Source organism: Zhengella mangrovi (genome assembly GCF_002727065.1).
GTDB classification, from domain to species: Bacteria; Pseudomonadota; Alphaproteobacteria; order Rhizobiales; family Rhizobiaceae; genus Zhengella; species Zhengella mangrovi.
Window position 1 is genome coordinate 228,710 of record NZ_PDVP01000003.1, and the last position, 115,343, is coordinate 344,052.

The following is a 115,343-nucleotide window of genomic DNA, read 5'->3' on the forward strand; positions in this document are numbered from 1 at the left end:
AAGCCAGCCTCAAGGCCTTGTATTCACTCAGGGAACAACCCCGATCACAAGCAGGCCGATAAAGGCGAACGCAGCAAAAAACACGAGCGCATTGAGAGAACGTGTCAGTCCCATTGCGATGTCCTCCTGTTTGTTTGACCAGTCTGAATCTAGCTGCTTGACAACTCCGGACAAGAAAATTCGTTGCTGCATCGCGGCAACAATGGGGAAAAACATCACTGACCGCACGGTCAAGTTGCTGTAAATACGCGGGGATCGCGAAACGCGCCTGGACCGAAAATAAATCGATTGACAACCGCCGAATGGCCGCACTCAAAAAAGGCTCTCGGCCCGTTTTCCGGCCGACAGCAACTGCTTGTCACGGCCGAACCGCGCGACCATCTGCACCCCCAGGGGCAGGCCCTCGGCCGTGGTGAATCCCGGGATGTTCAGACAGGGATTGCCGGTCAGCGTCCACAGTTTGTTGAACTTCGGATCGCCGGTCGCCTCGAGGCCGCGTGGCGCCGCTCCCGGCGCCGAAGGGGTCAGGAGCACATCGACATGCTCGAACAGTTCGGTCGCGGCCTTGCGCGCCCGCCTTGCCGTGGACCGCGCGCGATCATAGTCGGCCGCGGGGGTGGCCGCTCCCCTGTCCAGGCAGGCCAGAAGCTTCGGCGAAAGCCGGTCGCGGACATGGGCATGTTCCCAAGCCATGGCCCGGGCAGCCTCGTGATCCTGTATGACCGAATGAGCCTGACGTGCCTCGGCAAGGATGTCCGGCTCCGCCATTTCGATCACCGCCGCGCCGGCATGTTCCAGCCGGACGGCCGCCTCTTCCACCGCTTCGCGCATCAGCGGATCTGCCTCGTTCCAGATCGAGGTCCGGTAGAGACCGATTCGCAACTGGTCCGGCTGCACCGGTGCCGCGGACAGGTCGCGCTCCAGGATGGCACCGGCCAGAAAGGCGACGTCGTCTGCCGATGCCGCGAAGAAACCGGTCGTGTCCAGCGTCCATGAAAAGGTTTTCATGCCCGTCGCGGGAGCCAGCCGGAAGCTTGGCTTGTAGCCTGCGACACCGCAGAAGGCTGCCGGCCGGATGACGGACCCCCCGGTCTGCGTGCCGAGCGCCGCCGGGACCATGCCCGCGGCGACCGCTGCCGCGGACCCGGAGGACGATCCGCCGGGCGTGTGAGCCGGGTCATGCGGGTTTACCGTCGGGCCGGGCTGGAAAAAGGCAAATTCGGTGGTGACGGTCTTGCCGACGACCGTTGCACCCGCCTTGCGCGCCATGGCGACAATGGCCGCATCGGAACGGGGCTGCCAGCCGGCATAGATCGGCGAACCGTATTCCGTCGGCAGGTCGGCCGTGTCGAAGATATCTTTCACGCCGAGTGCGATGCCGGCGAGCGGCCCTTTCGATCCGGCGGATTCTGCCAGGAGGGTGTCGCGGTCGGCAAGGCAGGCAAAGGCGTGGATCGCACCGTCCCGCGCCGCGATGGCATCGAGGCTTTCGCCGATCGCCCCCTGCGCCGTTTTCCTGCCCGATGTCACCGCATTGACGATCTCGCGAACCGATAGCATGGCTTATACCCTCCCCCTTCCGGAAACCGGTAACCTATCGCCGTGAAACGAGCCTCCCGTCAATGGTCACGAGACCTGCTGCAATGAGCCCGAGGCCTGCCAGTTCCAGGATATCCGGTTGCTCCCCCAGGAAGGCGATGCCGAGAACAAGCGCGGAAGCCGGAACGATGAGCGTGACGAGCGATGCATTCGTGGCGCCCGCCGCCGCGATGATCCGGAAATAGAGGATATAGGCAAAGGCGGTCGATACAAACGCGAGCGCCGCCACCGCGGCCCAGGCGCGCATGCTGATCGCGGTCAGGTGGATAGCCGCGGCGGGGCGTCCGCCCGTCCAGTCGAAGAAGCTCGTCCAGTGAATCGCACTGGAGGAGGTCAGCAGCACGATGACCAGCATGATCGCCGCCGATGACGTCAGTTGTCCCGCGGCCAAATGAGCCGGCGCCATGCCCCGCAGGCGCCGTGCGAACAGCGCGGCCAGCGCATAGGAGACGGTCGCCCCCAGGATGGCGAACTTCGGCCAAGCCGGTCCGTCCAGGTGTCCGGCCACGGAAGGCCCGACGATAACCGCTGCCCCGCCAATGCCCAGACCGATCCCGACGAGTTTGTTGACGGTCAGCTTTTCGTCCGCGGTCAGCAGTTGCGCGGCGATCGCCGTCCAGAAGGGCGTCGTGGCGTTGATGATCGAGGCCAGCCCCGCGCCAAGCACCGTCTGGCCGGTGAAGATCAGCGAAAAGGGAATCACGTTGTTGAGAACCGAGAGGATCACCAGGTTGATGGCCATGCGGCGGTTCAGGCGCAGTGGATTGCCGGTCGCGGCAAGGAAGACATGCAGGGCCAGCGCAGCCAGCAGGACACGGAAGAAAACCAGGTCAAGCGGATGGAATTCCGCCACGGCGATCCGGCCGAAGAAGAATGCGCCGCCCCAGATCGCGCCGAGCAGGATGAGTTCGCCCCAGGTGCGCCCGTTCATCCGCGGGGAATGCAATGGTATTGCGGCTGACGTCATGTCCGGCTCCGTTCTCTTCTCACCCGCGTTGATGGCAGTCTTGTGCCTCGCCTGCCACCCGGAACTTGCTGCTTGGCTCTTGTACCGGCCCCGAGGATTGGTAGGCTCCCCACCACGCGCAGAAAGGAACATGGCCCATGCAGACGTTCAGCACAGCCCGTGAAGCAGCCTTGGAATTGCGGCCGGATGTCCCGGTCTATTGCTTCCGGCCCGACGTGTTGAAGGCCGACGCCGCGAATTTCATGCGCCTTTTTCCGGGCCGAACCGCCTATGCGGTCAAGACGAATGGCGAGGACATGGTCCTGAAGACCTTGGTCGAGGCCGGCATCGATTGCTTCGATGTCGCGTCACCGGCAGAGATCAGGGCCGTGCGCGCGGTCTCGCACGACGCGGAAATGCTTTACATGCACCCCGTCAAGGCACAGTCGGACATTCGCCTGGCGCTCGAGGATTTCCGGATTCGGGTCCTGTCTGTCGACCATGAAGACGAGATCGCCAAGGTGACGCGGATCGTTCGCGCCCTCGACATCGCCCCCGGCGATATCACGATCTTCGTTCGCCTCCAGACAAAGGGCCACGCCGCCTACGAGCTGTCGAAAAAGTTCGGCGCGGCGCCCGCCCATGCCGTGGAACTGCTCCAGCGCCTGAACCGCATGGGCTACAAGGTTGGCCTCTGCTTTCACGTCGGCAGCCAGATCGAGGATCCAGACACCTACGAGCGTGCGTTGCGCTCCGCCGACTGGGTGCGCAATCGCGCTGGCGTTCCCCTCGCCGGCCTGGACGTTGGCGGCGGCTTTCCCGCCGAATATGGCCACGACCCGCGCCGCAAGGCCCCAGACATGCCCTCGCTGCAGGAACTGATGGCACGGCTCAACGACGACATCCGCGAATGGGAGTTCAATGAACTTCCGCTGGTGGCAGAGCCGGGCCGCGTCATCGTCGCGCGTGCCTTTTCGCTGATCGTGCGCGTGCTCATGCGAAAGGGCCGCCGCCTCTACATCAACGACGGCATCTGGGCATCCCTGTCCGACAGCTGGACGGGCAAGATCACGCTGCCGGCGCGCTTCATCCCGGATCCGGCCATCCGTCACCGCAACGGCGATGCGGCCAGCATCGTGCCTTTCAAGGTCTGCGGCGCGACCTGCGACAGCGTTGACATCCTGTCCCGCCCCTTCTGGCTGCCGGAAACGGTGGATACTGGCGACTGGATCGAGATCGGCCATATCGGCGCCTATTCCCTGTCCTTGCGCACCCGTTTCAACGGCTTCTATCCGGATACCTTCGTCGAGGTTCAGGAACCCTTTGATTCCGGTGTCGCGCCGGAAGGGTTCGCCAGTCTCGAGACCATGGCGGATTGATCCGGTCCCCGCAGCGTCAATCGGACGCCTTGCCGAACGACCGGCAGGCGGTATCTTCATGACAAGGCTGTCCGTCGTGACGACGGCAGGCCGAAGAGCGAAGGAGGCGCAGAATGCCCAAGCTCGTGCGGTTTGTCATTCTCAATTCCGCCATCGGCATCCTGATCGGATGGGCCGTGGCTTTCGCCGTCGTCTGGTTCAACATCGGCGGCTTCGGAGATCGCTTCTATCAATCCCATGACAAGGTCATCATCGTCCTGATCATGGCCTTGTCCTTCGGTATCACGTTCGGATTCGGATTTCTCACCACCGCTGTTCTTCTGCTACCGACCGACAAGGACGATTTCGACCGCATCTGACCAGCGGACGCTCATATTCACGCACTGCGCGAATTCCCGCCCCGCTTCCGCCCGTATTGCGCTATGAATCCGGAGGCGCCAGAATCGGAAGACGGAGAAGCAATTGGAGCACGGGCACACCGCATTCCCGCTGATCGACATCGCGCTGGTGGTTACCGCCGCGGTACTGCTGGGGCTTGGCCTGATGCGGATTCGCCAGCCACCACTGGTCGGCTTCATCCTGGCCGGCGTCATCATGGGGCCCACCGGGTTCGGTTTCATTGCCACGTCGGACAACGTCACCGCGCTGGCGGAAATGGGCGTTCTTGTCCTGCTTTTCTTCATTGGCACGGAGATTTCGCTGCGTGCCTTCGTGCTTTCCCTGAAGCCGGCCGTCATCGTCGCCGGCGGTCAGCTCCTTGTCTCGCTCGTCATCGGCTATGGAATCTCTCTCCTGACCCATGCCTCGATTGCCGAGGGCGTCGTGCTGGGCTTCATCATGGCGCTGTCATCGACGGTGGTCGCCATGAAGATGCTCGATGACATGGGCGAACTGCGTGGCAATGCAGGCAAGATCACGGTCGGCGTGCTGATTGCCCAGGACATCGCCGTCGTCCCCATGCTGATCCTCACCAATGCGCTCGGCGGCGAAACCGCCAACGTCGTGGAAATCACGGCCAAGATCGCTTTCGCGGTCGTCTTTCTCGGCGCCCTGCTCTGGTGGCTCGGCCGGCGCGGCAAGCTCATCCTGCCCTTCGCCGCCCAGTTGGAAGACAAGGTCGAACTTCTGGCGCTGGGCGCGCTGGCCGCCTGTTTCGGCGCGGCCGCGCTTTCCGGCCTCGTCGGCCTCTCGCCCGCCTATGGTGCCTTCGTTGCCGGGCTCGTCATCGGCAATTCGAACCTGCGCTCCCGCGTCATTCCCGTCATCGAGCCGATCCAGAGCGTCCTGCTCGTGGTCTTCTTCCTGTCGATCGGACTGCTCATCGATCTGCACTTCATCGCTGCGAACTGGGTCGACGTCATCAGCGTCGCCCTCATCGTCATCTTCGCCAAGACCGTCCTCAACATCTTCCTCCTTCGCCTGACCGCCCATGACCGGGACACGGCCCTGATCGGCGGCCTCTCCATGGCGCAGATCGGTGAATTCTCCTTCGTCCTGGCCTCGGCCGGCGTGGCCAGCGGCGTGCTGGGTTACGGCAACTACCGTCTCGCCATCGCGGTCATCGCCATCACCCTGCTGCTGTCGCCGGCATGGATGTCGGTCATGCACCGGATCGAGGATCTCGCGTCAGAAGGGTATTCCTCATACCGCGAAGCCCTCGCCGAGGCCTATCACAACGAGATCGAAACCGCCGAGGAAGGCCTCTGGTGGCTCCGGGTCCGCCGCCGCGCCCTGCGCATGGCCAGGGCCAAGCGCCGGACGAAGCGCGACCAGCGCCGCCAGGAGAAGGCACAGGCCATGGCCGGCTCAGCCGGCGAACACGAGCCAGAGCAGCACCAGGAGACTGGTCAGGGCCCCGTTGAGCCCCATGGCAATGCCGGCGAAGGCGCCGGCGGTGTCGGACACCTGGAACGCCCGGGCCGTGCCGATCCCGTGTGAGGCGACACCGGCCGCGAAGCCCCGAGCCGCATAGTTGCGGATGCCCAGGAGGTTCATCAGCGGCGTGACGACGATCGCGCCTGTGATGCCTGTAAGGATGACGAGGCCGGCGGCGAGCGCCGGCAGGCCGCCGAGCGACTTGGCCAGTTCCATGGCGATCGGCGCAGTGACGGACTTCGGGGCCAGCGATGCCAGCACGTCTGCCGGCGCACCGAAGGCCCAGGCGATGGCGACGGCAGAAATCGCCGCGGTCAGCGATCCGGCGACCAGCGCGGCGGCCATGGCGAGCAGGTTACGCCGGACGGCCGCGAGGTTCCGCCAGAGCGGGACGGCCAGCGCGACCGTGGCCGGACCGAGCAGGAAGTGCACGAACTGCGCCCCGGCGAAGTAGGTGCCGTAATCCGTCCCCGTCGCCAGGAGAAGTGCCATGATCAGCATCGCGGAGACCAGGACGGTGTTTGCGACGGGAGGCCGGCCAAGCCGGGCGGCCAGCCGGTCGGCGGCTCCGTACGCCAGCAGCGTGACCGTAAGCCACGTCAGCGGCGATGCGGAAAGATAGACCCAGAGGGTGGAAACGGGCTCGTTCACGATCCGCTCTCCCCGTCACCGCGTGAAAACAGGAGAAACACGCCCACGGTGACCAGCAGGGTCAGAAGGGTGGAGACCACCAGCGCAAGCAAGAGCGGGAAACCGTAGCGCGACAGGATATCGCCGTATTGCATCACGCCGACGGCCGCCGGCACGAACAGCAGCGAGAGATTGCGCAGGATCGCATCCGTCGTGGCGTCCATGCTTGCCCCCGGTCCGCCCCGCCAGGCAAGCCAGGCAAACAGCAGGGCCATTCCGGCGACCGGCCCCGGGAAACCCAGCCCGGGGAAATACAGGCGCAGCGTGCCCACCACGACCTCGCCGGCCAGTTGACAGGCCAGCAGGCCGGTCAGCGCCGCCGGAATGTTGATGGTCGGCGTGGCTTGATCTTTTCCCATGGCCCCTCTCCTGCTTGCTGCACTTTGCTGAGAGCTGGGCGCACAGTCCAGAGGTCATTTGCGACAGGCACATGGTCGCGAATGTTGAAAATGATGAATGAAAACCGCGGCCCGGATGGCGGTATGTCAGTTCCGCCAGATCCACTGCTCCGGGATCATCAGCGTCGCGGCTTCACCCGTCTCGATCACGCCCGGCTTTTCAACCCAGGCAGTCAGGCCACGCAACCGCTTGGCCGCCTTGGGGAAAAGAAGAGAGGCAGCGGTGATGTCGTCTGCGCCGGCCCGTTCCGCAACCCGCTTGCCGGCGATCCGGCAGGGGCCGTTCTGGTCGTCGACCTTGAGCGTCGCCCCCCCGGCAAAGAAGATCAGCGTGCCACGCGGCAGCATCGACAGGTGGCTGACCCCGTCGAGAACCAGCGTCGCTCCGATCCAGCCCGGTTCGATCGCCGCAAGACCCATCCGCTCGGCCGCCAGGGCGAGTTCCGCGGACGAGACGATGGTGATCTGCCGCTCGTTGCGCATCTCGGTGCCACGCGGATACCAAGGTTCGCGCCCGCCCGACCTGCGGGTCATGCCGTGGTGATGATCGCCCTCGACGCCGCCCCAGTCGAGGGTGAGTAGGTCGGCGGGATGCGATTCGAAATCATCGCCGCGTGCCACGAGAACCTGCGTCGCAACGGCCTTGATCCGCCGGCCGGGCTGGATATCCATGCCGTGGACCGCGGGAAAGTCGGGCTCGCTCATTGCCGGCTCACATCTTTTCCAGCAGCGCGGCGCCGATCGAATAGCCCGCCCCGAAGGCGCAGAAAAGCCCGCGCTCGCCGGCTTTCAATCCCTGCTTGGAAGCGTCGAAGGAAACCACGGCGCCGGCCCCGGCGGTATTGCCGAGCCAGGACAGGACCATCGGCGCACGATCTTCGTCCGCCTCGTGCCCGAGAACGAGCTTCAGGATCATCGCGTTCATGCGGCCGTTGGCCTGGTGCAGCCAATAGCGGCGAATGTCCTCTGGCGTGTTGCCGTTGTCGGCAAGGAATTCCCGGATGAAGTGATGGGCGGCAACCGTGACTTCCTTGAACACCTTGTTGCCGACCTGCGTGATCAGCCGGCCTTCCATGTCCACGACGTCGAGCCGCTCTTGCGATGCCCGGTTGAGGAAACCGAAATTGGAGCGGATGTTGGAGGACATCTGCGTCCACACCCGCGTGTCGAGGATCTCGAAGGCGCCGGGCCGGATCTCGCCCTCCTCCAGCCCCTCGATCACGAGGGCGACCGACGCATCTCCAAAGATGAAATGCGTTTGCCGGTCGCGGAAATTCAGGTGGCCGGAGATGATCTCCGGCGTGATGACCAAGACCCGCTTCTGGGCACCGGAGCGAACCAGGCTTGCAGCCAGGTGAATGGCCGCACCGGCAGAGGAACAGGCAAGGTTCATGTCGAAACCCGCGCCCTTGCAGCCGAGTTCCTGCTGGATTTCGATGGCAACGGCGGGATAGGGCCGCTGCTGGTGCGAAGCCGAGCAGATGACGAAATCGATGTCCTCGCCCGACAGCCCTGCTTCATCCAGTGCCTTGCGGGCAGACTTGCAACCGAATTCCGCCATCAGCGACAGTTCGTCGTTCGCCCGTTCGGGGAAGCGCGGCGCCATGCGGTCCGGATCGAGCACGCCTTCCGGATCAAGCATGCGTCGCGCCTTCACGCCGGACGCATATTCGATGAACTCGGAAGAAGAATAGTCCAGCGGGGGCTTGCCCGCGGCGATCCGTTTCGGATTTTCGCGATCCACCCAGGCGTTGAAGCTGGCCACGAGTTCCTCGTTGGAAACACTTCCTTCCGGAATCTCCGCACCGGTTCCGGTTATTGCGACACGAGGCATTGGTGGACGTCCTTCCTGGTGTATTCGTCATGACTGGCTTGCAGGATAGCCTTAAACTGTTGACCACTTGCAAACACCAGTGTTTCGCCCTGATAGGCAATATATTGGGGCTCTAACATGGCGGCAGGCTCAAGGCCATGCCCTCCTCTTCATGGAGCGGGTGGCGGGGTTGTGCTGCGCCCGTCGGCGATCCGAAGGACGATGGCTGCGAGCACGGCGGCAGCGATCATGTACATCGGCGCGGCAACGAAAATCAGTGCGTCCTGCGCATCCGGCTGTGATGGAAAAATGTAGGTCTCCAGGAAAATCCAGGCCCAGAAGGCAAAGATCAGCACCATGGCGCCGATCGCCAGCCACCTTGGAACAGGACTGCGGAACCGTCGGGCGACAAACCACAACAGGCCATAGGGAAGACAAAGAAAAAGCGAGGCCACGCCGATCCCGGCCAGGCGGCTCGCCAGCGAAATGTCCGACGAACTGGCCCAGACGGCGCTGCCGATGGAAAGCAGCATCACCACTGCCGTCAGGCGATCGATCACCGTTGTGAAGCCGTCACCCATGCCCGATTCCCCCGCCCTGTATCGCGCGCACGGTATAAATCGATGCGAACACATTCATCCGCCTGCCTGCCACCACTTTCATCTTGTCGCGACCCGAAAGCCAAGCTTTATTACTATTTAATAGATTAGTGAGGTTGGGGCGCGATGTGCAAGCGCGTCGGTTGGGCCTTCCTTCGGGCCATCATCTTCGTTGCTTTGCTTGCCGGATGCGCCGCAACATCCGGTCGAGAAAGACGGGCGACCTTGCCACAGCCTTTCGAGGCAGCCGGGCTCGCCACGGTCGGCCTCGGATCGCTGCTGCACCTTCACCCGACCGAGGGCGCCCCGCGCACCATCCCCATCGACCATGAGGCCGCCAACCCCTCGGTTACCTGGCTCGGGCAGTCGTCTTTCCTCATCCGGCTTGCCGGGAAGGTCATCCTGACCGATCCCATGTTCTCCGAGACGCTGGAGTTGCACTTGCCGCTGAAGCCGCAGCGGCTGGCTGACCCGCCGCCGAATGCGAACCGTCTGCGCCGGGTGGATGTGATCCTGATCAGTCACCTCGACCATGATCATTTCGACATGCCCACCTTGCAGCAACTGGCCGCACGCTTTCCCGATGCGCTCCTCCTCATGCCGCAGGGCACGGAAACCTTCGCGCGCAAGACCGGATTCCGGAAGGTCAAAACTGTTCCGGTGTGGGACACCAGGCGGCTTGGCGGACTGAAATTGACGGCGCTGCCCGCCGCCCATTTCGGTCGTCGAGACGTTGTCGGGCTCGCCCGCACCAAGGCGATCGGATGGGCGATCAGGGGCGGCACGCACAACATCTATTTCTCCGGCGACACCGGATATTCCAGCATCTTCAGGCAGATCCGGCAGCGGCAGGGCCGGTTCGATATCGCGCTCGTGACCATCGGCTCCTGGAAGCCCGAACGCGTCTTTGCCGGCATCCATATGAACCCGGACGATGCCCTTCAGGCGGCCTCTACCCTTGGCGCACGCCTGGCCATCGGCCACCACTGGGGAACGTTCAATTTCGGCCGCGAGAGTCCGGCAGAGACCCGCCGGCGCTTCCTCGGCGCCAGTGCGCCGGGCGTCAGGCCGGTGCTTCTGGATATCGGCGAGACCTTGCGCCTCGGCTGACCCCTCGCCACCGGGCGGCGAAGGGTCGTTTTTCATCCGGACGGATCAGCGCGTCAGGCGCTTGTAGGTTACCCGTTTCGGATTGATCGAATCGGGACCGAGACGGCGCACCTTGTCCGCCTCGTATTCCTCGAAATTGCCCTCGAACCACTCCACGTGGCTGTCGCCCTCGAATGCCAGGATATGCGTGGCGAGCCGGTCGAGGAACATTCGGTCGTGGCTGATGATGACGGCGCAGCCGGCGAAGTTCTCGAGCGCGTCCTCGAGCGCGGCCAGCGTCTCTGTGTCGAGGTCGTTGGTCGGTTCGTCGAGCAGGATGACGTTGCCGCCTTCCTTGAGCAGCTTGGCCATGTGAACGCGGTTGCGCTGGCCGCCGGACAGCGTCCCGACCTTCTGCTGCTGGTCGCCACCCTTGAAATTGAACGACGAGCAATAGGCGCGGGAATTCACCTCGTGCTTGCCCAGCTTGATGACGTCGTTGCCGCCGGAGATTTCCTCCCAGACGGTCTTCTTGCCGTCCAGCGCATCGCGGCTCTGGTCGACGTAGCCGAGCTTGACGGTCTCGCCGACGCGGATCGTGCCGCTGTCGGGCTGTTCCTGCCCGGTGATCATGCGAAACAGGGTCGTCTTGCCGGCGCCGTTCGGGCCGATGACGCCGACGATGCCGCCGGGCGGCAGCTTGAAGGTGAGGTCCTCGATCAGGACACGGTCGCCGTAGCCCTTGGTGATCCCCTCGGCTTCGATGACCACCTGCCCCAGCCGTTCGCCGGCCGGGATGATGATCTGCGCGTCGCCGGGACGGCGGTCGCTCGCCGCCCGGACCAGTTCGTCATAGGCCTTGATACGCGCCTTGGACTTCGCCTGGCGGGCCTTCGGGCTGGAAGCCATCCACTCGCTCTCGCGCGACAGCGCCTTTTGGCGGGCCGCCTCCTCGCGGCCTTCCTGCTCCATGCGCTTGCGCTTGGCTTCAAGGTAGGCGGTGTAGTTGCCCTCGTAGGGAATGCCCCGTCCGCGGTCGAGTTCGAGGATCCAGCCGGTCACGTTGTCGAGGAAGTAGCGGTCGTGGGTGATCATCAGAACGGCGCCGGGATATTCCCGCAGGTGCTTTTCCAGCCACGCGATGGTCTCCGCGTCGAGGTGGTTGGTCGGCTCGTCCAGCAGCAGGAGGTCGGGCTGGGACAGCAGCAGCTTGCACAGCGCGACGCGGCGCTTCTCACCGCCCGACAGGTTGTCGATCGTCGCTTCGGCCGGCGGACAGCGCAGGGCTTCCATCGCCATCTCCACCTGCGAATCGAGATCCCAAAGGTTCTGGGCGTCGATAATGTCCTGCAGCTTGGCGCCCTCTTCCGCCGTTTCGTCGGAATAGTTCATCATCAGTTCGTTGTAGCGGTCGAGGATGGCCTTCTTGTCGGCGACGCCTTCCATCACGTTGCCCATGACGTTGAGCGCCGGGTCCAGTTCCGGCTCCTGCGGCAGGTACCCGCAGGTCGCGCCATCGGCAAGCCACGCCTCGCCGGTGAACTCCTTGTCCAGCCCGGCCATGATGCGCAGCACCGTGGATTTGCCCGCGCCGTTCGGACCCAGGATGCCGATCTTGGCATCCGGATAGAACGACAGGTGAATGTTCTCGAGCACTTTCTTGTTGCCGTAGGCCTTGTTCAGGCCGGCCATGTGGTAAATGAACTGGCGCGCCATGGCGTCATTGCTCCGTCACGGATGGAAATTGAAAACGTGTGGCCCATGTAGGCGATTTGGAGGGACCGGGCAATGCGCCCGGGAGCGATGTCCCGTTCAGGGCGCCACAAATGCAAGAAGGAGACCCGCCCATGCCCATCGCCCTGATTGCCGGTGCCGGGTCTGGCCTGTCGGCCTCGCTGGCACGCAAACTGTCATCGCAGGGCTACCGGGTGGTTCTCGCCGCCCGTGACACCGGAAAGCTCGCCGGCCTTGCCGCAGAAACCGATGCCGTCACGCTCCGGGCCGACATGGCCGACAGCCAGGCAGTCAGCGACCTGTTCGAGGGCGTCGACAGGCTGAGCGAGCCGATCACCGTGGCCATCTACAACCCGTCCTACCGCGTGCGCGGCCCTGTTGCCGAGGTGGACCCGGACGAGGTCCAGAAGGCCTTGCAGGTCACGGCCTTCGGCGCGTTTCTCTTTGCCCGGCAGGCCGCCCGCCGGATGCTGGCCGAGGGCACCGGCACCATCCTGTTCACCGGCGCCTCGGCCGGCGTGAAGGGCTATCCGCAATCGGCGGCCTTCGCCATGGGCAAGTTCGCGCTGCGGGGCCTTGCCCAGTCCATGGCCCGTGAACTCCACCCCAAAGGTATCCACGTCGGGCATGTCGTCATCGATGGCATGATCCGCAATCCGGGCCGGACCGAGCCTGCCGACCAGCCGGATTCCATGCTCGATCCCGATGCCGTTGCCGAGACCTACCTGCAACTCCTCCACCAGGACCGCAGCGTATGGTCCTGGGAAATCGAGGTCCGGCCCTGGGTCGAGCGTTTCTGAGCCTGCCCGCTTGACGCTTTCGTCGACGCCGGACACTCTCACGCCATGACCAGCGCTGCTTTCCCTTCCCGTACACTGGCCTCGCCCACCGGCGCGACGCTCAACCTTTACCACCGCGAGGCGGAGGGAAAGGCCGTCGGCGTCGTGCAGATCAACCATGGCCTGGCCGAACACGCCGCTCGCTATGCCCGCTTTGCCGGGGCGCTCGCCAATGCCGGCTTCCACGTTTATGCGCAGGACCACCGCGGCCATGGCGGCACGGCGGTCGCCAACACCCCGGCCCGCATGTTTGCCTGGAAGGACGGCGCCGACAAGGTCATTGCCGACGTCGACATGGTCCACGACCTGATCGAAGCCCAGCACGAAGGGCTTCCCGTCATAGCCTTCGGCCACTCGATGGGGGGACTGATCGCGCTGAACTACACCATGCGCCACGCCGGACGCCTCGCCGGAGCGGCGATCTGGAATGCCAATTTTTCTGCGGGCATGCTCGGGCGGCTGGCGCGCGCCATCCTCGCCTGGGAACGCTTCCGCCTCGGCTCCGACGCAGCGTCACGTATCCTGCCGAAGCTGACCTTCCAGGCCTGGAACCGCCAGTTCGACCCGGCGCGGACCGAGTTCGACTGGCTGTCGCGCGACGAGCCGGAAGTCGACAAGTACGTGACGGATCCACAGTGCGGCTGGGACGCGTCGATCTCCATGTGGCAGGACCTGTTCCGGTTCATCTTTGCCGGCGCAGACGACACGAAGCTGCAGGCCATTCCCCGCACCTTGCCGATCCACCTGCTCGGCGGCGAAAAGGATCCTGCCACCGACGGCGGAAAGGCGGTGAATGACCTGACAGGCCGCCTTGGCCGTCTTGGCTTCAGCACGGTCGAAAGCATCGTCCTCCCGGAAACGCGTCACGAAAGCCTCAACGAGATCAACCGCGAAGAAGTGACACGGCGTTTCATCGACTGGGCGAGGAAGATCGCGGCCCGGGCCGGCTGAAAGCCTGTGGAGGCCGTCGAGATCATCTGCTACCTGTCATCCGCATTCGTTTTCCGATTCATCGCCCGGGACCAGGCCCATGTTCGCTGAAATCTTTACCATCGAGCACCTGACGACATTTCTCGTCCTGACCGCTCTGGAAACCGTGCTTGGTTTCGACAACCTTCTCTACATTTCCATCGAGGCCAAGCGGGTGGCGCCGGAGCGCCAGGCTTTCGTCCGCCGCTGGGGCATCATCCTCGCCATCGGCTTGCGCATCGTCCTGCTCTTCGTGGTCCTGAAACTGATCGAGGCCTTCCAGGATCCGCTGTTCCATCTGAGCTTCCCGCCCTTCGTCGATGGCGCGGTCTCCGGTCATGCCCTGATCGTCCTCGCCGGCGGCGTCTTCCTCATGTACACGGCCATGAAGGAAATCCTGCACATGATGAGCATGGAGGAGCACGAGGAGGAGCACGAAAAGCGAGGCGGCAAGTCTGTTGCGACCGCACTGTTCTGGATCGTCGCGATGAACGTCGTTTTCTCTTTCGATACGGTGCTTTCCGCCGTTGCCTTGACTCACAATTTTATCGTCATGACCGCCGCCATCATCGTCTCGGGCGCGCTGATGGTGCTGATGGCCGACGCCGTCGCCAACTTCCTCAAGCGTAATCGCATGTACGAGGTGCTGGGCCTGTTCGTCCTGCTTCTCGTCGGTATCATGCTGATGAGCGAAGGCGGCCATATCGCCCACCTGCAGTTCTTCGGCTACGAGATCAATGCCATGTCGAAGGCCACCTTCTATTTCGTGCTGGTCACCATGGTGCTCGTCGAAATCGTCCAGGGCCGCTACCAGCGCAAGCTGATGGCCGAAAAGGCGCGATTGCGCGAAGAGCAGAAGATGGCGAACGTCCATGGCTGACGCACCGTTGAAAGGCATTCGCGTCATCGAACTGGCGCGCATCCTTGCCGGTCCCTGGGCCGGCCAGTTGCTGGCCGATCTCGGGGCTGACGTGATCAAGATCGAGAAACCGGGCGACGGCGACGACACCCGCTACTGGGGCCCGCCGTTCGTGACCGGCGCCGACGGCCAGAACCTGTCGGCCGCCTACTACCACTCCGCCAACCGCGGCAAGCGGTCGGTGGCCATCGACATCGCCACGCCGGACGGCGCTGAAACCGTGCGCGAACTGATCGCCTCCGCCGACGTGCTCATCGAGAACTTCAAGGTCGGCGGACTGAAGAAATACGGTCTCGACCATGACAGCGTGAAGGCATTGAACCCGCGCCTCGTCTATTGCTCGATCACCGGGTTCGGGCAGACCGGCCCCTATGCCCCCCGCGCCGGCTATGACTTCATCATCCAGGCCATGGCCGGGATGATGTCGATCACCGGCGAACCCGGCCGCGAGCCGCAAAAGGCTGGCGTCGCCATTTCCGACATTTTCACCGGCCTCTATTCCGTCATCGCCATCCAGGCCGCCCTGCGCCACGCCGAGAAGACCGGCGAAGGCCAGTGGATCGACATGGCGCTGTTCGACACCCAGGCCGGTATCCTCGGCAACCAGAACCTGAACTACCTGGTCTCGGGCGTGGCGCCGAAGCAGATGGGCAATGCCCACATGAACATCGCCCCTTACGAGGTTTTCCCCGTTTCCGACGGTCACGTGATCATCGCGGTGGGCAATGACGGCCAGTTCCAGCGCTTCTGCAAGGTGCTGGGCGCCGATGACCTCGCCTCCGACCCGCAGTTCCTGAAGAACCCGGACAGGGTCGCCGACCGCGACCGGCTCCGCCAGGCCATCATCGGCTACATGGCGGCCTGGACCAAGGCCGATATCCTGGCGGCCTGCGAGGCCAATGCCGTGCCGGCAGGCCCGATCAACAACATAGCGGAAATGTTCGACGACCCGCAGATCAAGGCCCGCCACATGCGCTTCGATCTGCCCGACGCGGCCGGAACCGAAATCCCGCAGGTCCGCGCGCCCATCCTGCTGCCGGCCTCCCCGCTGACCTACGAGCGCCCCTCGCCCCGCCTCGGCGAACACACCGAGGAAGTGCTCGCCGAACTGAAGGACAAGAAGACATGAAGACCGGCGGACAGCTGATCGTGGACTGCCTCGAGGCCAATGGCGCCAGCCACGCCTACCTGGTGCCGGGCGAGAGCTTTCTCGCCGTGCTGGATGCCCTGCACGATTCCAGCATCAGGCCGGTGGTCTGCCGCCAGGAAGGCGGCGCGGCCATGATGGCCGATTGCCAGGGCCGGCTCACCGGCCAGCCGGGCATCTGTTTCGTGACCCGGGGGCCGGGCGCATCCAACGCGTCGGCAGGCGTGCACATCGCCGCGCAGGATTCCACACCCATGATCCTGTTCATCGGCCAGATCGCCCGCGGCATCCGCGAGCGCGAGGCATTCCAGGAGGTCGATTACAAGCGCTTCTTCGGAGACATGGCCAAGTGGGTGGCCGAGATCGACGATGCCGCCCGCATTCCCGAGTTCATCACCCGCGCCTATGCCACGGCCACGTCCGGGCGCCCGGGGCCGGTCGTCCTCGTGCTTCCCGAAGACATGCTCACCGATACGGTCGAAGCACCTGCACCGCTGGCCTTCACCCCGGTCGAGACGGCCCCGTCGCCCGCTGCCATGGATGCCTTGCAAGGATTGCTCGAGAAGGCCGAGCGGCCCTTCGTGATCCTGGGCGGCTCCGGCTGGACTCCCGATGCCGTGCGCCATTTCCAGGCAGCCGCCGAGGCTTGGGCCCTGCCGGTCGGCGTGTCCTTCCGCCGCCAGATGCTGTTTGACCACCTGCATCCCTGCTACGCCGGCGATGTCGGCATTTCCATCAATCCTGCACTGGCCAGGCGGGTGAAGGAGGCCGATCTCCTGCTGCTTATCGGTGGCCGCATGTCGGAAATGCCGAGCCAGGACTACACGATCCTGAAAAGCCCCTACCCGGACCAGACGCTGGTGCATGTCCATGCCAGCGCCGAGGAACTGGGCCGCGTCTATCGCCCGGCGCTCGCCATCCATGCGAAGCCGGCGGCATTCGCGGAAGCCTTTGCGGCCCTGCCCGCACCCTCCGCACCGCCGGTCTGGGCCGACGAAAGGCCGAAGGCCCATGCCGCCTATCGCACCTGGTCCACGCCGCCGGAAACCGGCCCGGGTCCGGTGGCCATGGGTCCGATCATGACGCACCTGGAGGAGGTGCTGCCGGAAGACGCGATCCTCACCAACGGCGCCGGCAACTATGCCACGTGGCTCCACCGCTTTCACCGCTTCCGCCGCTTCGCCACCCAGGGCGCACCGACATCGGGCTCCATGGGCTATGGCGTTCCCGGCGCGGTGGCCGCGAAACTCCTCTTCCCGGACCGCGATGTCATCGCCTTCGCCGGCGACGGCTGCTTCCAGATGACCGGTCAGGAGTTCGGCACGGCCATGCAGCATGGCGCCAACATCATCGTTCTCGTTGTCAACAACGGCATTTATGGCACGATCCGCATGCACCAGGAGCGTGAATACCCGGGCCGCGTATCCGGGACCGACATGGTCAACCCGGACTTTGCCGCCCTTGCGCGGGCCTATGGCGCCCATGGCGAGACGGTCGAAACGACCGCGGATTTCGCACCCGCTTTCGAACGTGCCCGCAACGCGGGCAAGCCATCCATCATCGAGATCCGCCTCGATCCGGAGGCGCTGACGGTCAGCCGCACCCTGAGCGACATCCGCGCGGGGCGGTAGGTTCAGAAGCCGAGGAGCCAGAGCAGGCCCGACAGGGTAAGAAAGGAAAAGGCTGTCGTTCCGGTGAGCGCGACAGCCGACATTTCTTCCTGCCGGTGAGCCTGCGCCAGGATGGTGTAGATGCCGAAGATCGGCAGCGCACCAGTGACGATCAGTGCCTTGATGTCGAGGTCGTCGAGGCCGAGCACCCCTGTCGACAGCACGACCGGGATAGCGGCCAGGATGGCGAGCGGATGGATGAGCAGCTTGCCGAGGATCACAGGCACCGCATCCTTCCACACCCCGCCAACAGCAAGGCCGGCCAGGGTCCCCCCGATAACGAAGAGCGAGACCGGTGCCGCCGCGCTGGCAAACAGCCCGACCGTTCGCGTGAGAACGCCGGGAAGCTCGAAGGGCAGCAGCGATGCGACCAGGCCGAGCATGAGCGCGATGACCAGCGGATTGCGGACCAGGCGTCCCGCCGCCACGGCAAAGGCCGTCACCGGGCTTGCGCCCTTCTGCTGGCTTGCAAGGGCGAGAAGCAGGGGAATGATCAGGGCATTTTCAACCAGCATGTTGAGCGCCAGCACAACCCCGGCGAAATCCGGATAGATCAGCATGCCCAGCGGATAGCCGACAAAGCCGGAATTCGGACAGCTCATCCCCATCGCGCTCATCCCGGCCTGTGCCGGCTCCTGCCCGCGGGCAAGACGCGAGAACGTGTAGCCGAGCGTCACCATGATGAGCGAGCCGAGGCAATAGGCTGCCAGGTAGCCTGGCCGGATGATCTGGCCGAACGGCTTGGTCGACAGCGCCGTGAAAAGCAGCGCCGGCAGGGCTATGTAGAGTACGAACCCGCCCAGGAGTCGCATGTCGGAGGCCTTGAACAGACCGGCCTTGACGGAGACGAAGCCGGCGAGGATCGCCAGGTAGATCGGCCCGGTGATGGACAGGATGGAGAGCATGCAAAACGGACCGGTGCGGTGCTGGGCAGGACGAGTTGGACGAAACGGTTAGCACGCAAACCATCGCGGCCAAAGCCGATGCGGCCTCCGATTCACAAAAGCAATACGCCCGCCATCGTTTCAATGGCGGGCGCAGCAATCATCCGGCTTCCGGTGCCGGTCAGACCGCATCGAAATCGAGAACGAGTTTCTCCGATGTCGGCCTCGTCTGGCAGGCCAGCGTATAGCCCGCTTCCACTTCCCACGGCTCCAGCGAGAAATTGAGCGCCATCTCGCTGGTCCCGTCGACGACCTTGCAGCGGCAGGTGCAGCACATGCCGTTGGAGCAGGACCACGGCAGCTCGTGACCCGCCTTGTGGGCCGCGTCGAGAACGGTCTGGTCCGGCTCGGTGACATGGAACCGCTTGCGAACACCGTCATGGATGACCTCCACGGCAGCGCCCTTCTCCGCGGCCTCGCGAGCCGCCGAGGACGCCGGACGCGCCTTCGGCGCCTCGCCGTCCAGGGTGAACCGCTCGTACCGGATCCTGCCCTCCGGCATGCCGAGGTCCTTCAGCGTCCCGGCGACGGCGTCGATCATCGCACCCGGTCCGCACAGGAAAGCGAGGTCGTGGTTCTCCGGATCGATCAGGCCGCGCGAGGCAAACAGGCGGATACGCTCGCCGTCGATTCGCCCGTTCAGCGCATCCACATCCTGGCTTTCCCGCGAAAGCACGTGGATCAGCGAGAACCGGCCAAGATAGCGGTCCTTCAGGTCCTCGACCTCTTCCAGGAACATGATCGATCCCGTCTCCCGGTTTCCGTAGACCAGCGTGACCCGGCTTCCCGGCTCGTGGCTGAGCACCGCCTTGGCAATCGCAAGCATCGGCGTGATCCCCGAGCCTGCCGCGACCAGCAGGTAATCGTGATCGCCGCCGATTTCCGGCGTGAAGCGCCCTTCCGGTTCCATGACGCGGATGATGTCGCCGGCCGACAGCTTTTCCGTCACGAAGCCGGTGAACCGGCCGTCCTCGACCCGCCGGATGCCGACCCGCAGCAGCGGTTCGCCCGGGCCGGAGCAGATCGAGTAGGAGCGGCGGATCTCTTCGCCGCCGATATCCGCGGCGAGCGTCAGGTATTGCCCCGGCTTGAACGCAAAGCGCGTCTTCAGGTCGTCCGGAATGTCGAAGGCGATGGAAACGGCATCGGGCGTTTCCCGGTCGATGCGGGCAACCGTCAAATCGTGAAATCGGGCCATGATCATTCCCTCACAGGCATTTGAAATAGTCGAAAGGCTCGCGGCAGGAGAGGCAGCGCCAATGCGCCTTGCACGGCGTGGAACCGAACTCGGACACCCGCTCGGTTTCCGTCGAGCCGCACTTGGGGCAGGCAACTTCCTCCTCGCCGAACAGGGCGCGGATGGAATTGGACGCTTTCTTCGGCGGGGCGATACCGTATTCACGCAGTTTTTCCCGCCCTTCCTCCGTGATCCAGTCGGTCGTCCAGGCCGGGTGCAGGACCCGCTCGACACGCACCTCGAACCCGGCATCGCGAAGCGCCGCTTCGACCGCCATCTCGATGGCCAGCGTGGCCGGGCAACCGGAATAGGTCGGCGTGACCTTCGCCACGGCCGTTCCATCGTCGTCGAGATCGACGGACCGGAGGATGCCAAGATCGGCGACCGTCACGCAGGGCACTTCCGGGTCCGGCACAGAGGCCGCCGCCTCCCACGCCCTGGCGGCATCCGTGCCTTGTGCCGTCGTCACCATGTCGCGCCCGGATAGGTGCGTTGCATGTATTGCAGTTCGGCCAGCAGGTGTCCCATCTCCTCGCCGTGAATGCCGGAACGTCCGCCGCGCGGCCCCACGTCGCTTTCCGGAACGGCGAGACCGGCGGCCGCGAAGATCGGCCCGATGGTCTGCTCGAAAGCCGGCTTCAGCGAGGCCGGGTCCGGGGCGACGCCGGCCTGCGCCATGGCATCGGTCACCGCGTCGCTCTGGAACAGTTCGCCCGTGTAGCGATGCAGGGCCTCGACGGCTGCAGCCATGCGCGACGCGCTCTCCTCGGTTCCGTCGCCAAGCCGGACAACCCATTCGCTGGCATGGCGGATGTGATAGGCCACTTCCTTGATGGCCTTGGCGGCAATGGCCCGGATGGTTTCGTCGCTCGAGGTCAGGCACTCGGTCCAGTACGCTTCCATGAAGGCCGCGAAATAGAGCTGGCGCAACATGGTATGGGCGAAATCACCGTTCGGACGCTCGACCAGCAGGCAATTCCTGTACTCGCGTTCCCGGCGCATGTAAGCCAGGTCGTCCTCGCTTCGCCCCTTCCCTTCCAGTTCGGCCGCGTACTGGTAGAGCGAGCGGGCCTGACCAATGAGATCGAGTGCCATGTTGGGCATGGCCAGGTCTTCCTCGAGCATCGGCGCATGGCCACACCATTCGGAGACCCGGTGCCCCAGGATCAGGTGGTCGTCGGCAAGGCGCAGCACCAGCGCCAGCCGGGCTTCGTTCATGTCTGTCATGTCTTCGTTCCTTGGCGGATTGGGCGATGTCGGCGGGGCGTGAACGCCCGCTTACATGTGGCCCACGTCCTCGGGGATGTCGTAGAACGTCGGGTGACGGTAGATCTTGGAGGCCGTCGGTTCGAAATTCTCGTCCTTCTGCGACGGGTCCGACGCTGTGATCGCGCTCGACGGCACGACCCAGATCGACGTTCCCTCTCCGCGCCGGGTGTAGACGTCCCGCGCGGCCTGCAGCGCCAGTTCGGCATCAGCGGCGTGCAGCGATCCGCAATGCTTGTGGGACAGGCCGTTGCGCGGCCGGATGAAGACTTCCCAAAGGGGCGTTTCCTTGCTCATGGCTGGTTCCTTCAACCTTATTCTGCGGCAATCTTGGCGGCTTCGGCGCGCGCCTTGCGCTTCTCGGCATGGGCAAGCGCGGCATCGCGCACCCAGGCACCGTCTTCCCAAGCCTTGCGCCGGGCCGCGATACGGTCGCGGTTCATCGGGCCGTTGCCCTTGACCACGTGCCAGAACTCGTCCCAGTCGATCTTGCCGAAATCGTAGCCACCCTTGCCGTCATTCTTGTCCGGGTTCCACTTCAGGTCCGGGTCGGGAAAGGTCAGCCCGATGAACTCGCCCTGCGGCACCGTGGCATCGACGAATTTCTGGCGCAGCTCGTCGTTGGAGAATCGCTTGATCTTCCACTTCATCGACTGGTCGCCATGCTGGCTGTCGCTGTCATGCGGGCCGAACATCATCAGCGACGGCCACCACCAGCGGTTCAAGGCATCCTGCGCCATCTCCTTCTGTTCGTCCGTGCCGCGCATCAGCGTCATCATGATCTCGTAGCCCTGGCGCTGGTGGAAGCTTTCCTCCTTGCAGACGCGGATCATGGCGCGGGCATAGGGCCCGAACGAACAGCGGCACAGCGGGATCTGGTTCATGATCGCCGCCCCGTCGACCAACCAGCCGATGGCACCGATATCCGCCCAGGTCAAGGTCGGGTAATTGAAGATCGACGAGTACTTCGCCTTGCCCGACAGCAGTTCCTCGGTCATCTGGTCGCGGCTGACGCCCAGCGTCTCTGCCGCCGAATAGAGGTAGAGGCCGTGGCCACCCTCGTCCTGTACCTTGGCCAGCAGCGCGGCCTTGCGCTTGAGGCTCGGCGCGCGGGTGATCCAGTTGCCCTCCGGCAGCATGCCGACGATCTCCGAATGTGCGTGCTGGCCGATCTGGCGGATCAGCGTGCGCCGGTACCCTTCGGGCATGGCGTCGTTCGGCTCGATCTTTTCCTCGGCATCGATACGGGCCTGGAAGGCGGCCAGGAAGGCCTCGTCCTCTTCCGTTGCGGTGTTCGCGCCGATAAGCCCTTGGCTGTACATGTGATTTCCTCCAGACTTGGACGTCCGTTGCGTCTCGTCACATAACATGTAACAAAAATTCGAATGGATTTCAATTCGCCGTAACATAAAATCGGCAAGGGAGGAAGAATGAGCCTGCTGACGACCACCGAAACCGACGCGGTCCTCGAAAAGATGTTTGCCCCCTTCATCCGCCGCATGGGCCTGAAAACCGTGTCCGTCGGCGAAAGGGAAACGACCTTTCTCCTGCCCGGCGACATGGACTTCGTGCATGGCGGCGGCGTCATCTGCGGCCAGGCCATCGCGTCGGCCGCCGACACCTGCGCCATTCTCGCCCTCGCCGCCGCCAACGGCCGGTTCCGCATGGTGACGACGGTCGACCTGACGACTCACTTCATCCGGCCGCTCAAGCCGGTTGATGCGCATGTCCGCATCGTCATCGAATCGAATGGAAAGCGCATGGCCTACCTGCGCGCCGAGATCGCCCCGGTCGGGTCGGACAAGCTGTCTGCCACGGCGACGGGCGCCTTCATGTATCTCGACTGATGATGGCCGGACGCAGGAAAACGACTACACATCAGTGACTTGCCCGCAGGACTGAAGGCACTGCCTCCGGGACTTGAATCGGATTACGAACGGGAAATCGCCGGCTGGATACCGAACCGCTGCGCAAAGACGAGCGGATCGCGCTGGGCGACCAGTCCCTGCTCGTCGAGCCAGGTCTCGCTGCCCGGAACGAGTGGCGCATAGACCCGCCGGACGACCACGCGTGCCCGCTCGCCCGGCCAGTTGGCCGGCAGCAGCGAGGCCGGCAAACCCGGATCGCGCAGCACGAGGCGGCGCCAGTCATGGATCAGCAGCGTGCGCGCAGCCATGGCGTCGAGCGGCGCAAGTCGCTCTCCGCCGCCGAGCCGCTGGGCCATCGTCGACCAGTTGGAGATGAACCGCTCATATCCTCCGCCCAGGTCGTCAAGGTTCCACAGGGCGGTCAGTCCCGCGGGCATGTCGCTTCCCGGCCCGTTGATGACCAGCATGCCGGCACCGGCCTGTGTGTCGGCCAGCCGTCCCGGCTTCATCAGCACCTGCCCGCCAAGGCGGACAAAGCCGTCCTCCACCAGTTTCGCCGCCTGGGCAGCGGGTAGCGCGGCCGGGGCGATGAGCACGGTCCAGGATCCGTCCCAGGATGGCGGACCCTCTGCGTAGATCCGGCGTGTCGCTTCGTCGAAGGCATGACGGCCGGCGGTGGCGAGATGGTAAAAGCTGAGCCGCCCTTCCCTCTCGCGCTTCACCCACCCGTCGGCGGCAAGCCGCGACATGGCGGTGCGCACGGCTCCGGCCTCCACGCCCAGCCGCTCCATGACCGCCTGGATATCGGCAAGCGCGGCGCGCTCGCCCCGCGGCACGACGGCGTCACCCAGAAAGGTGATGACAAGCGACCAGACACGCAAACGCGGCTCGGCATGGAGCGCGGCGATGCGCTGGTTGAATTCATCGGTGAGAAGAGATCTCGCATCCATGACGGCTATGTGCCACGACACGCCGCGCTTGCAAAGCCTCAGCCCAGGTCGTGCACACCGGCAACGAGAATCCGCGTGGCAAGCCGTGCATAGTCCTCGCGCGTGAAGGCGCGGCCGTCCCGGAACCACATGTAGGCCCAGTTCAGCATGCCGAACAGCGCCATGGTCACCGGCTTCAGCAGGTCACCGCCCTCGAACGCAACGGGATTGACCGCCCGGATCGCATCGGAAAACAGCCGCACGAGATGCCGCTCCATGGCCTTTAGTTCCGCCTGCTGCTCCTCTGGCAGGAAACGCATCGTTCCGAGCTGTACCTTGTGCTTGGAATCGGCGTCCCGATAGCATTCCAGGAGTGCGCCGACGAGCACCTCGAGGCGGCTTTCGGGATCGAGGTCCGGCCGGTCGGCTTCTTCCACTGCTTCGATCAACTCGCTCAGGTGATTGGCGATGATGTCGTAGAGCATCGCCTCCTTGGACGAATAGTAATGGTAGAGCAGCGCCTTGGACACGCCGCAGCGCCGTGCCACCTCCGCCATGGACGTGCGGTCATAGCCATCCTCGGCAAAGACCTGCGCCGCCGTGCGCGAGATCGCCTCGCGCTTGTCGTCGTGATCCTTGGCGCGGGTCCGGGCCATGCCTCAGTCACCCTTGGGACGGTTGTCGACCACGCGGACCGCCTTGCCCTGGCTGCGGGCCACGCCGTCCGGTTCGGTGACATCGATCCGCGTCGAGACGCCGACCACGCTCTTGATGTGATGCGCCAGTTCCTTCGCCGATGCCGCGCGGGCCTCGCTCGCCGCTTCGCCGGGCGTCGCTTCGACGTGAACCGTCATCACGTCCATCCGGCCCTCGCGGGTCAGTTCGATCTGGAAATGCGGCGCCAGCCCGGCGACTTTCAGGATCTGCTCCTCGATCTGCGTCGGGAAAACGTTGACGCCGCGCAGGATGATCATGTCGTCGGACCGGCCGGTGATCTTTTCCATGCGCCGCATGCTGCGCGCCGTGCCGGGAAGCAGGCGCGTCAGGTCGCGGGTCCGGTAGCGGATGATCGGGAAGGCCTCCTTGGACAGCGACGTGAAGACGAGCTCGCCCTTTTCGCCGTCCGGCAGCACCTCGCCCGTCGCCGGATCGATGATCTCGGGATAGAAATGGTCCTCCCAGATGTGCAGCCCGTCCTTGGTCTCGACGCATTCGTTGGCCACGCCCGGGCCCATCACCTCCGAAAGGCCGTAAATATCGACCGCGTGCATGTCGAACGCCTGCTCGATTTCCTCGCGCATGGCATTGGTCCACGGCTCGGCGCCGAAGATGCCGACCTGCAGCGGGCTCTTGCGCGGATCGAGCCCGGCGGCCCTGTACTGGTCGAGGATCGACAGCATGTAGGACGGCGTCACCATGATCGTGGAGGCGCCGAAATCCTCGATCAGCGTCACCTGTCGCTCGGTCATGCCGCCGGAAACGGGCACGACCGTGCAGCCCAGCCGCTCTGCCCCGTAGTGAGCGCCGAGGCCGCCGGTGAACAGCCCGTAGCCGTAGGCGACGTGGACGATGTCACCGGGCCGTGTGCCTGATGCGCGCAGCGAGCGGGCCACCATGTCCGCCCACGTCTCGATGTCCCTTTTCGTGTATCCGACCACCGTCGGCTTGCCGGTTGTCCCCGAGGAAGCGTGGATGCGGACCACCTGCTCCCGCGGCACGGCGAACATGCCGAACGGGTAATTGTCACGCAGGTCGGTTTTCACCGTGAAGGGAAACTTCGAAAGGTCCGACAGTTGCTTCAGATCGTCGGGATGAACACCGGCCGCGTCGAACTTCGCACGGTAGAACGGCACGTTTTCATAGGCATGCCTCAACGACCACTTCAGCCGTTCCAGCTGCAGCGCCTGGATTTCATCGCGCGATGCGATCTCGATCGGATCCAGATCCTCCTTGCGGGGCGTCAGGTCTTTCATGCTGTCCTCCGGTTGGCCGGCACCGGCCTCATTCCTCGAAATGCTGTCCCTTGATCACGCGGCTGTTGCCGCGGAATTCCGCGATGATCCGCCCGTCCTGGTTGGTCACGGAGACATCGTAGATGCCGGACCGGCCAAAGCGCGCGACCTCGCGGCATCGCGCGGTCAGGCGGTCACCCAGCATGCCCGGCGCAACGAAGGTGATCGTGTTCGACTGCGCCACGACGATCTGGTTGTAGGAATTGCAGGCAAAGGCAAACGCGCTGTCGGCCAGCGTGAAGATGTAGCCGCCGTGGCAGATGTCATGCCCGTTGGTATGGTGCTTCTCGACCGTCATGGAAAGCACGGCCGTTCCGGCCCCCACCTCGTCAAGGCTCATGCCGAGCCATTTCGAGGCATCGTCATTGGCCCACATGGCCTGCGCGCTCTTGCGCGCGATCTCGTCCGGCGACAGCGTCATCGCCCTCTCCTCCCTGAAGAAACGGCGCCTCCCGCACCGTCAATATCAAGACTTGCATAAACCGACCGGACGGTCAATAATACTTGAAACCGGAATGGACAGTTCCGGCGGGAGGAGATTTTGTCCGTCGACCGCCATCGGGCTGCAGAGGGGCCAGTCAGGCTGCCCCATCGCCAGCGTGCCTTGGCTTCGTCGCCGGCTGTTCCCCCGTTCTTCATCCGCGTTCAAAGCAAGTGAAGCCCGAGGAAAACGCCCCATGACCATCATGAAGCTCCAATCCTACGCCGCCGGACAATGGATCGCCCCGGCCGGACGGATCAGCCAGTTGAAGAGCGCGGTGACCGGCGAGGTGGTCGCGGAACTGGGCGCCGGCGATGTCTCCATGGCCGCCATGACCAACTACGCCCGCGAGGTCGGTGGCCCGGCACTGCGGGCGATGACCTTCCACGAGCGCGCCGCCATGCTGAAGCGCCTGGCGCAATACCTCGGCGGCCGCAAGGAAGAGCTTTACGAACTGTCTTACGACACCGGCACGACCAAGCTCGATGCCATGATCGACATCGACGGCGGCATCGGCACGCTCTTCGTCTATTCCTCCAAGGGCCGGCGCGAACTGCCGGACGACGTGCTGCTGGTCGATGGCGGCATCGAGCAGTTCGGTCGGACCGGAAGCTTCCTCGGCACCCATGTCTGCACCTCGCTCCAGGGCGTGGCGGTTCACATCAATGCCTTCAACTTCCCGGTCTGGGGCATGCTGGAAAAGCTGTCGCCGACGCTGCTGGCCGGCGTTCCGGCCATCGTCAAGCCGGCCTCCGCCACCGCATGGCTGGCCGAGGCCGCATTCCGCATGATGGTGGAGAGCGGCATCCTGCCGGATGGCGCCGTCCAGTTCATCGCCGGCTCCACGGGCGACCTGCTCGACCGGCTCACCTGCCAGGATGTCGTTTCGTTCACCGGGTCCGCGGCAACCGCCCAGATGCTGCGCTCCAACCCGCTAATCGCGCAGAATTCCGTCCGTTTCATCGCCGAGCAGGATTCGCTCAACGCCACCATCCTCGGTCCGGACGCCGGACCCGACACGCCGGAATTCGACACCTTTGTACGCGAAGTCATCCGCGAAATGACCGCCAAGGCCGGCCAGAAATGCACGGCCATGCGCCGCATCATTGTGCCGCAGGCCATGATGGAACCGGCCATCGGCGCCATCACCGCCAGGCTGGAAAAGACCCTTGTCGGCAACCCGCGGGCCGAGGGCGTGCGCATGGGCGCGCTCGCCAGCCTGGCCCAGCGCCAGGACGTGCTGGAAAAGGCCGCGGTCATCGGTTCAGAAGCCCGCCGGGTCTTCGGCGACCCGGACAGCTTCTCCCCGCATGAGGCCGACGCCGGCCAGGGCGCCTTCCTGCCGCCCATGCTGTTTGCCTGCGACGATCCCGACGGCGCCTCCGCGATCCACTGCACCGAGGCCTTCGGCCCGGTATCGACCGTCATGCCCTACCGCGATCTCGACCACGCGCTGTCGATCGCCAACCGCGGCGAGGGATCGCTCGTCGCCTCGGTCTTCACCCATGACCCGGCCGTAGCAAGGCATGCCGTGCTGTCCTCCGGCGCCTATCATGGCCGGCTCTATTTCGCCGACCGCGACACGGGCAAGGAGGCGACCGGCCACGGCGCGCCCATGCCGCACCTCGTGCACGGCGGCCCCGGACGGGCCGGCGGTGGCGAGGAAATGGGCGGCATTCGCGGCGTCATGCACTACATGCAGCGCACTGCCGTGCAGGGCAGCCCGGATCTCCTCGCCGGCATCACCCGCACCTTCATCAAGGGCGCGACGCCCAGGACCTCTGGCGTCCATCCCTTCCGCATGACCTTTGGCGAACTCGACATCGGTCAGCAGATCAGGACCGCGTCGCGAACGGTAACACTGGAGGATATCGAGCATTTCGCCGAATTCACCGGCGACACCTTCTATGCCCACATGGACGAGGAAGCCGCGGCCGCCAACCCGTTCTTCCCGGGCCGTGTCGCCCACGGCTACCTGATCCTGTCCTTTGCCGCCGGCCTCTTCGTCGATCCCGCGCCAGGCCCGGTCCTGGCGAACTACGGCCTCGACAACCTGCGCTTCATGAAGCCCGTGTCGCCCGGCGACAGCCTGTCCGTCACCCTGACGGCCAAGGCCAAGACACGCCGCAACGACGAATACGGCGAAGTACGCTGGGACGTCGAAGTCACCAACCAGGACGGCGATACCGTTGCCACCTACGAACTGCTGACCATGAACGCCATGTGAGGCATCAGCGGCCGGGAAAGGCTGTCAGATGACGGCCTTCTCCACCTGCTCCGGCAGGGCGGCCCGCCTCCGCCCGGTTGATCCGAGAAAAATCGTCACCGCGTCGATCACCCGCGAGTCCTTCAGGATCCGGACGTGGCCCAGCCGTTCCGTCTCCATCAGCCGCGATCCCGGGATTGCATCCGCGAGGCGGCGGGCAGACGAAAAACGGACCTGGCGGTCGTGCCGGTCATGGATGACGAGCACGTCGGCCGTGAGGCCGCGGCCATCCTCAACCGGATCGAGATCGGCCATTGGCATGCCGAACTTCTGTTCGATCCGTGCCTTCGCCTCGGCGATCGCGTCAGGCGAGAAGCCAAGCATCTGGCCGATGTAGGGCAGGTATCCGGCCGGCCGGTCCGGCGTCCCGATGATCGCGAGGCGCGACGCATCGAGCCCTCTCGCCGATGCCATGAGGCTGGCCGCACCGCCCATCGAATGCGCAACCACCCCATGCAACGGGCCAAACTGGCGCTCGATCAGCCGGAGCGCATGGATGAACTCCACGATGCTCGAGCGCTGTCCGTCCGCCGCACCGTGCCCCGGTGCCTCCATGGCCACCACGCGAAACCCCCGTGCCAGCAGCGGGTCCACAAAGGCAGCCAGTTGCCCCGCCCTCCCGGCCCAGCCGTGAACCAGCGCCACCACCGGCGCTCCCTCCTCACCCCACTGAAAGACGGGCATCATGCGTGTGCAGTCGAAGCGCAATGGCAAGGCGGCTGCCCGGCGCATGACCGACAGTTCTTCCGGCCGCAGCTTGAGACGCCCTGGCGTCAGGAAGACGCGTTCGAGCGTGACACCCGCCCGCTTCGGCAGCAGACGCGAATACAGGCCCATCGCCAGCGGGATAATATTACGAACGTTCATGCTATTTTTCATCGCGGGCTCCAGTCGCAACAGGACGCGCGCAGGCGGGATGCCTATCGTGCGCGGTTGCGGTCAATCAGGTTTTCAAAGGCAGTCATGGCTTTCGGGCCGGCGTCCGGACGTTTCATCATGTGGGCATAGTGCTCGTAGCCCTGGATAATGGACCAGAGGTCGAAGGCCATCTGGCCGGCATCGGTATCGCTCGACAGTTCCCCGGTTGCCATCGCCATCCCGACCGCTTTTTCATAGAAGGCGAGCATGTCGGAAAGCTGGCCGGCAAGATGGTCATGAACGGGTCCGGGCCGGTACTTGAAATCGGCCGAAGCCGCGGTGAACGGACATCCCGCCAGCCCGGCCTTCCCCTTCCAAGTCAGCCAGTTGGCAAACAGGGTCCGGAGGCGTTCGAGGCCACGCGGCTTGCTCATGGCGGGCAGGATCACCGATTCCCGCAAGAGGTCTGCGGCATGGTCCAGCACGGCGATCTGCAACGCTTCCTTTGACCGGAAATGCGCATAGAGCCCGCTCTTGGAAAGTCCTGCCCGCGACGAGAGCGTGCCGATGGTCAGGGTTTCCAGCCCTGTTTCCGCCGTTAGTTCCAGTGCCTGGCCAAGGATTGCCGCGCGTGTGTTTTCACCTTTTGACATGACGTTAAAATAGCACGATCGTTCGTTTTGTAAAGTGCCGGTCCGTCGTCAGGTGCGTGGCGCCCGCCAGCTGGCCGTCAGGGCCAGGCAGACGAGGCAGATCCCCACCAGCGAAGCAGCCCAGGAAACGATGCTCCCGCCATTGAATACGACCAGCGCGGAGACGATGGTCGAAGACCCGATCTGGCTGGCAAAGCCATAGAAAGCGGTGGCGAAGCCCGCGATCTCGCCGTGCGGGTCGAGCACCATGGCAGCGGCGTTGGAATAGACCACCAGGTAGCTCGTCGCGTAGAGGATCAGCAGCGCGGTGATGAGCCATGGATTGATCAGTCCGGTCAGCGATGCGGTCAGGATGAGGCTGGAGGCGACCACCAGCACGATGTTCCCGGTCACCGCCGCGCGTGCCACGCCGAACTGCCGGATGACATGGCGGTTGCCCCATTGCCCGATCACGATGCCGATTCCGTGGAAAGCGAAGAAGGAGGCAAAGGCGAGACCTGTCAGGCCGAACGTCGTTTCATAGATGCGCGGCGCGGACGCGATGATCAGCAGCATCGACGTCATAGACACGATGGATACCCAGGTGAACCGCCGCGATTGCGGATGGCGCATCAGGCGCAGGCCATTGCGCCAGTAGCTGAGCGGCGACAGGGCTTCCGGCCGCCTCCCCTTCAGGGTCTCCGGCACGCCCACCATCATGGCGATCAGCACGAGCGACCAGGCGACCAGCGCGCCGAAAATGGCCCGCCAGCCCAGTGCGGCGGCAAGACCGGCCCCGACGAAGGGCGCGATGATCGGCCCCAGCGCAAAGAACATCGTCGCCAGCGCCAGGTTCCGGGCCAGTTCCTCGCCGGAATAGAGATCGCGGATGATCGCCCGCGACATGACGATCGCCGCGGATGCGCCGAAGCCCTGCAGGCCGCGCCCGGCCAGGAGCGTGGCGATATCCGGAGCGAAGACGCAGATCACGCTGCCGGCGAAATAGAGGAACAGGCCGCCGCCGAGCATGGCCTTGCGCCCGAACCGGTCCGAGGCCGGCCCCCACAGCAATTGCCCGAAGGCGCTGGTGAACATGTAGATGGTGACCGTCCACTGGACCAGCGCATAGGGTTCATCGAGTTCCTGCACCATGACCGGGATCGCCGGCAGCGAAATGTCGATCGAGAACGCACCGATAGACATCAGCAGACCGCAATAGAGGGCGACGTAGCGGCCGAGGGCTTGGCTCATGGGGCTGAAGGTCCGGTTGGGCGGCAGGCGGGAAAGAACGGAATTGCTTATAGGTCATAACGGGATGGCCGGCAATCTTGCCGGCAACCCGCGCGGCCTTGCCCGAGCCATTGTCGTTGCGCGCTAGTCGTTTGCCTTCTGGCGAAAGGCCACCGGCGAATGCCCCGTCGCCCGGGTGAAGACGCGGCTGAAATAGGCCGGGTCGGAATATCCCAGTTCATAGGCGATGGTGGTGACCGGCAGGTTCGTGAACACGAGGTTGCGCCGTGCCTCGCGGATGATGCGCGCCTCGATGGCCTTGGACGCCGGCTCCCCCGTCGCTTCGCGCAGCACGCGGCTGAGGTGCTGCGGCGTGACCGAGAGTGCCGAGGCATAGTCCGCCACCGTCCAGTGATCGAAGAAATGCGCTTCCAGCAACGCATCGAAGCGGCGCAGCAGTTGGGCGGCCCGGTTTCCCTCCCCCTCCCCGAGGGCGGGCAGGCTCAGGTCGGCGCCCCCGACCATGGCGCGCGCTGCCAGCGTCAGCAATTGCAGGCCAAGGGCGCGAAGCATCTGCGCCCGTCCGTAGGCCCGGCTCCCGTGCTCGGCGAAAATGGCCTCCATCACCGCGCATTCGCCAGCACCGGCACGGCCCGTGAAACTCTGCGTCAGCGCGGCACTCACCCCTTCCGACGGGATCAGCGACTGGTCCAGCATTTCGGCTGCGAAGGTCACCACCCATCCCTCCGTGCCGGGCATGAAGGAAAATCCGTGCACGTCGCCGACCGCGACATTGATCAGCGTCATCGGCGAAAGCGGGATGGTCCGTCCCTCGATCCGTGCCGTCCCGCCCCCATCCGCCACCAGCAGGACCTGGTGCAAGCGGGCATGGCGGTGCGGCGCAAACTCCCAGTCGTTCAGCCGCGAGCGCGAGGCAATGGTCTCGCAATGCACGACGTCGGGCAGGTCGCCGGCCTCCCCGAACAGGTTGAAGTTCAGGATCCGGTGGTGATCACGGGTAGAGCTCATGTTCGATTTGTACAAGCGATAGGCCAGACGGTCCATTCAAGATTCCGCGCCGCGCGCTACCCTTCCCGAAATCGAATGGAGGAAGATCGCATGGAAATCCCTGCACGCACCAAGGTCTGCATCATCGGCGGCGGCCCGTCCGGCCTGCTGCTCGCCCAGCTTCTGCACAAGCGCGGCATCGACAATATCGTGCTGGAAAAGCACAGCCGCGATCACGTCCTGTCGCGCATCCGTGCCGGTGTGCTCGAGCACGGCTTCGCAGAACTGATGCGCGAGGCTGGTGTCGGCGAACGCATGGACAGCGAGGGCGAGATCCATCACGGCTTCTACATCGCTCACGATGGCGAGATGGACCGCGTCGACCTGAAGAAATATTCCGGCCAGTCCGTCATGGTCTACGGCCAGACCGAGGTGACGCGCGATCTTTACGATGCCCGCGACGCCATGAACGGCATCGTCATTCACGAGGCAGCCGACGTCCAGCCGCGCGATATCGCCACGGACGCGCCCTACGTGACCTGGCGCAAGGGCGATGATGTCCATCGCGTCGATTGCGATTTCATCGTCGGCGCCGATGGCTTCCACGGCGTGTCGCGCAAGTCCATTCCCAAGGATGTGCTGCGCGAATACGAGAAGATCTACCCCTTCGGCTGGCTCGGCGTCCTGTCGCGGACCAAGCCCGTCAACGACGAACTGATCTATGCCAACCACGAACGCGGCTTCGCGCTCTGCTCGCTGCGGTCCCAGGTCCTGTCGCGCTATTACCTCCAGGTGCCCCTGACCGACAGTGTCGAGGACTGGTCTGACGAGGCGTTCTGGGACGAATTGCGCAACCGCCTGCCGGCAGAGGTCGCCGGGCGGCTGCAGACCGGGCCGTCGATCGAGAAATCGATCGCGCCGTTGCGCTCCTTCGTGGCCGAACCGATGCGCTACGGCAACCTGTTCCTGGCCGGCGACTCCGCGCATATCGTGCCGCCGACCGGCGCTCGCGGCCTCAACACGGCGGCTTCCGACATCCAGTACCTCTACCACGGTCTGGTCGACCACTACCTGAAGGACGACAGCACCGGCCTGGAGGAATATTCAGCCAAGGCATTGGCCCGTGTCTGGAAAACCCAGCGCTTCTCCTGGTGGCTGACCTCGCTCCTCCATCGTTTCCCGGATACGTCCGACTATGACCGCATCCTGCAGCGCACGGAACTGGAGTACCTCTTCTCCTCCGACGCGGCCCAGACCGTTGTCGCGGAAAACTACGTCGGCCTGCCCTACTGATCCTGCAGCGGGCAACCGGCATCAAAAAAGGGGCGGCCTGCGGGCCGCCCCTTCTCTTTTCCGTCAGGTGACTGACCTCAGTTCAGCGCCTTGTCGGTGATCTCGTGCGTCCAGGCGCCTTCCGGCTCCTTGGTGATCACCGGGTCGGAACCGCCGCTCATCAGCGCCTCGACCGTGCGCTTGTAGTCCGCCGGGTCCAGCGCGCCATTCGAGCCGGCCGTCAGCTTGGCGATTTCGCCCATCATGCGCTTCTGGTGCTTTTCGGTCTGGGCGCCGGTGGCGTCGTTTTCCAGCACGATCTCGGCAGCCTCGTCCGGGTTCTGCTCGGCCCACTTCCAGCCCTTCATGGACGCGCGCACGAAGCGGACGAGCTTGTCCACCATGGCAGGGTCCTTGAGGCTGTCCTCCAGCACGTAGATACCGTCTTCAAGCGTCGAGACGCCCTCGTCCTCGTACTTGAAGACGACGAGATCGTCCGGCGTGAGACCGGCGTCGATGACCTGCCAGTACTCGTTGTAGGTCATGGTCGAGATGCAGTCGGCCTGCTTCTGCAGCAGCGGGTCGACGTTGAAGCCCTGCTTGAGCACGGTCACGCCATCCGGGCTGCCATCGGTCTTGTAGCCGAGCTTGTTCATCCAATTGAGGAACGGGTACTCGTTGCCGCCGAACCAGACGCCCAGCGTCTTGCCCTTGAAATCCTTGGGCGAGGAAATGCCGGAATCCTTGCGGCAGGTCAGCATCATGCCCGAGCTCTTGAACGGCTGGGCGATATTGACCAGCGGAATGCCCTTCTCGCGGGTCGCCAGCGCGGACGGCATCCAGTCGAGCACCACGTCGGCACCGCCACCGGCGATCACCTGCGGCGGGGCGACGTCCGGACCGCCCGGCTTGATCTCGACGTCGAGGTTCTCTTCCTCGTAGAACCCCTTGTCCTTGGCCACGTAGTAGCCGGCGAACTGGGCCTGGGTGACCCACTTGAGTTGCAGCGTAAGCTTGTCGGCCGCGAGGGCCGAGAAGGACGTCAGCGCCAGGGCTGATGCCATGAATGCAGTCGCAAGTGCTTTTTTCATTTTTGTTCCCCTGGGTTGTTACGTCCGTCCACCACGGACGGACGGATGCCAGAACGTGACGGCGCGCTCCGTGAGCGCCACCACACCATAGAAGGCAGAGCCGGCCAAGGCGGCCACGGCAATCTCTGCCCAGACCATGTCGACATTCATGCGGCCGATCTCCGCGGAGATCCGGAACCCCATGCCGACAATCGGCGTGCCGAAGAATTCCGCGACGATGGCGCCGATCAGCGCCAGGGTGGAATTGATCTTCAGCGCATTGAAGATGAACGGCCCGGCGGCGGGCAACCGGAGTTTTGCCAGTGTCTGCCAGTAGCCGGCGGCATATGTCCGCATCAGGTCCTTCTCCATCGACGAGGCGGCCGCCAGGCCCTGCACCGTGTTGACCAGCATCGGGAAGAAGGTCATCACCACGACGACCGCCGCCTTGGACTGCCAGTCGAAACCGAACCACATGACCATGATCGGTGCAATGCCGATGACCGGCAGCGCGGAGACGAAATTGCCGATCGGCAGCAGGCCGCGCTTGAGGAAGGGCGAGCGGTCGATCAGGATGGCCGCGATGAAACCGGAGCCGCAGCCCATGATGTAGCCGGGAATGACCGACTTGATCACGGTCTGCCGGAAATCGGCCAGCAGCAGCGGCACCGACCCGGTGATCCGATCCCAGATTGCCGAGGGCGGCGGCAACAGCACCGGCGGCACGTTGAACCCGCGCACGATCCCTTCCCACAGTACGAGGATGGTCACGCCGAACAGCAGCGGTACGACAAGCCCGATGCCGCGCCGTGCCGCCTTGGCCTCCGGCCTGCGGCGCACCAGCCATTCGTTCAGCGCCCACGCGGCAAGCCAGAAGACGATCGCGAAGAGGATCCAGCCCGGTCTCATTCCGCCTGCCCCATCCGCCGGAGAACCATGCTGTGCGCCACGCCGACCAGTGCCACGAGAGTGGCCGCCAGTCCCGCCGCCATGAACAGCGCCGACCAGATCTGGATCGTCTGGCCGTAGTAGGAGCCGGCCAGCAGCCGCGCGCCGAGCCCGGCCACCGCCCCGGTCGGCAGTTCGCCGACGATCGCACCGACGAGGCTGATCGCCACGGCGACCTTCATCGAGGTGAACAGGTAGGGCATGGACGACGGCCAGCGCAGCTTCCAGAAGGTCTGCGCCGCGGACGCGTTCCAGGTCCGCATCAGGTCAAGCTGCATCGAATCCGGCGAGCGCAGGCCCTTCACCATGCCCACGACAACGGGGAAGAACGACAGGTAGGTCGAGATCAGCGCCTTGGGCAGAAGCCCGGACAGGCCGATGTTGTAGAGCACGACGATGATCATCGGCGCGATGGCGAGGATCGGGATCGTCTGCGAGGCAATGATCCACGGCATCAGCGACCGGTCCGCCGCCGTGTTGTGGACGATGAAGACCGCCAGCCCCACGCCGAGTACCGTGCCGATGGCAAAGCCTGCAAGCGTCGCCGACAGCGTCACCCAGGCGTGGTAGACGAGGCTGCGTTTCGAGGTGATATTCTTGTTGATCGTGGTATCCCAGAGTTCCACGACCACCTGGTGCGGCGCCGGCAGGACCGGGCGCTCCTGCGCCATGGTCCGGGTCACGAGGTCGGACACGGTCAGCGTCTGCCCTGCCCGCCCGGCCTTGTCGTATTCCTGCGGCGCATTCATGAACACCGCCGCCACGTACCAGACCGCCACGATGATCAGCACCACGATGGTGACGGGCAAGGCCGTGCCGTTCCAGGCCCGGGCGACGAGCGAGGGCCGGCGTCCGGCGATCGGCGCCACGGCACTCATGGGCGCCTCCTGTCGGCGGAACCGGCGTCAGTCATAGCTGTGTCCCGCACGCAGGCCCTCGCGAACGCGATGGGCGATTTCGAGGAACTCCGGCGTCTCGCGGATGTCGAGCGGCCGTTCCTTGGGAAGCGTCGAGTCGATCACGTCGGTCACCCGGCCCGGCCGCGGGCTCATCACCACGATCTTGGTGGAAAGATAGACCGCCTCTGGAATGGAATGGGTGACGAAGCAGATCGTCTTGTTCGTCCGGTCCCACAGCTTCAGGAGCTGCTCGTTCAGGTGGTCGCGCACGATCTCGTCCAGCGCGCCGAAGGGTTCGTCCATCAGCAGCAGGTCGGCATCGAAGGCAAGCGCCCGGGCGATGGAGGCGCGCTGCTGCATGCCGCCGGAAAGCTGCCAGGGATATTTCTTGCCGAAGCCGGCGAGATCCACCAGGTCCAGCACGCGCGCGATGCGCTCGCGCTGCTCGGAGCGGGAAACACCCATGATTTCAAGCGGAAGTGCGATGTTCTTCTCGATGGTTCTCCACGGGTACAGCGAGGCCGCCTGGAACACATAGCCGTAGGCGCGGGCACGACGCGCCTCTTCGGGCGTCATGCCGTTCACCAGGATCTGCCCCCCGGTCGGCTGCTCCAGGTCGGCGATGACCCGGAGGAACGTGGTCTTGCCACAGCCCGACGGCCCGATGAAGGACACGAACTCGCCCTTGCCGATGTCCAGGTTGACATCCGACAGCGCGTGAACCGGGCCGTCGTTGGTCTGGAACGTCAGCGACAGATCGCGGGCGGCGATGACCCCGCCCGTCGTGATGGACTGATGCTGCAAGTTACACCCCGCTTGCCGGAATTCCGGTGCGCTCCACCTTCCGTGGAGCCACCAGTTCCTTCCACGTCGACAGCGCCTTGTTGACGGCCATGTTCGGCTCGCGGCCGACGAATTCGCCATGTCCCGGCTTGGCCTGCAGTTCACCGTTGTCCACGGCGATCTCGCCGCGCGTCAGCACGTATTTTGGCAGGCCCTTCACGTGGATGCCTTCGAACACGTTGTAGTCGATGGCCGATTGCTGCGCCCCGGCGGTGATCGTCTTCTCGGCTTCCGGGTCCCAGACCACGATGTCGGCATCCGCGCCTTCCACGATCGCCCCCTTGCGCGGATACATGTTGAGGATCTTGGCGATGTTGGTCGAGGTCACCGCCACGAACTCGTTCATCGTCAGCCGGCCGGTGTTGACGCCCCGCGTCCACAGAACCGGCAGCCGGTCTTCCAGGCCGCCCGTCCCGTTCGGGATCTTGGTGAAATCGCCAACGCCATAGCGCTTCTGCTCGGTCGTGAACGCGCAGTGGTCCGTCGCCACCACCTGCAACGACCCGGCGGCAAGACCGGCCCAGAGCGAATCCTGGTGCTGCTTGTTGCGGAACGGCGGGCTCATGACGCGCCGTGCGGCATGGTCCCAGTCCTTGTCGAAATACTCGCTCTCATCGAGCACGAGATGCTGGATGAGCGGTTCGCCGAAGACGCGCATCCCCTTCTGGCGCGCCCGCCGGATCGCCTCGTGCGACTGCTCGCAGGACGTATGCACCACGTAGAGGGGCACACCGGCCATGTCGGCGATCATGATGGCGCGGTTTGTCGCCTCGCCTTCCACCTCCGGCGGCCGCGAATAGGCATGCGCCTCCGGTCCGTCGTTGCCCTCTGCCATCAGCCGCTGCTGCAGCGAGGCCACGACGTCGCCGTTCTCGGCATGGACGAGCGGCAGCGCGCCCAGTTCCGCGCAACGCTGGAACGAGGCATACATCTCGTCGTCGTTGACCATCAGCGCGCCCTTGTAGGCCATGAAATGCTTGAACGAGGTGATGCCCTTCTCCACCACTTGCGGCATCTCGTTGAACACCTGCTCGCCCCACCAGGTGATCGCCATGTGGTAGGAATAGTCGCAGCACGCCCGCGTCGACTTGTTGGACCAGCGGTCGATGGCCGTGAGCAGGGATTCGCCCGGGTTCGGAAGGCAGAAGTCCACCACCATCGTCGTGCCGCCAGACACGGCCGCGCGCGTGCCGCTCTCGAAATCGTCCGACGAATAGGTGCCCATGAACGGCATTTCGAGGTGCGTGTGCGGATCGATGCCGCCGGGCATCACGTAGCAGCCGGTCGCGTCAATCTCGTGATCGCCATGCAGGTCATGGCCGATGCCGACGATCTTGTCATGCTTGATGAGCACGTCCGCCTTCCAGGTCCGGTCGGCTGTGACGATGGTTCCGTTCTTGATGACCTTGCTCATGGTCCGTTCCCCTTTATGGTTTTCGTGGTCCGGGTCAGTCGGCGTAGGACGGGTCCTCCTCGTCCAGGATACGCTTCATCTCCTCGAAATGCGCGAACTCGGCGTCCTTGTAGACCTCCCATTCCGCCGCGGTCGTCTCCGCGAGGTCGTCGCTCATGATGGCGAGCGGCTGGCCCGTCTGGTAGGCCAGCACGAGCTGCCGCGCGGCCCGTTCCAGGTGGTACATGGCATCGAACGCCTCGGCCACCGTCGGCGCGACGGTGGTGACGCCGTGATTGCCCATCATCACCTGGCGATGGTTGCCGATGGTCCCGGCGATCCGGTCGCCCTCGGCGCCCTCGGTGGCGATGCCGCCGAAATTCATGTCATAGGCGATGCGCCGGAAGAACCGCGCCGTCACCTGGTCGATCGGATGGATCGTCGGGTCCTTCAGACAGGCGAGCGTCGTGGCATAGGGCGGATGCAGGTGCAGCGCCACGCGGGCATGCGGCAATTGCCGGTGAATGGCCGAATGGATCGACCAGGCGGAGGGATCGGGCGCGTCCGGACGGTTCATCGTGTCCGGGTCGTCGGCATCCACCAGCAACAGGTCGCTGGCCCTGGCGCGCGAGAAATGCCGCCAGCGCGGATTGACCAGGAATTGCTTCCCGTCGGCGGAGACCGCGGCTGAGAAATGGTTCGCCACGCCCTCGTGCCAGTCGTTGCGCGCCGCCAGGCGCAGCGCCGCGGCCAGGTCGATGCGCAACTGGCGTTCGTCGGTCACCGCGCCCGCCTGCGGGCCGCCCTGCGGCGCCATGGCTGCCTGGCCAGTGCTCACTCCACGATCTCCGCCGTCTCGACAACCGCGTGGAAAAGCACGTCGGCGCCGGCCCGTGCCCAGTCCTTGGAGATTTCCTCGGCCTCGTTGTGGGAAAGCCCGTCGACGCAGGGGCACATCACCATGGCCGTCGGCGCGACCCGGTTGATCCAGCACGCATCGTGCCCGGCGCCGGAGATGATGTTGCGATGCGAGTAGCCGAGACGCTCGGCTGCGTCGCGGATCGCCTTGACGCAGCCGTCGTCGAACGTCACCGGATCGAACCCGCCGACCTTCTCGAACGCGACGCCGAGGCCCATCTCGTCGCAGATCTTCTGCGCACCGATTTTCAGCCGCTGCTCCATGTCCTGGATGACCGCGAGATCGGGCGACCGGAAATCCACCGTGAACACAGCCTTGCCGGGGATCACGTTGCGGCTGTTGGGATAGACGTTGATCTGGCCGGCAGCGCCCACGGCGTGGGGCGCATGCGACAGCGCGATCTCGTCGACGAGGTCGAGGATCCGGGCCATCCCGAGGCCGGCATTGCGGCGCATCGGCATCGGCGTCGAACCGGTATGCGCTTCCTTGCCCGTCACCGTGACCTGCGTCCAGGATAGCCCCTGCCCGTGCGTGACGACGCCGATGTCCTTGCCCTCGGCCTCGAGGATGGGGCCCTGCTCGATATGCAGTTCGAAGAAGGCATGCATCTTGCGCGCGCCGACCTTCTCCTCGCCCTTCCAGCCGATCCGCACCAGTTCGTCACCGAACGTCTTGCCGTCCGCATCGGCGCGTTCATAGGCCCAGTCCTGCTCGTGCACGCCGGCGAACACGCCGGAAGCGAGCATGGCAGGAGCGAAGCGGGTCCCCTCCTCGTTCGTCCAGTTGGTCACGACGATGGGATGCTTCGTCTTGATGCCGAGGTCGTTGAGCGAGCGGATGATTTCCAGCGCCCCGAGCACGCCAAGCACGCCGTCGTACTTGCCGCCGGTCGGCTGCGTGTCGAGGTGGGAGCCGACGTAGACCGGCAGCGCCTCCGGGTCTTCACCCGGGCGCATGGCGAACATGTTGCCCATCTCGTCCACGCCCATGGAGCAGCCGGCCGCCTCGCACCATGCCTGGAACAGCCGCCGTCCTTCGCCGTCCTCGTCGGTCAGCGTCTGGCGATTGTTGCCCCCGGCGATGCCGGGGCCGATCTTCGCCATCTCCATCAGCGAATCCCAAAGCCGGTCGGCATTGATCCGCATGTTTTCGCCCGGTGCTGCCATTCCTGTTCCCCTTCTGGTTCTTGTTCGGAGCGGCGCGGCGGGTCTGCCCTTGTCGGACTGGCGCCTCGCTCAGTCCACTTCGTTCAGGACCTCGCGCACGTGATCGATGAGTTCGTTGATCTGCCCCTTGGTGATGATCAGCGGCGGAGACAGGGCGATGATGTCGCCCGTCGTACGGATCAGCGCGCCCTTCTCGAACGCCTTGACGAAGGCGGAGAAGGCGCGTTGCGTCGGATGGCCGGCAATCGGCTCCAGCTCGATGGCGCCGACGAGACCGATGTTGCGCACGTCGATGACATGCGGCGCATCCTTCAGCGAATGCAGCGCATCTTCCCAGTGCCCTGCCAGTTCCGCACCGCGTTCCAGGAGGCCCTCTTCCTTGTAGGTCTCCAGCGTCGCGATGGCTGCCGCCGAGGCGATCGGGTTGCCCGAATAGGTATAGCCGTGGAAGAACTCGATGAGATGTTCCGGCCCGGTCATGAACGTGTCGTGGATTTCCTTGGTGACGAACACCGCCCCCATCGGGATGACACCGTTGGTCAGGCCCTTGGCGGTCACCATGATATCGGGCTTCACGCCGAAATAGTCGGCGGCAAACGGCGTTCCGAGCCGCCCGTAGCCGGTGATGACCTCGTCGAAGATCAGCAGGATGCCGTGCTTGGTGCAGATGTCGCGCAGGCGCTGCAGATAGCCCTTCGGCGGGATCAGCACGCCCGTCGAGCCGGCAACGGGTTCCACGATCACCGCGGCGACGGTCGAGGCATCGTGAAGCGTCACGATCCGTTCCAGTTCGTCCGCCAGGTCGGCGCCGTGCTCCGGCACGCCCCGCGTGAACGTGTTCTTGCCGGGCTGGTGCGTGTGCGGCAGGTGGTCCACGCCGGTCAGCAGCGTGCCGAACATCTTGCGGTTGGCCACGATGCCGCCGACCGAAATCCCGCCAAAATTGACACCGTGATAGCCGCGCTCGCGGCCGATCAGCCGGAAGCGCGATCCTTCGCCCCGGGCGCGGTGATAGGCAATCGCCACCTTCAGTGCGGTATCCACCGATTCCGACCCGGAATTGGTGAACAGCACGTGCGCCATGTTGTCCGGCGCAATGTCGATCAGCCGGTTGGCCAGTTCGAACGCCTTGGGATGGCCCATCTGGAAGGCCGGCGCATAGTCGAGTTCACCCGCCTGCTCGCGAATCGCCTCGGTGATCCTGGGCCGGCAATGGCCGGCGTTGACGCACCAGAGCCCGGCCGTGCCGTCGAGGATCTTGCGGCCGTCGGAGGCGGTGTAGTGCATGTCCTGCGCGCCGACCAGCATGCGCGGGGCTTTCTTGAACTGGCGATTGGCCGTGAAGGGCATCCAGAACGCGCTCAGGTCGTTCGGCGCCACGGTAAGGCGGTTGGACATGCGGATGACTCCCCGGTTGTTGTTCCGGTGCTGTTTGACCACGGCACAAGCTGTGGTACTCATTTTTGACCGGTTGGACAAAGCCTAGCATCGCCAATGCCGGGGTCAAGGGAAATTGCGGGAGCGGAGCGAGCGTGAACAGCAACTCTTCATCGGCAGCCAGAGACTGCCCTGCCCGGCCGGACCTGCCGTCATGGCCATGACCGAAAACCGCCCCCAGACCCGCATCCAGCGGGAGAAACGCGAGATCATCCTCGAGGCCGCGCTCGACGTCTTTTCCTCGCACGGTTTTCGCGGAGCGACAATAGACCAGATCGCCGAAGCCGCCGGCATGTCCAAACCAAACCTGCTCTATTACTTCAAGACCAAGGAAGCGATTTTCGAAACCCTGATCCACGGCCTTCTCGACATGTGGCTTGATCCGCTCAAGGCGATGGACGAAAGCGGCGATGCCATCGTCGAACTGCGCTCCTACATCCGCCGCAAGATCGAGATGGCGCGCGATTTCCCCCGCGCAAGCCGGCTGTTCGCCAACGAGATGCTGCAGGGCGCTCCGCGAATCATGCCGATGCTCGAAAGCGAACTGAAGCCGCTGGTCGATGAGAAGGCCAAGGTGCTCAAGAGCTGGATGCGGGCCGGCAAGCTGAAGCCGGCCGATCCCTACCACCTGATCTTCTCGATCTGGGCGACCACTCAGCACTATGCCGATTTCGACATCCAGGTCCGCACGGTGCTTGGTCCGGACCGCGGTGGCGACGGCCGCTTCGAGGATGCCGCGCGCTTCCTCGAACAGCTTTTCCTCGAAGGCCTGCGCCCGACACCATAGCCGGCCTCCTCCAAAGGCACGTCTGGCCAACGCCGGCCAAAAGGTTCAGGCTTCGGGAAACCGGACGCCAGGAACCAGGGAGGAAACCATGGCCAAGCTCGTCGTCATCTACCGCACCCCGAAGAACGCTGCCGCCTTCGATGCCCACTATGCCGCCGTCCACATTCCGCTGGCGCAGAAGATCCCTGGCGTGAAGCGCTATGACCTGTCCACCGGTCCGGTCACTGGCCCGGAAGGCGCCACGAACGTCCATCTGGTCGCGACGCTCTACTTCGGATCGCTGGCCGACCTGAAGGCAGGGCTGGCCTCGCCGGAAGGACAGGCAGCGGCAGCCGATCTGGCCAACTTCGCCGACGGCGGCGTCGAACTGCTGATGTACGAGTCGCGCCAGCTCTGACGGCGCCGCTCATCCGTCCGGCGTCAGCGCCAGGACCACGAGCCCCAGCACGATGAACAGCGCACCGGTCATCACCACCGGGGGCGCCCAGCCGTGGCCGGCAATCCCTTCCAGGGCAATGATGAAGGCCGGCGTCAGGTAGCCGTAGGCGAAGACCTTCGCGGCCGGCAGCCGCAGCGACGCGAACTGCAGCAGGAACAGCGTGAAGGCGGTGGTCACGATGCCGAGATAGGCGATCGCGAACCAGACGATGGCCGGGAGCCCGCTCCAGTCCGTCTCCCGGATGCCGTTCCAGCCGTAGAGCGAGACCAGCAGCGCCGTGGCGGTGACCGACCAGAGCGTCGAGACGGTCACCGGTTCGCCTTTTGAGAACCTGCGCACCAGCGGCGCATAGGCCGCGTGGCAGATGACGCCGGCCAGGTAGATCAGCTCGCCGCGGCCGATCTCGAACCGCAGCATGGCATCAAGGTCGCCGCGAAAGATGATCCAGAGCGCCCCGCTGGCCGCGATCGCCAGGCTGCCGAGCACGACCGGGCGCGGAACCTGGCGCAGCAGCAGGAAGCCGAAGATCGCCGAGAAAAAGGGATTGAGCGTGAAGATCGCGCCGAGCGACACCGGGCTTGCCATGCCGAGCGCGATGAACATGGCGACGAAATAGACGCCCATCAGGCCGCCGAGCACGAGGAAGCGCCAGGCCTGGCGCGGCCAGCGCAACCCGTCGCGCACCGTCATGGCAACCACCAGCACCATGACGGCCGTGCCAAGCAGGAAGCGCGCCGCCGTGATGGGCGCCGCGCCGATGTGCGGCGCCGTCAGGGCACCCAGCGTGAACGATCCGGCAATCAGCGCCGCGAACAGCATCATTGCCAGGTGGCCGAGCCACTTCTGCAGTCCTGTCGCGTGGGAGTGGGCGTTCACGGCTGTCTCTCCCGCCTTGCGCGCCGGGACCGGCCGCCGTCTGAACATCGGCATCCGGCCGGCCCGGCCCGCCCGGGGGAGGAGCCCGTCGTGCTATTCCGCGGCCTGGCGGGCCATCGGGTTGTTGGGATGCGTGGTCCAGTTTGCATAGTCGCTTTCGACCACCTTGCCCGTCCGCTTGTCCACCTCGCCCGGCTTCAACGGCACCATGGAAATGCAGTTTTCCACCGGACAGACGTCGACGCACAGGTTGCAGCCCACGCATTCCTCTTCGATCACCTCGAAATGCCGCCTGCCGTCCACCATGTGGGTGATCGCCTGGTGCGAGGTATCCTCGCAGGCGATATGGCAGCGGCCGCACTGGATGCAGGCATCCTGGTCGATCCGCGCCTTGGCGATGTAGTTGAGGTTGAGGTACTGCCAGTCGGTGACATTGCCGACTGCCCGGCCGATGACGCTGTCGAGATCGGCATGACCTTTCTCGTCCATCCAGTTTTCAAGCCCGGCGATCATCTCCTGTACCACCTTGAAGCCGTAGGTCATGGCCGCGGTGCAGACCTGGACCGTGCCGCACCCCAGGGCAAGGAATTCCGCCGCATCGCGCCAGGTGGTAACGCCGCCGATGCCGGAGATCGGAAGGCCGTGGGTTTCCGGATCACGCGCGATCTCGGCCACCATGTTGAGCGCGATAGGCTTTACGGCCGGACCGCAATAGCCGCCGTGCGAGCCCTTGCCGTCGATCGACGGCTCCGGCGAGAACGTGTCCAGGTTGACCGACGTGATCGATGACACCGTGTTGATCAGGCTGACGGCATCGGCTCCGCCCTTCTTGGCGGCACGCGCCGGATAGCGGATGTCGGTGATGTTCGGCGTCAGCTTCACGATCACCGGCATGCGCGTCGCCTGCTTGCACCAGCGCGCCACCATCTCGATGTACTCCGGCACCTGGCCGACGGCCGAGCCCATGCCGCGCTCGCTCATGCCATGCGGACAGCCGAAATTCAGTTCGATCCCGTCAGCCCCGGTCTCCTCGACCAGCGGCAGGATCGCCTTCCACGAGGCCTCGTCGCACGGCACCATGATCGAGACGATCAGCGCCCGGTCCGGATAATCGCGCTTGACCGCCTTGATCTCGCGCAGGTTGACCTCCAGCGGGCGGTCGGTGATCAGCTCGATGTTGTTGAGCCCGAGCAGGCGCCGGTCAGCGCCCCAGATGGCGCCGTAGCGCGGTCCGTTGACGTTTACCACCGGCGGCCCGGCTTCGCCCAGCGTCTTCCAGACGACACCGCCCCATCCGGCCTCGAAGGCCCGGCGGACGTTGTATTCCTTGTCGGTCGGCGGGGCGGACGCCAGCCAGAACGGGTTGGGCGACTTGATGCCGAGGAAATTGGAAGCAAGGTTGGCCATGGTCTTTCACTCCTCCGGATCAGGCGGTCAGCGCGCGGTGGATGGATTCGGCGGCATCGCGCCCCTGCGCGACGGCTGTCACGGTCAGGTCGTCGCCGCTGTTGGTGCAGTCGCCCCCGGCCCAGACGGAGGCAAGCGAGGTCCGCCCCTCCCCGTCCACCGCGATGCGTCCGCCATCGAGCGTGATCGACGGCGAGGAACCGTTCAGGCTCCCAGGCGCGAAGCTCTGCCCGATCGCCTTGAACACCTGGTCGCAGGCAACCGTCACGCTCTCGCCGCGCCGCTCGAACTCGACGGCGACCACCTTGCCGCCTTCCGCGATGACGCGCTTCGGCTGCATCTCGAACTGCAGCGCGACGCCCTTCGTCTGCGCCAGTTCCTGCTCGAACGGGGAAGCCTTCATGCGCGACTGTGGCCCGCGATAGGCCACGGTGACCTCGTCGGCACCCAGCGCCCGAGCCTGTACGGCAGCATCGATGGCCGTCATGCCGCCGCCGATGACGACAACCCGCCGCCCGACAGGGACGGTCGAAAGGTCGCCGGCCTGGCGAAGGCCCGCAATCCAGTCCACCGCATCGTCGGATCCTTCCGCATCGGCATCGCCGGCGCCGAGCGCGTTCACGCCGGCCAGGCCCATGCCTAGGAACACGGCGTCGAACTGTCCGAGCAGGTCACCTAGGTGGATATCCTCGCCCAGCGTCTTGCCGTTGTGAATCGCAATGCCGCCGATGGCCGTCACGTAGTCCACCTCGGCCTGCGCGAAGCGGTCCGTCGCCTTGTAGGCCGCGATGCCATATTCGTTCAGACCGCCGGACTTGGCGCGCGCCTCGAACACCTCGACGTCGTGCCCCTTCATGGCCAGGCGGTGGGCGCAGGCGAGACCGGCAGGCCCCGCCCCGACCACGGCAATCGTCTTGCCGGTGGCCGGTGCACGCCTGTAGCACTGCTTGTTCTGGGCCATCGCCGTGTCGGTGGCATAGCGCTGCAGTTCACCGATCCGGACCGGCTTGCCCTCGGCGACCTCGCGGACGCAGACCTCTTCGCACAGTGTCTCGGTCGGGCAGACGCGCGCGCACATCCCGCCCAGGATGTTCTGGTCGAAGATCGTCTTGGCCGACCCCAGCGGGTTGCCCGTCTGGATCTGGCGAATGAACAGGGGAATGTCGATCGACGTCGGGCACGCGTTCATGCACGGCGCGTCGTGACAGAAATAGCATCGGTCGGCCTCGACACGGGCCTCGTGCGCATCCAGCGGCGGATGCAGGTCGGAAAAGTTGCGGGCATAGTCGTCCGGCTCCAGCCGGCCGGCGGCAATGCCCTCCTTCAAGGAGTTTCCAGCCATTCTCAGTTCCCCATTGTGGTTCTTTTGAAAAAGGCTAGCACAGAAATATTTTTTATCAATCGGTCAAATTTGCTCGCTGCCCACCAGAAAGAACCGGCCGGAAAGCAACGGCGAAGTGCCGCTCCGCTCCACAGGGCGGCACGATGAACACCGGCTGTGGGCTCACCGGGTGCCGCCGGCTTCGGCGACGTGGTGACCTATACCTGTCCCGTCGCCAACACGGGCAACGAGCAGCCTGTCCAGGTGACCGCGGATGGACGCCGAAACAGCTTGAAACCGGGTGACAGCATCCGCGTCACGGCAACCTGTGCCGCGGTTCGCGCCGACATCGACAATCTGCAAGAATGCGCAGCGCGACCCGTCGGCGGCGCCTGTGGCTATGGCCCGTCGCCTCCGGGGCGAAATCCGCGCGACCGGGCGTCCTCAAGGTGGGCCGAGGCGATCGCGAACAGCCGGGCCGCAGCCTTGTCCCGGCCCATCGCCGCTTTCAGGCGGCCATTGGCATACTGGATCGCGGCCTGCACGAAAGGCCTGTCCGGTCCGTTTGGCGGCAGGCCCTGCCAGACCGGTTCCAGAACTTCATGCGCTTCCCAGAAATAGCCGCGCCGCATCAGCACGAAACCGGCCGCCCAGGCCTCGCTTTCGCGCCAGTTGGCCGGCGTCACGTCGCTTGCTGCACGGCGCGAAATCTCGAACACCGGACCGGCCCCGGGCCGTGGCGTCATTCCCGGCCAATAGGGCTGGTCCGGCAGGCCTTCGGCCAGAACAGCATCGAGCCGGGCCACAAGCGCCGGCTCGATCTCGTTGAAGGCCCGCTCGAGCGCTGCTTCGAGCGCCATCATGGCTCAGGCGCGCAGTTTGAAGCGCTGGATCTTGCCGGTCGCCGTCTTCGGCAGGTCATCCACCACGTCGACCCAGCGCGGGTATTTCCACTTGCCGATCTTGGCCTTCACGTGTTCCTTGAGCTGCTCGCGCAGGCTTGCATCATCCTGGCTGCCCTCCTTGAGCACGACATAGGCCTTCGGCTTTTCCAGCCCGTCATCGTCGCGCTCCGCCACCACGGCGGCTTCCAGCACCGCCGGGTGCGTCACCAGCGCCTGCTCGACCTCGAAAGGCGAAAGCCAGATGCCGGAAACCTTGAACATGTCGTCGGTGCGCCCGCAGTAGACCAAGCGGCCGTCCTCGCGCATCTCGTACTTGTCGCCGGTCCGCGTCCAGTTGCCCTCGAAGGTCGACCGGCTCTTGTCGCGCTGGTTCCAGTAGCCGTCCGCCGCCGACGGCCCGTTGACCAGCAACTCGCCGACGCCGCCCGGCCCGACATCCGCGCCCGCCTCGTCGACCAGGCGCAGTTCATAGCCCGGAACCGCCGTACCGGACGTGCCGTAGACCACGTCGCCAAGCCGGTTGGACAGGAAAATGTGCAGCATCTCGGTCGATCCGACCCCGTCGAGGATCGGCGATCCGGTCACCGCTTCCCAGCGCTTTCCCACCTCTTCCGGCAGGGCTTCACCCGCCGAGATGGAGTGGCGCAACCGGTCGAAACCGTCAGGCTTGTTGCCCTTCATCGCGGCCACCATGGCGGCATAGAGTGTCGGCACGCCGCAGAAGATCGTCGGCCGGTGACGGGCAAAGATGTCGAGCACGCTGTCCGGCGTCGGCCGCCCGGCCAGGATGATCGTGGTGGCACCGACTGACATGGGAAAGGTCATCGCATTGCCGAGACCATAGGCGAAGAAGAATTTCGCCGCCGAGAAGACGACATCGCTTTCGCGGATGCCAAGCACCTGCGCGCCATAGGTGTCGGCGGTCGCCTGCAGGCTGCCGTGAATGTGGCGCACGCCCTTCGGACGGCCGGTCGAACCCGACGAATAGAGCCAGAATGCGCTCTCGTCGGCGCTGACCTCGATCATCGGCCGCGCCTCGCTGGCGGACAGCTCGCTGGCGAAATGCAAAGTGCCCTCTGGCGCGCTCTCGCCGATGAACACGACCTTCTCGAGAAAGGGCTGGTCCTTCACCACCGGCTCGACCACCGGCCACAGCGCTTCCGAGACGAAAAGGATGCGCGCGCGGCTGTCGCGCAGGATGGCATCGTACACATCGCCGCCCAGCAGCGTGTTGATGGCGATCGGGACGACGCCGCACTTCAGCGATCCCCAGAAGATGGTCGGGAACTCGATCATGTCGAGCACGATCATCGCCGCCCGGTCTTCCCGTCGAATGCCATGGCGCTCGTAGAGCGAAGCCATGCGGTCGCTCGTCTCGGCGAGACCGCCATAGGTCAGCGTCCGGCCGTCCGGCTGCGATTCGATGAAGGCCGGCTTGTCGCCCCGCCCCTCGTCCAGATGCCTGTCCACGAAATACCGCGCGGCGTTGGCGTTGCCTTCGCTCATCAGTCCCTCCCGATCCCGGAGCGCATCCGGCCGGATGCCACTCCTCTTTCTGTTTGCCCGCTTGCGCCTCTGCCCGCAGCGGCTTTGTGCATTATTATGCATAATTCATGCCCGCAGGGCAAGCAATTCCCGCCAGCCTCCGGCATTTTTTTGCCAACATGCCCACGGCCACGCCGCAGGGCGTTTCATCCGTGAAACTGGCGGCCGCCTGCCCGCGCTTTCGACGCGCCCCGTCGACGGAATCCCGGCATCGATGGCCAACAATGTGCGGCCATGGTCAAATTTGTATTTGCAGCAGCGCGCCTTATGTAAGGAGAGACAAACCCGGCACCGCCGCTGCGTCGGTCCGCGAGCGCGGGCTTGAAAAAAAGCCGTTCGCGCGATAGGCTCCGCTTGAACAGGATATGCAAGATAATGCAGCCAATTGACCAGAGACAGAAGAAAAAGACCGCATCCGGCAGCCTCGCGGGTCATGGTCCGCTTTGCTGGGCCTCTCGTCTGCGCGACCGCATGAGGTCCTCGGGACTTCGCCCGACCCGCCAGCGCATGCACCTTGCCACGCTGTTGTTTACCCGCGGCGACCGCCACGTGACGGCGGAGGAAATTCACGCCGAGGCGCAGCAGGAGAGTATCGCCGTGTCCCTCGCCACGGTTTACAACACGCTGCACCAGTTCACCGAGGCCGGCCTCCTGCGTGTTCTCGCCATTGAGACCAACAAGACCTATTTCGACACCAACACGTCCGACCATCACCATTTCTTCGTCGAAGGCCGTGGCCAGGTGCTTGACATTCCCGAGCGGGGACCGCTCGGCGCTCTGAAGGTGGAAAACCTGCCCGAACCGCCGGAAGGCATGGAAATTGCCCATGTCGACGTCGTGGTCCGGCTGCGTCCTAAAACGAGCTGATCGCCGGGTGTTGGCCTGGCGGAGGCGGCAACCCGGTACGGGACATCCATGATCATCGCCATGACCGGCTTCGCGCTTCGCCAGTGGCAGGATACTGCCGGTGCCAAGCGCATCATGGGCCTCGAGCCCGATGACCTCGTGGCCATGTGCAATGAAGCCGTGAACCGCGCCGCGCCGCTCGTCGAGGGCTACGCGCCGTTCTGCAAGCACCTCTTTCTCGAAAACCCCTCCCCGACGCGCTGCTCTTTCGCGCCCGTCACCGAAGCCAACCGGTCATTTCTGAAATCCGGCTACATGGCGCGGCGCGAAGGGGAACTGGCAGTCCTGGAACGCTGGTTCGAAGGCGTGGAGGCGCCGGTGGCCCGCTGGCTGGACGTGATTCTCTACAGCAAGGCCCAGCTCGATGCCGAGGCGGCGGAAGGCCCGGACAGCGGCGATTCGCCGGCCTGCGATTGGGGGATCGTCTCGATCATCGGCACGCTGGTGCCGGTCGAACCGCCCATGCCGCCGATCACCCAGATGCGCAACAGCCTCGGCCGTGCCGAGGGCGGCTCCGGCGTGCCGATCGATCGCGATGCCTATGCCCGCGCCGTGGATTTCTGGGAACGGCACGCCTCGATCCGCTGACCGGCTCCCCGGCTACTGGATGAAAAGATCGACGCTCGCCGCGCGTCCGGCCGCATCGATGACGGTCAGCCGCTGCTGACCGCGCCCGTCCGGCTGCCACTGGCGCACCCGCCGCCGCGTCGCGCCATCCATCGGCGCGCCGTTGGCCAGCCAGCGGAAAGGTGCCCGCCCGCCCTGCAGCTTGATGACAAGCGGCTGTGCCGGCCCGCTTCCCGCCAGATCGACCCGGGCGCCGGCGGGCGGGTACACGATGACCGGTGCCGGTTCCGGCGCAACGGTCGTTTCAACCGGTGAGCGGGCGGCGAAGCGCTGCAGTGCCTGGGGCAGATCGCCATGCGCCAGGAGGACGGCGCCGCGCGGCGCGCCCGGAAGCGCGTGATGGCCGAGGTCCGCCTGCGCCCAGGCCTTGAAGAGCAGCGGCGCTGCCGCGCTCGCCCCGGTCAGGCCCGGCACGGCGGCATTGTCCGGCCGGCCGGTCCAGACGCCCAGGACGTAGCGGCCATCGTAACCGACCGACCAGGCATCGCGGTAGCCGTAGGACGTACCCGTCTTGTAGGCGATCCCCAGGGGCGCGGCACCAACCGGTGGCGCCATGCCGGAAAGAATGTCGGAGACCTGCCATGCCGCTGCCGGGTCCATCACATTGTTGCGCTGTGGCCGCTCGCTCCGGTCGTAGACCAGCCGCTCCTTCGTGGCCCGGCCCTGGTTGGCCAGCGCGGTATAGGCCTGCACCAGTCCCGTCAGCGTCACGCCCGCGCCGCCAAGACCGATCGCGAGCCCCGGTGCGCTCCTGTCCGGCAGGACCAGGGTGGCACCGGCCTGGCGCAGCCGTGCCGCCAGCCGTTGCGGCCCGACGGCATCGAGAAGCCGCACCGCCGGAACGTTGAGCGACCATTGCAAGGCCTCGCGCACGGAAACATCGCCCTTGTATCCCATGTCGAAATTGGCCGGCCGGTAGCCCGCGAAATCCGCCGGCCGGTCGGAGATGATCGTCTCCGGCGCCGCGATCCCCTGCTCGAAGGCGAGCCCGTAGATGAACGGCTTGAGGGCGGAACCGGGCGAACGCGGCGCCTCGGCCATGTCCACCCAGCCGAAGCGCCGGTCGTCGAGATAGTCCGCCGATCCGACCCGCGCCAGGATCTCCCCGGTCTGCGCGTCGGCCAGGACCATCGCCACCGACACCCCGGCGGGAAGGCGCGCGGCACCCAGGCGGGCTACTGTTTCCAGGGCTGCCTGCCTGGCAGCATCCAGCGTCAGCCGGTCCGGTGCGCGGCCGCCGGCCCTCTCGCCCAGCAGGCGCAACGCCAGGTGCGGGCTGAGTGCCGGCATCGCCGCGCGCACGTGCGGCACATCAAAACGCGAGGCGCGCCCGATCTCCGCCTCCGGGATCACCCCGGCTTCGGCCATGCGCCAGAGAACCCGGTCCCGCGCGTCACGTGCAGCCCCCGCGTTGCGGTCCGGCCGCCGCGTTTCAGGCGATTGCGGCAGCGCTACCAGGAGGGCGGCCTCCGAAAGCCTGAGTTTCGCCGGCTCCTTGCCGAACCAGGCCAGCGACGCTGCGCGAATGCCCTCCAGGTTGCCGCCGTAGGGCGCCAGCGTCAGGTAGCGCTCCAGGATTTCGGTCTTGGACAGCCTGCGCTCGATCTGCAGGGCCCGCAGCATCTGGCGCAGCTTCGCCGCCACCGAGCGTTCGTTGCGCGGTTCGATGAGACGGGCGAGCTGCATCGTGATCGTCGAGCCGCCCGACACGATGTTGCCGTGGGTGGCGAATTGCCATGCCGCCCGCAACACGGCCAGCGGATCGACGCCGATGTGATGGTAAAACCGCTTGTCCTCGTAGGCCAGCAGCATGGCGACGAACTGTGGGTCGACGGCATCCAGCGACACCGGGAAACGCCAGCGCCCTTCATCCGTCGCCTGCGCAAACAGCAGGGCGCCGTTCCGGTCGAGCACCTCGGCCGCCACCTTCGGCCGGTCCAGCGTCGGCGGATAGGCCTCGTCCAGCGCGTTGATCGATGCGGCGGCGAGGCACAGCCCCGCCAGCCCGCCGCACACCCATTGCAGAACGGCGAGCGCCCGCATCAACGCGCCTCCACGACCTCCACGTAGCCCGTCGACGTGTGCGCCGAGAACTGCGGCCGGTACATGTCCTCCACCTGGGCCGCCGGGTGCACGTAGGCGCCGGGCGTCACGGCCCGGACCACGTAGGCCAGTTGCAGCGTCCGGCTGTCACCGGCGGAGCGGTTGAAAGCCGCGACGAAGCGGTCATCGAGGAACTCCAGGTGGGCCGGGTTGACGTTGCCGAGCCACTCGAAATTCGACAGTTGCGCGCTGCCCGTCAGCGCCGGGTTGTCGATCTCGAAGCCGGCCGGCAGCAGGTCGGTCACGACGATCCGCGACGGCCAGGTGTTGAGTTCCGCAATCTGCAGCACCACGACCAGGCGCTGGTTCTGCGCCACCTGCTGCAGGCTGGCCGGCTTGCCGTCGAGCGTGAAGTAGCTGCGCGCGATGGTGAAGCCATTGCCGCCCGCCGGCAGCGGATCCACCGGCGCCGCCACGGAGGTCACGACCGCAGTCACCGGCTCCGCCCCGTTGTTCTTCACGGTGATCGGCGCGTCGACGAGGTCGATCCCCGTCCGCCGTACCGTGAAGGCCCCGGCATGGTCCGTCCCGTTGACGGTCAGGTCCATGGCAGCGTTCTGCGTCGCCAGCGCCCGCGCGGCCAACAGCATCCAGGCTTCCTCCTGCGTGGAGGTGTAGGGCCGGTGCCGCTTCTGGTTTGCCACGAAGCGGGTCATCTCGCGGATGCCGGCAGGTTCGGGCTTGCTTTCCGCCGCCAGCGCCAGGATGGCCGCCCCGTCACGCAGTTTCGAACCGTAGTCGTCGCGTGCCTGCACGGCCTGGTCGGCCTGTTGTTCCGCCAGGTCGAGCGAGGCCCTGAACAGGCGGGCCGAACGGTCGCCGTCGCCGTAGAGCGAGAGACTGGCCGCGAGCTGCGCCCGGGCCATCGGGCTGTCGAAGGCATCGAGCTTGGTATCGGCATAGTAACGCAGGTCACCGGCCGAGGCCTTTCGATTGCGCGCCAGCACGTAGAGCGCATAGGCGATTTCGCGCCCGCGTTCGCTGACATCGTTCACGTAGGCCAGGTTGTTCTCCAGGTTGCCAAGCGCCAGTTGCATGGCGGTCTGCGGAACCTTGAAACCCTTCTCCTGTGCCCGGGTAAGGAAATCCGACACGTAGGCGTCCAGCCACAGGTCGCCCGATCCCGGCGACCAGAGGCCGAAGGAACCGCTCGACGACTGGTAGGCGAGCACGCGGGCGATCGCCTTGTCGATGCGCTTGTCGATTTCGGGATCGGCCGCCTCTCCTTCCAGGTCCGACAGGTAGAGCAGCGGCAGCGCGCGGCTCGTCGTCTGTTCGGCGCAGCCGTAGGGATAGCGGTCGAGGCTCATCAGCAGTCCGGGGATGTCGAAGGCCGCAAGCCGCGTCACCGCGACCGAGACGGAGGCATCGCGGATCACGCTGTCGGCCAGCAACTGCCGGTCGACCGTCAGCGAGCCGCCATTGGCCAGCAGTTCGATCTCGCGCCGCACCGTGACCGGCAGCGCCCCCGGGCGCACCGGGAAGGACACGTCGTGGACGACGCGAACGTCGTTAGCGTGCGCCAGCGTCAGCGTCAGGCCCGCCGCCCCCGGCGCACCGGCCGACACCGGCAGGCGAAGCACCGTCCGCGCACCCTTGCCCAGCACCACCTTGCCCGGCAGGTCGCCAGCCAGCGTCAGCGGCCCGCTCGTCTCGACCGTCACGGCATAGTCGCCGGTCGGCCCGTCGGTATTGGCAATGTCGAAGCGAAGTTCGGAGCGGTCGCCCGTCGCCATGAAGCGCGGTGTTCCGGCGATCACGACGACCGGTTCGCGCACGATCACGTCCCGGGTCGCCGACCCGGTGGCCGTGGCACTCCAGGCCGTCGCCATCACGCGCACCGTGCCGTTGAACTGCGGCATGTCAAAGCGCACCACCGCCTTGCCGTCGGCACCGACGCGCACGGGACCGGAGAAGAAGGCCACCAGCTTGCCCTTGGGCGGGCTGCCCTTCGACTGCATGCCGGGTCCGTCGCCGCCGGTCCGCAGGTGACCGAGCGCCCCCTGCGAGCCGTCGATCAGGCGCCCGTAGACGTCCCGGATCTCCAGGCCCATCCGGCGCTGGCCGTAGTACCACTCCTCCGGTTTCGGCGGCTGGTAGCCGGTCAGGTTCAGGATGCCGACGTCAACCGCCGCCACGGTGGCGAAAACCGTCTCGCCCTCCTTGGCCCCGGTCACCGTGAGCGGCACCTCGAACGCCTGGTTCGGTACCGTCTGCGCCGCCAGGTCGAGCGCGACATCGAGCGTGCGGGCACTCACATCCACGCCAAGCCACTTCACGCCGATGGCCCGCGCCGGCATGCGGCTTTCGCCCGCGGACCCGGGCCGGTAGAGCGTCGCGGTGACATAGGCCCCCGCCCCCCAGTCATCACCGACCGGGATTTCGATCTCGGCTCCGTCCGCTGGCACGCTGGCCCGCTTTGTCGCCAGCACCCGGTCGGAACCGACCGTCACCAGCAGCTCACCGGCAAAGCGTGGCGAAACCTTCAGCCGCGCCGTCTCGCCCGGCTTGTAGCCGTCCTTGTCGAGCGCGATCTCAAGCCCGTCAGGCGTATCCAGTGATGAGGTCTCGACATACCAGCCGGCGTGGAAATCGTAGGACGTGATGGCATCGGCGCCTTCCACTTCCAGGCGATACCGTCCCCATTCGACCGGCATGTCGATCGTGGCCGGGGTCGCGGCACTGGCATCCACGGTCCCGCTGGACTGGACGGAGGTGAAGTCCGCTGCCTCGTAGCGCCAGCTGCTGCCGTCGCGATACCACTGGTAGTTCCGCGTCACTCTGAGCAGCCGCCAGGACAATCCTTGCGCAGCCACCTGCGCCCCGTCCCGATCGACGGCGATCACGTTGAAACTGACCGTAGCGCCTTCCGGCGCCTGGCCGTCCGCGAAGCCCGGCTTGACGCCGATCATCGTCGCCATCGGCTTGATCGGCAGCGACAGGCTGCGCTCGACCGCCCGCCCCGCGCCTTCGCGCATGCGGATCGTCACGGTCGCCTCCAGCGGCCGCGTGGTCGACGGCAGTGTGCCGAGGTCCAGCCCGATCTCCGCCTGCCCGGCATCGTCGAGCACGGGAAGCCCCTGCAGCGGAACCGTCGTCCGGCCGCTGTCATCGTCCTCGGCCATGCCGAAGATGTAGCCGTCGTGGCCCGGCCGGTTGCTGACCGGGCTCACCTGCACCTCGCCTTCCATGGAAAGCCCGGCGGCAGGTGCGCCGTAGAGGAACCGCCCGGTCACCGAGACCGCGCCGCCTTCGTTCGGATCCAGTACGGGCCCGGAAGCCGACGCGAGGTCGAACTCGATCCGGTCGGGCACGAAGTCCTCCACCAGGAAGGTCTGCTCGGCCAGCGCCGTTTCCTTCGGGTCGGCATGGATGCGCACCGTCCAGGCACCGCGCATGGCGTTGTCCGGCAGCGGCAGGTCGATCACGTGGCCACCGGCCTTCGGCGAGGCCGAGACCATGCGCCGGTCCTCCACCCCGTCGGGACGCTGGAAGATGAAGGTCAGCGGCAGGCTCTCCACGGCGTTGGCCGACCCGTCGCGCGCCAGTGCCGTGACGTGCACCGTGTCGCCGGCCCGATAGATGCCGCGCTCGGTGAAGGCATAGACGTCGATGGCGCCCGGCGCCGGACGCCCCTCCACGCCGCGGTCGGAAAGGTCGAACCCGGCCTTGGTCAGGTCGAGGAAGACGAAGCCGGCCCCGGCCGCCTCCGCAACCAGCACCGATGGCGACAGGCCACCCGTGCCGCGGATCAGGCCGGCATCGAAGCGTGCCACGCCGTCAGCGTCGCTCACGCCCTCGCCGAGCACCTCGTTGTTGCGCGCGATCAGCCGGACCTTCGCGCCGGCCAGCGGCGTGGCGGAATCCAGCGAGCGGGCGAACACGGTCAGGCCGTCGAGCCCGGATTGTGCCGACAGGCCGATGTCGGACACGGTGAACCACTGCGTCGCCCGGCTGTTCCAGTCTTCCGACGTGTCGCCCTTGGCCCTGGCCACCAGCGCGTAGACCCCGGGTTTGCGATCCGGCAGCACGGTGTCCAGCGGCAGGGCCGTCGTCACTTCCTGGTTCAGGTCGCCCGGCGTCTCCATCGCTCCGGACCACACGAGATTGCCCTGGCGATCCATGATCTCGTCGGCCTGGTAGCCGGACAGGTTCTGCAGGAACTTGCCGTCCTCGGTGAGTTGCGCCAGCGCCCGCTCGCCGATCCGGTAAAGCTGCAACTCCACTTCCGGCGCATTCACGGTGACGACCGGGATGGCCTGGCGGCCCTTGGCGGGCAGCACGAAGGCCTCGCCGGTGAACCGGGCAAACGGCGCGCGGTCACGCACGTAGACGGAAATGTCCACCGGCGCTTCCAGCACCTCGCCGACAGCCGACGGCAGGCCGTCGCGCAGCGTCACGGCATAGCGCTCGCCATGCTTGAGCCCGTTGATGCAGATCTCGCGTCCCTGCGCATCGAAGGCCGGCGCCTCCCCGCCGTTGAGGCGGATGTAAGGCGCGTAGTCGACGCCTTTGACCAGGTTTTCCGAAAGCTGCAGGCAGGCGCGCGGCGTCGCCGTGTCCGCGTCGACCGTGTTGTCGACGACCCTGAAGCCCTTGCGCGCACGCAGATCGGCATAGTCGGCCCGCACCTGCTCGTCCTCGGCAAGCGCCAGCGAGGCCTTGTAGGCTTCGAGCGCGGGACGGAACTGGCTGCGCAGCTCCAGCGCCTTCGCCAGTTCATTCAGCGCCTCGGCCCGGTCCGGCGTGGTCCGCGATGTCTCGTAGGCATTGTAGGCCGCCGAAGTCGCAAACTGCTGCAACTTGTAGCGTTCCGAACCGCGATCCGGTGTCATCGCGCGGATGCCGCGCGCCAGCGCGCTCCACAGGCGCGAATCGTCCATGGTCAGCGCCACGGCTCCCGAGAGCAGCGTTACCGCCTTGCGCGCATCGCCACCGGAAAGCGCCGCGAAACCGTCCTGCGCCATGAAAGCCGGATTGCGCCCGGCCAGCCGCTTGGCAGTCGCGTCGAGCTGCTCGCGGTAGGTACGCGCCTCGACAGGCATGGAATCGGGAATGAAGGCGAGTGGTGGCGGCGCTCCAAGGTCTTCCTGGCGCTCGACCACCACCCGGCCGGCCACCGCACCGTCGAAGGGATTGACCGTTCCGTGATCGGATTTCAGGAAACACCAGCCAGCCCTGGTGTTGTAGGTGAAGGCCCGGCATTCCCGGTCGTTGAGGCAGATCGCCTCGCACTGCTGCAGGCTCACATCCTTTTCGGTTCTCAGGTCGAAGCCGAAATAGTCCGCGTTTTCAATGGTCTCTATATGGCGAACCTCCGCAGCCGATGCCAGCGAAACGCCGGCCAGCGCGAGGACGAAAACAGCCATTGCCAAGGAAAACGGGCGAAGAGAAGACAGCATGGGATCCTCCCGCTGTGATTGACGCCCCTGTCGACGGCAAGTCTCTCACCCAGTGGCAGGCGAAGTCAACGGCCAACACCGGCCCGGGAGCATCAAAGCGGCAGAAAAGCGTTGTCGCGGATGGCCTCGATCACCGCCAGCCGGCTCTCGTCGACGTCCTTGCGCGACGTGTCCACCATCGCCTCGGCCTTGGCATAGAGCGCTTCGCGGCTGGTCAGGATCGATTTCAGTTCGTCCATGGCCGCCGGGTTGCCGGCCATCGGGCGCTCGTCGCCCTGCCCGCGCACCCGGTTCATGTGTTCCTCGGGCTGGGCCTTGAGCCAGATCGTGTGGCAATGGCGAAGGAGATAGTTATAGGTGTCGGGCTCCGAGACGATCCCGCCGGCAACCGCGAGCACGAGTTGTTCGTGGGTCGCTACGAGGTTGACCAGCGCCTGCTTCTCCAGCCGCCGGTATCCCTCCTGGCCGTACAGCGCGATCACCTCGTCGACCGGCATGCCGGCCACTTCCTCGATCACCTGGTTCAGTTCGACGAAAGCCACGCCGAGATCACGCGCCGCCAGGCGACCGAGCGTCGACTTGCCGGCGCCGCGCAGCCCGATCAGCGCAACCCGTCCCGACCGCCGCGTGCCGGTGTCGTTGGGATCGAGGATTTCCATGACCCGCGCGCGCTGGTCACGGGTCGCCTGGCGGAACAGGCGCATCAGCGTGATGGCGTCCGAGGTCCACGGATCGTCGCGTCCGACCAGCCATTCGATCTCGAAATCCAGCGAACGCGCGATCTTGCGCAGCAGCGCAATGGAAACGTTGCCGTCGCCCCCTTCGAGCTGGGCCAGGTAGCGCTGCGATACGCCGGAGAGTTCCGACAGCTGGCGCCGGGAAATGCCCTTCCGGTTGCGTGCCATGCGCACGCGCTCGCCGACCATCGCGATGAACTCGCCGGTCTCGCTGTCCTCGTCGTCCGGACCAGTGGCTGCGCTGGCCTGTTTCAGCATCGGCTTCCCCGGAATTTCTTCCCCTCGATGCACGATAATGCATCGCTTCGCGGACGGCAAGCTGCGTTATAATGCCGAAGCTGTCAGACCGCGTCGGGAAATCAGGCGTCGAGTGCCAGGTGCGCAACCTTCTCGCGCACGAAGTCCGGGGCCTTGATCTTGGTGAGATGCGTCTTGGCATCCACGAAGACTTCCACGAACTGGCCCTCGAAGCACAGCGTCCCGTCCTGGTAACCCTCGACGGAAAAGCGGATCGAGCTGTCGCCAAGGCGCATGAGCCGCACCTGGCATTGCAGCCGGTGGCGTGGCGTGACCGGGGACCGGAAGTCGACGGAGAGATGGACGAACGGCGTGCCGTAGCCTTTGTCGATGTTCATCCGGAACCAGTCGTCGCCCACCTTGGCGTCCCACCAGGCGTCGATGGCTTCCAGCGCGAAATACGGGATGCGCCCGGTATAGGCGATCTGCGCGGGATCGCAGTCTGCCCAGCCGACCCGGATCTCGTGGGTGAAGACCTTCTCGTCCTCAGTAGGTTTCGACATGGTAGCGTCCCTGTTCCCGCATGGCGTCGCGCAGGGAAATCCACTCCACGCCGGTGCTTTCCGCAATATTGGTGAGCGCCTTTTCCACACCCTCTTCCATGCCGCGCAGGCCGCAGATGTAGACGTGGGTATTTTCATCGCCCAGGAGTTCGGCGATTTCCTCTTCCTCGACCTTGAGCCGGTCCTGCACGTATTCCTTCGGCGCGCCGGGAATGCGGCTGAACACGAGGTGCTTGCTGAGCACCCGGTTCGGCACCTTGTTGAGCGGGCCGAAATACGGAAGGCTGTCGGGCGACCGGGCGCCGAAGAACAGCGTCATCGATCCGCCGTGCGTCCCGACGGTGCGCTGGCGGCGCATGGTGAAGGCACGGAATGGCGCCGACCCGGTGCCGGTGCAGATCATCAGCAGGCGTGCCTGCGGATCGTCCGGCAGCAGGAAGGTGGAGCCGAAGGGACCGGTCACGTCGACCTCGTCGCCGATCTTCAGGTCGCAGACGTAGTTGGAACACACGCCCTTGTCCTCGCGCTTCACCGTCAGCGACAGGTTGTTGTAGTTCGGCCGCTCGCCGTCCCGCGGGCTGGAGACGGAATAGAGCCGCGGCAGGTGCGGCTTGCCGCTGGCATCGGTGCCGGGCGCGATGATGCCGATCGACTGGCCTTCGAGAACCGGCATCGACTGGTTGCCGAAGTCGAGGATGATATGGCGCACATCGCTGTCCGACCCCTCGGCCGTCAGGCGGAAATTGCCGGCCACGCGGGCCTTTGCCGGCTTGGAGATCGTGTAGAGGTTGACCGAGGGCTTGGACGCCGTGGCCGGCGCCCTGGATCGTCCGCCAGCCCCGGCATGGGCTTCGGCCAGCAGCTTGGCCATCTCGTCGTCCAGCGCTTCGATGGACGTGTCGGACCCGCTCTCGCCGCCACCGGCCGGAATGTCTTCCTGCGCCGGCAGTTCCTCCCAGGAAAACTGCTCTTCCAGGCTATAGGGCTTGGTCACGACCCGCCATTCATCGATCGAGCCGGTCGGGCAGACCGGGATGCAATCCATGCAGAAATTGCATTTCTCGAAATCCACCACCACGTTCTCGTCGTCATGCGTGATGGCCTCGATCGGGCAGGTCATTTCGCATGTATAGCAACGGATGCAGATTTCCGGATCGATGAGATGCTGCTTCAGCGGCTTGGTCATGACGGATCCCTCGAAGTCCTCGCGCGTGTTCGCGCTTGTCGTATATGGTTCTCCCCCGCGCGAAAAGCCGGGGGAGCCAGGTTCGGGCCCTGAAAAGGCACCGGGCCGGCAATGCGGCCCGGCACGCTTGCATCAGGCCATGTGCAGCTTGACGTACTCGAAGTCGCCCGGCTTGTTGTCGATGCCAACCTTCGGCGCCGCGATCCAGCTGGCGAACTTGCCAGGCTCGGTCACCGGCTTCATCAGCGACTGGATGTAGTCGCCATCGGCCTTGGACGGCAGCCACTCGTCGCGGCGGCTGTCCCATTCCTCGCGGCTGATCACCAGGCCTTCCGGCGAGACCGGCGCGCCCGAGAACGTGCCGATGTGGCGATGGAAGGCTTCGTGCGGCAGCGCCAGCTCGAAATCGATGTTGTGCTTGCGGATGATCTGGTTCCAGCGGCGCACGCCACCGCGCGCATCCTCGGTGTAGTCGTCGCGAAGGCGCATGTTGATCGCCGAGATCGCGTTGACGTCGCGGACCGTGATCTGCTTGCCGTCGAATTCCGCCACCGGGTAGGTCGCGTCCTTCAGCCGGTGATCGTCTTCCAGCTTGTTCTCGCGGTAGCGGCCCTTCAGACCCCAGTTGAAGGAATTGGCCGCGTTGGTCGACACTTCCGAGCCGAACAGATCGAGCGACAGCGTGTAGTGAAGGTTCAGCTTCTTCTGGATGGTCGGCAGGTCGATGACGCCGAGCGCACGGATCTTGTCGATGTCGTAGGGATCGACAATGCCGGCCTCGTTCATCATCTCGCAGGTCTTCTGGATCGTGCGCCCCACGCCCGTCTCGCCGACGAACATGTGGTGCGCTTCTTCCGTCAGCATGAAGCGGCAGGTTCGGCTCAGCGGATCGAAACCGGACTGCGCCAGGCTCTCAAGCTGCATCTTGCCGTCACGGTCGGTGAAGTAGGTGAACATGAAGAACGACAGCCAGTCCGGCGTTTCCTCGTTGAAGGCGCCCAGCATGCGCGGGGCCTCTTCCGAGCCCGACTGGCGGCGCAGCAGGTCGTCGGCTTCCTCGCGGCCGTCGGCACCGAAATACTTGTGCAGCAGGTAGACCATCGCCCACAGGTGCCGGCCTTCCTCGACGTTGACCTGGAACAGGTTGCGCATGTCGTAGAGCGACGGCGCGGTCTTGCCGAGGAAGCGCTGCTGCTCGACGGAGGCCGGCTCGGTGTCGCCCTGGATGACGATCAGGCGGCGCAGCAGCGCGCGATACTCGCCCGGCACTTCCTGCCAGGCCGGCTCGCCGTAGTGCTCGCCGCAGGGGATGATGCGGTTCTCGACCTGCGGCGCCAGCAGCACGCCCCAGCGGTATTCCGGCATCTTCACGTAGTCGAACTTGGCCCAGCCCTGCGGGTCGACCGAGACCGCGGTGCGCAGGTAGACGAGGCTCTTCTGGAAATTTTCCGGGATCAGGTCGTTCCACCAGTTGATATAGCCCGGATGCCACTTCTCCAGCGCTTTGAGCACGCGCCTGTCGCTGGAGAGGCCGACGTTGTTCGGGATCAGCGTGTCGTAGGACACATTCATCGTATCTGCCATTGTTCACTCCCGTTCGTTCATGACGTTTCGGTTCCCGGTATGCGGGAAGTCCGGGCGCGCTCCCGCGCCCGGCAAAGCTGGAACTCCGCGTCAGACGCGGCGCATGTCGTAATTGCCGCGCTGGCCGGTGCCGTAGCGCTGCAGTGCGCCTTCCGGACCCACGGCGTTGGGACGCTGGAACACCCAGTTCTGCCAGGCGGTCAGCCGGCCGAAGATACGCGTTTCCATCGTCTCCGGCCCGGCGAAGCGCAGGTTGGCTTCCATGGCCGTCATCGCGTCGGGCGAGAAGGAGGCCCGCTCTTCCAGGAAGATGCGGACTTCGTCTTCCCAGTCGATATCGTCGAAGGCGAAGGTCACCAGGCCCAGATCGGAGGCCTGTTCGGCTTCCATTGCCTCGCCGATATGGTCCTTCGCCTCGTCCACCTTCTCCGGCTCGCCCAGGAAGCGGGTCTGCAGCCGCGTCAGGTCGTTCGACATCGGGTAACGTCCGAAGTTGGCGTCGCTCAGGCGGATCGTCGCCACCGGGCGGTTGTCCCCCTCGAATTCGCCATCGGCCATGTAGGAACGGTCCACGGCGAACAGGATTTCGGCCAGCGTGCCGGCGAAGCAGGAACCGGGCTCGACCAGCGCCACCAGCGACCGCGACGTCAGGTCCAGCCGCTTCAGCACGCGCTTCCAGTAGAGCGCGATCTCGCGGGCGAACCAGTCAGAGCCGGCGTTGTCGAGCACGACCTTCTCGTGCGCCATCACGCGGTCCGCGTCGCCCTGGGTGCGGATGACCAGCACGCCGGTCTCCAGTTCGTTGATGCGCAGGTGCAGGATGGCGTCATCCAGTTCGCGCGCACAGCGCAGCATCCAGCCTTCGGCGCCCGCGGCATGCAGTGCGGCCGCATCGGCCGGCGCATCCTGGTCGGGCCCTGAAATGGTCATCGTCGCCACCCGCTTGTCGCGATCGATCGACACCTCGACCGTAGTGTAGGACAGCGAACCGTCGTCGTGGATCGTGCGCTTGAGCGGCGTCAGCCTGACACCCTTGGCGTCGGACGGACGGTCGGACTTGGCCGCAAACGCGCGGGCCCGTTCGGCCACGGCGTCGTCGAACTTCGAATTGGCGACGACCTCGTCGACGAGACGCCAGTCCTTGGCCTTCTTGCCGCGCACGCCCTCCTCGATGGAGCAGAATACGTCGGCGAGATCGCGGCGGACCTTGCGCTTGTCGGTCACGCGGGTCAGGCCGCCGGTGCCGGGCAACACCGCCAGCAACGGCACTTCCGGCAGCGCCACCGACGACGATCCGTCATCGGTCAGCATGATGTAGTCGCAGGCCAGCGCCAGTTCGTAGCCGCCGCCGGCGCAGGCGCCCTTGACCGCGGCGATGTAGTACTGGCCGCTTTCCGCGCCCGCCGCCTCGAAGGTGTTGCGCGTCTCGTTGGTGAACTTGCAGAAATTGACCTTGTGCGCATGGGCCGCACCGCCGAGCATGCGGATGTTGGCGCCGGCGCAGAAGACACGGTCCTTGCCGGACTGCATCACCACGACCTTGACCTCGGGATGCTCGAAGCGCAGCCTCTGCACCGCGTCGGCCAGTTCGATGTCGACACCGAGGTCGTAGGAATTCAGCTTGAGCTGGTAACCCTCGAAGAGGGTTGCATCCTCGTTGACGTCCATGATCAGGCGCGCGACGTCGCCGTCGATCTCGATGCGCCAGTGCTTGTAGGTTTCCGGGTTCGTCTGGAAATCGATGATCTTTGCCATCGCGGCATCCCTCCGCTGTTCTGATTGATCGTCAACATAATGCACTTTACTGCATAAATCCAGCCTCCATTTGCGAAATCTCGATTTTTCATAATTTCATACGCAAAATCAGATCGTTAAACTGCCAATGAGCCCAATCTCGTGGTGCAGTATAATGCATTGTTTCCAGGCATGAACAAATCTGCCAGCGTCTTTTTCGCTGGACAACCGCCATCCCTGCCGGCCGATCGGATGGTTTGCCTATGTTATTATAATGGGTGATGATTTATGGTCGCCGCCGCAGGAAAGGTGACAGGATGAGCCAGGAAGCGATTCGGGAAAAACGGGATGCGGCGCGGGCGGAAGATGTGGTTCCGCCGCTGGATACGATCATCGGATACAAGCTCCGGCGTGCCCAGTTGGCCGTGTTCCAGGATTTCGCCGAGAGCTTCGCCCGGATGAAGCTCCGCCCTGCGGAATTCTCCGCCCTCGCCCTGATCGCGCGCCAGCCCGGCAGCAAGCAGTCGGAGATCGCCGAGGCCCTCGGTGTCAAGCCGGCCAACCTCGTCGCCCTGATGGACGGGCTGGAAAAACGCGGCCTGGCCGAACGGCGCAAGACCGATACGGACCGCCGCTCCTACTCGCTCTACCTGACAGCGAAGGGCGAGAAATTCGTGCTTTCCATGGCCTCCGTCTGGCGCGACCATGAAAACCGCATGATCGAGCGCCTCGGCGGCGAAGGCGAAAGCCGCCGCTTTATCGAGATGCTGGAAAAGGTGGCGGGTTAAAGCGTTTCCAGCGAAAGTGGACACCGGTTTCGCGTCCGGAATTGCGCACGGCAAGAACCAGCCCTCCAATGGCAGCGGGTACCGGTGCTGCATCTGCGGGCCGGAATGGCTCCGGCTCAGGCCCCTGCCCGCTCCGCGCTGCCGGCTTCGGCCTCCGCTTCCGCCAGTTCCCGCTCCAGCCGCGCCTGCTCCGCCGCCTTGGGCGATGAGAACCGCGCCAAAAGCAGGTAGGCCACCGGGGTGACGAAGAGCGTCGCCAGCGTCGCCAGCCCCAGACCGCCGACGATGACCCAGCCGAGCGCAATGCGCGCCTCGGCCCCTGCCCCGGAGGCCAGAACGAGCGGCACGCCGCCGAGCACGGTCGAGATCATCGTCATCATCACCGGACGCAACCGGCGCACCGCGGCCTGGCGCGCCGCCTCCGCGACGCCGAGCCCGCGGTCGCGAAGCTGGTTGGCGAACTCGACGATCAGGATGCCGTTCTTGGCCATGATGCCGACCAGCAGCACCAGCCCGACCTGCGAATAGACATTCAGGCTCGTCCCGGTCAGTGCCATGGCGAAGATGGCGCAGGCCAGTCCCAGCGGCACCGTCAGGATGATGATGAAGGCGGAGACGAAGCTCTCGAACTGGGCGGCCAGCACCAGCAGCACGACGATGATGGCGAAGGCGAAGACCAGGCCGATGGAACTCGTCGTCTCCTTCAGCGTGGCTGCCTCGGCGAGCGGAACCAGCCGGGCGCCGGGCGGCAGCAGCGGCGTGGCGATCTCGGTGAAGCGGCCCATGGCGTCGGCCAGCGCGAAATCGGGCGCCAGGCTGGCCGTGATCGAGACGGCGCGCAGCTTTTGCTCGCGGTCGAGCGACGGCGCCACCGGGCGCTCTTCCAGCGTCGACACGGTCGAGATCGGCACGGTGCGTCCGTCCGACGTCTGCACGAAGATGTTCTCCAGGTCGGTCGGATCGTTGACCGGGTTGGAGGTCGACAGGAGCTTGATGTCCACGGCCCGGTCGTTGAGGAAGACCGACCCGATCGCCCGTCCGTCGAGCATCGACTGGATGACCGCCGCCAGGCCGGAAATGTCGACGCCGAGGTCGGACGCCCGCTCGCGGTTGACCTGGATGGACAGCTGCGGCTGCGTGGTTTCATAGGACAGGCGCACCCGCCCGAAACGGGGATCCTTCTCGAGTTCCTGCATCACCTTGTCGGCGGCCGTCGCCAGGTCCTCGTACTTCTCGCCTGCGATCGCCATCTGCAGCCCGTTGCCGGCGCCCCGGATACCGAGCGAATTGGGCTGGATCGCGAACGCCCGCACCCCGACCACCTGGCTGGCCAGCCGGTTCATCTCCGACACGATCTCCTGCTGCGAGCGGGTCCGCTCTTCCCACGGCGCCAGCGTCAGCACCATGAAGCCGCTGTTGGCCTGGCCCCGCCGTCCGGCGATGGAAAAGATGTTGGTCACCTCGCCCGAGGCCTTGTACGGCTCGGCCAGGGCTTCCAGCTTCCGGATCTGGCTCGCCGTGTAGTCCAGGCTGACGCCTTGCGGCGCCGAAACGGAGAAGATGACGATGGACCGGTCTTCCGGCGGCGTCAGTTCCTGGCGCAGCGTGGTGAAGGTCACCACGGAAGCGCCCGCGATCAGGACCGCTGCCACGATCACCAGCAGCGGCACCTTCAGGCAGACCTCCAGCATGCCGGCGTAAAGCGTTGTCATCAGGCAGCCGAGGCGGCCGATCAGGCTCGGCCGCGCATCGGCATCCGTTGCCCGCGGCTGGCCGGTCAGGAAGCGCGAGGCCAGCATCGGGCAAAGTGAAAGCGCGACCACCGACGAGAGCATCACTGAAAGCGCGAGCGTGAAGCCGAACTCGCGGAACAGGCCGCCCGCCTTGCCCGGCAGGAACGAGATCGGGATGAACACGGCCGCCAGCGTGGCCGTAGTCGTGACGACCGCGAAAAACACCTCCCGCGTTCCGATCACGGCAGCCGCACGCGCCGTCATGCCTTCATTGCGCCGCGTGACGATGTTTTCCAGGACGACAATGGCGTCATCCACCACCATGCCCGTCGCCAGCACCAGCGCCAGCAACGTCAGGATGTTGATCGAGAAACCGGCCATCCAGATGCCGGCCACGGCGCCGACCAGCGCGACCGGGATCGTCAGCGCCGGCACCAGCGTCGCCCGGATGTTCAGCAGGAACAGGAAGATGACGGCAATGACGATGCCAATGGCCAGGGCCAGCGAGCGCACCACCTCGTTGATCGCGCCCGAAATGAACGTTGCGTCGTCGGATGTGACACGGACCGTCACGCCGGCCGGCACGATGGTCCGGATCTCCTCGACCGCCGCGCGCACGCCCTTGGAAATGTCCAGCGTGTTCGAGCCGGCCTGCCGGATGATGCCGAGGCCGACACCATTGGCGCCGTTGGCGCGCAGCGAACTGTCACCCGGGTTCGGGCCGAGCGAGACGCTGGCGACATCGCCGATGCGCACCCGGTCCTTGATCAGGATGGATTCGAATTCCTCCTTCGTGGCCACGGTCGCGGTCGCGCGCACCACGAGATCCTGGCTCGACGATGTCAGCGATCCTGCCGGCGCGTCGAAGGCCGCCGTGGACAGCGCCCGCGCCAGGTCGGCCACCGTCAGGCCGCGGCTCGCCAGCTTGATCTGGTCCACGTCGATCCGGAAGATCTCGTCGCGGTCGCCGTAGACCTGGACATCCGCCACGCCCGGAACAGCCGTAAGCCGTTCCACGATGTCGTTTTCCACCAGCAGCGTGAGTTGCTGGACAGTCAGCCGGTCCGAGGTGACCGCGATGCGCATCACCGCCTGGGCGTTGCTGTCCGCCTTCACGATGATCGGGTTGTCCGCATCGCTTGGCAGGTCCCGGGATATCCGGTTGATGGCGTCGCGCAGGTCGGAGGCCGCCGTGTCGAGGTCCGTCGCCTCGGTGAATTCCACCGTCACGTTGGATCGCCCGAAGGTGGACGAGGACGAGATCGACCGCACGCCCGGCACCCGTCCGGCAGCCCCCTCGATGCGCGCCGTCAGCTCGCGGTCGATGGTTTCGGGCGCCGCCCCGGTGAAATCGGTCCGCACCGTGATCACCGGGTTGTCGGTTTCCGGCAGTTCGCGGATTTCCGCGCCGAAAAGGGCCGCCAGCCCGGCGACCACGATCAACAGGTTGACGACGATGGCCAGCACCGGCCGCCGCACGAAAAGCGCGGCAATGTCGTTGGTCCTGCCCTTGTGATGACCGTCAGCTTGCATCGGAGACCTGCGGTCTTGCGCCGCCTTCCTTGCCGTCGGCGCCGATGACGCGGATGGCGGCGCCGGGCCGCAGCGATTGCAGTCCCTCGGTGATGATGAGGTCGCCTTCCTTCACCGCCCCGTCCACCAGCACGCTGTCGCTGTTGCGCTGGATGATCGTGACCGGAACCTGCTCCGCCTTCCCGTCCGAGGCCCGCCAGACATGGGCTCCGGCCGAGCTCCACTGGATGGCGAGCGGATCGACGGCCGGCCAGCTCTGGCCTGGGAAACGCATTTCGACGCGGAACGACATGCCCGGCCGCAGCCGGTCATCCGGGTTCTCGATCAGCGCGCGCACCTGGATGGTACGGCTGGCGCGGTCGATGCGGCTGCCCGTCGCCTGCACCTTGCCCTCGAAGGTCTCGCCGGGCAGCGACACGGCATGGGCCACCAGCGGCTGGCCGACCGAGATGATCGGCGCAAACTTTTCCGGCAGCCAGAAGTCGACGAGGATCGACGAGCGGTCGTCCAGCGTCGCGATCTCGGTCTGCGTTGTCACGTAGTCGCCCGCCTCGACGGGAACGATCCCCGCCCGGCCAGCGATCGGCGCAACGATGCTGCGCTTTTCCAGGTCCACCTTGGCCTCGCGCAGGGCGAGTTCGGCCGTATCCCGGGCATTGCGGGCGGTATCCACCTGGGTCTGGGATGCGGTCCGGCTCTGGAACAGCTTCTCGACCCGCTCCAGCGCCTCGTTGGCGGTTTTCAGCGCCAGCATGGCCCGGTCGCGGGCGATGGCTTCGCTGCCGGAGTCGAGCCGGGCAATCACGGTCCCGGCCTCCACCTTCTGCCCAGGCTGCAGGTTGACCTCGGTCAGCATGCCGGAGGCCAGCGGCACCACGGTCACCGAGCGCAGCGCCTCGCCGTCGCCGATGGCCGTCACCCGGTCGTTGATCTGCGCCGTGGTGACCGGCTGCACGACCACGGAGGCCTCGCGCGCGCCGAAGCCGCCGCGCTGCCGCCCGTCGCCCTTGCCTTTGCCTTTGCCCTTGCCGGCGTCTGCCGTTCCCGGTGCCTGCGCATCCTGACCCGTCAGCAGTGCCACGGTCGAGGGTTTCAGCCCCAACTTGGCCAACTGCTCGCCGGCGCCCGGCACCAGCCGGGAATATCCCAGACCGACCGCGGCCAACAGGATGAGCGTGAGGAGAACCTGTTTCCAGAATGCCATTCAGTTTTCCGATCGGCCCGCGGGCCGGGCACCAGCCAGACCACCTTCGCGCAGTTTGCCGGAATATGTGGGCCGCATTCGGGCACTTGGCAAGAGATTTAACCCCCTCCGACACGGCGAATGGTTAAGGCGCCTCGTTGCGGGCAAGCCAGCCGGCGAAGGCGGATGCGGCAAGCCGCGCGATCATCGCCATATCCGCGGCCGGCGTGATGACGCGACCGGGCGGGAAGCCGCGCGCCGCAACGATCCGGCTCATGTCGTCGGCACCATGCAGGCCATGGCCGGCAAACAGGCTGACCAGTGCATCGCTTGGCTCGAGTTGCGTGAGGGCCTCGGCAACGAACGGTGCCTCTTCCAGGTAGGCGCAGGAGACCGGCACCCCGAGATGGCCGGCGAGATCGGCTGCAAAAGCCTCCGTTGCCCGTCGCGACCGGTCGTCCTTGGTCGAGCCGTGCGCGGCCACCAGGACCCGGTCGGGCCGCCCGTCGTCGAGGACGCGGAGATGGTCGGCGCAGGCGGCGGCAAAGGCCGGGTCGGTACCGAGTGCCGGAAGAAAGGCCGCTTTGACGCCGGCGGCCTGAAGCCGGGCCGGCAGCGCTTCTCGAACGAAATAGCCCTCGCTCATGAACACCGGGTAGACAACCACCTGCCGGTCCGCCTCGCCGCGGACAGCCTGTTCCAGCGATGGCAGGCCGGAAAGGACGCCGCATCGCACGGCCCCGGTCGAGCCGGCGGCCGCGGCGACCAGCCGGCAGATCTCCCGCAGCCGCGCGTTGTCGCCCTGCCCGCCCCGCTCGCCATGGGCGGCAAGCAGAAGCAGCGGGGCATTCACGGGCACGGGTCTATGCCCGCAGAAATCGCAAGGATCGCTCATCGGCGCAATGGATCAGGCCCGGCGCCGCGCCGCAAGCCCCGGTTCCGCCTCTCGGCGTTGCGCCATCACGCGAAGGTCAGGTGCACCTTGACCGAGCGGGTCCGGTCTCCGGCCGCCTCGAAGGCTTCCAGCGCACGGTCCAGCGGGTAGCTGCCGGTAATGATCGGTTTGACGTTGATGGCGCCGCTGTCGATCAGCCGCACCGCTTCGGCGAATTCGGGGTGGAACCGGTGCGTGCCCTTGAGCGAGATTTCCTTCGAGACGATGAGGTTGAGCGGGATGACGACATCGCCCGTCACGCCCACCTGGACGATCGTGCCCTTGGGTCGCACCGTGGTGATGGCCGTCCGCAGCGCAGCCGGTGCGGCCGAACATTCGAAGGCCACGTCGAAATGGCCCTTGTCGGCGGTGAAGGCCTCCATCGTGGCGGCATCGCTTCCCACGTTGACCGTCCGCGTCGCGCCCATCTGGCGCGCCACGTCCAGCGTGGCATCCTGCAGGTCGGTCACCACGACTTCCACCGCGCCGCGCTGGCGCGCCACCGCCGCGCACAGCGAACCGATCGGGCCCGCGCCGGTCACCAGCACGCGGGCGCCCTGCAGGTCGCCGGCCTGGTTGGCGGCATGAACGCAGACGGCAAGCGGCTCCGAACAGGCGGCCTCGGCAATCGTCCTGCCTTCGCCGACCGCCTCGCACTGGACGGCTTCGGCGATGATGCGATCGCGGAACCCGCCCTGCTCATGCGGGAAACGCATCGCCGACCCGTAGAAGCGCATGTTCAGGCAATGGTTGAACTGGCTGATCTCGCAATACTTGCAATGGCCGCAGGGGCGGCTGGGATTGAGCGCGACGCGGTCTCCAGCCTTCACGTTGGTCACACCGGATCCGACATCGACGATGGTGCCGGCGACCTCGTGGCCAAGGATGATCGGCTCTTTCACCCGGATCGGGCCGAAGCCCCCGTCGTGGTAATAGTGCAGGTCCGAGCCGCAGATGCCCCCGGCACCGATGGCGACCAGCACCTGGCCCGGTCCGGGTGCGCCGACGGTGTCCGTCTCGATCCGGATGTCATGCTTGTCGTAGAGGCGGCAGACGCGAGTTTCCATTTTCAGATCCTAATCCAGAAGGACGGAGGGAAGCCAGGTGGCGATGGCCGGCACGTAGGAGACCAGCAACAGCACGAGGATATTCGTCAGAAGGAATGGCGCAATGGCCTTGACCACCGGCGTGAGCGGCAGCCGCGCGATGTTGGCGCAGATGAACAGGCACACGCCGACCGGCGGCGTGGTCAGGCCGATCATCAGGTTCAGCACCGCGAAAGTGGCGAAGTGCAGCGGGTCGATGCCCACGCCCTGCGCCAGCGTCAGCAGCGGCACGAACAGGATGATGAGCGCCGCGATGGTTTCCATGAACATGCCGACGAACAGCAGCAGCAGGTTGATCAGCAGGATCACGACATACTTGTTGTCCGTTACCGCCAGGACTCCCGATGCCACGGCCTGGGGAATGCGTTCGGACACCAGGATCCAGCCGAAGACATTGGCAAATCCGACCAGCGCGAGGATGGCCGCAGATGAGACCGCGCTGTCGATGATGATCTTCGGAACCATTTTCAGCGGCAGCTCGCGATAGACGAAGCATCCGACCACGAAGGCATAGACGCTGGCCACCACCGCCGTTTCGGTCGGCGTCGCAAGACCGCTCATCAGGCCGCCGATGATCAGCGCCGTCATGAAGATCGCCCAGAAGGCGCCCATGAAGGAGCGGCCGAGTTCGCCAACACCCTGCCAGGGCTGGCGCGGGAAGCCCTTGCGCACGGCGATGATATAGGTCGTCACCATCATCGCCAACCCCATCAACACGCCGGGAACGGCGCCCGCCAGGAACATCTTGCCCACCGATATCCCCGACAGCGCGCCGACGATGATCATCGGCACCGACGGCGGAATGATCGGCCCGACAGTGGACGAGGCAGCCGTCACAGCGGCCGAGAAATCAGCAGGATAACCCGCCTTCTTCATGCCCGGGATCATCATGCCGCCGATCGATGCGGCATCGGCCACCGCCGTGCCGGAAATGCCGCCGAACAGCATCGAGCCGGCAACGTTGGTCAGGCCGAGGCCACCGCGCGCCCAGCCGACCAGTGCATTGGCGAAACGGATGATCCGCTCCGTGATGCCGCCGGAATTCATCAGGTTGCCGGCCAGGATGAAGCCGGGAATGCACAGCAGCACGAAAACGTCCATGCCCGCGTACATTTTCTGCGGCATGACGACGAGCGGAATGCCGGCGGTCAGCAGGTAGGCCGCCGAAGCGAGACCCAGGGTCACGGCGACCGGAATGCCGATCAGCAGGCCGGCGATGAAGACGCCGATGAGGATGGCGAGGCTCATGCTTGGTCACCGGTCATGTGGGCCGGACGCCCGTCCGAGCGGCCAAGCAGCATTTCGATGGCCCGCGCCAGCGAGAAGACGGCGAGCGAGACGAGCAGGACGAGCATCGTGACGTGCAGGAAATCCATCCGCCAGCCAAGCGCCGGCGAGGTCTGCATCACCCCGATGGACGTGTATTTCAGCGCCGGTCCGATCAGCGCCAGGCTGAGCGCGGCGGTCGCGGCGGCAGCAACGAACCGCAGCCGTTTCGGCCAGGCGCCGGGCAGCGATTCACAGACGAGGTCGACATTGACGAGATCGCCGTTGCGGAACGAAAGCCCGACCCCGAAGGCAGCGAGGTAGAGCAGCGCGAAACGCGTCAGTTCCTCCGTCCAGACCGGCGAATCGCCGATCAGCCGGCCGGCAATCTGGATCAGGACCGCGACCATCAGCACGGCAAAGGCAATGCCCGTGGCAAGACGGCTGAACCAGACAAGAAGCGAGACGATGCGCTGCATGGCAGACCCCGGTCAGGCAGGAACGGAAAAAGGGCGGCGCCGGACATCGAGCACGGCGCCGCCCCGGCAGGCTGTCAGTTCGAGAACAGGCCTTCCACGATCGGCTTGATCTCGTCGTTGACGTTCTTCAGCACCGCTTCCTTGGCTTTCGCCTGGAAGGCCGCGCCGTCCACCTCGACGAAGGTCATGCCCTTGCCCTCGAGGAAGGCGCGGTCTTCGGCCAGTGACTTGTTGAACAGGTCACGCTCGTAGGCCTGGGCGATCTTCGCCGCCTCCATCACCGCGTCCTGGTCTTCCTTGGACAGCTTGTTCCAGGTGCTTTCGGCAATCGTCAGGTAGATCCAGGAACGCACGTGCTCGGTCATGTTCACGTATTTCTGCACCTCGTAGAAGTTGGCCGAGCGGATCAGCGCCAGCGGGTTCTCCTGCGATTCGATCGTGCCGTTCTGCAGCGAGGTGAAGACCTCCGAGAAAGCCATCGGGCCGGGGTTGGCGCCCAGTGCCTTCCAGACGTCGACGAACAGCGGCACGTTCGGCACGCGCATCTTCAGGCCGTTCAGGTCGTCGGGCGACTTGATCGGGCGGTTGGAGGTCAGGTCGCGCGGGCCACGGGCGAAATAGGCGATCGGGCGGATCTGCACCTTCTCGATGATCTGCTGCTTGATCTTGTCGCCGATCTCGCCGGAAGCCACCTCGTCCATGTGCTCGATGGACTTGTAGGCATACGGGACAGCCAGAAGCGCCGCCATCGGCGCCCAGTTCTGCAGGCTCTCGCCGGTGATCGTCATGTCGACGGTGCCAAGCTGCATGCCGTTGATGAGATCGATTTCCTTGCCGAGCGACTCGTTGGGATAGACCTCGACCTCGATGCGCCCATCGGTCAGGCGCTTCAGTTCCTCGCCGAACTTGAGCGAGGCAAGGTGCCAGGGGTTCTGCTCATTGGCCAGGTGGCCGAGCTTGAGCGTCATGTCGGCCGCCATGGCCGTGCCGGCCAGCATGCCCGCGGCAATGGCCGCGAGGACGGTTTTTCCGAGGGTTTTCAGCATGGTCTCCTCCTTTGCTGACAGGATGGGTTGCAGGGGTTCAGATGGCGGTTCAGGATTGAACCGCTTCTTCGAAGTACTCGGGCCGGCTGCCGGCGATGGCCGGCAGATCGTTCAGGATTTCGCGCAGGTGGGCGCGCATGGCCCGTTCCGCGGCATCCGGGTTCTGACCGGAAATGCCGTCAACGATGGCGGTGTGCTGCTCGACGAGCTTGTCCATGGGAAAGCGCTGGGCGGAGAGATGGCGCACGCGGTCCATCTGCGCCTTGACACCCTCCACCACGTTCCAGGCATAGGCCTTGCCTGCGCCATCGGCGAGCGCGCGGTGGAACCGTTCGTCCAGTTCGATGAAGCGCAGCCAGTCGCCGGCGCCCGCGGCCTTTGCCTGCGCCGCCAGCAACCCGCGCAATTCCTCTTCCAGGCCCGAAACCGGGGCCTGCGCCAGCTGGCGCACGATGTCGGCCTCGATGGCCTCGCGCACGAAGCGCGCATCCATCACCGAGGGAACCGCGATCTTGCGGACGAACGTGCCCCGCTGCGGCCGGATTTCCAGCAGGCCCTCTTCGGCGAGCTTGATGAAGGCTTCCCGCACGGGCTGGCGGCTGACGGCATAGTCGCCGGCGATTTCGGTCTCTGAAATGCGCGTGCCCGGCTCCAGCTCGGAGCGGATGATCCGCTCGCGCAACAGGCGGTAGACCTGCGGGCCGACGGCCGCGCCCGTGTCCAACTGTCTGTGCAGCGGTTGCTGGATGGTCATTGCGCTGAATTCCTCCTGCAATACCGGCTACACCATACTTCCATACTAGTCAACACGAACGGAGACTGGTATGCAGAACGGACCGGGCATGCGGCGGACCGCATCGACTGGTGCAAGCGAGGAGAGCGTGATGAAGCAGACGTGGCGTTGGTTTGGACCCAGGGATCTCGTGTCGGTGGACGACATGATGCAGGCCGGGGTCGAAGGGGTCGTCACGGCGCTTCATCACGTCCCCACCGGCGCGGTCTGGTCACCGGAAGAGATCGCCCGCCGGCAGGAGGAGATCGCCCGGATGTCCGACGGTGCAGGTTCCGGCCTGACCTGGGAGGTCGCCGAAAGCCTGCCGGTGTCCGAGGACATCAAGAAGCAGCAGGGCGACTGGCGCGAGCACATCGCGAACTACAAGGAAAGCCTGCACAATCTCGCCGCTGCCGGTGTCGAGACGATCTGCTACAATTTCATGCCGGTGCTCGACTGGACACGCACGGACCTCAACTGGCGCCTGCCCTCGGGCGCCACCTGCATGCGCTTCGACTACATCGATTTCGCCGCCTTCGACATTCATGTCCTCAGGCGCGAAAACGCAACGTTCGACTTTCCGGAAGACGTCGTGGAAGAGGCCGCCCGCCGCCATGCGGCCATGAACGAGGACGATCGCCAGGCCCTCGCCCGCAACGTCGTCTTCGGCCTGCCCGGCGCGGCCGAGCACTTCACGCTCGACGACGTCCGCCGCCATATCGGCGAATATGCCGACATATCGCCGGACCGCCTGCGCAGCCATTTCATCGATTTCCTCTCCGAGGTCGCACCGGTGGCCGAAGACCTGGGGCTGCGGCTGTGCTGCCACCCGGACGATCCGCCCTTCGACCTGCTCGGCCTGCCCCGGGTCATGTCCACCGAGGCCGACTACGCCGCGATCATGGACGCTGTGGATACGCCGGCCAACGGCATCACGCTTTGCACCGGCTCGCTCGGCGCCCGTCCCGACAACGATCTGCCCGGCATGATGCAGCGGCTTGGCCACCGGGTCCATTTCCTGCATCTGCGCAACGTCAAGCGCGATACCGCGGCGCTGCGCGGGTCGTTCTACGAGGCCGAACACCTTGGCGGCGACACCGACATGGTGGCCGTGCTGGCCGCCGCGCTCGCCGAGGAACAACGCCGCAAGGCGCAAGGCCGTGCCGACTGGTCCATTCCCATGCGCCCGGACCACGGCCAGGACATCCTCGACGACCTGAAGCGCAAGGCCCAGCCGGGCTACCCGGCCATCGGGCGCCTGAAGGGGCTGGCGGAACTGCGCGGCATCATGGCCGCCCTCTCCCATCCCGCGCTCGGGCGGCCGGCATGAGCGCCAGGCGCCTGACGACGCTGGCCGACGTCACCGGTCCGGCCGCCCTGCCGGGCTACGACCCGGCGGCCCACGGTTGCGGCATCGTGCATCTCGGTGCCGGCGCCTTTCACCGCGCCCACCAGGCCGTCTGCACCGACGACGCGCTGGCACGCTCCGGCGGCGACTGGCGCATCGTCGGGGTCAGCCTTCGCGGCACCGGGGTCGCCGATGCCCTGAACCCGCAGAACGGCCTCTACACGCTGATCGAGCGCGGCGCCGAGGGCACCCGCGCACGCGTCCTCGCCAGCATCGACCGCGTGGTGGCCGCCTCGCGCGACCGCACCGCGCTGCTCGCCGCCATGACCGATCCGCGAACCCGCATCGTCTCGCTCACCGTCACCGAGAAGGCCTATGGCATCGACCGGACCGCCATGGATGCCGACGCCGGGCATCCGGCCGTCGCGGCGGACCTGCTGCATCCGCACGCACCGCAGGGCGTGCTGGGCCTGATCGTCGAAGGCCTGCGGCTGCGTCGCATCGCCGGCACCCCGCCGTTCACCGTGCTATGCTGTGACAACCTGCCCGACAACGGCGCCCTGCTCGCAGCCGGTGTGGTCGGCTTTGCGCGGCGGATCGACCCGGACCTTGCCGAATGGATCGCCGGCAACGTCGCCTTTCCCTCGTCCATGGTCGACCGCATCACCCCGGCCGCGACAGACGAAACCCGCGCCGAGGCCGGCCGACAGACCGGCTGCGACGATCACGGCGCCATCGAGACGGAAGCTTTCACCCAGTGGGTGATCGAGGACCGTTTTCCCGCAGGCCGTCCCGACTGGGAAGCCGGCGGCGCACTCTTCGTTGCCGACGTGAAGCCCTACGAGCAGATGAAACTGCGCATGCTGAACGGCGCTCATTCCATGCTCGCCTATGCCGGCTTCCTGTCGGGCCACGTCCATGTCCGCGACGTCATGGGCAACGCGGCTCTTGTCAAGCTCATCGAACGCCACATGCGCGCGGCGGCTGCCACGCTGCCGCCGCTGCAAGGCATCGACCTCGAGACCTATCGCGCCGACCTGCTCGCCCGCTTCGGAAATCCGGCGATTGCTCACCAGACGTTCCAGATCGCCATGGACGGCACGGAGAAGCTGCCGCAGCGCATTCTCGGCCCGGCCGCCGAAACGCTGGCGACCGGCGGCAATCTTCGCCCCTTCGCCTTCGCCGTGGCCGCGTGGATGCGCTATTGCTTGGGACGCGGAGAAGACGGCACGTCCTATGCCCTGCGCGATCCCCGCGAGGCCGGGATAGCATCCGCTGTCGACGGCAAGGCCACGGCGGAGGGGATCAGCGCGGCGCTGCACGCGCTTCCCGGCCTGTTCCCGCAGCCCCTCTCCACCGACCCGTCCTGGCGGGCCGCGGTGACCGATGCGCTGGCAACCATGCTGCGCGTCGGCATGGCGGCCGCCATCGACCGAGAGGCCGGCACGCTTTCCTGACCAGCTGTTCGCAAGGAACCGGATCCATGACCGATCGCCGTTTCAACCGCGCCGACCTTCTTAGCCTCGCCCGTAACCTGCTGTCGGCAGGCGGCATGGCCGCCGAAAAGGCCGGTATCGTGGCCGAATTGCTGGTGCGAACCGACGAGATCGGCGTCACCACCCATGGCATTTCCATGGTGCCATACTACCTGCCGGAACTGAAAAGCGGCGCCATGCGCACCGACGGCACCCATGAAATCGTCCGCGACACCGGCGTCACCATGGTCTGGGACGGAGCCTACCTGCCGGGTCACTGGCTGATGAACCAGGCGATCGAAGCCGCCATGCCGCGTGCCCGCGACCATGGCATGGCCTCCATCGCCATTCGCCGCAGCCATCACATCGGCTGCCTGTCGACGCTGACCCGCATGGCCGCCGACGAGGGCCTGGTCTGCATGATCATGACGTCAGATCCCTCCGGCCGCTGGGTCGCGCCCTATGGCGGGACCGATCCCGTACTGACGCCCAACCCCTGGGCCATCGGCTATCCCGGCGGCGATCATCCGGTGCTGATCGACACCTGCGCCTCCATCACCACCGTGTCCAAGGTGCGCGAACACATCAATTCCGGCACCCGGTTCGAGCATCCCTGGATGCTCGACGGCCAGGGGCACGCGACCACCGATCCGGCGGTCGTCAACAAGGTCCCGAAAGGCACCATCCTGCCCGTGGGCGGCATGGACCACGGCCACAAGGGCTTCGCCATGGCGCTGATGGTCGAGATGTTCACCCAGGCGCTGGCCGGGCATGGCCGCGCCGAACACCCGACGCAATGGGGCGCCAACGTCTTCCTGCAGGTCATCGACCCGGCGGCCTTCGCGGGCGCAGACGCCTTCGTTTCCCAGGTCGAGACGCTCAACGACGCCTGCCGCGCCAGCCGTCCGGCGCAAGGGTTTTCCGGCGTTCGCATTCCGGGCGACCGTGCGGCCGCAAGCCTGGCGGCCACCGCCCGCAGCGGCGTGCGCGTGCCGGATGAGGTCTGGACCCGCGTATCGGCCAGCGCCGCCGACCTCGCCATTCCCCTGCCGGCGCCACTGGCAGCCTGATTCGCCGCAAACGGCGATACATGCATCCCGTCGCGCCGACCGAAGCATGTCCGCGCGACGTTGCATTGCGCCAGCGCCCTGTCTTCGTGATCTTGTGCAAGTCCCGAAGCGAAACCGGTTCCCAGGTCCGCAGGATTTGCTCTAGGGTCGAAACCTGATGGGAAGGCGGCCGGCGACTCGTTCGGCGGCCGCAACGGCCACGTTCCTGCTGGTCGTTCCCGCCCTCGTGTTCCAGTTCAGGATCGTGACCGGCCCGGAGCCGGTGGAGTGAGACGCTGATGTCCCAATCGTTCGGTTTCGCAGACACCATGAACCCCGCCATCCGCAAGGGCGCGCCCGCGCGGGATGCCGTTCCGGACAAGGACTGGTGGCGCGGTGCGGTGATCTACCAGATCTACCCGCGCTCTTACCAGGACAGCAATGGCGACGGAATCGGCGACCTGACCGGCATTCGCCAGCGTCTGGGCCACATTGCCGAACTCGGCGCCGACGCCATCTGGATTTCCCCCTTCTTCGCCTCGCCGATGAAGGATTTCGGCTACGACGTCTCCGATTACACCGCCGTCGATCCGATGTTCGGCAGCATCGAGGATTTCCAGGCGCTGGTGGAGGACGCCCATGCACTCGGCCTGAAGGTCATGATCGACCAGGTCCTGTCGCACACCTCCGACCGTCATCCCTGGTTCATCGAAAGCCGTTCCAGCCGCCACAATGCCAGGTCCGACTGGTATGTCTGGGCCGACCCCAAGCCGGACGGCACGCCGCCCAACAACTGGCTCGCCATTTTCGGCGGCAGCGCCTGGCAATGGGATACGACCAGGTGCCAGTATTACCTGCACAATTTCCTCGACAGCCAGCCCGACCTCAACTTCCACAATCGCGACGTCCAGGACGCGCTGCTGGACACGGTCCGGTTCTGGCTCGATCTCGGCGTCGACGGTTTCCGCCTCGACACCATCAATTTCTATTTCCATTCGCAGGGGCTTGAGGACAACCCGGCGCTCCCGCCCGAGGAACGCGACGATTCCACGGCCCCCTCGGTCAATCCGTACAATTTCCAGAACCACGTCCACGACAAGAGCCAGCCGGAAAACATCGCGTTCCTGGAGCGCTTCCGTGCCCTGCTCGATGAATATCCGGCCGCCACTGCCGTCGGCGAAGTGGGCGACGCCCAGCGCGGCCAGGAACTCATGGCCGCCTACACTGCGGGCGAGCGCCGGGTGCACATGTGCTATTCCTTCGAATTCCTGTCGAGCACCCTGCCCTCGCCGGCCCATATCGGCGCGGTGGTGACGGATTTCTTCGACGCGGCCCCGGATGGCTGGCCCTGCTGGGCCTTCTCCAACCACGACGTGGAACGCCATGCCAGCCGCTGGACCTCGGACCTGCCGGAACCGATGCGCCTGGCGCGGCAGAAACTGCTCGCCGGCGTGCTGCTCACGCTGCGCGGCTCAGCCTGCCTTTACCAGGGAGAGGAACTGGGACTGCCCGAGGCGGACCTGTCGTTCGAGGACCTGCAGGATCCCTACGGCATCCGCTTCTGGCCCAAGTTCAAGGGCCGCGACGGTTGCCGCACGCCGATGGTATGGACCGCCCAAGGGGCGAACGGCGGTTTTTCCACAGCCGCGCGGCCATGGTTGCCGGTCCCTGCGGACCATCTTCCGCTCGCCGTCTCCGAACAGGCCGGAAGGCCGGACAGCCTGCTGGAATTCTATCGTCACCTGCTCGCCTTCAGGCGCGATCACCCGGCCCTGGCGAAAGGCGGCTTCACGGTCCTGGATCTCGGGCCGGAACTGCTCGCCTTCCGGCGCGATCTCGACGCCGAAAGCCTGCTCTGCGTCTTCAATTTCGCCACCGCACGCACGGCCGTCGACCTTCCGGGAAGCATGACGGCCCGGAGCCTGGACGGGCACGGCTTTGGCGGCACGCTGCACGCAAACACGCTGACGATTGACGGGCTTGACGGCTGGGTCGGCAGGCTGGACGCCTGACCGGTCCCGGAGCAGGCGACATCCGGGGCGGGCGGAGCGGGCACCGCCCCGGACCATGGGCGGACGTCAGCGATCGCCGCCCGGATCATCGAAGTTGAACTTGTAGGCGCCGTAGAGAAGCACTGCCACGAAACAGGACCCGATGCCGACGACGATGAGTTCGAGCAAAGCCATGATCTTGCACTCCCTGTCGGTCAGGCGGTTGCACTGCCGCTGAGGCGCGCCTCGACGGCCGCAATGCGTTCCCGCACCTTCAGCCTCAGTTTCTTCAGGGCCTGGATGCGCAGGCTGTCTGGCAGCGGGCGCTTTTCCTCGTGCTGGATCTTGGCTTCCAGGATCGAGTGGCGGGACCACAGGGCACTCAGGTGATTCAGCATGGACAGGACCTCCGTTTCCAGTTTGCAGCAGGACGAAGGTGGGAATGCTTGCTTGATAGAACCAATTCATTGTCTATATCCTACCGATAGCTTCTTGTTATCGGATGGCCATGCGCTTTCGCCCCTCATCCCGCCAGCTTGAATATCTCGTCGCCTTGGCGGAGCTGCGCCATTTCGGCCGCGCCGCGCGACGCTGTTCCGTGTCCCAGCCCACCTTGTCCGTCCAGCTCCAGCAGATGGAGGATCGCCTTGGCACGCGCCTGATCGAACGCACACCCGGCGCCGTGGCATTGACGCCCGCCGGTGAAAAGGCGGTTGCATTGGCCCGCCAGGCCCTGGCCGCCCTGGACGAAATGGCGGCCATCGCCTCCGGCGGGGAAGCGGCCCTTGGCGGGCGCCTGCGACTCGGCGCTGCGCCCACGTTCGGGCCCTATTTCCTGCCGCACCTTCTGCCGGTCCTGCATGCGCGCTATCCGGCGCTGGAGATTTTCATCCGCGAGGAACGGCCGCACCTGCTGGAGGAGGCGATCGTCGATGGCGAAATCGACTGCGCCATCGGTCCGGAACCACGGCGCGGCGACCGCTTCACCTTTTCACGCCTGATGGACGAGGACCTGTTTCTCGGCCTTCCGGCGAGCCATCCGCTTGCGAAGGAAGCCAGCGTTCCCGTTGCCGCCCTGGTGGCGGAACGCATGATGACGCTGGGGCGCGGTCATCGCCTCAACGAATCGGTACGCGCGCTCGCCGGCCAGGCAGGCACGCCGCTGCGCGAGGATTACGAGGGCACGAGCCTGGATGCCCTGCGCCAGATGGTCTCGATCGGCATGGGCGTGACCCTCTTCCCGGCGCTCTATGCCGCGTCGGAGTTCGCCAGGCACGACGACGTGGTCCTGCGCCGCCTCGCCGGCCGGCGCCTGACCCGCACGGTCGGCCTGTTCTGGCGGCGCGGCACCCTGCGCCAGCACCATTTCGATACCCTGGCAGCGCTTTCCGCCGACGTCGCGGCCGGGCTGGAACTGCCCGGGGGCAAGCCCTGACGGCCGCGATGTCCGCGGGCAGGTCATCTCAGAATGTCTGTGCCGCGGCCACCGCCCGCTTCCAGGCCGCGTATTTCTGCTCCCGGGCCTGGACGTCCATCACCGGTTCGAAGCGGCGTTCCAACGCCCAGGTCGCGGAGAATTCCTCCTGTGCCGGGTAGACGCCGGCCCTCTGGCCGGCGAGCCATGCCGCGCCAAGCGCCGTCGTTTCCAGCACGGCCGGCCGGTCGACCGGGGCTCCGAGAATGTCGGCGAGAAACTGCATTGCCCAGTCCGAGGCGCTCATTCCCCCATCGACCCTCAGCACAGCCTCTCCCGACGCCGAGACCCAGTCCGCCCGCATCGCTTCCAGCAGGTCCCGGGTCTGGAAACCGACGCTTTCCAGCGCGGCGCGGGCAAACTCTTCCGGCCCGGTGTTGCGCGTGATGCCGAAGACCGCGCCGCGGCATTCCGCGTTCCAGTAGGGGGCGCCAAGACCCGTGAAGGCCGGCACCATGACCACGCTTTGCGTCTCGTCCGCCTTCTCGGCCAGCGGATGCGTCTCGGCGGCATGGCGGATGATCTTCAACCCGTCGCGCAGCCACTGCACCACCGCTCCGGCGATGAAGATCGAGCCTTCCAGCGCATAGGTCGGCCTGCCGTCGAGCTGGTAGGCAATCGTGGTCAGCAGCCGGTTGTTGGAGCGCACCGGCGCATCGCCGGTGTTGAGCAGCGCGAAACAACCCGTGCCATAGGTGGACTTCATCATGCCCGGCGCGAAACAGGCCTGCCCGATGGTGGCCGCCTGCTGGTCGCCGGCCACGCCCAGAATGGGGATTTCGCGGCCGAACAGGTCGGCCCGCGTCATGCCGAAATCGGCGGCGCAGTCCTTCACCTCCGGAAGCATGGCCATCGGCACGTCGAACAGGTCGCAGAGCGCCTGGCTCCAGGCGCCCTCGCCGATGTCGTAGAGCATAGTCCGCGCCGCATTGGTGGCATCGGTGGCATGCACCGCGCCACCGGTCAGCTTCCAGATCAGCCAGGTATCGACCGTGCCGAACAGCAGGTCGCCGGCCTTTGCCTTCGCGCGCGCTCCGTCGACGGTGTCGAGCAGCCACTTCAGCTTGGTCGCGGAAAAATAGGGGTCGAGAAGAAGGCCGGTCAGCCGTGTCACGGTGTCCTCGTGGCCCGCCGCCTTCATGGCCTGGCAGGTCTCGGCGGTTCGCCGGTCCTGCCAGACGATCGCATTGTGAATGGGCTCGCCGGTGTGCCGGTCCCACACCAGCGTCGTCTCGCGCTGGTTCGTGATTCCGATGGCGGCGATTTCCTGCGCCGTGATCCCGGCCCGCTCGATGGCGCCGCGGCAGGTCGCCGCCGTGGTCGTCCAGATGTCGCCGGGGTCATGCTCCACCCAGCCGGAGCGCGGGAAGATCTGCGGAAACTCCTCCTGGGCCACGGCAACCGGCTTCAGGCCGGCATCGAAGAGGATGGCCCGGCTCGAGGTCGTTCCCTGGTCGATGGCGAGGATATGGGTCATGGATCGAAGCCCCCGAAGCAATTCAGCGAATGCGGACACGGGTTTCGCGCCCGGAATGGCATGTGAAACGATGCGGTGGCGCATCGCGGCGATTCAACGAGGAGCGGCCCTGCCCCGGTGGAATCGGAACCGTGAGTGTGGCGAAGACAGTGATGATGGGCAAGGTGATGGCCGGGGCGCAAACCGCCCCGGCCGGTCGGCAGTGTCTTACTTCTGCCAGGACTTGATCAGCTCGTCGTAGGAGACCGTGACGCCCTGCGGCTTCTCGTTCTCCACCTTGGCCTTCGGCGCACCCGGCTGGCTCAGCCAGTACTCCGGATCCTTCTCCTCGTTCAGCTTCGGACCGAGGTCACCCTGGACGCCGGCGCGCTCGAGGCGGGAAAGCACCTTTTCCTGGGCTTCGCAGAGCGAATCCAGTGCTTCCTGCGGGCTCTTGGCACCCGACATGGCGTCGCCGATGTTCTGCCACCACAGCTGCGCCAGCTTCGGATAGTCCGGCACGTTGGTGCCCGTCGGCGACCACTGCACGCGGGCCGGCGACCGGTAGAACTCAACGAGGCCGCCAAGCTCCGGCGCCCGGTCGGTGAACGACTTGTCCTGGATGGTGGATTCGCGGATGAAGGTCAGGCCGACATGGCTCTTCTTCACGTCCACCGTCTTCGAGGTCACGAACTGGGCGTAAAGCCAGGCCGCCTTGGCGCGGTCCACCGGGGTCGACTTCATCAGCGTCCACGAACCGGCATCCTGGTAGCCGATCTTGGTGCCTTCCGACCAGTAGACGCCGTGCGGGCTGGGAGCCATGCGCCACTTCGGCGTGCCGTCTTCGTTCATCACCGGCAGGCCCTTCTTGACCATGTCGGCGGTGAACGCCGTGTACCAGAACATCTGCTGGGCGATCTCGCCCTGGGCAGGAACCGGACCGGCCTCGGAGAAGGTCATGCCGGCAGCGGCGGGCGGCGAGTACTTGTCCAGCCACTCGATCGCCTTCTTGACCGCGTAGACGGCCGCCGGCGAATTGGTCGCGCCGCCACGGGCCACGCACGAGCCGACCGGCTGCGACTTCTCGTTGACGCGGATGCCCCACTCGTCGACCGGCAGGCCGTTCGGCTCACCCTTGTCGCCCATGCCGGCCATCGACATCCAGGCATCGGTGTAGCGCCATCCGAGCGACGGGTCCTTCTTGCCGTAGTCCATGTTGCCGTAGACCTTCGACGGACCGCCGGCATAGGACATGTCGCGCCCCGTGAAGAACTCGGCGATGTCCTCGTAGGCGGACCAGTTCACCGGCACGCCGAGGTCATAGCCGTACTTGGCCTTGAAATCGGCCTTGGTCTTCTCGTCGTTGAACCAGTCGTAGCGGAACCAGTAGAGGTTGGCGAACTGCTGGTCGGGCAGCTGGTAGAGCTTGCCGTCCGGTCCGGTGGTGAAGCTGGTGCCGATGAAGTCGGCGATGTCGAGACCAGGGTTGGTGACGTCCTTGCCCTCACCGGCCATCCAGTCGGTCAGGTTGCGGGCCTGCTGGTAGCGCCAGTGCGTGCCGATTAGGTCGGAGTCGTTGATGTAGCCGTCGTAGATGTTCTCGCCCGACTGCATCTGCGTCTGCAGCTTCTCCACCACGTCGCCTTCGCCGATCAGGTCATGCGTGACCTTGATGCCGGTGATCGCGGTAAAGGCCGGGGCAAGCACCTTGGATTCATATTCGTGCGTCGTGATGGTTTCCGAAACCACCTTGATCTCCATGCCCTGGAAAGGCTGCGCGGCATCGACGAACCACTGCATTTCCTTTTCCTGGTCAGCGCGCGACAGCGTCGACAGGTCGCCGACCTCCTTGTCGAGGAAGGCCTTGGCTTCGTCCATGCCGGCAAAGGCCGGTCCGGACGCCAGGGCGGCCAGCAGGGCCAGCGCCGTTGTGGTTTTCAGGTTCAGCTTCATGTGATCCTCCCGAGGTTTGTGAAGCGTTGTGAAGGTGGCCCGCCCGGCGTTCTTCCCGCGCCGGGCGGCATGTCGAAGTCTGGTCAGACCCAGCGGAAAACTGCTGCGGCGAAGACCAGGCAGACGATCAGCGCGCCCCATTGGGGCTGGCTGAGCAGACCGAGCCAAGCCAGGTTGATGAAGGCCGAGCCCAGAAGGGTGATGAAGAGGCGGTCGCCGCGCGTCGTCTCGATCCGCAGCACGCCGGTGCGTGGCGTTTCCGGGTAGCGGATCGCCAGGATCGAGAAGGTGACGAGCAGCGCCGCGATGACGGCGAAGAAGATCGCGGTGGGAACGGTCCAGGCCATCCATGCCATTGTGAGGTCCTCCCTTTCCGCCTACACGCGCCCCAGGGCGAAGCCCTTGGCGATGTAGTTGCGGACGAAATAGATGACGAGCGCGCCGGGAACGATGGTGAGGATGCCGGCCGCCGCCAGCACGCCCCAGTCCATGCCCGAGGCCGACACGGTGCGGGTCATGGTTGCCGCGATCGGCTTGGCGTTGACCGAGGTCAGCGTGCGGCTGAGCAGCAGTTCCACCCACGAGAACATGAAGCAGAAGAAGGCGGTCACGCCGATGCCCGACGCGATCAGCGGCATGAAGATCCGGGTGAAGAAGCGGCCGAACGAGTAACCGTCGATGTAGGCCGTCTCGTCGATCTCCTTCGGCACGCCGCGCATGAAGCCTTCCAGGATCCACACGGCCAGCGGCACGTTGAACAGGCAGTGCGCCAGCGCCACCGCGATATGCGTGTCGAACAGGCCGACCGACGAGTAGAGCTGGAAGAAGGGCAGCGCGAAGACCGCCGGCGGCGCCATGCGGTTGGTCAGCAGCCAGAAGAACAGGTGCTTGTCGCCCATGAAGGAATAGCGCGAGAAGGCATAGGCCGCCGGCAGCGCCACGGTGATGGAGATGACCGTGTTGATGACCACGTAGATCAGCGAGTTCACATAGCCCATGTACCACGACGAATCCGTCAGGATCGTCAGGTAGTTGGCCAGCGTGAATTCCTGCGGCCACAGCGAAAAGGTCGACAGGATCTCCTGGTTGGTCTTCAGGCTCATGTTCAGGAGCCAGTAGATCGGCAGCAGCAGGAAGACGATGTAGGCCGTCATCACCACCGCCGAACCCTTGATGCGCGGCAGGCTGCGCGCCGGCGCGCGCGTCATCACGGCATCGCTCATTGCACGACCCCCCGTTTGTCCAGATTGGTCATCACCGTGTAGAACACCCAGCAGATCAGCAGGATCACCAGGAAGTACATGATCGAGAAGGCGGCCGCGGGTCCCAGGTCGAACTGGCCAAGCGCCATCTTGACGAGGTCGATCGACAGGAAGGTCGTCGCATTGCCGGGTCCGCCGCCGGTCACCACGAACGGTTCGGTGTAGATCATGAAGCTGTCCATGAAGCGCAGCAGGATGGCGATCATCAAGACCCCCTGCATCTTCGGCAGCTCGATGTAGCGGAACACGCTCCAGCGGCTGGCCTGGTCGATCTTGGCGGCCTGGTAATAGGCATCCGGGATCGACTGCAGCCCGGCATAGGCCAGCAGGGCCACCAGCGACGTCCAGTGCCAGACGTCCATCACCACCACCGTTGCCCAGGCGGCGAAGATATCCTGCGTGTAGTTGTAGGGAATGCCCAGTTGCTCCAGCGTGTAGCCGAGCAGGCCGATGTCGACGCGTCCGAAGATCTGCCAGATCGTCCCGACGACGTTCCAGGGGATGAGCAGGGGCAGCGCCATCAGCACCAGGCAGACCGACGCCCAGAAGCCGCGCTTGGGCATGTTCAGCGCCACGAAGATGCCGAGCGGTACCTCGATGGCCAGGATGATCGCCGAGAACATCAGCTGCCGGGTCAGCGCGTTCCACATGCGCTCCGAGTGCAGCATCTCCGAGAACCACTCCAGGCCCGCCCAGAAGAACTGGTTGTTGCCGAACGTGTCCTGGACTGAATAGTTCACCACGGTCATCAGCGGGATGACCGCGGAAAAGGCGACCAGCACCAGCACGGGCAGGACGAGGAACCAGGCTTTCTGGTTGACGGTCTTTTCCATCAGGCAGCCTCCCCCTTCACGCGCCAGTCGTCGGCATAGACATTGACCTTGCCGGGCTGGAAGACGACGCGCGTCATGTCCGCGCCTATCGCTTCATCCTCCCGGGCGATAATATTGATATCGTTGCCGAAAAACTCCGCACGCACGATCTTGTGGCGGCCGACGTCCTCGACCCTGCGGATGCGCACCGGCAGGCCTTCGCTGGCTGACAGGCGGGCGTGTTCCGGCCGCACTCCAATCACCACCTTGCCGTTGAGCGGGCCATAGCCGCGCCCCAGGTCGATGGCCGATCCGTTGACATGGGCCTGTGTTCCCTCGACCTGCGCAGGGATGATGTTCATGCCCGGCGATCCGATGAAATAGCCGACGAACGTGTGTTCGGGTGTCTCGAACAGCTCTTCCGGCGTGCCGATCTGCACCACCCGCCCGTCGTACATGACCACCACCTTGTCGGCGAAGGTCAGCGCCTCGGTCTGGTCGTGCGTCACGTAGATCATCGTGTGGCCGAACTGCCGGTGCAGGCTCTTGAGCTGCGTGCGCAACTCCCACTTCATGTGCGGGTCGATCACGGTCAGCGGCTCGTCGAACAGCAGCGCGTTGACGTCCTCGCGCACCATGCCGCGTCCGAGGCTGATCTTCTGCTTGGCATCGGCGGTCAGGCCCTGCGCCTTGCGGTCGAGCTCGCCCTCCATGCCGATCATCTGCGCGATTTCCTGCACCCGCCGGGCGATCGTCGCCGCGTCCTCGCCCCGGTTCTTCAGCGGGAAGGCCAGGTTCTGGCGCACCGTCATCGTGTCGTAGACGACGGGGAACTGGAACACCTGGGCGATGTTGCGCGCTGCCGTCGGCGCATGGGTGACGTCGTTGCCATCGAACAGGATGCGGCCCTGGCTGGGGGTCAGCAGCCCGGAGATGATGTTGAGCAGCGTGGTCTTGCCGCACCCCGACGATCCGAGCAGCGCGTAGGCCTCGCCATCGGTCCAGACGTGGTTCAGTTCCTTCAGCGCGTAATCGTCCTCGCCTCTCGGGTTCGGCAGGTAGGAATGCGCCAGGTTCTCAAGCGTGATCTGTGCCATCGGTCCCTCCCCTCACGCCGCCATCGCATAGGCCGCGGGCACGACGAGGCTGCCGTCCTCGGCGAAGATGTAGACATGCGACGGGTCGAGCCAGACCTCCAGCGGCGCGCCGAGCGCAAGGTCGTGGACGCCATGGATGAGACCGACCCAGGTCTCGCCGTGATGGTCGAGATGGATGAAGGTCTCCGACCCCGTGATCTCGGTGACATTCAGCGTCGCCACGAATTTCATGGCCTCCGGCGTGTGCTGTTTCACTTCCACGTGGTTTGGCCGGAACCCGGCCAGGTAGCGGCCGTCGGAAAGCTCGTTCAGCGCCCCGGCCGCGGCCACCGACTGGCCGTCGCCGAAGAGCAGACGGTTGCCCGTCTTCGAAATCGGCAGGAAATTCATCGGCGGGTCGGAGAAGACCCGCGCCGTCGTCGCATCCACCGGCTTGCGGTAGACGTCCGGCGTCCGGTCGAACTGGGTCACGCGCCCCTCCCAGAGCGTGGCCGTGTTGCCGCCCAGCAGCAGCGCCTCTTCCGGCTCCGTCGTCGCGTAGACGAAGATGGAGCCTGCCTCTTCGAAGATCTTCGGGATCTCGACGCGCAGCTCCTCGCGCAGCTTGTAGTCGAGATTGGCCAGCGGCTCGTCGAGCAGCACCAGGCCGGCATTCTTCACCAGCGCGCGGGCCAGCGCGCAGCGCTGCTGCTGGCCACCGGAAAGCTCCAGCGGCCTGCGGCCGAGCATCGGCGTCAGCTTCATCAGGTCGGCGGTCTTCTTCACGGCCGCATCGATCTCGGCCGCGCCCTTGCCCATCAGGCGCAGCGGGCTGGCGATATTGTCATAGACGCTCATCGACGGGTAGTTGATGAACTGCTGGTAGACCATGGCCACGGCGCGGTCCTGCACCCGCTGCCCGGTGACGTCCGCGCCGTTCCAGAGGATCCGCCCGGCCGAAGGCTTGTCGAGTCCGGCCATCAGCCGCATCAGCGAGGTCTTGCCCGAGAGCGTCGGCCCGAGCAGGACGTTCATCGTCCCGTTCTGGAGCTCGAGGCTCGTCGGGTGGATGTGCGTCTGCCGCCCCACCACTTTCGAGACCTTGTCGAGTACGAGTGTCATTCCTGCATTCTCCTCCCGGGCCTATTCCGCCGCCGCGCTTTCACCGGCCGCGCGTCGGTCCCGCATCCAGTCATCCAGTGCCTGCATTTCGCTGGCCGTCATCCGCAGGCCGAGCTTGCTTCTCCGCCAGGCGATATCCTCGGCGCTGCGGGCAAATTCGCGGTCCATCAGCCAGGCCACCTCGCGTTCGCTCATCCCGGCGCCGAAAGCGCGGCCAAGGTCGCTTGCCGCCGACGCGTCGCCCAGGACAGCGAAGGCCTCCGTACCGTAGGCGCGCACGAACCGCCGCACCTGGCGGCCATCGAGAAACGGGTAGGCACCGGCGAGCTTGTCTTCCAGCGCCTTGACGCCATCGACGGGAAAATCTCCGCCCGGCAGCGCCACGCCGGCGGTCCAGGCCGGCGGCAGCCCCGGAAAATAGGGCGCGATCTTTTCCATCGCGCTCTCGGCCAGCCGCCGGTAGGTCGTGATCTTGCCACCGAAGATGTTGAGCACCGGCGCTCCGCCGGCATCATCGACCTTCAGCGTGTAGTCGCGCGTCGCCGCGGTCGCGGAAGACGCACCGTCGTCGTAGAGCGGGCGGACGCCGGAATAGGTCCAGACGATGTCATCCGCCGTCACAGGCGTCTTGAAATACTCCGAAGCGAAGGCGCACAGGTAGTCGCGCTCCTCAGGCGTGCATTCCGGCTTCACGGCGGGATCGGAATGCTCCTTGTCGGTCGTGCCGATCAGCGTGAAGTCGCCCTCGTAGGGAATCGCGAAGATGATCCGCCCGTCGCGGCCCTGGAAGAAGTAGCACTTGTCGTGATCATAGAGCTTGCGGGTCACGATGTGGCTGCCGCGCACGAGCCGCACGCCTTCAGTCGAATTCAGCCGCACCTTGCTGGCGATGATGTCGCCGACCCATGGCCCGCCGGCATTGACCAGCATCCGCGCGCGGACGGTCCGCCGCTTGCCGCTTGCCACGTCCTCGAGGCTGACCGTCCAGCCGTCCGGATCGCGCTCCGCCGACACCACCTTTGTGCGCACGAAAACCTGGGCGCCCCGCGCCTGCGCGTCCCGGGCGTTGAGAACCACGAGGCGCGAATCCTCAACCCAGCAGTCCGAATATTCGAAGGCTTTCCGGAAGTCCGCCTTCAGCGGCGCGCCTTCCGGCGTGCCGGGAAGGTCCAGCGTCGCGGTGCCGGGCAGGATTTTCCGCCCGCCGAGATGGTCGTAGAGAAACAGGCCGAGCCGGATCATCCAGGCCGGGCGGCGCCCCTTCATCCAGGGCATCAGCGTGTTGAGCACGCGTGAGGCCGGCGTCTCCGTATCGAAGCGCATGCCCGCATGGTAGGGCAGCACGAAGCGCATCGGCCAGGAAATGTGCGGCATGGCCCGAAGCAGCACCTCGCGCTCGATCAGCGCCTCGCGCACCAGCCGGACCTCGAAATACTCCAGGTAGCGCAGCCCGCCGTGAAACAGTTTTGTGGAAGCCGAGGACGTCGCCGACGCCAGGTCGTTCATCTCTGCCAGGCCGACCGACAGGCCCCGCCCGGCCGCATCCCGCGCGATGCCGCAACCATTGATTCCGCCACCGATGATGAACAGATCGAAAGTCGGATGACCTTCCGGCATGTCGGACACCGTTTCCTCCCGTGATATCCACACAAGCGGAAACTAACATAAACAAACAAAAATGAAAACAAGATGCTTTCTAAATTATTCGGATCGGGGAAAACCGCAATTTCTTGGGCAAAATGAGGCAGTTAGATCGAAAAACAGAGCTTTTTCGCACCTGCGAAGGCCGAAATTGAATCGGTTCAATGGGCCGTTAACGCCGCTTGGTGGTTTCATTTGACAAATTCCGCGCATTATCGAACATTTGCGATCACATTGGACGGATTGACCTCGCCTCGTGGGGCAGGAAGGAGGAGGCATGTCCCAGAGTTTTCGCCAGACCGAGATCCTCGACATCGCGCGCCGCGATGGCCGGGTGACCGTCGAGGGACTGGCCGATCATTTCCACGTCACGCAGCAGACGATCCGCCGCGACCTGTCGGAACTGGCCGACGCCGGGCGGCTGGAACGGGTCCACGGCGGCGCCATGCTGCCCTCGGGCACGACCAACATCGGCTACGAGGACAGGCGCAGTCTCAACGAGGACGAAAAGGCGGCCATCGCCAAGGCCTGCGCGTCGCGCATCCCGGAGGACATCTCCGTCTTCCTGAACATCGGCACCAGCACGGAGGCCGTCGCCCGCCAGCTCGTCCACCACCGCAACCTGCTGGTGGTCACCAACAACATCAACGTGGCCAACATCCTCGCGGTGAACCCCGACTGCCAGGTCGTCGTCACCGGCGGCACGCTGCGCCGTTCCGACGGCGGACTGGTCGGCGACCTCGCCACGCAGACGATCATGCAGTTCAAGTTCGACCTGGCGGTCGTCGGCTGCTCGGCCATCGATCAGGACGGCGACATGCTCGACTTCGACATCCAGGAGGTCAACGTGTCGAAGTCGATCATCCGCCAGGCGCGCAAGACCTTCCTGGTGGCCGATCATTCGAAGTTCCAGCGCACTGCCCCGGCCCGCATCGCCTCGCTCGCCGCCATCGACGTCTTCTTCACCGACAAGCCGCTCGGGCCTGCCCTGTCGCGTCAGTGCGCGGACTGGACGACGGAAGTGGTCGTGGCCGCGCCGGGCTGACCTCCCCCCGCCATCGCGTCGAGGCCCGGCGCCTCACTGCGTCTTGAACGCGCGCTCGATGGCTCCCTTCGTTCCCGGCCCGAAATCCCCGTCGATCGCGCCCTGGTAGAACCCGTCCCGTCGCAGGCTCCGTTGCAGCGCCATGCGGAATTCGCGCGGCCACGACTGCCCCTTGTCGATCATGACGCGGCGCGCGTGGTCGAAGCCGTGCTCGATGGCCACGAGCATGAAATCCGCCGCCAGGTCCGGATCGCGCCGCCCGGCATAGGCCTTTTCGACCAGCACCATCGCCAGGCCATAGCCCGCTTCGGTCAGGTTCAGTTGATACGCCCGCTCGTAGAGCGAATAGGCGCGGCTGAGATCCTTCGGCACGATGGTTCCGGTGAAGTACTGGTTGCCGAGGTTGAACATCGCGTAAGGCTCGCCAGCCTCGGCGGCCTTCTCGTACCAGTCGGTTGCGGCAACGGGGTCCGCACGGACGCCGCGCCCGGTCTCCAGCAATCGCCCCAGCCGGAACATGCACTTGGGATGGCCCATCGGCGCGCATTGCAGGGCAATCTCGTAGGAACGCGCATAGTCGACCGGCCGGCCGCGGCCGAAGAAATGGCTCTCCATCTCTTCCACCAGCCGGTTGAGTTCGGCGTCCTTGTCCGGTTTGGCCGGCTCCTGTTCGGCAACCGGCGGCGGCTCGTCCGCCGGTGGCTGCTCCTCTGACGCCGGGGCCTGGTCCGCCGCCAGTGCGTCCAGCCGGTTGCGGGCCAGCACGGCAAACGTGCCATCCGGCCAGCGGGCGAGATAGGCCTCGAAATCGGCCGCGTTCCGGGACGCCGCGATCGTTTGCCAGAACACGATCTCCGCCTGGGATCCGTACGGCTTCGGCGCCGCATCCGCCGGTTGTCCGGCTTCCCCGCTTTCGGCGGGTTGCGATTTCACGTCAGCAGGTGGCTCTACCGGCTTGGGCGGCTGGCCGGCAGTCGCCCCGGATACCGTCTCTTCCGCCTTGTTCAGGGCATCGAGCGCATCCTGCAACGGGTCCCCGGCATGCGCGAGCCGGGGCATTGCCGCCAGCAGGAAGACAAGCGCGAATACGGTTTTCTGGCTCGGCATGGTTTCATCCCCCGCCTGGCTTGGCCCTGGTTTCATCATGGCGGCGGTCACCGCTCACCGGATAGGCGCCGTTCGGGTTCGACTTCGGCCAGCCCTTGCCACCAAGGTGCATCCCGTCGGCGGACAGTTCCAGTTCGTCCACGTAGCCGTGGTTCCACTCCATGCGCACCGTCGATCCCTTGCAGGACCAGGTCCCGCCGATATTGCCCTGCTGGTGGGTATGGTCGGGCCTGATCGTCACGACGCCGTTGATGAACCAGTTCCACTCGCCCGGCAGTCCCTCGCAACCGGCCACGGCATCGCTGGCGGCCTCGCCCGTCGCTGTGCCCGCCGCCTGCCATTCGTAGGTGAAATGGTAGCCGGAGGTCCCGGCGCGTGCGGAACACATGACGTCGAAGACAAGCCGGTCTCCCGGTCGCCCTTCAGGCGGGCTCCAGTCATTGGTCTGGCAATGGTTCTTGGCGTCGTATGTCTGCGCGCCAATGGAAGCGATGCAGTTCCCGATCGAGTAGCCGCCGGTCCACTTGCCGTCCTTGTTCACGACATTGAACCCGTGTCCGAGCTGGACATTCTCGTAGTCCAGGTGCTTGTACAGGTCGCGGGCGACGCCACGCGCCACCACGTCGGCGGAAAAGCGATAGGCCTGCCCCGGGACCAGGCGCGAGCCCGGCGAGGTCCAGCGGCATTCTCCGACGTAATCGTTGTTCTTGTCCCCCCAGATGTCCCGGGTGGCCAGCATGGCCCGGTTGGCGGCCAGCGGCATCTCGATGTTGATGTTCGTCTTGCTGGTCGTCGGCTGCTTGAATGCCTTTGCCTCGACGAGACGCCACGAATCCTGCGTCACCGGAGTAGCCGGCTGATCGGGTACTTTCGGCTGATCGGACGTTGCCGACTGTTCCGGCACATGATCCGCTTCCGTCTTCTGCCTCTCTTTCGCAGTGGCAAGCAGTGATCGTGCCCGGTCGATGACCGAGCCGGCGTGCGGCGGGCAATCCGCTTCGATGCCCTGCAGTGCCGTCTCGAGCGCCGACCGGCATTCGCTCCAGTTCTGTCGCTGGCATTGCTGCGCGCCGGTGGCGATCAGTGTCAGGCGCCGGTCGCAGGCCGCCTTCGTTTCGATCGGGACGCTGCCCGGGAACTCGACGATATAGGCGCGGACCGACGTCGACTCGCAGCCGACATCGTTCCAGGTCACGTTGCGGTTGTCGCGACCGCGCCCGAAGAACTGGGCGCAATTCTCCGCGCCCCCGTAGTTGTTGGGTTCTCCGGGTGTCCAGTTCGTGTAATCGAAAGGTTCACCGGTAACCCAGCGCCAGCCTCCGCCCGGCTCACTGGAACCTTCCGGCTGATATCCGCCGAGCCACGGTCCCTGGGTATTGCCCGCCCCATCGATGAACCAGAGTTCGGTTTTATCTCTGACCAGACCGAGAAAATGTTCGTTTTCTTCAGCCGAGTTGATCACCAGCAGGTGGCCACCGGCTGCCCGGGCAGCGCTTTCGGCCTGGGCCCAGGTCAGGCCGCCCCCGGTGTACACGATCTCGTAGTTGCCAATCGTTTCCCGACCGATGACGTCGGGTATGTCATCGGGTTGCCTGTTTTCATCGGGAACCGGGTCGAGTTGAGCGAGATCATCCTTGGCCCGGCCGATGGCGATCATGGCTTGCTGGTCGCAATCCTCTTCGGCGCCGTCGGCGGCCTTTTCGATCGATGCCCGGCAACTTGCCAGTTCGCCACGGCGACAGTCATCCATGCCGCTTTCAACGAGGTCGAGACGCGCCTTGCAACGCTTCTGCCTGTCCTGGGCGGCCGCAAGCAGTGATCTTGCGCGGTCGATGACAGACCCGGCATCCGGCGGGCATGCCGTTTCGATGCCTTGCAGCGCCGTCTCCAGCACCGACTGGCACTCGCTCCAGTTCTTTTGCTGGCACTGCTGCGTGCCCGTGACGATGAGCGCCAGGCGACGGTCGCAGGCCGCCTTGCGCGACACTTCCCCGGCCGCCTTCTGCTTGAGCGCCATGGCCTTGTCGAAGACCGGGTTGTAGCGGTCGTCCGGGCACACCGTCCGGAAATCGGCAAGCCCCCGGTCGAGCGTCTCGACCGCCGATGCCCAGTCCCTTGCACTGACCTGCCGCGCACCCAGCGCGATAACCGCCAGCCGCTGTTCGCAGGCCGCATTCCGCGCGGCAAGCGTCGCGGCCTCGCTTTCGACCTGCTGTTTCAGGGCATTTGTCCCGGGATCATTCGGGTTGATGGCGAGCGCCTGCTCGACGGCTTTTCTTGCCCCGTCGATGTCGCCGTTTGCCAGCGATTGCCTGGACTTTTCGTTGAGCGCCCGGATGGCATCCTGCCGCGTCTCGGCCTCCGCGATCCGCTCCGCCAGGTCCCCGAGCACCTTCGCCTTCCGGTTCACGGTCTCGCCGGCAGCAAGCCATGTTCTTGCCGACGCGATATCCTGGCTGGAAAGCGCCCGGTCTGCAGCGGCCACCGCCTCGGAGATGGTGCGCGCGCCCTCGCAATAGGACGAGACGAGCGACGCGGCTTCCCGGGATGTCCCGTCCGTGGCGGCCGCTTTCCGGGCGGTGTCGCAGGCGCGGTCCACCTCGCCGGCCGCCCATTGCTGGTGCGCCTGGCTGAGCAGCGATCTGAGTGCGTCCGCCCTGGTCTTGTCGGCCTCGGAATCATCCGGCGGGGCCGTCACCGGTACCACAACGGCTCCAGTGCCGAGCACCACGTTGTCGGCGTTGCGGATCTCCACCCTCGCCTCGATCGACCCGGCAGACGACCTTTGGACGCGGGTCTCGCGGGTCGCCCCGTTGCCCGAAAGGGTCGACCCCTCGTCGACCGACCAGACATAGCGAAGAACCGTATCCTTCGGGACGGGCGTGATGTCGGCACGCAGGCGCACGTCTTCGAAGGTGGAGATGCCCTGTTCCAGGGACACGGTGCCTTCGCCGGGTTTCCAGACCTTCGGCCGCGTCGTGTCCCCGCCCCAGGCAGGGCCAAGGTTGACCACCGAAACACTGTAAGGTTGCGCCGTGACCGTCACCGATGCCGACGCGAGTTCGTTTCCGTCCGCCCTGCCTTTCAGGTGCGCCGTCACCACCACCGGCGCGGTGCTCCGGGCCTTGAAGCTGAAGATCCGCTGGTTTGCGGTGGCGCCGGCGGCATAGGCATCCCCGGAAAATTCCCACCAGTAGGAAGCGTCCTTGTCGCCCAGCGCCGGCCGTTCCTGCGCCGTGATGCGAACCGCCTCGCCGATGTAGGGCGCCTGCGGCTGCACTCTCAGAGCGACCGACGGCTCGACGACATCGATCGCAAGCTGGTTGGACTCCGCGACCGTCGACAGGGCGCCGTCGCGCTTCGCCAACGCAACCACCCACACGAGGTGACGCCCGGTTTTCTTGAACTGGACCCTGTTGCCGGTAACGCCCGGTCGCTCGGCGTTGGCGAACTCGACCTCGGTCGACGGTTCCCACCGCAGCGTATAGTCCCCGGGCGCAACCGTCTTCCCGGCCTTTTCCAGAGCGACCGACAGGTCGACCCAGTCGCCTACGGCAACCGGACCCCGTGCGCCGGCCGTCGTCGAGAGCACGAGCGTGAGTTCGCTCACCTTGAAGACCTTCCGGGCCACGGCTGTCCGGCCGTCGGCATCGGACACATGGAACTCGACGGGAACATCGCCCGGGGTGTCCGGGGCTGTCAGGTCTGCTGTCTTGCTGCCGCCGGAGACCGGGCCTTTCCATTGCATCGTGCAGGGATCGGTACCGCCGATGACTTTCGCCGAGATCCGGATGCTCTGCCCGGGTTCGAGGTCCAGGGTCGGCGCTTCGATCGAGGCGGAGAAGGCCTCGTCCTGCGGTGGCGGCGGAAGCTCGCCCTCGATCTTGCGGCTTTCGATCACCTCGACGCCGGTGACGCGGTCGTCGAGCATTTCGCAGCAGGTCCACTTGCCTTCGTACCAGTGCTGGTCGTCACCATCGAGGCATGGGATTTCCGACCCCCTGGGCTTCCCGGCCAGGCATTGCTGCCTCGGGCTGAGCGCCTTGGTCACGGGCGGGAAGTCGGTTTTCGGCTGGGTAACCTTTGGCGCCTTCGGCGCGGAAGCGGACCCGTCGCCGCAAGTGCCGGTGAAGACAGGCGTTTCAACCGGCGTCTCGGACTCGTCGCGTTTTGGCTCTTCCTCGTCGGTGACACCCCCGTCCTCGGGGCCGGTGACAACCTCCTGCGTCTTGCCATCGCCGCCATCGTCCTGCTCGCCCTGGTCGGTGATTTCCTTGCCGTCCGTCTTCTTGCTCTTTTCGCCGGTTTCCACCTTGCCCTTGTCCTTTCCGTCGGGCGGCGTTTCGGCCTCCTCCGTCCCGTCGTCCTGCTTCCCCTCGTCCGCCTTGATCGTCGGATCGGGTTTCAACTCGAAATGTTCCTGCGGCTTCGGCGTCAGGCCGCGTCCCAGAAGCACAGACTTCTTTGCATCGAGATAACCCGGCGAGGACACCGTGAGACTGTAGCGTCCCATCGAAACACCGGCCCGCACGGAATTGCCGAGCGCGAACGCGCTGACGGGGTCGCCCAGTCCGTCGGTGGGTTGCAGCGAGATCGTCAGCGCGTGGAGCCGCTTCTTCGCGTCCTCGGCATCGACGGCCGTCACCGTCAGTTCGACCGGCCCCTTCTGCTCCAGCCAGCGCCGGTATTCCTCGTAAACCTTGTCGCGCTCGTCGCGGTGCCAGGCACCACGCGCGGTCCAGCGCGGATCGCGCAGCCGCGCGTTCTGGTAGGGTCCGATCCAGACCTCATGGGCAAATGCCCGGCTGACGTAGTCGTCATCCTTCTCGTCGAGATTGGCGTTGGGCAGGAAACTGCGCTTGATTTCGACCAGGGCCGCCCGGGTGCGCTCCCGCGACCGGTCGATGGCATCGAACCACATCCTTGCCCGCGCCAGGTCGGGTTCGCCATTTCCCGAAAGAAAAAGTGTCGAGGTCAGGTAGGGTCCCTCGATATCGCTCGCCGCCCCCGCCGGCAGCTTTCTCTCCTCGCCCTCGGCGGGGGCCGCCGTTGCACGCCGTGCCAGGACGAGCACCTTCTTGTAGGCCTCCAGGAATTTCCTGCCGATCTGCACGGCCTTCGACATCTCGCTTTGCACGGGCGCCTGCAGGAGCGTGGACCGCTTGGTGTCCCAAAGCCAGGTGTAGAAGGTCTTCGCATGGCTGGATTGCGCTTCGTTCTGAAGGCCGTCGCGGACCGCCTGTTCGATCTTGAGTTCGATCGCGATCCGGCGCAATTCCTCGAACAGGGCGATCTCGGTGCCGTCCAGGAGGATCTGGTCGGCCAGCCGCCGGTCTTCCAGGCGCTTGATGAGATTGACGAGATAGCCGAGCTTGACCTCCTCCCAGCGGGCAAACCGCTGTTCCGCGATCCGTTCCAGCAGTTTCGGCCCCGTCGCCTCGTGACCGGCCATGTCTTCCAGCATCATCAGCACCGGGTCGGTCGATTCGAGATTGGCTTTCAGCACCTTGTCCGCTTCGAGCCACGCCGAGAAACCGTGCAGGCTGTCCTGGTAGTCCCGGGGATCGATACGGTGCCTGGCCACTTTTTCCCGGAGGGCCGCAACCTCTTCCTCGCGTTTTTCCGCGAACTCCCGCAGGTCCAGTTCCTTGCCTTCGTACGTCGTCGAGATGAGGCGGAACCGGACGATCCGGCGCTCGTCGCCAGTGGCGTCGAACTCCGGCTTGAAGACGGCGTTCTCGTACAGGCTGTCGGTGAACAGTTCGAGTTGCTCGCTCCAGTAGGTCGATTGCACCCGGTCATAGGTGGCCGCGGCCATGCCGTAGGCGGCTTCGGGCAGCCCGAGCGGCGGCACGATGGTCGTGATGACATCCCATCCCGCGCGCAGCGTATTGCCCATCACGTAGCTTTCGACGGCCGAACCGAGCGGCACGCGGCGGCGGACCCACTCCGTCGCAAATCCCTTCCATCCCTCGGCGTCCCAGGCATCCCGGTAGGCCAGCATCTCGTCGATCAGGCCGTAGACCATCATCAGCTTCATGCCTTGCCGCCGGGCCGCGGTCGCCTGCAGCTGTTCGTTCAGGCGGACGTTGGTTTCCCTGATCTTGGCTGTGACCCTGCCCTTGAGCGCGGTCAGCATGCCCAGGGCCTCCGTATGCGTTTTCGGATCCATCTCGGCCAGGTGGATCTTTTTCATTTCCGCTTCGAACGCGGCGAAATCGCCCTCGCCCCGCAACGACCCCAGCAGCCGGTCGTCCACGAAGTCCAGCAGCTCGTTCGCCTTTTCCACGCCCTCCATCGCGCCCCGCGCCGCGGCGTTGATCGTTCGCTCCATGATGTAGCTCTTGAGCATTTCATGCACGAGACCCTTCGGCTTGCCCTCCTGGCCCTTCATCAGTTCCTCGACGAACCGCTTGTCCTTGAGCTCCTCGACGCTGAGGATCCGCGTGCCGAAACGCCTGGCCAGCAACTCGATCATCGACCGGACCTTGGCGTTGTTGTCGTAGATCTCGATCGGCACCGTCTCGCCCTTCATCGCGAGGATCTCGGCTTCCACCATGTCGACGAGGCCGACCATGTCCTGGCGCAGCTTGGCGATCTCTTCCTTGACCGCGTCCTCCTCGCCGCCCTTCGCATCCCGCTCGAGCAGGTCGCGGAGGCGCTGGTCCATCATTTTCGTCTGCGTGTCGGACCCCTGGACGACCGTGGCCCACAACGCTTTTGTTGCCTTGGCATGAAAAGCCTCGATCGCCTTCGCGTCGATCGTCAGCACCAGCTTTTTCGACTTCGCATCCCAGACCGTTCGCGGCGGGCTGCCGAAAAAGTCGGAGATGGCACGAACCGTGCTGTCCCGCGTCGCCCCGGACTGCGGCTTTGCATTGGCGAGCCTGGTGATCTCGCTGGCGAACTCCGCCAGTTTCGGATCCCCGGTCGTCCCGCCCGCCGCCTCGAGCGCCTTGTAGCTCCGGTCGAGGTACTTGGCGGCCTTCACGACGGCATTGGTCGCGTCGAAAAGCTTCGGCTTGACGATGTCGTGCTGGAAATGCCGGGCCATCTCCATCGACAGTCCCGGCTCGTTGTTGATCTTGGGCGTCGGTAACTCGATACCCGCCGCCTTCGCGAATTCGCGTTCCGGCGTCAGGATGCCGGCGATTTCCATCACGGCATTGTCGCCTTCGACCTTCCGGCGCGCACCGGTCGCAAGATCGACCACCTCGTTGATCTTCATCTGGTCTTCCGCGAACTTCATGCCGTGTTCGCCGATGTAGACTTCCAGGCCCGCAGCGCCGTGCGCCGTGGCAACGGAATCCAGCGCCGTCGGCGTCAGCCCGGTCCTTTCGAAGATGATTTCCCCGAAAGCCGCCTTCATGTCCTTGGCAAGATCGATATCGTTGCACACGAAGCTGAAATCGATATCGCCGGTGAATGTCAGTGAAACATCCGACTGGCTCGCCCACTTGCCGATGTGGGAAATGATCAGCTTGAAGTCGTTGGCCGGCATCCGGCCGGCCTTCCGGAACCGGTTGATCACGTCCGTGATGGCAGCCTTGGTCTCGGTCCTGCGCCAGAGCAGCAACTGTCTCTCCACCGGGGTGCCGCCGGCATCGTACGTTGGACCCAGGATCTGGTCCTTGAACCAGCTTTCCGGATGATCGACCAGTTTCGACCGGACCTTCATCACGTCGAACATGGTCTTCACATCGCCCACGGTCGCTTTCATGCCATCTGACGCCAGTCCCCTGAAGAACTGCTCCGGTGACCGCTGTCCGGTCCGCACCTCGTGGAGCATGCGAGCGATGCGGACCTCTGCGTCCGTCATTCTCAGAACGCGTGCCATGCCCTCGATATCGATCCTGGCACCGGACCGGTCATCCGGTTGGTCTTCTGGCTCGGGAAGCAGGGCCTGGGCCACGTCGACGCCGTATTCCATCGGCCTGGCGGATGCAGGACCGGATGAACCGGCATCACCGCCCGCGACGCTGGCCACGGGCGTGGAAAGGGAGAAAAGGCAAAGACACGCCAGCAGACGGACGATCCGAAAGCAGGAAAACGTCAGGCTTTCCATGTGTCACCGAAAAACTGAACCTCGCACGGAAACAATGGTGCGCAGGGCAGTCCCGGGTCATTGACCATCGTCAATCGCCGCGCCCGCCATGTTGGCGTGCCGGCAACAGGGGTGAAGCGGCCGGAGCAATTCCAGCGAAAATGGTCACCGGCCTTGCGTCAGGAATTGCGTCAAAACAACAGGATAGAGCATTGAAGCGATTCAGCGAAAAGCGGACGATCTCTAGAACGGAACACGCCCCGACAGATAGACGCTGTAGGTCAGGTCCGTGCCGACCGTGGCGTTGTACCCGGCCCCTCGGAACACGGACTGGCTTCCCGCCGTCAGCAGGCTGATGCTGGCCCCCGCGGTGATCTCGCCGCCATTGTCGAAACGAAGGCTGCCGCCAAGTCCGGCCGTCCATGTATCGGTCTGGATGTCGGCCCCGGTTCCCACGCCGCGATCCCAGCTTACCACGGCCGTTCCGATCAGCCTTTCGGAAAACAGGTGACCGATCCCGGCGCTCACCGTCCACCCGTCCCGGTAGTTGAGCGTGAAGGTGCGCAACGGTCCCAGCCCGCTGTTGACCGTGATGGACCGCAGAACGCTCCAGTCGGCCCACTTGACCGAACCGAAGGCAAACCATCCCGGCGCGATGCCGCTTTGCACCTTCAGTTCGATCGACTGCGGCAGCGTGTTGCCGACGGTGATCGGAATGGCCAGGCCGGGACCGGTCACCATGCCGATCGCATTGTGGGTCACCGCTGACCGGTAGAGCAGTTCGGCGCGCATGCCGTATTGCGGGATGTCGTAGGCCAGGCCGAGGCGGTAGCCAAGCGCCGAATTGTCGGTCGCGGACGTCATCGCGACGACGCCCGGCGCGATCAGCTGGTCCTGGGAAAAGCTGAACTGCTCGATGAAAACGCCGCCGAGGAAGTGCAGCCGGCCGGGTCCCGCCGCCATGCGCAGGGCACAGGTCAGCCCGTATTCATGGGTCCGGAAACCCTGCGAAACCGAACCGTCGGGCGCCGATCCGGCCAGGAACCCCGAATAGTCCGATGCGGCGCCGAACGGCTGCGTATAGGTGGCGGCACAGGCCGTGTGATCGCCAAGGCGCACGGCGGCGGCAACGGACGGCACGACGTAATCCCTGGAAAAGACGCCGGAGAATGCAGGTGCGGCCGGCACCAGCGGTCCCGGCCCGGGAAACGGGGTAATGGTGGCGAACTGGCGTTGTGGCGCGACGAACAGCAACTGGCTGCTCACCGAAAACGGCGCATCGTCGTAGAGCACCGAGAGATCGGCCGTTCCTCCCCGGTCGAATCCCCCTGCCCTGGCCAACGTGGCAAGAAACACGATTGAAATGCCAAGAAGCGATGCCCGGATATGCAAGTCCCGATCCCCATCCGTCCCCGAAGATACTGTATAGTCCGCACCGCGGCAGCCAACAGTCAAGCCTCCACAAGTTGCACCGGCGGTTTTGCCGGGCCAGCTTGTCGGCTGGCGCCGTTCGGAAGGTTTTTTCCCCTGTTTCAAGGGCGCAGGCGAGGTCCGGAAAGCGTGTGCTGAAGTGACGGGGTCACTGGCCGGGCCGGAATGCCTCCACCACGGCGGGATCGGTATCGATTCGCCCGGCGCCGATCAGGTCGAGGCAATAGGGAATGGCCGGGAAGACCGCATCGAGGCAGGTGCGGATGGAGGCCGGCTTTCCGGGAAGGTTCACGATCAGCGTCGTCCCGCGCACGCCGGCGGTCTGCCGCGACAGGATGGCGGTCGGCACCTCCTCCAGGCTCTTCTTGCGCATCAGCTCGCCAAAGCCCGGCAGTTCTTTTTCGATCACGTCCGCCATGGCTTCCGGCGTCTCGTCGCGCGGCGACGGGCCGGTGCCACCGGTGGTCAGCACGAGATCGGCGCGCTCGGTGCTGCAGAGCGCCAGCAGCGCCGAAGCGACGGAATCGCGTCCGTCCGGGATGATCCTGGTTTCGAACCCGTAAGGCGAGGTGATCGCCGCCTCCAGCCAGGCCGCGATCGCCGGCCCGCCCCTGTCCTCGTACTCGCCACGGCTGGCGCGGTCGGAAATCACGAGCGCAACGATTTGCATGTCCTATCCTCCCAGGTGCGACATGGGCCGGGATAGCCCGCCAGAAACCGTCCCGTCAAAGCCAAAGCCATGCCCCCGGGGCTTGGCCGCCACCGCGCCGAGAATGGCCTGCTCCAGTTGCTCGGGCCCCTCCCCGCCCCGCAGCGCGGCCCGCAGGTCGACTGCCCCGTCGTCGCCCATGCACGGAAACAGCTGCCCGGTACAGCTGACACGCATGCGGTTGCAGGAGGCGCAGAAGTTGCACGACAGCGGCGCGATGAAGCCGATCAGCCCGCCGGTTTCGCCAACGCGCATGTAGCGTGCCGGTCCGCCGGTCTTCTTCGTCACCGGGGTCAGCGTGTAGCGCGCCCTGAGCCAGGCCTCGGCCTCCGTCAGCGGCAGGTGGTTGGCGCCGTAGTCGTCCAGTGCGCCGCCCAGCGGCATGGCCTCGATGAAGGTCAGGTCCATCCCGCGACCGTGGGCAAAGGCGATCAGGTCTGCCGCGTCGCGCTCGAACAGGCCCTTCTGGACCACGGCATTGAGCTTGACCGAAAGCCCTTCGGCCAGCGCGGCATCGACGCCGGAAAGCGCCCTGGCGAGGTCGCCCCAGCGCGTGACGGCGCGGTAGCGGTCCGGGTCCAGCGTGTCGAGCGAGACATTGACGCGTGTGACGCCGTTCTGCTTCAGCGCCGCCGCGTAGCGGGCCAGCAGCGTTCCGTTGGTGGTCAGCGTCACCTCGTCGAGGTCCCTTGCCTCCAAGTGCGGCTTCAACTGGGCCAACAGCGTCATGATGTTCTTGCGCACCAGCGGTTCGCCGCCGGTCAGGCGCAGCTTGCGGACACCCAGGCGCATGAAGGTCTCGGCCAGGCGGTAGGTTTCCTCCAGGCTCAGCACGTCCTTGCGCGGCAGGAAGGTCATGTGCTCCGACATGCAATAGGTGCAGCGCAGGTCGCAGCGGTCGGTCACCGACAGACGCAGGTAGGTGATGGCGCGGCCGAACGTGTCGGTGAGTGTCGGCTGGCTACGGGCAGGCGTGGTCAACGGGATGCTCCTGTCAGGCGTCATGGGCATGGGTCCCATGACAGTCGGCATGGGTGCAGCGTGTACCGGGTCCGGCCGCGGCGCGGTCGCAAGACAGGTCGCGCAGCAACCCGTCGTGAAGGCCGTAGACCCAGCCGTGAATGGCAAGCGTCCGCCCCTGCGCCCAGGCCGACTGGATGATCGGCGTGCGCGCCAGGCTGTCCACCTGTGACCGGATGGAAAGTTCGCACAGCCGGTTGAGCCGTGCCTCGGGATCTTCTGTCCCGGCAAGCGCGCCGTCATGGAGGTCCGCCACGTCGCGGATCGGCTGCAGCCAGTGGTCGATGATGCCGTGGCGGCGACCGTCCATCGCCGCGCGGACACCGCCGCAGCCATGGTGGCCGCAGACGATGATGTGCTTCACCTCGAGGCTTTCGACCGCGAATTCCAGCACGGAGAGCAGGTTCAGGTCGCCGCGGTGGACGAGGTTCGCCACGTTGCGATGAACGAAGACCTCGCCGGGTTCAAGCCCGGTGATCACGTTGGCCGGCACCCGGCTGTCGGAACAGCCGATCCACAGGTAATCCGGCTTCTGCAGCTTCGACAGCCGGTCGAAATAGCCCGGGTCGTCGCGCTCGCGGCCCTCGGCCCATTGCCGGTTGTGCCTGAGAAGGTCACTGATCATGGGGTCCGCCCTGCTCCGTCCGGCTTTTATTGCACCAGCGGCGATTCCGCCCCGCCCATGTCGATGCCGGTAATGCGGGCCCGGCCTGCCAGGATGGCGACATATTGCGCCACGGCACGGGAAAAGGCCTGCGCCTCCAGCCAGTCGGCGATGCGCTCCCGCACCGCCTCGAAGGGCAGTTGACGCGCCTCCACCGCCCGGTCGAGGGCAATGACGTGGAACCCGAAGCGGGTGGCCACCGGTGCCCGGCTGATCTCGCCCGGCTCCATCCGCGCCAGCGCGGTTTCGAATTCGGGCACGGTCGATCCTGGCGAAAGCTGCCCGAGATTGCCGCCCTGCGCAGCCGATGAACAGGCCGAGACGGCTTGCGCCACCCTCGAGAAGCCGCCGGGATCGGCCTGCAGGCCATTGCAGATGGCCTGGGCCTCGGTCCGGGCCGCTTCGCGCCGCACCGTGTCACCCTCCGGCGCGGCGATGAGAATATGCCGCGCCTCGTAGAGGGGCGCGCTGGTGAAGCGGTCCCGGTTGGCCTCGTAGAACCGCTGGCATTCCTCGTCACGGGCGCTGGGAACGGCGATCTCCCGTTCCGTGAGCGCGCGGATCGCGGCATCCTCGAAGGTTTCCGTCTGGCCGTTCTCCGAGCGCATCTCGCACAGAAGGTCCTGGCGCCGCGCCTCATTCAGCAGGAGCTGGCGCACGACCAGCGCCTCGGCCGCCGCGCGCAGCGCCTCGCCCGGGTTGGCTGCCGGATGGTTCTGGGTCTCGCGCAGGATGGCGTCTTCCGGCACGGCCACGCCATCGACCGTGATTTCCCGCATCACCGGGAGCGGCCTTGGCGGCACCCGGGTGTCGGGTTCCTTGTAGGTCGTGTAGCCGACGCCGTCCGCCGAAGGCCCGACAGGCGCACCGGCGGCGAGGCTCGGGTTGCGATAGATCGTCGCCATGGCCCTCACTCCCCGGCCGGCAGCCGCACGGGGGCGGCGCGATGGTTGCGCTCACGAACCACCTGGTAGCCCGGGCGCCACAGGTAGCGCACCGGGGCCGACAGCATGTGCACCAGGCGGGTGAACGGGAACAGCAGCAGGATCGTCATGCCCAGCAACAGGTGGGCCTTGAAGATCGGCGACACGTGCGCCACGTGCGAGGCGGCATCGCCATGGAAGGTGAAGATCCCCTGCGCCCAGGACATGAAGCGCACCATTTCCTCGCCGTCCAGATGCTGCAGCGAGACCGGGATGGTGGACAGGCCGAGCGCCAGCTGGATCCACAGCAGGATGATGATGAGCGTGTCGCTGGTGCTGGAGTTGGACCGCACCCGCGCATCGAACAGGCGGCGGTGGACGAGCAGGCTCGCGCCGGCGATGCCCATGACACCGGCAATGCCGCCGGCGATCACGGCGAGCAGCTGTTTCGCCTCGTGGCTGACGCCGAGCGCCTCGAAAACGGCGATGGGGGTGAGCAGGCCGACGAAATGGCCGGCGAAGATCACCAGCACGCCGACATGAAAGAGCACCGAGCCCCAGACGAGCTGTTTCCGGCGCAGAAGCTGGGAGGAGCCGGAGCGCCAGGAATACTGGTCGCGGTCATAGCGCAGCACCGTGCCGAGGATCAGCACGACCAGCGCGACGTAGGGATAGATCCCGAAGAGAAGCGTGTTCACAAAGCCGGACATGACTGGCCTCCGCTCAAAGGGGGTTGGCCGGCGCGGCAGCGTCCGGCTTGCGGGTATGGGCGCGCATCTGGCGCTGCAGGCGGTCCGGGCCGCAGCTTCCCTCGCCGGCATTGCCGCCGAAGGTCACCGCTTCCTCTTCCCAGACGCGGTCGAGCGCCTCCAGGTCCGCCGGGTCGTGTTCCGGCGCACCGACCAGTTCGCCGACCAGGGCGGCATCGGGCTTGCCCGCGGCCAGTTCCTCCAGCACCGCGAAGGCATTGGCATAGACCGAGCCGCGCTTCTTCAGCCGCTCGCCCAGGGCAACGACGATATGCGCCACCTGCCCCAGCAGCTCCGCCGCCTCCGCCTGCGGCTTCACCGACAGGTATTCCAGGAAGACCGGCAGGTAGTCCGGCATTTCCCGGGCGTCGATCTCGAGCCCGTCGGCCTCGTACATGGCCAGCAGGTCGACCATGGCCTGCCCCCGGTCGCGGCTCTCGCCGTGAACGTGCTCGAACAGGTGCAGCGACAGCGTGCGCGTCCGGTCGAACAGGTAGACATAGCGCTCCTGGGCGTCGAAGAGGTCGAGGCCGGCGATATCGCTCGCCAGCATCTCGATGAGGCCCTTCTGCGCCTGGCTGATCCCGCCGAGGCCGGCCACCGCCTGCCGGATCTCCCGCATGGCCCCGGCCATCGCCTCGTCGGGGTAGGACAGCAGGATGGAGAGGATTTTCAGCGTCTCGTTCATCACACGCCCTCCGGATGACGGTGAACCGGCGTCTGCACCGTCCGGGTGCGCTTGGCGCCGAAAAGATCGGTCTCGCCGCCACCCGAGCAGCCGTTGCCGAAAGTGAAACCGCAGGAGCCGCGCACGTCGTAGGCGTCCTCGGTGATCTCGCGATGCGAGGTCGGGATCACGAAGCGGTCCTCGTAATTGGCGATCGCCATGATCCGGTACATGTCCTCGATCATGCCGCCCGTCAGCCCGACCTTCTCTGCAATTGCCTCGTCGGTGACGCCGTCGATGGACTTGGCCCGCATGTAGGCGCGCATGGCCAGCATGCGCTCCAGTGCCGAGACCACCGGCGCCTCCTTGCCGCCCGTCAGCAGGTTGGCGAGGTAGCGCACCGGGATCCGGAGAGACCGGACGTCCGGCATGTCGCCGTCCAGTCCGATCTTTCCGGCTTCCGCCGCTGAAGTGAGGGGTGACAGCGGCGGAATGTACCAGACCATGGGAAGGGTCCGGTATTCCGGGTGAAGCGGGAACGCGACCTTCCATTCCATGGCCATCTTCCAGACCGGCGAATGGCGCGCGGCCTCCAGCCAGGCTTCGGGAATGCCGTCCTTGCGCGCCTGCTCGATGACGGCCGGATCGTTGGGATCCAGGAAGATCTTCAGCTGCTCCTCGTAGAGCTCGGTCTCGTCGGCCGCCGAGGCCGCCTCGCCGATGCGGTCGGCGTCATAGAGCACGACGCCGAGATAGCGGATGCGCCCCACGCAGGTTTCCGAGCAGACGGTCGGCTGGCCGGCCTCGATGCGCGGGTAGCAGAACACGCATTTCTCCGATTTGCCCGAAGACCAGTTGTAATAGATCTTCTTGTAGGGGCAGCCGGACACGCACATGCGCCAGCCGCGGCACTTGTCCTGGTCGATCAGCACGATGCCGTCGTCCTCGCGCTTGTAGATGGCGCCGGACGGGCAGGATGCGACGCAGGCCGGGTTCAGGCAGTGCTCGCAAAGCCGCGGCAGGTACATCATGAAGGTGTTTTCGAACTCGCCGTAGATCTGTTTCTCGACGCCCTCGAAATTGGTGTCCTGCGACCGCTTGGAGAACTCCCCGCCGAGGATTTCCTCCCAGTTCGGGCCCCACTCGATCTTCTCCATCCGCTCGCCGGAAATCTGCGACCGCGGCCGTGCCGTCGGGAAGGTCTTGCTTTCGCGGGCCGTCTGCAGGTGGTCGTAGTCGAAGTCGAACGGCTCGTAGTAGTCGTCGATCTCCGGCAGGTCCGGGTTGGCGAAGAGCTTGGCCAGGATGCGCCACTTGGCGCCGCCCTTCGGCTCGATCTTGCCGTTCGCCTTGCGGGTCCAGCCGCCGTTCCAGCGCTTCTGGTTCTCCCAGTCCTTCGGGTAGCCGATACCGGGCTTGGTCTCGACGTTGTTGAACCAGGCGTATTCAACGCCCTCGCGGTTCGTCCAGACGTTCTTGCACGTCACCGAACAGGTGTGACAGCCGATGCATTTGTCGAGATTGAGCACCATGCCGATTTGAGCGCGGATCTTCATTCTGCCGCCTCCTTGGGTGTGACGGTTTCGTCGAGCGGGTCTTCCATCCAGTCGACCTTCTCCAGCTTGTGCACCACGACGAACTCGTCGCGGTTGGCCCCGACGGTGCCGTAGTAGTTGAAGCCGTAGGATTGCTGGACGTAGCCGCCGATCATGTGGGTGGGCTTGGTGATCGCCCGGGTGACCGAGTTGTGGATGCCGCCGCGCTGCTGCGTGAGCTGCGATCCCGGCGTGTTCACGATCTTCTCCTGGGCATGGTACATGTAGATCGTTCCCTGCTTCATGCGCTGGGAGACGACCGCGCGTGCCACGATGGCACCGTTGGTGTTGAAGACCTCGACCCAGTCGTTGTCGACCAGGCCCGCCGTCCTGGCATCCTCTTCCGAGATCCAGACCACCGGTCCGCCACGGTTGAGCGTGAGCATGAGCAGGTTGTCGGAATAGGTGGAATGAATGCCCCATTTCTGGTGCGGCGTGATGAAGTTGAGCACCACGGACTTCTTGCCCGCCGACTTCTCCTCGATCATCGGGTTCACCGTCTTGGTGTCGATGGGCGGCCGGTAGACGCAGAACGCCTCGCCGAAGGCCCGCATCCACAGGTGATCCTGGTAGAGCTGCTGGCGCCCGGTGATGGTGCGCCACGGGATCAGTTCGTGGACGTTGGTGTAGCAGGCGTTGTAGCAGACCTTCTCCGATTCCAGGCCCGACCAGGTCGGCGACGAGATGATCTTGCGCGGCTGGGCAACGACGTCGCGGAAGCGGATCTTCTCGTCTTCCTTCGGCACCGCCAGGTGGGTGTGGTCGCGGCCGGTGTTCTTCGACAGCGCCTCCCATGCCTTCACCGCCACCTCGCCGTTGGTCTCCGGCGCCAGCATCAGGATCACTTCCGTCGCATCGATGTCGCTCTCGATCCGCGGCCGGCCCTTCGTCGGACCGTCCTCGGTGACCACGCCGTTCAGCTTGCCCAGAGCCTCGACCTCGTGCTCCGTGTTCCAGGAAATGCCCTTGCCGCCGTTGCCGAGCTTGTCCATCAGCGGCCCGAGCGCGGTGAAGCGCTTGTAGAGGTTGGGATAATCCCGTTCCACCACGGCGACCGCCGGCATCGTCTTGCCCGGCATCGGCTCGACCGCACCGGTCTTCCAGTCCTTCACGTCGAAGGGCTGGGCCATTTCGGCCGGCGTGTCGTGCTGGATCGGCACGAGGACGACATCCTTCTCGACGCCCAGGATTTCCGGGGCGACATCGGAGAATTTCCGCGCGATGCCCTTGAAGATCTCCCAGTCGCTGCGCGCTTCCCAGGCCGGATCCGCCGCGCTGGAAAGCGGGTGGATGAAGGGATGCATGTCCGACGTGTTGAGGTCGTTCTTCTCGTACCAGGTGGCCGTCGGCAGAACGATGTCGGAATAGACGCAGGTGGTCGACATGCGGAAGTCGAGCGTGACCAGCAGGTCCAGCTTTCCTTCCGGCGCCTCGTCGTGCCACTTCGCCTCGCGGGCGCGCTGCCGGCCTTCCTCGCCGAGATCCTTGCCCATCAGGCCGTTCTGCGTTCCCAGCAGGTGCTTGAGGAAATACTCGTGCCCCTTGCCGGACGAGCCGAGCAGGTTGGAGCGCCAGACGAACATGTTGCGCGGCCAGTTGGCCGGGTCGTCCGGATCCTCGCAGGACATTTCCAGGTCACCGGCCTTGAGCCGGGCGGCGACGTAGTCCTTAGCCTCCTGCCCCGCCTCTGCCGCGGCCTTCGCGACGGCCAGAGGGTTGGTCTTGAGCTGCGGCGCGGACGGCAGCCAGCCCATCCGCTCGGCGCGGATGTTGTAATCGATCAGCGTGCCGTCCCACGGCCCTTCCGGTGCCGTCGGCGACAGGATCTCGTCCACCGTGAGCGTCTCGTAGCGCCACTGGTCGGTGTGGGCATAGAAGAACGAGGTCGAGTTCATCTGCCGCGGCGGGCGGCTCCAGTCCAGCCCGAATGCCAGCGGCAGCCAGCCGGTCTGCGGACGCAGCTTCTCCTGGCCGACATAGTGGCTCCAGCCGCCGCCCGACTGGCCGACGCACCCGCACATGACCAGGAGGTTGATGATCCCCCGGTAGTTCATGTCCATGTGATACCAGTGGTTCAGGCCGGCGCCGAGAATGACCATCGAGCGGCCGTTGGTCTTCTCCGCGTTGCGGGCAAACTCGCGTGCCACGGTGATGATGTGGTCGCGCGGAACCCCGGTGATCTTTTCCGCCCAGGCCGGGGTATAGGGCACGTTGTCGTCGTAGGACGTGGCGCAGGTCGCGTCATTGAAGCCGCGATCCAGCCCGTAATTGGCGACGAAGAGGTCGAACACGGTGGCGACCAGCGTGTCGCCCTCGGCCAGCTTCAGCTTGCGCGCCGGCACCGAGCGCAACAGCACGCTCTGGTGGTCGGTGCCCTGGAAATGATCGTGTTCCCGGTTGCCGAAATAGGGGAAGGCGACGCTCGCCACCTCGTCGTGCTCGCCGTCAAGCACGAAGCTCATGTCGAGTTCGACATCGCGGCCCTTGCCGTCCTTGGACTCCAGGTTCCACTTGCCCTGTTCACCCCAGCGGAAGCCGACGGAGCCGGCCGGTGTCACCGGCTTCTTCGTCTTCCCGTCGATGGCGACGGTCTTCCATTCCGGGTTGTTCTTCTCGCCCAGCGCGCCCTTGAAGTCGGATGCGCGCAGCAGCCGGTCCGGCACGAAATGCCCGTTCTTCTTGACGAGTTTCACCAGCATCGGCATGTCGGTGTAGCGGCGGCAGTAGTCCTCGAAATACTCGGCCTGCCGGTCGAGATGGAACTCGCGCAGCACCACGTGGCCCATCGCCATGGCGAGCGCCGCGTCGGTGCCCTGCTTGGGGTGCAGCCAGATGTCGGAGAACTTCGCCGCTTCCGAATAGTCCGGCGAGACCACGACCGACTTGGCGCCCTTGTAGCGGGCTTCGGTGTAGAAATGGGCATCGGGCGTGCGGGTCTGCGGCACGTTCGATCCCCACAGGATGAGGAAGCCGGCATTGTACCAGTCGGCCGATTCCGGCACGTCGGTCTGCTCGCCCCAGGTCATGGGCGAGGCCGGCGGCAGGTCGCAGTACCAGTCGTAGAACGACATGCAGGTGCCGCCGAGCAGCGACAGGTAGCGCGAGCCCGCCGCGTAGGAGACCATGGACATGGCCGGGATCGGCGAGAAGCCGATCACCCGGTCCGGGCCATAGGTCTTCGCCGTCCAGGCGTTGGCGGCGGCGATGATCTCGTTGACCTCGTCCCAGGAGGCCCGCACGAAACCGCCGTGGCCGCGGATCGAGGTGTAGGCCGCCCGCTTGGCCGGATCGGTCTGGATCGCTTCCCAGGCCCCGATCGGCGTCTTCACCGCCCGCTCCTTGCGCCACAGCTTGAGCAGGCGGGACCGGATCAGCGGGTGCTTCACCCGGTTGGCCGAGTACATGTACCAGGAGTAGCTGGCACCGCGCGCACAGCCGCGCGGTTCATGGTTCGGCAGGTCCGGCCGGGTGCGCGGATAGTCCGTCTGCTGCGTCTCCCAGGTGACGATGCCACCCTTGACGTAGATCTTCCACGAGCAGGAGCCGGTGCAGTTCACGCCGTGGGTCGACCGCACGATCTTGTCGTGCTGCCAGCGCTTGCGGTAGGCGTCTTCCCAGTCGCGGTTTTCCGTCGTGGTGACGCCGTGACCGTCGGAGAACGTGCCGGTGTTCTTTTTCGCCAGGAAGTTCAGGCGGTTGAGAAGATGGGACATTTCAGGAAACCTTTCGCCGGGTTTCAGCAGGGCACCGAGGCGCCCTTGCGGGAGTAGAACAGCCAGGTGATCGCCAGGCAGACCACGTAGAAGACGAGGAAGGCCCAGAGCGCGCCGTTGGGAGCACCGGTCATGGAGATCGACGTGCCGTAGGCCTTCGGGATGAAGAAGGCGCCGTAGGCGGCGATGGCAGAGGTGAAGGCGATGATGGCCGCGCTTTCGCGTTCCGCGACCTTCAGCGTCTCGGGGTTGTTGGCGCCCAAGATGCGCGGGATTTCCTGGCGCATGATCGAGGGGATCATCTGGAAGGTGGAGGCATTGCCGACACCGGTCAGGAAGAACAGCGCCATGAAGCAGGCGAAGAAGCCCCAGAAATTGCCGCCCTGGCCGTCGACGGGCAGGAACTGGATCACGCCCCACACCGCGGCGATCATGCCGAGGAAGACCCAGAAGGTGACGCGGCCGCCGCCGAACCTGTCGGAGATCCAGCCGGTGGCAGCGCGCGACAGCGCACCCACGAGCGGGCCGAGGAAGGCATAGGACAGCGCGTTGACTTCAGGAAACTGCGTCTTCATGAGCAGCGGGAAACCCGCCGAATAGCCGATGAAGGAACCGAACGTGCCGGTATAGAGAATGCACATCACCCAGTTGTGGAAGCGCTTGAGGATCGACAGCTGGTCGGCGAGCGAGGCCTTGGCATCGGCGATGTCGTTCATGCCGAACCAGGAGGCGATCGCCGCGACGGCGATGAACGGCACCCAGATGAATCCGGCGTTCTGCAGCCACAGCTTCGAGCCGTCCTCGAGCACCTGCGCCTCGCCGCCGATCGAGCCGAACACGCCCATGGTGATGACCAGCGGAACGGTGAACTGCATGACCGAAACGCCGAGGTTGCCGAGACCGGCATTCAGCGCCAGCGCATTGCCCTTGGTCTTCTTGGGATAGAAGTAGGCGATGTTGGCCATCGAGGAGGCGAAGTTGCCGCCGCCGAAGCCGCAGAGCAGCGCCAGCACCAGGAACGTCATGTAGGACGTGTTGGGGTTCTGGATGGCGAAACCGATGCCGATGGCCGGCAGCAGCAGCGACGCCGTGGAGATGGCCGTCCAGCGGCGCCCGCCGAAGATCGGGATCATGAAGGAATAGAAGATGCGCAGCGTGGCGCCGGACAGGCCCGGCAGGGCCGCGAGCCAGAAGCGCTCGTCAACGGAGAAAGCGAAGCCGATGGCCGGCATGCGGGCGACGACGACCGACCAGACCATCCACACGGAGAAGGCCAGCAGCAGCGCCGGGATCGAGATCCACAGGTTGCGGGTTGCGATCGCGCGGCCGGAATTGTCCCAGAACGCGCTGTCTTCGGGACGCCAGTCCTGCAGCACGTGGCCGCTGTTGGCGGTGGTTGCGGAATTTGCCATGGGAACCTCCCTTGATGGCTGAGATGGGGGGCAGGCCGGACTGCCTGGCCTGCCGGATCGGG

92 protein-coding genes and 2 pseudogenes are annotated in these 115,343 nt (G+C 65.5%); 23 read left to right on the plus strand and 71 right to left on the minus strand.

What is annotated here, in order from left to right; translation table 11 throughout:
* Positions 1–312: 312 nt before the first annotated feature.
* Together CSC94_RS07935 and CSC94_RS07940 are read right to left on the minus strand one after the other, a co-directional pair.
* Positions 313–1,560 carry an amidase gene (locus CSC94_RS07935; RefSeq protein ID WP_099305670.1) on the minus strand — a complete coding sequence of 416 codons (1,248 nt, stop codon included), beginning with the start codon at positions 1,558–1,560 and terminating at the stop codon, positions 313–315.
* 34 nt (positions 1,561–1,594) lie between these two features.
* On the minus strand, positions 1,595–2,566 hold the full coding sequence (locus CSC94_RS07940; RefSeq protein ID WP_245408298.1) for a DMT family transporter: 972 nt from the start codon (positions 2,564–2,566) through the stop codon (positions 1,595–1,597).
* A 137-nt stretch (positions 2,567–2,703) separates the two neighbouring features.
* Between CSC94_RS07940 and CSC94_RS07945 the strand changes: the two genes are divergently transcribed.
* The 3 genes and pseudogenes from CSC94_RS07945 to CSC94_RS07955 all read left to right on the plus strand — a co-directional run.
* Positions 2,704–3,924: an alanine racemase gene (locus CSC94_RS07945; protein WP_099305672.1), complete on the plus strand. Its 1,221-nt coding sequence runs from the start codon at positions 2,704–2,706 to the stop codon at positions 3,922–3,924.
* Positions 3,925–4,037: 113 nt separating this feature from the next.
* On the plus strand, positions 4,038–4,283 hold the full coding sequence (locus CSC94_RS07950) for a hypothetical protein (RefSeq protein WP_099305673.1): 246 nt from the start codon (positions 4,038–4,040) through the stop codon (positions 4,281–4,283).
* 148 nt (positions 4,284–4,431) lie between these two features.
* Positions 4,432–5,502, plus strand: a pseudogene (locus CSC94_RS07955) (cation:proton antiporter domain-containing protein); the annotation flags it as partial.
* A 228-nt stretch (positions 5,503–5,730) separates the two neighbouring features.
* On the opposite strand, the gene CSC94_RS07960 reads toward CSC94_RS07955, so the two are convergent.
* The 5 genes from CSC94_RS07960 to CSC94_RS07980 all read right to left on the minus strand — a co-directional run bounded on the left by CSC94_RS07960 (position 5,731) and on the right by CSC94_RS07980 (position 9,281).
* Positions 5,731–6,450, minus strand: a complete 720-nt coding sequence (locus tag CSC94_RS07960; RefSeq protein WP_099305674.1) for an LrgB family protein — start codon at positions 6,448–6,450, stop codon at positions 5,731–5,733.
* Entirely contained in the window at positions 6,447–6,848 is a 402-nt protein-coding gene (locus CSC94_RS07965) for a CidA/LrgA family protein (RefSeq protein ID WP_099305675.1), read from the minus strand. Before CSC94_RS07965 ends, CSC94_RS07960 begins: the two co-directional genes overlap by 4 nt.
* A gap of 126 nt (positions 6,849–6,974) precedes the next feature.
* Positions 6,975–7,592, minus strand: coding sequence for an MOSC domain-containing protein (locus tag CSC94_RS07970; RefSeq protein ID WP_099305676.1), 618 nt, complete (start codon positions 7,590–7,592; stop codon positions 6,975–6,977).
* Between the two features lie 7 nt (positions 7,593–7,599).
* On the minus strand, positions 7,600–8,721 hold the full coding sequence (locus tag CSC94_RS07975; RefSeq protein WP_099305677.1) for a beta-ketoacyl-ACP synthase III: 1,122 nt from the start codon (positions 8,719–8,721) through the stop codon (positions 7,600–7,602).
* 149 nt (positions 8,722–8,870) lie between these two features.
* Positions 8,871–9,281 (minus strand): hypothetical protein, encoded by a 411-nt coding sequence (locus tag CSC94_RS07980; protein ID WP_099305678.1) that lies wholly within the window; start codon positions 9,279–9,281, stop codon positions 8,871–8,873.
* A 243-nt stretch (positions 9,282–9,524) separates the two neighbouring features.
* Between CSC94_RS07980 and CSC94_RS07985 the strand changes: the two genes are divergently transcribed.
* A complete protein-coding gene (locus CSC94_RS07985; protein WP_165784362.1) occupies positions 9,525–10,409 on the plus strand; it encodes an MBL fold metallo-hydrolase in 885 nt (294 codons plus the stop codon).
* Between the two features lie 45 nt (positions 10,410–10,454).
* On the opposite strand, the gene ettA is transcribed toward CSC94_RS07985, so the two are convergent.
* Positions 10,455–12,104 (minus strand): energy-dependent translational throttle protein EttA, encoded by a 1,650-nt coding sequence (gene ettA / locus CSC94_RS07990; protein WP_099305680.1) that lies wholly within the window; start codon positions 12,102–12,104, stop codon positions 10,455–10,457.
* Positions 12,105–12,235: 131 nt separating this feature from the next.
* Between ettA and CSC94_RS07995 the strand changes: the two genes are divergently transcribed.
* The 5 genes from CSC94_RS07995 to CSC94_RS08015 all read left to right on the plus strand — a co-directional run bounded on the left by CSC94_RS07995 (position 12,236) and on the right by CSC94_RS08015 (position 17,627).
* A complete protein-coding gene (locus tag CSC94_RS07995) occupies positions 12,236–12,922 on the plus strand; it encodes an SDR family NAD(P)-dependent oxidoreductase (protein WP_099305681.1) in 687 nt (228 codons plus the stop codon).
* A gap of 45 nt (positions 12,923–12,967) precedes the next feature.
* The gene (locus CSC94_RS08000; protein WP_099305682.1) at positions 12,968–13,912 is read left to right on the plus strand and encodes an alpha/beta fold hydrolase; all 945 of its coding nucleotides are present in this window, start codon (positions 12,968–12,970) and stop codon (positions 13,910–13,912) included.
* A gap of 79 nt (positions 13,913–13,991) precedes the next feature.
* Positions 13,992–14,810, plus strand: coding sequence for a TerC family protein (locus tag CSC94_RS08005; protein ID WP_099305684.1), 819 nt, complete (start codon positions 13,992–13,994; stop codon positions 14,808–14,810).
* A complete protein-coding gene (locus tag CSC94_RS08010) occupies positions 14,803–15,978 on the plus strand; it encodes a CaiB/BaiF CoA transferase family protein (protein WP_099305686.1) in 1,176 nt (391 codons plus the stop codon). The genes CSC94_RS08005 and CSC94_RS08010 overlap by 8 nt, the downstream gene beginning before the upstream one ends.
* Positions 15,975–17,627 carry a thiamine pyrophosphate-binding protein gene (locus CSC94_RS08015; RefSeq protein WP_099305688.1) on the plus strand — a complete coding sequence of 551 codons (1,653 nt, stop codon included), beginning with the start codon at positions 15,975–15,977 and terminating at the stop codon, positions 17,625–17,627. Before CSC94_RS08010 ends, CSC94_RS08015 begins: the two co-directional genes overlap by 4 nt.
* A 2-nt stretch (positions 17,628–17,629) precedes the next feature.
* Here CSC94_RS08015 and CSC94_RS08020 read toward each other — a convergent pair whose 3' ends face one another.
* From CSC94_RS08020 to paaA, 6 genes are all read right to left on the minus strand, one after another.
* The gene (locus tag CSC94_RS08020) at positions 17,630–18,571 is read right to left on the minus strand and encodes an AEC family transporter (RefSeq protein WP_099305690.1); all 942 of its coding nucleotides are present in this window, start codon (positions 18,569–18,571) and stop codon (positions 17,630–17,632) included.
* A 160-nt stretch (positions 18,572–18,731) separates the two neighbouring features.
* A complete protein-coding gene (gene paaE / locus CSC94_RS08025; RefSeq protein ID WP_245408299.1) occupies positions 18,732–19,808 on the minus strand; it encodes a 1,2-phenylacetyl-CoA epoxidase subunit PaaE in 1,077 nt (358 codons plus the stop codon).
* A 10-nt stretch (positions 19,809–19,818) separates the two neighbouring features.
* Positions 19,819–20,319 carry a 1,2-phenylacetyl-CoA epoxidase subunit PaaD gene (paaD, locus tag CSC94_RS08030; protein WP_099305692.1) on the minus strand — a complete coding sequence of 167 codons (501 nt, stop codon included), beginning with the start codon at positions 20,317–20,319 and terminating at the stop codon, positions 19,819–19,821.
* Complete coding sequence (paaC, locus tag CSC94_RS08035; RefSeq protein ID WP_099305694.1) at positions 20,313–21,074, minus strand: 1,2-phenylacetyl-CoA epoxidase subunit PaaC; 762 nt, start codon at positions 21,072–21,074, stop codon at positions 20,313–20,315. Before paaC ends, paaD begins: the two co-directional genes overlap by 7 nt.
* A gap of 51 nt (positions 21,075–21,125) precedes the next feature.
* Positions 21,126–21,410 (minus strand): 1,2-phenylacetyl-CoA epoxidase subunit PaaB, encoded by a 285-nt coding sequence (gene paaB, locus CSC94_RS08040; RefSeq protein ID WP_099305696.1) that lies wholly within the window; start codon positions 21,408–21,410, stop codon positions 21,126–21,128.
* 17 nt (positions 21,411–21,427) lie between these two features.
* Positions 21,428–22,435 (minus strand): 1,2-phenylacetyl-CoA epoxidase subunit PaaA, encoded by a 1,008-nt coding sequence (gene paaA, locus CSC94_RS08045; RefSeq protein ID WP_099305698.1) that lies wholly within the window; start codon positions 22,433–22,435, stop codon positions 21,428–21,430.
* A 108-nt stretch (positions 22,436–22,543) separates the two neighbouring features.
* Between paaA and CSC94_RS08050 the strand changes: the two genes are divergently transcribed.
* A complete protein-coding gene (locus tag CSC94_RS08050) occupies positions 22,544–22,960 on the plus strand; it encodes a PaaI family thioesterase (protein ID WP_099305700.1) in 417 nt (138 codons plus the stop codon).
* Between the two features lie 83 nt (positions 22,961–23,043).
* Here the strand turns inward: CSC94_RS08050 and CSC94_RS08055 are convergent, their stop codons facing one another.
* The 4 genes from CSC94_RS08055 to paaI are packed head-to-tail and all read right to left on the minus strand — an operon-like array spanning position 23,044 to position 26,343.
* Positions 23,044–23,931 carry a PaaX family transcriptional regulator gene (locus CSC94_RS08055; protein ID WP_099305702.1) on the minus strand — a complete coding sequence of 296 codons (888 nt, stop codon included), beginning with the start codon at positions 23,929–23,931 and terminating at the stop codon, positions 23,044–23,046.
* A 38-nt stretch (positions 23,932–23,969) separates the two neighbouring features.
* Positions 23,970–24,566 (minus strand): TetR/AcrR family transcriptional regulator, encoded by a 597-nt coding sequence (locus CSC94_RS08060; RefSeq protein ID WP_099305704.1) that lies wholly within the window; start codon positions 24,564–24,566, stop codon positions 23,970–23,972.
* A gap of 3 nt (positions 24,567–24,569) precedes the next feature.
* A complete protein-coding gene (gene paaK, locus CSC94_RS08065; protein WP_099305706.1) occupies positions 24,570–25,883 on the minus strand; it encodes a phenylacetate--CoA ligase PaaK in 1,314 nt (437 codons plus the stop codon).
* Positions 25,884–25,911: 28 nt separating this feature from the next.
* Entirely contained in the window at positions 25,912–26,343 is a 432-nt protein-coding gene (gene paaI, locus CSC94_RS08070; protein WP_099305708.1) for a hydroxyphenylacetyl-CoA thioesterase PaaI, read from the minus strand.
* 256 nt (positions 26,344–26,599) lie between these two features.
* On the opposite strand from paaI, the gene paaZ reads away from it, so the two are divergent.
* Entirely contained in the window at positions 26,600–28,630 is a 2,031-nt protein-coding gene (gene paaZ, locus CSC94_RS08075; protein WP_099305710.1) for a phenylacetic acid degradation bifunctional protein PaaZ, read from the plus strand.
* 24 nt (positions 28,631–28,654) lie between these two features.
* Here the strand turns inward: paaZ and CSC94_RS08080 are convergent, their stop codons facing one another.
* The 4 genes from CSC94_RS08080 to CSC94_RS08095 form a co-directional block, all read right to left on the minus strand.
* Entirely contained in the window at positions 28,655–29,536 is an 882-nt protein-coding gene (locus tag CSC94_RS08080; protein ID WP_165784363.1) for an alpha/beta fold hydrolase, read from the minus strand.
* Positions 29,537–29,589: 53 nt separating this feature from the next.
* Complete coding sequence (locus tag CSC94_RS08085) at positions 29,590–30,180, minus strand: TetR/AcrR family transcriptional regulator (protein ID WP_099305714.1); 591 nt, start codon at positions 30,178–30,180, stop codon at positions 29,590–29,592.
* 48 nt (positions 30,181–30,228) lie between these two features.
* Entirely contained in the window at positions 30,229–31,410 is a 1,182-nt protein-coding gene (locus CSC94_RS08090; protein ID WP_099305716.1) for a multidrug effflux MFS transporter, read from the minus strand.
* A 123-nt stretch (positions 31,411–31,533) separates the two neighbouring features.
* Positions 31,534–32,418, minus strand: coding sequence for a helix-turn-helix domain-containing protein (locus tag CSC94_RS08095; RefSeq protein ID WP_342585947.1), 885 nt, complete (start codon positions 32,416–32,418; stop codon positions 31,534–31,536).
* Between the two features lie 90 nt (positions 32,419–32,508).
* On the opposite strand from CSC94_RS08095, the gene pobA reads away from it, so the two are divergent.
* Complete coding sequence (gene pobA / locus CSC94_RS08100; protein ID WP_099305720.1) at positions 32,509–33,690, plus strand: 4-hydroxybenzoate 3-monooxygenase; 1,182 nt, start codon at positions 32,509–32,511, stop codon at positions 33,688–33,690.
* Positions 33,691–33,767: 77 nt separating this feature from the next.
* Here the strand turns inward: pobA and CSC94_RS08105 are convergent, their stop codons facing one another.
* The 8 genes from CSC94_RS08105 to aptA all read right to left on the minus strand — a co-directional run bounded on the left by CSC94_RS08105 (position 33,768) and on the right by aptA (position 42,305).
* Positions 33,768–34,760: an ABC transporter substrate-binding protein gene (locus CSC94_RS08105; protein ID WP_099305722.1), complete on the minus strand. Its 993-nt coding sequence runs from the start codon at positions 34,758–34,760 to the stop codon at positions 33,768–33,770.
* An 18-nt stretch (positions 34,761–34,778) separates the two neighbouring features.
* A complete protein-coding gene (locus tag CSC94_RS08110) occupies positions 34,779–35,648 on the minus strand; it encodes an ABC transporter permease (protein ID WP_099305724.1) in 870 nt (289 codons plus the stop codon).
* Positions 35,645–36,565 (minus strand): ABC transporter permease, encoded by a 921-nt coding sequence (locus CSC94_RS08115; protein ID WP_099305726.1) that lies wholly within the window; start codon positions 36,563–36,565, stop codon positions 35,645–35,647. Before CSC94_RS08115 ends, CSC94_RS08110 begins: the two co-directional genes overlap by 4 nt.
* Before the next feature lie 27 nt (positions 36,566–36,592).
* Positions 36,593–37,390, minus strand: coding sequence for an ABC transporter ATP-binding protein (locus tag CSC94_RS08120; RefSeq protein WP_425356508.1), 798 nt, complete (start codon positions 37,388–37,390; stop codon positions 36,593–36,595).
* A gap of 1 nt (position 37,391) precedes the next feature.
* Positions 37,392–38,843: a dihydropyrimidinase gene (gene hydA / locus CSC94_RS08125; RefSeq protein WP_099305728.1), complete on the minus strand. Its 1,452-nt coding sequence runs from the start codon at positions 38,841–38,843 to the stop codon at positions 37,392–37,394.
* Positions 38,844–38,877: 34 nt separating this feature from the next.
* On the minus strand, positions 38,878–39,639 hold the full coding sequence (locus tag CSC94_RS08130; RefSeq protein ID WP_099305730.1) for a class II aldolase/adducin family protein: 762 nt from the start codon (positions 39,637–39,639) through the stop codon (positions 38,878–38,880).
* Positions 39,640–39,656: 17 nt separating this feature from the next.
* Complete coding sequence (locus tag CSC94_RS08135) at positions 39,657–40,907, minus strand: Zn-dependent hydrolase (RefSeq protein WP_099305732.1); 1,251 nt, start codon at positions 40,905–40,907, stop codon at positions 39,657–39,659.
* A 69-nt stretch (positions 40,908–40,976) separates the two neighbouring features.
* The gene (gene aptA, locus CSC94_RS08140; RefSeq protein ID WP_099305734.1) at positions 40,977–42,305 is read right to left on the minus strand and encodes an omega-aminotransferase AptA; all 1,329 of its coding nucleotides are present in this window, start codon (positions 42,303–42,305) and stop codon (positions 40,977–40,979) included.
* Between the two features lie 193 nt (positions 42,306–42,498).
* Here aptA and CSC94_RS08145 point away from each other — a divergent pair, with 193 nt between their 5' ends.
* Together CSC94_RS08145 and CSC94_RS08150 are read left to right on the plus strand one after the other, a co-directional pair.
* Positions 42,499–43,131 carry a TetR family transcriptional regulator C-terminal domain-containing protein gene (locus tag CSC94_RS08145; protein ID WP_099305736.1) on the plus strand — a complete coding sequence of 211 codons (633 nt, stop codon included), beginning with the start codon at positions 42,499–42,501 and terminating at the stop codon, positions 43,129–43,131.
* A gap of 88 nt (positions 43,132–43,219) precedes the next feature.
* Positions 43,220–43,528 carry an EthD family reductase gene (locus CSC94_RS08150; RefSeq protein ID WP_099305738.1) on the plus strand — a complete coding sequence of 103 codons (309 nt, stop codon included), beginning with the start codon at positions 43,220–43,222 and terminating at the stop codon, positions 43,526–43,528.
* 9 nt (positions 43,529–43,537) lie between these two features.
* Here the strand turns inward: CSC94_RS08150 and CSC94_RS08155 are convergent, their stop codons facing one another.
* From CSC94_RS08155 to CSC94_RS08175, 5 genes are all read right to left on the minus strand, one after another.
* Complete coding sequence (locus tag CSC94_RS08155; RefSeq protein WP_245408300.1) at positions 43,538–44,446, minus strand: DMT family transporter; 909 nt, start codon at positions 44,444–44,446, stop codon at positions 43,538–43,540.
* Between the two features lie 93 nt (positions 44,447–44,539).
* Positions 44,540–45,853, minus strand: coding sequence for an NAD-dependent dihydropyrimidine dehydrogenase subunit PreA (gene preA / locus CSC94_RS08160; RefSeq protein WP_099305740.1), 1,314 nt, complete (start codon positions 45,851–45,853; stop codon positions 44,540–44,542).
* A 19-nt stretch (positions 45,854–45,872) separates the two neighbouring features.
* On the minus strand, positions 45,873–47,195 hold the full coding sequence (locus tag CSC94_RS08165; protein ID WP_099305742.1) for an NAD(P)-dependent oxidoreductase: 1,323 nt from the start codon (positions 47,193–47,195) through the stop codon (positions 45,873–45,875).
* Between the two features lie 377 nt (positions 47,196–47,572).
* The gene (locus CSC94_RS08170) at positions 47,573–48,034 is read right to left on the minus strand and encodes a DUF309 domain-containing protein (protein ID WP_165784364.1); all 462 of its coding nucleotides are present in this window, start codon (positions 48,032–48,034) and stop codon (positions 47,573–47,575) included.
* 6 nt (positions 48,035–48,040) lie between these two features.
* Positions 48,041–49,585, minus strand: a complete 1,545-nt coding sequence (locus CSC94_RS08175) for a benzoate-CoA ligase family protein (RefSeq protein WP_099305746.1) — start codon at positions 49,583–49,585, stop codon at positions 48,041–48,043.
* A gap of 414 nt (positions 49,586–49,999) precedes the next feature.
* On the opposite strand from CSC94_RS08175, the gene irrA reads away from it, so the two are divergent.
* Entirely contained in the window at positions 50,000–50,491 is a 492-nt protein-coding gene (irrA, locus tag CSC94_RS08180; protein WP_425356509.1) for an iron response transcriptional regulator IrrA, read from the plus strand.
* Positions 50,492–50,539: 48 nt separating this feature from the next.
* Positions 50,540–51,118: a DUF3228 family protein gene (locus CSC94_RS08185; protein WP_099305750.1), complete on the plus strand. Its 579-nt coding sequence runs from the start codon at positions 50,540–50,542 to the stop codon at positions 51,116–51,118.
* Between the two features lie 12 nt (positions 51,119–51,130).
* On the opposite strand, the gene pbpC is transcribed toward CSC94_RS08185, so the two are convergent.
* The 7 genes from pbpC to boxC all read right to left on the minus strand — a co-directional run bounded on the left by pbpC (position 51,131) and on the right by boxC (position 64,724).
* Complete coding sequence (gene pbpC, locus CSC94_RS08190; protein ID WP_099305752.1) at positions 51,131–53,200, minus strand: penicillin-binding protein 1C; 2,070 nt, start codon at positions 53,198–53,200, stop codon at positions 51,131–51,133.
* Entirely contained in the window at positions 53,200–58,662 is a 5,463-nt protein-coding gene (locus CSC94_RS08195) for an alpha-2-macroglobulin family protein (RefSeq protein WP_099305754.1), read from the minus strand. The genes pbpC and CSC94_RS08195 overlap by 1 nt, the downstream gene beginning before the upstream one ends.
* A 92-nt stretch (positions 58,663–58,754) precedes the next feature.
* Positions 58,755–59,657 (minus strand): helix-turn-helix transcriptional regulator, encoded by a 903-nt coding sequence (locus tag CSC94_RS08200; RefSeq protein WP_099305756.1) that lies wholly within the window; start codon positions 59,655–59,657, stop codon positions 58,755–58,757.
* A 101-nt stretch (positions 59,658–59,758) separates the two neighbouring features.
* Positions 59,759–60,199 (minus strand): acyl-CoA thioesterase, encoded by a 441-nt coding sequence (locus CSC94_RS08205; RefSeq protein ID WP_099305758.1) that lies wholly within the window; start codon positions 60,197–60,199, stop codon positions 59,759–59,761.
* Positions 60,183–61,385 (minus strand): benzoyl-CoA 2,3-epoxidase subunit BoxA, encoded by a 1,203-nt coding sequence (gene boxA, locus CSC94_RS08210; RefSeq protein ID WP_099305760.1) that lies wholly within the window; start codon positions 61,383–61,385, stop codon positions 60,183–60,185. The genes CSC94_RS08205 and boxA overlap by 17 nt, the downstream gene beginning before the upstream one ends.
* 132 nt (positions 61,386–61,517) lie before the next feature.
* Positions 61,518–62,957, minus strand: a complete 1,440-nt coding sequence (boxB, locus tag CSC94_RS08215) for a benzoyl-CoA 2,3-epoxidase subunit BoxB (protein WP_205853261.1) — start codon at positions 62,955–62,957, stop codon at positions 61,518–61,520.
* Positions 62,958–63,059: 102 nt separating this feature from the next.
* Positions 63,060–64,724, minus strand: a complete 1,665-nt coding sequence (gene boxC / locus CSC94_RS08220; RefSeq protein WP_099305764.1) for a 2,3-epoxybenzoyl-CoA dihydrolase — start codon at positions 64,722–64,724, stop codon at positions 63,060–63,062.
* Positions 64,725–65,020: 296 nt separating this feature from the next.
* Between boxC and CSC94_RS08225 the strand changes: the two genes are divergently transcribed.
* Entirely contained in the window at positions 65,021–65,491 is a 471-nt protein-coding gene (locus CSC94_RS08225) for a MarR family winged helix-turn-helix transcriptional regulator (protein WP_099305766.1), read from the plus strand.
* Positions 65,492–65,607: 116 nt separating this feature from the next.
* Here the strand turns inward: CSC94_RS08225 and CSC94_RS08230 are convergent, their stop codons facing one another.
* The 8 genes from CSC94_RS08230 to CSC94_RS08265 form a co-directional block, all read right to left on the minus strand.
* Positions 65,608–68,757, minus strand: a complete 3,150-nt coding sequence (locus CSC94_RS08230) for an efflux RND transporter permease subunit (protein ID WP_099305768.1) — start codon at positions 68,755–68,757, stop codon at positions 65,608–65,610.
* Positions 68,747–69,961 (minus strand): efflux RND transporter periplasmic adaptor subunit, encoded by a 1,215-nt coding sequence (locus CSC94_RS08235; RefSeq protein ID WP_099305770.1) that lies wholly within the window; start codon positions 69,959–69,961, stop codon positions 68,747–68,749. The genes CSC94_RS08230 and CSC94_RS08235 overlap by 11 nt, the downstream gene beginning before the upstream one ends.
* Positions 69,962–70,085: 124 nt before the next feature.
* A complete protein-coding gene (locus CSC94_RS08240; RefSeq protein ID WP_165784365.1) occupies positions 70,086–70,799 on the minus strand; it encodes a sirohydrochlorin chelatase in 714 nt (237 codons plus the stop codon).
* A 101-nt stretch (positions 70,800–70,900) separates the two neighbouring features.
* Positions 70,901–71,941 (minus strand): L-idonate 5-dehydrogenase, encoded by a 1,041-nt coding sequence (locus CSC94_RS08245; protein WP_099305774.1) that lies wholly within the window; start codon positions 71,939–71,941, stop codon positions 70,901–70,903.
* 9 nt (positions 71,942–71,950) lie between these two features.
* A complete protein-coding gene (locus CSC94_RS08250) occupies positions 71,951–73,228 on the minus strand; it encodes a TRAP transporter large permease (RefSeq protein WP_099305776.1) in 1,278 nt (425 codons plus the stop codon).
* Positions 73,225–73,725, minus strand: a complete 501-nt coding sequence (locus CSC94_RS08255; RefSeq protein WP_099305778.1) for a TRAP transporter small permease — start codon at positions 73,723–73,725, stop codon at positions 73,225–73,227. Before CSC94_RS08255 ends, CSC94_RS08250 begins: the two co-directional genes overlap by 4 nt.
* 74 nt (positions 73,726–73,799) lie before the next feature.
* Positions 73,800–74,771, minus strand: coding sequence for a TRAP transporter substrate-binding protein (locus tag CSC94_RS08260; RefSeq protein WP_099305780.1), 972 nt, complete (start codon positions 74,769–74,771; stop codon positions 73,800–73,802).
* A 49-nt stretch (positions 74,772–74,820) separates the two neighbouring features.
* On the minus strand, positions 74,821–75,525 hold the full coding sequence (locus CSC94_RS08265) for a GntR family transcriptional regulator (protein WP_099305782.1): 705 nt from the start codon (positions 75,523–75,525) through the stop codon (positions 74,821–74,823).
* A 130-nt stretch (positions 75,526–75,655) separates the two neighbouring features.
* Here CSC94_RS08265 and uxuA point away from each other — a divergent pair, with 130 nt between their 5' ends.
* The 4 genes from uxuA to bglA all read left to right on the plus strand — a co-directional run bounded on the left by uxuA (position 75,656) and on the right by bglA (position 81,427).
* The gene (uxuA, locus tag CSC94_RS08270; protein ID WP_099305982.1) at positions 75,656–76,873 is read left to right on the plus strand and encodes a mannonate dehydratase; all 1,218 of its coding nucleotides are present in this window, start codon (positions 75,656–75,658) and stop codon (positions 76,871–76,873) included.
* Complete coding sequence (locus tag CSC94_RS08275; protein WP_099305784.1) at positions 76,870–78,348, plus strand: mannitol dehydrogenase family protein; 1,479 nt, start codon at positions 76,870–76,872, stop codon at positions 78,346–78,348. The genes uxuA and CSC94_RS08275 overlap by 4 nt, the downstream gene beginning before the upstream one ends.
* Positions 78,349–78,374: 26 nt before the next feature.
* Positions 78,375–79,436: an Ldh family oxidoreductase gene (locus CSC94_RS08280; protein ID WP_099305786.1), complete on the plus strand. Its 1,062-nt coding sequence runs from the start codon at positions 78,375–78,377 to the stop codon at positions 79,434–79,436.
* 308 nt (positions 79,437–79,744) lie between these two features.
* Positions 79,745–81,427 carry a beta-galactosidase BglA gene (gene bglA / locus CSC94_RS08285; protein WP_099305983.1) on the plus strand — a complete coding sequence of 561 codons (1,683 nt, stop codon included), beginning with the start codon at positions 79,745–79,747 and terminating at the stop codon, positions 81,425–81,427.
* 194 nt (positions 81,428–81,621) lie between these two features.
* Here bglA and CSC94_RS08290 read toward each other — a convergent pair whose 3' ends face one another.
* The gene (locus CSC94_RS08290) at positions 81,622–81,804 is read right to left on the minus strand and encodes a DUF465 domain-containing protein (RefSeq protein WP_165784366.1); all 183 of its coding nucleotides are present in this window, start codon (positions 81,802–81,804) and stop codon (positions 81,622–81,624) included.
* 110 nt (positions 81,805–81,914) lie between these two features.
* Here CSC94_RS08290 and CSC94_RS08295 point away from each other — a divergent pair, with 110 nt between their 5' ends.
* Positions 81,915–82,841, plus strand: a complete 927-nt coding sequence (locus CSC94_RS08295; RefSeq protein ID WP_099305985.1) for a hydrogen peroxide-inducible genes activator — start codon at positions 81,915–81,917, stop codon at positions 82,839–82,841.
* Between the two features lie 28 nt (positions 82,842–82,869).
* Here the strand turns inward: CSC94_RS08295 and glpK are convergent, their stop codons facing one another.
* The 8 genes from glpK to glpD all read right to left on the minus strand — a co-directional run bounded on the left by glpK (position 82,870) and on the right by glpD (position 92,178).
* Positions 82,870–84,357 carry a glycerol kinase GlpK gene (glpK, locus tag CSC94_RS08300; protein WP_099305788.1) on the minus strand — a complete coding sequence of 496 codons (1,488 nt, stop codon included), beginning with the start codon at positions 84,355–84,357 and terminating at the stop codon, positions 82,870–82,872.
* A 207-nt stretch (positions 84,358–84,564) separates the two neighbouring features.
* On the minus strand, positions 84,565–86,289 hold the full coding sequence (locus CSC94_RS08305) for an ABC transporter substrate-binding protein (RefSeq protein WP_205853249.1): 1,725 nt from the start codon (positions 86,287–86,289) through the stop codon (positions 84,565–84,567).
* Positions 86,290–86,372: 83 nt separating this feature from the next.
* Positions 86,373–86,645 carry a DUF2160 domain-containing protein gene (locus CSC94_RS08310; protein ID WP_099305790.1) on the minus strand — a complete coding sequence of 91 codons (273 nt, stop codon included), beginning with the start codon at positions 86,643–86,645 and terminating at the stop codon, positions 86,373–86,375.
* Between the two features lie 21 nt (positions 86,646–86,666).
* On the minus strand, positions 86,667–87,497 hold the full coding sequence (locus CSC94_RS08315) for a carbohydrate ABC transporter permease (RefSeq protein ID WP_205853263.1): 831 nt from the start codon (positions 87,495–87,497) through the stop codon (positions 86,667–86,669).
* Positions 87,498–87,508: 11 nt separating this feature from the next.
* Positions 87,509–88,384, minus strand: a complete 876-nt coding sequence (locus CSC94_RS08320; protein ID WP_099305794.1) for a carbohydrate ABC transporter permease — start codon at positions 88,382–88,384, stop codon at positions 87,509–87,511.
* A complete protein-coding gene (locus tag CSC94_RS08325; protein ID WP_099305796.1) occupies positions 88,384–89,460 on the minus strand; it encodes an ABC transporter ATP-binding protein in 1,077 nt (358 codons plus the stop codon). The genes CSC94_RS08320 and CSC94_RS08325 overlap by 1 nt, the downstream gene beginning before the upstream one ends.
* A 12-nt stretch (positions 89,461–89,472) precedes the next feature.
* Positions 89,473–90,561 (minus strand): ABC transporter ATP-binding protein, encoded by a 1,089-nt coding sequence (locus CSC94_RS08330; RefSeq protein ID WP_099305798.1) that lies wholly within the window; start codon positions 90,559–90,561, stop codon positions 89,473–89,475.
* 21 nt (positions 90,562–90,582) lie between these two features.
* Positions 90,583–92,178, minus strand: coding sequence for a glycerol-3-phosphate dehydrogenase (glpD, locus tag CSC94_RS08335; RefSeq protein ID WP_099305800.1), 1,596 nt, complete (start codon positions 92,176–92,178; stop codon positions 90,583–90,585).
* A gap of 301 nt (positions 92,179–92,479) precedes the next feature.
* Here glpD and CSC94_RS08340 point away from each other — a divergent pair, with 301 nt between their 5' ends.
* The gene (locus tag CSC94_RS08340; RefSeq protein WP_099305802.1) at positions 92,480–93,247 is read left to right on the plus strand and encodes a DeoR/GlpR family DNA-binding transcription regulator; all 768 of its coding nucleotides are present in this window, start codon (positions 92,480–92,482) and stop codon (positions 93,245–93,247) included.
* A gap of 33 nt (positions 93,248–93,280) precedes the next feature.
* Here the strand turns inward: CSC94_RS08340 and CSC94_RS08345 are convergent, their stop codons facing one another.
* From CSC94_RS08345 to CSC94_RS08400, 12 genes and pseudogenes are all read right to left on the minus strand, one after another.
* The gene (locus CSC94_RS08345) at positions 93,281–94,354 is read right to left on the minus strand and encodes a peptidoglycan-binding protein (protein ID WP_099305803.1); all 1,074 of its coding nucleotides are present in this window, start codon (positions 94,352–94,354) and stop codon (positions 93,281–93,283) included.
* A gap of 4 nt (positions 94,355–94,358) precedes the next feature.
* The gene (locus tag CSC94_RS08350) at positions 94,359–102,419 is read right to left on the minus strand and encodes a lectin-like protein (RefSeq protein WP_099305804.1); all 8,061 of its coding nucleotides are present in this window, start codon (positions 102,417–102,419) and stop codon (positions 94,359–94,361) included.
* A gap of 222 nt (positions 102,420–102,641) precedes the next feature.
* Positions 102,642–103,754: an outer membrane protein transport protein gene (locus CSC94_RS08355; protein WP_133122844.1), complete on the minus strand. Its 1,113-nt coding sequence runs from the start codon at positions 103,752–103,754 to the stop codon at positions 102,642–102,644.
* Between the two features lie 223 nt (positions 103,755–103,977).
* A complete protein-coding gene (gene mog / locus CSC94_RS08360; RefSeq protein ID WP_099305808.1) occupies positions 103,978–104,499 on the minus strand; it encodes a molybdopterin adenylyltransferase in 522 nt (173 codons plus the stop codon).
* 3 nt (positions 104,500–104,502) lie between these two features.
* Positions 104,503–105,549: a GTP 3',8-cyclase MoaA gene (gene moaA, locus CSC94_RS08365; protein WP_425356510.1), complete on the minus strand. Its 1,047-nt coding sequence runs from the start codon at positions 105,547–105,549 to the stop codon at positions 104,503–104,505.
* A complete protein-coding gene (can, locus tag CSC94_RS08370) occupies positions 105,533–106,213 on the minus strand; it encodes a carbonate dehydratase (protein ID WP_425356513.1) in 681 nt (226 codons plus the stop codon). Before can ends, moaA begins: the two co-directional genes overlap by 17 nt.
* Positions 106,210–107,127 carry a peptidylprolyl isomerase gene (locus CSC94_RS08375; protein ID WP_099305814.1) on the minus strand — a complete coding sequence of 306 codons (918 nt, stop codon included), beginning with the start codon at positions 107,125–107,127 and terminating at the stop codon, positions 106,210–106,212. Before CSC94_RS08375 ends, can begins: the two co-directional genes overlap by 4 nt.
* 5 nt (positions 107,128–107,132) lie before the next feature.
* Positions 107,133–107,855 carry a respiratory nitrate reductase subunit gamma gene (gene narI / locus CSC94_RS08380; RefSeq protein ID WP_099305816.1) on the minus strand — a complete coding sequence of 241 codons (723 nt, stop codon included), beginning with the start codon at positions 107,853–107,855 and terminating at the stop codon, positions 107,133–107,135.
* Positions 107,856–107,868: 13 nt separating this feature from the next.
* Entirely contained in the window at positions 107,869–108,582 is a 714-nt protein-coding gene (gene narJ, locus CSC94_RS08385; RefSeq protein WP_099305818.1) for a nitrate reductase molybdenum cofactor assembly chaperone, read from the minus strand.
* Entirely contained in the window at positions 108,582–110,117 is a 1,536-nt protein-coding gene (gene narH / locus CSC94_RS08390) for a nitrate reductase subunit beta (RefSeq protein WP_099305820.1), read from the minus strand. The genes narJ and narH overlap by 1 nt, the downstream gene beginning before the upstream one ends.
* Positions 110,114–113,869: a nitrate reductase subunit alpha gene (locus CSC94_RS08395; protein WP_099305822.1), complete on the minus strand. Its 3,756-nt coding sequence runs from the start codon at positions 113,867–113,869 to the stop codon at positions 110,114–110,116. Before CSC94_RS08395 ends, narH begins: the two co-directional genes overlap by 4 nt.
* Positions 113,790–115,260, minus strand: a pseudogene (locus tag CSC94_RS08400) (NarK family nitrate/nitrite MFS transporter); the annotation flags it as partial. The gene CSC94_RS08395 and the pseudogene CSC94_RS08400, both read right to left, overlap by 80 nt.
* Between the last annotated feature and the right edge of the window lie 83 nt (positions 115,261–115,343).

Bases quoted from the DNA above. Each gene is read 5' to 3' on its own strand.
- CSC94_RS07935 (WP_099305670.1), bottom strand. From the start codon at position 1,560: ATGCTATCGGTTCGCGAGATCGTCAATGCGGTGACATCGGGCAGGAAA.
- CSC94_RS07940 (WP_245408298.1), bottom strand. From the start codon at position 2,566: ATGACGTCAGCCGCAATACCATTGCATTCCCCGCGGATGAACGGGCGC.
- CSC94_RS07945 (WP_099305672.1), top strand. From the start codon at position 2,704: ATGCAGACGTTCAGCACAGCCCGTGAAGCAGCCTTGGAATTGCGGCCG.
- CSC94_RS07950 (WP_099305673.1), top strand. From the start codon at position 4,038: ATGCCCAAGCTCGTGCGGTTTGTCATTCTCAATTCCGCCATCGGCATC.
- CSC94_RS07965 (WP_099305675.1), bottom strand. From the start codon at position 6,848: ATGGGAAAAGATCAAGCCACGCCGACCATCAACATTCCGGCGGCGCTG.
- CSC94_RS07970 (WP_099305676.1), bottom strand. From the start codon at position 7,592: ATGAGCGAGCCCGACTTTCCCGCGGTCCACGGCATGGATATCCAGCCC.
- CSC94_RS07975 (WP_099305677.1), bottom strand. From the start codon at position 8,721: ATGCCTCGTGTCGCAATAACCGGAACCGGTGCGGAGATTCCGGAAGGA.
- CSC94_RS07980 (WP_099305678.1), bottom strand. From the start codon at position 9,281: ATGGGTGACGGCTTCACAACGGTGATCGATCGCCTGACGGCAGTGGTG.
- ettA (WP_099305680.1), bottom strand. From the start codon at position 12,104: ATGGCGCGCCAGTTCATTTACCACATGGCCGGCCTGAACAAGGCCTAC.
- CSC94_RS07995 (WP_099305681.1), top strand. From the start codon at position 12,236: ATGCCCATCGCCCTGATTGCCGGTGCCGGGTCTGGCCTGTCGGCCTCG.
- CSC94_RS08000 (WP_099305682.1), top strand. From the start codon at position 12,968: ATGACCAGCGCTGCTTTCCCTTCCCGTACACTGGCCTCGCCCACCGGC.
- CSC94_RS08005 (WP_099305684.1), top strand. From the start codon at position 13,992: ATGTTCGCTGAAATCTTTACCATCGAGCACCTGACGACATTTCTCGTC.
- CSC94_RS08010 (WP_099305686.1), top strand. From the start codon at position 14,803: ATGGCTGACGCACCGTTGAAAGGCATTCGCGTCATCGAACTGGCGCGC.
- CSC94_RS08015 (WP_099305688.1), top strand. From the start codon at position 15,975: ATGAAGACCGGCGGACAGCTGATCGTGGACTGCCTCGAGGCCAATGGC.
- CSC94_RS08020 (WP_099305690.1), bottom strand. From the start codon at position 18,571: ATGCTCTCCATCCTGTCCATCACCGGGCCGATCTACCTGGCGATCCTC.
- paaE (WP_245408299.1), bottom strand. From the start codon at position 19,808: ATGGCCCGATTTCACGATTTGACGGTTGCCCGCATCGACCGGGAAACG.
- paaD (WP_099305692.1), bottom strand. From the start codon at position 20,319: ATGGTGACGACGGCACAAGGCACGGATGCCGCCAGGGCGTGGGAGGCG.
- paaC (WP_099305694.1), bottom strand. From the start codon at position 21,074: ATGACAGACATGAACGAAGCCCGGCTGGCGCTGGTGCTGCGCCTTGCC.
- paaB (WP_099305696.1), bottom strand. From the start codon at position 21,410: ATGAGCAAGGAAACGCCCCTTTGGGAAGTCTTCATCCGGCCGCGCAAC.
- paaA (WP_099305698.1), bottom strand. From the start codon at position 22,435: ATGTACAGCCAAGGGCTTATCGGCGCGAACACCGCAACGGAAGAGGAC.
- CSC94_RS08050 (WP_099305700.1), top strand. From the start codon at position 22,544: ATGAGCCTGCTGACGACCACCGAAACCGACGCGGTCCTCGAAAAGATG.
- CSC94_RS08055 (WP_099305702.1), bottom strand. From the start codon at position 23,931: ATGGATGCGAGATCTCTTCTCACCGATGAATTCAACCAGCGCATCGCC.
- CSC94_RS08060 (WP_099305704.1), bottom strand. From the start codon at position 24,566: ATGGCCCGGACCCGCGCCAAGGATCACGACGACAAGCGCGAGGCGATC.
- paaK (WP_099305706.1), bottom strand. From the start codon at position 25,883: ATGAAAGACCTGACGCCCCGCAAGGAGGATCTGGATCCGATCGAGATC.
- paaI (WP_099305708.1), bottom strand. From the start codon at position 26,343: ATGACGCTGTCGCCGGACGAGATCGCGCGCAAGAGCGCGCAGGCCATG.
- paaZ (WP_099305710.1), top strand. From the start codon at position 26,600: ATGACCATCATGAAGCTCCAATCCTACGCCGCCGGACAATGGATCGCC.
- CSC94_RS08080 (WP_165784363.1), bottom strand. From the start codon at position 29,536: ATGAACGTTCGTAATATTATCCCGCTGGCGATGGGCCTGTATTCGCGT.
- CSC94_RS08085 (WP_099305714.1), bottom strand. From the start codon at position 30,180: ATGTCAAAAGGTGAAAACACACGCGCGGCAATCCTTGGCCAGGCACTG.
- CSC94_RS08090 (WP_099305716.1), bottom strand. From the start codon at position 31,410: ATGAGCCAAGCCCTCGGCCGCTACGTCGCCCTCTATTGCGGTCTGCTG.
- CSC94_RS08095 (WP_342585947.1), bottom strand. From the start codon at position 32,418: ATGAGCTCTACCCGTGATCACCACCGGATCCTGAACTTCAACCTGTTC.
- pobA (WP_099305720.1), top strand. From the start codon at position 32,509: ATGGAAATCCCTGCACGCACCAAGGTCTGCATCATCGGCGGCGGCCCG.
- CSC94_RS08105 (WP_099305722.1), bottom strand. From the start codon at position 34,760: ATGAAAAAAGCACTTGCGACTGCATTCATGGCATCAGCCCTGGCGCTG.
- CSC94_RS08110 (WP_099305724.1), bottom strand. From the start codon at position 35,648: ATGAGACCGGGCTGGATCCTCTTCGCGATCGTCTTCTGGCTTGCCGCG.
- CSC94_RS08115 (WP_099305726.1), bottom strand. From the start codon at position 36,565: ATGAGTGCCGTGGCGCCGATCGCCGGACGCCGGCCCTCGCTCGTCGCC.
- hydA (WP_099305728.1), bottom strand. From the start codon at position 38,843: ATGAGCAAGGTCATCAAGAACGGAACCATCGTCACAGCCGACCGGACC.
- CSC94_RS08130 (WP_099305730.1), bottom strand. From the start codon at position 39,639: ATGGCGCCGCAGGGCGGCCCGCAGGCGGGCGCGGTGACCGACGAACGC.
- CSC94_RS08135 (WP_099305732.1), bottom strand. From the start codon at position 40,907: ATGGCAGCACCGGGCGAAAACATGCGGATCAATGCCGACCGGCTTTGG.
- aptA (WP_099305734.1), bottom strand. From the start codon at position 42,305: ATGTCCAACCGCCTTACCGTGGCGCCGAACGACCTGAGCGCGTTCTGG.
- CSC94_RS08145 (WP_099305736.1), top strand. From the start codon at position 42,499: ATGGCCATGACCGAAAACCGCCCCCAGACCCGCATCCAGCGGGAGAAA.
- CSC94_RS08150 (WP_099305738.1), top strand. From the start codon at position 43,220: ATGGCCAAGCTCGTCGTCATCTACCGCACCCCGAAGAACGCTGCCGCC.
- preA (WP_099305740.1), bottom strand. From the start codon at position 45,853: ATGGCCAACCTTGCTTCCAATTTCCTCGGCATCAAGTCGCCCAACCCG.
- CSC94_RS08165 (WP_099305742.1), bottom strand. From the start codon at position 47,195: ATGGCTGGAAACTCCTTGAAGGAGGGCATTGCCGCCGGCCGGCTGGAG.
- CSC94_RS08170 (WP_165784364.1), bottom strand. From the start codon at position 48,034: ATGGCGCTCGAAGCAGCGCTCGAGCGGGCCTTCAACGAGATCGAGCCG.
- CSC94_RS08175 (WP_099305746.1), bottom strand. From the start codon at position 49,585: ATGAGCGAAGGCAACGCCAACGCCGCGCGGTATTTCGTGGACAGGCAT.
- irrA (WP_425356509.1), top strand. From the start codon at position 50,000: ATGCAGCCAATTGACCAGAGACAGAAGAAAAAGACCGCATCCGGCAGC.
- CSC94_RS08185 (WP_099305750.1), top strand. From the start codon at position 50,540: ATGATCATCGCCATGACCGGCTTCGCGCTTCGCCAGTGGCAGGATACT.
- pbpC (WP_099305752.1), bottom strand. From the start codon at position 53,200: ATGCGGGCGCTCGCCGTTCTGCAATGGGTGTGCGGCGGGCTGGCGGGG.
- CSC94_RS08195 (WP_099305754.1), bottom strand. From the start codon at position 58,662: ATGCTGTCTTCTCTTCGCCCGTTTTCCTTGGCAATGGCTGTTTTCGTC.
- CSC94_RS08200 (WP_099305756.1), bottom strand. From the start codon at position 59,657: ATGCTGAAACAGGCCAGCGCAGCCACTGGTCCGGACGACGAGGACAGC.
- CSC94_RS08205 (WP_099305758.1), bottom strand. From the start codon at position 60,199: ATGTCGAAACCTACTGAGGACGAGAAGGTCTTCACCCACGAGATCCGG.
- boxA (WP_099305760.1), bottom strand. From the start codon at position 61,385: ATGACCAAGCCGCTGAAGCAGCATCTCATCGATCCGGAAATCTGCATC.
- boxB (WP_205853261.1), bottom strand. From the start codon at position 62,957: ATGAATGTGTCCTACGACACGCTGATCCCGAACAACGTCGGCCTCTCC.
- boxC (WP_099305764.1), bottom strand. From the start codon at position 64,724: ATGGCAAAGATCATCGATTTCCAGACGAACCCGGAAACCTACAAGCAC.
- CSC94_RS08225 (WP_099305766.1), top strand. From the start codon at position 65,021: ATGAGCCAGGAAGCGATTCGGGAAAAACGGGATGCGGCGCGGGCGGAA.
- CSC94_RS08230 (WP_099305768.1), bottom strand. From the start codon at position 68,757: ATGCAAGCTGACGGTCATCACAAGGGCAGGACCAACGACATTGCCGCG.
- CSC94_RS08235 (WP_099305770.1), bottom strand. From the start codon at position 69,961: ATGGCATTCTGGAAACAGGTTCTCCTCACGCTCATCCTGTTGGCCGCG.
- CSC94_RS08245 (WP_099305774.1), bottom strand. From the start codon at position 71,941: ATGGAAACTCGCGTCTGCCGCCTCTACGACAAGCATGACATCCGGATC.
- CSC94_RS08250 (WP_099305776.1), bottom strand. From the start codon at position 73,228: ATGAGCCTCGCCATCCTCATCGGCGTCTTCATCGCCGGCCTGCTGATC.
- CSC94_RS08255 (WP_099305778.1), bottom strand. From the start codon at position 73,725: ATGCAGCGCATCGTCTCGCTTCTTGTCTGGTTCAGCCGTCTTGCCACG.
- CSC94_RS08260 (WP_099305780.1), bottom strand. From the start codon at position 74,771: ATGCTGAAAACCCTCGGAAAAACCGTCCTCGCGGCCATTGCCGCGGGC.
- CSC94_RS08265 (WP_099305782.1), bottom strand. From the start codon at position 75,525: ATGACCATCCAGCAACCGCTGCACAGACAGTTGGACACGGGCGCGGCC.
- uxuA (WP_099305982.1), top strand. From the start codon at position 75,656: ATGAAGCAGACGTGGCGTTGGTTTGGACCCAGGGATCTCGTGTCGGTG.
- CSC94_RS08275 (WP_099305784.1), top strand. From the start codon at position 76,870: ATGAGCGCCAGGCGCCTGACGACGCTGGCCGACGTCACCGGTCCGGCC.
- CSC94_RS08280 (WP_099305786.1), top strand. From the start codon at position 78,375: ATGACCGATCGCCGTTTCAACCGCGCCGACCTTCTTAGCCTCGCCCGT.
- bglA (WP_099305983.1), top strand. From the start codon at position 79,745: ATGAACCCCGCCATCCGCAAGGGCGCGCCCGCGCGGGATGCCGTTCCG.
- CSC94_RS08290 (WP_165784366.1), bottom strand. From the start codon at position 81,804: ATGCTGAATCACCTGAGTGCCCTGTGGTCCCGCCACTCGATCCTGGAA.
- CSC94_RS08295 (WP_099305985.1), top strand. From the start codon at position 81,915: ATGCGCTTTCGCCCCTCATCCCGCCAGCTTGAATATCTCGTCGCCTTG.
- glpK (WP_099305788.1), bottom strand. From the start codon at position 84,357: ATGACCCATATCCTCGCCATCGACCAGGGAACGACCTCGAGCCGGGCC.
- CSC94_RS08305 (WP_205853249.1), bottom strand. From the start codon at position 86,289: ATGAAGCTGAACCTGAAAACCACAACGGCGCTGGCCCTGCTGGCCGCC.
- CSC94_RS08310 (WP_099305790.1), bottom strand. From the start codon at position 86,645: ATGGCATGGATGGCCTGGACCGTTCCCACCGCGATCTTCTTCGCCGTC.
- CSC94_RS08315 (WP_205853263.1), bottom strand. From the start codon at position 87,497: ATGACGCGCGCGCCGGCGCGCAGCCTGCCGCGCATCAAGGGTTCGGCG.
- CSC94_RS08320 (WP_099305794.1), bottom strand. From the start codon at position 88,384: ATGGAAAAGACCGTCAACCAGAAAGCCTGGTTCCTCGTCCTGCCCGTG.
- CSC94_RS08325 (WP_099305796.1), bottom strand. From the start codon at position 89,460: ATGGCACAGATCACGCTTGAGAACCTGGCGCATTCCTACCTGCCGAAC.
- CSC94_RS08330 (WP_099305798.1), bottom strand. From the start codon at position 90,561: ATGACACTCGTACTCGACAAGGTCTCGAAAGTGGTGGGGCGGCAGACG.
- glpD (WP_099305800.1), bottom strand. From the start codon at position 92,178: ATGCCGGAAGGTCATCCGACTTTCGATCTGTTCATCATCGGTGGCGGA.
- CSC94_RS08340 (WP_099305802.1), top strand. From the start codon at position 92,480: ATGTCCCAGAGTTTTCGCCAGACCGAGATCCTCGACATCGCGCGCCGC.
- CSC94_RS08345 (WP_099305803.1), bottom strand. From the start codon at position 94,354: ATGCCGAGCCAGAAAACCGTATTCGCGCTTGTCTTCCTGCTGGCGGCA.
- CSC94_RS08350 (WP_099305804.1), bottom strand. From the start codon at position 102,419: ATGGAAAGCCTGACGTTTTCCTGCTTTCGGATCGTCCGTCTGCTGGCG.
- mog (WP_099305808.1), bottom strand. From the start codon at position 104,499: ATGCAAATCGTTGCGCTCGTGATTTCCGACCGCGCCAGCCGTGGCGAG.
- moaA (WP_425356510.1), bottom strand. From the start codon at position 105,549: ATGCCCATGACGCCTGACAGGAGCATCCCGTTGACCACGCCTGCCCGT.
- CSC94_RS08375 (WP_099305814.1), bottom strand. From the start codon at position 107,127: ATGGCGACGATCTATCGCAACCCGAGCCTCGCCGCCGGTGCGCCTGTC.
- narI (WP_099305816.1), bottom strand. From the start codon at position 107,855: ATGTCCGGCTTTGTGAACACGCTTCTCTTCGGGATCTATCCCTACGTC.
- narJ (WP_099305818.1), bottom strand. From the start codon at position 108,582: ATGAACGAGACGCTGAAAATCCTCTCCATCCTGCTGTCCTACCCCGAC.
- narH (WP_099305820.1), bottom strand. From the start codon at position 110,117: ATGAAGATCCGCGCTCAAATCGGCATGGTGCTCAATCTCGACAAATGC.
- CSC94_RS08395 (WP_099305822.1), bottom strand. From the start codon at position 113,869: ATGTCCCATCTTCTCAACCGCCTGAACTTCCTGGCGAAAAAGAACACC.